Consider the following 112,887-nt stretch of genomic DNA (forward strand, 5'->3'; position numbering starts at 1 on the left):
TGTTTCTGAATTTGCACCGGTGTCTATATAGTTTTATAATTGTAGTTTACTTAATCGTATTACTGGGAGGAATGGGGAAATGGATAAAAATAGAAAATATATGCTTGTCGGTGCGCTTCTGACAGGGGTAGGTGTCTCTTTGATGGCCTATACAGCAAGCCGCTATACTTCGTTTAAACGAATCGTAGTCAATACCATCCGTTTGGAAGAAATCGCCTCTCTAGAAATCTCGCGATTGTCTTCAGTTCCCGGTGAAAAGAAAGACATCATTATAACTGATCCTGCTGTTATTGAGCGGATTTTTGCTGATTTCTCTCATGTTCAATTAATGAAATCGGCCCGAAATGTCAGTTCTGACAAAAACTTCAGCTATTATATTACGATAGTTCAGGCTGACTGCAAGCAACGATTTGATATTATTTTAAAAAGCAGACAGCATATGATCATTTATGATAATGATTTAAGCAATCCTCACTTGAATGCCTATAAAATTATCAGCCCTTATTATCCGCAAGCACTGGAACAGGTTTTTGACTGATTATATAGAGGTGCGCAATGAAGTAATATCATAGCCCATTTCCTGCATAGCATCCAATCCATTTATGATCTCTATTGTCCGGGTGCCGTCCCAGCCTTTAGCCGTTCCATATTCGATCCATTCGCGGATACGCTGTGGATGATTTAGATTATAGACATCTTCAAAACCCTTTTTATGGTTTTGCAGCAGATAGCCTGTATTTAGCGGACAACCGGCAATAGGATCATCCCATGTTAGGAGTTGGATGCGGAGGGGGTGGAGCTTTACATTTTTATGATAAATCTTTAATTCAAGCAGACTCCGTTCGTCATGGATTCTCATGCCCAATATATAGCTGTATTCCAGTTCCCTGAGCGTGATAGAACGCAGCTTTTTTTTCATGAAAATCGCCTCTCATCCTAATAATTTTGTTATCATAGCAAGCATAGGGATATTTTTCAAGCAATCAACAGGAAGGATGTTTATATGAAGTATGAATTTGGGGTCATGGCATCCATTACAGAATTGGTGGAGTACCCGGATGAGCAGAGTGATACCTATATTCCGCACCCGAATTTTCAGATCATCATGGATCAATTGGGTATTACAGTACCCGTTGCTGAGATTTATGAACATTTTTTTGCCAACCCTGTTCACACCGGACATGTGCTCGTTTACAGCAATCCAGAGCAACCAAACGCTTGTATTGTCCTCGACACTTACCGTGATCCGCTGGACCAGCTAGACATGATTTATTTCGGATGGCGCTGTTCGTCCGAGAAAGACAATATCCGTGAGCTGTCCCGGCGTTTTTATGATGAATGTGAATTTGCGGTCCGTTATGAAGAAGGTCAATCCGTGCTTTACAAGGTGTTGAAGGAGGATACCTATCCGCGAAAATTTTACTATAATACCGTGTTTGAGCAGCAGTTGAAACGATACCCGGCAAAATAGGCGCTAGAAATACATAACCGAATCACTTAGCACAAAAATGCGAGTTCAGGGCAATGCCGCCCAGACTCGCGTTTTCTATATACCTGTTTTTGAAATGCTCTGCATCATTCAGGCAATTACTGTGCCGTCAGCAGCTGCTCCAGAATTTCGGCGCGAATCTTCAGCAGGCTCAGCTCCTTCAGTAGCCACTAGATTCTCCTCATACGAAATCCAATCCCTTTATCTACCCGCATACAACTTCACATTCTTGTACCCCGCTTTCTCCGGAGCAATCACGCCCGAGCCGCAATAGACCACGTTCTCCTGCCCGGTTCAAGGAAGCCAGGCTGTGGACAACAGATCGCCCTTCTGGTTCCTTTATAGTCTTCCAATTACCACGATCAACGCCAGAACCACAAAAAAGATATTCACGCCGAGCTCCCGGTACTCTTTTCGCCGAATATGAAACAGCATCCCGAGCAGTGCGACCGCAGTCAAAGCGATCGCGGCGATCGGCGTAAGCAACGGTGTTATGTTCAGCGCCCAAGGCAAAACAAGGCCCAGCGCTCCAAGTAGCTCCGCGATTCCGATCAGAACAACTAGACTTTTCGGCACATCATTTACCCAGGCCCATGTCTTTTTTGACGACTCGATGCGAACAGTTTTCATCCATCCCGAATATACGAAGCCTGCCGCCAATACGATTTGTACGATCCATAACGTCACATTCATCTTTTCTTTCCCCTCACTTGTTCGATTTCGATGTCAGCCTCTATACTAAAGTGAGAAAGCCCATTCAGGAAGTAGGCACTTAAACCTAACCAGGTAACCAAAAGTAAACCTTGGCAAGACCAGAAAGTGAGGATAAGAATGACGGTGTATTGCAAATTCGGAACGGCGCTGGAAATCCTCACAGGCAAATGGAAATCATTGATTCTTCTACGCCTACTGAGCAATGGTACAATGCGGTTCAGCGAACTACAAAAAGCCATTCCGGATATTTCGAAAAAGATGCTGGCCCAGCAGTTGAAAGAATTGGAGTATCACGATATTGTGCATCGCGAAGTGTATGCGCAAATTCCGCCAAAGGTCGAATACTCGATTACGGAGTACGGACAGCTAATGAAACCCGTGCTCCAGACAATGAGCGACTGGGGAGCCGGGCATGTGCAGCATATACAGAAGCAGTACGGCGAAGAAGACGAAGCAGAGGCAAGCGCATCCGAGCTTCGGGAAATCGATTTTTTGCGGTAAACGTTTCGGTATTAAGTGCACTAAAAAAGCCCGCAAAGATTGCGGGCTTTTCCTGTTCTTAAATATACAAATAAAAAGAACGCTTAACTCTCTCCGGTAGCCACCGGATTCTCCTCATATGAAATCCAATCACTCCAGCTTCCTGCATACAGCTTCACATTCTTGTACCCGGCTTTGCCTAGCGCGAGCACATTTGGGCAGGCACTTACGCCTGAACCACAGTACACGATAATTTCTTGCTCAGGATCAATTCCTTCATAATGCTCTTTCAGCACCTCAGTTGATTTCCAGCGCCCTTGCTCATCCAGTACATCCTTCCAGAACTTATTGATCGCTCCGGGAATATGACCTGCCTTCGGATCAATGGGTTCTTCAAGTCCTTCATAGCGGCGGGACTCGCGGGAATCCATCAATAGTGCACCACCGTCGTTAACTACATTTTGCACATCTTCCATGCTAACAAGCATCTTCTTCTGAACATCTGCTTCATACTGGCTAGGAATTCGCACGGCTTGATGATCACTGACGGGAAACTTACCATTTTTCCAAACAGAGTAGCCTTCATCCATTACAAACACACGTTCATGCCCCAAATATTTAAGCATCCACCACAGACGGGAAGCGTAGGCACCGCCTTGATCATCATAAGCAACGACAATGCTATCTCTGTTAATGCCAACCTTGCTAAGAACGGTGGTTAGCTTCGAGATCTCAGGCAGTGGGTGGCGTCCACCGTGTGCGCTTACTGGAGCGGAGAGCTGTTCTTCCAGATGTAGATAAACTGCTCCGGGAATATGATCTTCTGTATAGGCTTTACGTCCAGCTTCCGGGTCAGTAAGTAAAAAACGGCAATCAACTATAACAAGTTCAGGCTCGTATAACCGAGCAAGCAGCCATCGAGTAGAAACGATCGGTTCCATAAAGTAGCCTTCTTTCCTGTTTAATATGTATGGAGTCATTATAGCGGAAAATAAAAGAGGGCGCACCTTAAGCTTATGGCTTAAACTGCGTCCTCATTGAATTAGATCAAACGATATCCTGATGGCAAGCTGCCGGTACGTTGAATGGTGCGAACCTGCGCCGGGGTCAGCCGTTGATTGCTTGAAATGAGCGATTCGACATCTCCTCTTCGCAGAAAGTCGTCCAGTTCGCGGATGCTGCGGTTACCACGCAAAATGACGAAATTATCGCGGAAGGCAGAACGATCGAATAACACAAGCGTAGCGTTCGGATTTGTGGAGAAGAAGCGCAAGCTTTCTATTCCTGTAAGGACTGAATCTATATCTGCAATGCCCAGGTTGCCGCGAAGAGTTCTGCGAAGCCCCCGAAAGTTCTCCTCACTAAACACTCTTAGCCTAGGATATATTACAGATGTTACTTTTTTTGTAATCATGGTTAATCCCTCCAAGTTCGATTGACGAACTGTCGTTTTCGACAACTCGCCGCCAGATTTACCATAAATGAATGCGGTAGTTTCGACTGGAAAAAGGAGTGACCTGGGCGCTAGGCTCCGGATTACTCCTTTTTGTTGTTGTAAGCAATTCCTAGATCAAACGATATCCCGAAGGCAAGTTACCGCTGCTGCGGATATTACGGATTTGTTCGAGGGTTAAGCGTTGGTTAGTAGAAATAATGGATTCCACGTCATTACCTGAAATGAAATCATCCAGATCCCTAATGTTGCGGTTCCCGCGAAGAACACGGAAATTTCCTCTAAACCGGGTTCTTGTGAAGAGTACCAGTGTAGCATTGCTGCTAGTAGAGAAGAACCGAAGGCTCTCAATACCATCGAGGATGTTGTCCGTATTACGAATACCCAGGTTGCCAGTATATACTCTACGGCGTCCATTGAAGTTTTCTTCATCGTACACGGTCAAGCGAGGGAAAGTCTGAGAAATGTGAACTTCTTTTTTCATTTGTAATTCCTCCTTTGTTATCTAATCTATGTTCATATAACTTTTTGGCTTGGCTGAAAGTCTAATAGAAAGCCCTTATTTGCATGAATTTATTATTTTGGGCTTCACTCCAACAATATATTAGTGTACTATTTAACTATGACACTGACACAATATAAAAAATGAACAATACATTAGTTGGCAGGGAGGATTCGCATGAAACAGGGGAGTGGTATAGAAATGCAAGATTCAATCGTTCTGCAAATGAATGAGGTAAGTAAGATCATCAAAGGAAGACCGATTGTGGATAAGCTGACATTTGATATCCGTAAGGGTGAAATTGTTGGATTGCTAGGTCCAAACGGTGCAGGAAAGACCACAACGATTCGAATGATGACGGGTTTAATAAGGATGAGCGAAGGCGATGTGATTATCCAAGGCCACAGTGTGAAAAAGGATTTTAAGCAGGCGATTGGCCATATCGGTGCGATAATTGAAAATCCAGAGTTTTATCCCTATATGACTGGACTTGATAATCTGAAGCAGTACCAAAGAATGACGGATAACATTGAGGCTGGCAGAATAGATGAGGTTGTAGAACTGGTAGGACTTCAAGAAGCGATGAATAAAAAAGTAAAGGCTTATTCGCTGGGGATGCGCCAACGTCTTGGGATTGCTCAGGCGCTTCTCAATCGGCCGAAGTTATTGATTTTAGATGAGCCTACGAACGGACTTGATCCGGCCGGAATACGGGAAATGCGTGATTATATGCGTACCATCGCCGAAGTGGAAGGCATTTCTATTCTGATTTCCAGCCATTTACTTACTGAAATTGAACAAATATGCCATCGGGCTATTGTGATCCAGAATGGTAAGCTGGTGACCGTAACTACGATTGGTGAGGAGCAGGAAGCAACCGCACAAGTGAAGCTCACCATCCGTGTAGGATCAATCGAATCCGCTATAAATATCTTGGAGCGCTTGGATTATGCGGAATTGATCTCTATGGATAGTGCGCGATCTGAAGTGACAGTAAGACTGCTTGATAGCAGAGTACCGGAGCTTGTATCTACTTTTAGTGATGAAGGCGTGGGGATTTTTCGGATTACGGAGAATAAACAAAGTCTTGAGGAAGATTTCTTGAAATGGACAGGAGGAAACCGCATTGCGTAACTTTAATAATCTGATTGTGAATGAATGGCTCAAGCTCTCAAAAAAACGCACATTTTTTATGCCATATCTGATATTAATTCTATTATCCCTGCTGTTAGGTTATATAGTTCATTCTGTCTCACCTGGCCTGTTTGAATCAGCTTATGATTTTTCAGCAATGATGCTGCTTTCCCAAGGGATTGGGCAAGTGATTACAATTCTTGCGATTATCGGAACAGCAGGTATTGTCTCAAAAGAGTATAGTCAAGGAACCATCAAGTTCCTGCTTATCCGCGCCAGAAGCCGTACAGCAATCCTCGCATCCAAATATGTGGTTGTACTGTTGTATGCTTTGACTTTGACTGTCATCGGAGGTATAGCCGTTTTTGGAACAGGAGCTTTGTGGTTTGGACTAAGTGGTGGAGAAGCGGGTATGAGTGAGATGCTTACAAACCTATTGTATAATCTCGTTAGTACGGTTGTGTATGGAACACTTGCTTTTATGCTGGGGATATTGACCACTTCAACGGGAGTAACGATTGGGGCTACTATGTTTGCATTAATGATAGACAAATTGATTATTTCTCGTGATTTTTACAAATATGTTCTGTTTCCAAACTTAAATTTATCTGCTTATGAAGGTGGAGGAGCACCAATGCCTGGAATGACACTGACCTTTTCTGTCGTGATGCTTGTCTTATACACAGCTGTCTTTCTTCTCGTAGGTTTCTCCGTCTTTAGACGAAGGGATGTTGCTTAATCATGACAATCGAATTCGATAACAACCTGCCGATTTATATACAGATCATGAATTACATCAAAGGTGAAATCGTCACAGGCAAGCTGAAACCGGGAGATAAAATACTCTCAGTACGAGAACTTGCCAGTGAACTGCAGATTAATCCGAATACGGTGCAAAGGACTTTTCAGGAACTGGAGCGTGAAGAAATCGTGGAAACCCGGCGTGGAATGGGAAGATACGTCACAAGTAATGAAGGTACTATCCTGACCATCAAAAAAGAAATGGCCAAAGATGTGCTAGATCGTTTCATTCGTGGTATGCAGGATCTTGGCTTTCAAGGCGAAGATATTTTAGCGGTGGTTGCGGAGAATATCCGTAACAAGGATAAAGAATAGGGGGATAAACAAGTTGGGGAATATACTTGAGGTTCATGAAGTTACAAAAAAATATAGATCCAAGCATGCCCTCCACAAGGTATCTTTTAATCTGAGTGCGGGTAAGATCACAGGACTGCTGGGCAGTAACGGCAGCGGCAAAAGTACACTTATGAAAATCATCGCTGGACTGACACAACCTACCTCTGGTCGTGTATCCGTCATTGGGGGTTCTGTAGGAACAGAAAGTAAAGCGGTGGTGTCGTTTATGCCTGATAAGCCGCTTACAGAATCCTGGATGAGTGTTTCTGATGCTCTGAAATTCCAAACTGACTTCTATCCGGATTTTGATCAGACTAAAGCCTCGCGAATGTTGGAGTTTATGAAACTAAGAGCGCAAGATAAGGTAAAGGACCTGTCCAAAGGGATGAACGAACGTTTACAGCTTACACTTGCCCTATCACGCCGAGCTAGCCTTTATTTGCTGGATGAACCCATTGGTGGTGTAGATCCGGTAGCTAGAACAAAAATTCTTAACGCGTTAGTAGAGTTTTATGAAGAGGACAGTACCATTCTCTTATCAACCCATTTAGTATCGGATATTGAGCGGATCTTTGATGATGTGATTTTTATAAAAGAAGGAGAAATTCTGATGCATACTGCGGTGGAGGATATTCGGCTACGCCATGGCAAAAGTATTGACGAACTGTTCAGAGAGGTGTACGCAGAATGCTAAAGCTAGTGAAGTATGATTTTAGACGGGATAGGGATAAGTTTCTTGCAGTTTTTGTAATCATAATTCTGGCACAGATTGGGTTAGGATTTACCAAACTGCATGACTATGAACGGTTTACTTTGAACGGAATAGCTTATGTTATTGCAGGACTGATCTTTCTTGTCATGGCAGCAAAAACCTTTTTTAACAATATAAATTCCTATAATCGTCGCCTAGTGCCCGTAAGAACTTTGAACACAGTCCTTTCTCCGTTAGTGCTCTATTTAGCTCTAATGCTGGGTATTATTTTAATAGCTTTGATCCATTTTGGCGTGTATCTTTCAATGTATCCCTCCTCATTTCTTCCGGAGAATTTCTGGAAAGTGGGATTGTTAGTTCTCTTGCAGGCGTATTGGTTTGCCGGTTATATCATGCTTACCTTGATGGTCTCCATTACGGTTGCACGAAGTGTGAAATTTAAGGGGCGAGTATGGATTGGGCTGGCCACTGCGTATTTGTTACAGAATGGAATATTCTATTTGGAGTATTTTATTTTCAAAAGTAACTTCACTGCTTGGGAAAGTGTATTCCAGTTCGAGGTCATAGATGAGACGGATACCGCAAATGGGATCCAGCTTATACAGGGTCATTTGAATCTAGCTCCTCTTCTGTTTGAAGCGGTGATAGCAGTTCTTCTTATAGCGGTCATCATCAAGCTCGTTAATAAAAGAGTGGACATCTAGCTACAACTTGGCGGAATAGTTTTTAGAACGGAGACAGAGCGATTTAGCTTTGTCTTCGTTTTTGTGCAAAAAAAAGACGTCCTTCTAAGTGAAGGGCATCTGTTAGGGTAAGTTCTACAGACCTTCAACCCGAAGGGTGGCGGTCCATGTTTCAAGCTCTCTTATTAGGCGTTCTTCCTCATTTTCGTCCAAGCGGAATTTAACTCCATATTGATATTGGCCAAGCCCAAACATCCAACCCCACCGGACGCTGCATAAGAGCTGAAGCTTCTCTTCATTTAATTGAAGATGAATAATAAGCCTAGTATCTCTTGCAGTGAATCGAAGATTCAAAGGAGTACGTACCTTACAACCCGAACGGCTAAGATCGAGTAATACAGCCTCTGTTAACTTTCCAGCACCTGGACCGGAATTGTTAAGCGGAACTTCAATCCAGCATTCAAGCGGATGGTTCATAACATAACGGAATGGTTCTTTCCTGCTGGACACATCCATAATTTTCCTCCCCATTGTTTATTTGCTATTATATCGAAAGGGAATGTTGAGAACAATCTACTAAAGTGCTATTTTTAATTAAGAATTAATTTTTTTAATACTAACGAAGGTGATGAGATTTATATGTACCAATACCTTAATGAAACGTTCCGTAATCACAATTTTGATCAAGGAAGCTTGCAGGATGGTGAGTTAAATAACTGCACATTCGAGCAATGCTCCTTCAAAGGCACTTCTATGGAAGAGATGAACTCTATTGGCTGCCGATTTATTGATTGTGATTTTACTGGAGCCATGCTTAATGCGTCTCACCATAAAGGTTCAGCGTTTACCAATTGTAAATTTACGGGAGCGAACTTGTTTGTATCTAAATTTGAAGATTGCAAGATGGTAGGATCGGATTTCTCAAATGCATATTTGGACGGGATCTCCCTACTCGGAGGGGACTGGTCGTACACGAACCTAAGACATACTAATCTAAGCAGACAGGATCTGCGAGGGATTCGATTTACAGAAGCGGATTTAATGGGCTGTAATTTGCAAAAAAGTGACTTGCGCGGAGCGGATTTGAGCCGTGTACAATTGTCTCAATGCAAGCTTAAGGGAGCGGATATGCGGGAAGCGATTGTTGAAGGAATTGATTTAAAGAGTCTGGATCTGCAGGGAGTGCGGATGGATATTGAACAGGCGGTACTCTTGGCACGTTCATTTGGGGCAAAAGTAGGGAATTAGTAAACGGACGCATCAGTTGCTAGCGTGGATCATAAAGACCTCCGCTAGCAAATCAATGCTTGAAGCGGAGGGGGTGGCAGCGCAGATTATTATGAGTATTCTAACTGCTGAACCTATGTATTATGGCATATGTAATAGTATGCGTTAACGTAACCGTTTTCTGGGTTTTGTCCACCATTTAATCCATAAGAATCCATCATCATCACGAAAAAACTTTATACCTACCCAGCGTAAGGGTGTCCATACTTCTTTAAAATAATATGAAGGCATAGTCTGTTAGACCCTCCTATATAGTAAATTATTACTATATATTACGCTAATTCTACGGGATTCACAAGCTAGATTTACTAATAATTACATATTGTCCGGGTGAAAGGAGTTGAGGATGCATTATGCAGGACCTAAGGCACCGCTTGAGCTACCGAGAAGTGCACCCTTCCATTTTACATAGACGCTCTACGTCATAGTGGATAGCAGTGGTCGATGTCATGAAAGACAAAGGAGTAGTAGTTCTCTAATAATAGGAGAACTACTACTCCTTTTTTTGGGATCGTTGTTTGGCTGCTTTTACACCGCTGAGTCATATTCAGTCTATTGAAGCTTTAGGACCCGGATGACGTTATTAGCATGTTTTTATCCTTTTTAGCATGGTTTCGGACCTCAGAGACATTATTCTATATGAAGAGCCTGTTATTGAATGTTTTTGGTGCCAATTACGGCTGTGGTGTCCGTTAATATCCAAAAAGTGAGCTAACGCTGCGTATAAGGTCAGCTGAGTCCAATAGATGATTCGTAAGCGAATGAGATGTAATTAGGAAGTTAGATGTTCAGATCATTGAGGCTACTCCAGCAGTCATTTCATGGGTAATGGGATGGCTTTTTTTTGTTGCCGAGTTGGATTCGAATCTAGTAAAAACACAATGTTAGAAGGGGATAAGCACAGTCATTTTATGATGCCTCGCATTTAATAAACGGAGAGGATGTGATGAGATGACAGAAGGCGAGTTTATAGCGAAGATTGCGAATTTTGCTGTAAAGGACATGCAGCTCACTAAGGTTCCTGCTTCGTTAACCATTGCTCAAGCGGCTCTGGAGTCAGGCTGGGGCAGCAGTGGATTGACTGTGAAAGCGAATAATTTGTTTGGGATCAAAGGAAGTGGACCTGCTGGCAGCATTACTGTACAAACTACCGAATATATTAACGATAAAGCTGTTAAAGTGAATGCCCCTTTTCGAGCCTATAACAACTGGGGAGAATCTATCGCGGATCATTCCGACTTGATTGTGAATGGAGTCTCATGGAATCGCAACCTTTACAGCAAGGTTCTCGGTGCGAGTGGCAAGGTGGCCGCACAAGAGATTGCCGCAGCTGGTTACGCTACTGATCCGAACTATGCAGCTAAGCTGATTCAAATTATGAATACCTATAATCTGTATCAATATGACGACAAATCCATGGGAGGAGATGATGAGATGTCAGCAGAGGATAAGCAAAAGCTTGTTAGTCTAGAATCGGAAGTAAAGGAACTGCGTGCTCTTATAGCAGCTCTTACAGATAGCAGGGATACGCTGAAAACAGGTGTGCAAGAACAGGGGCAGTCGATTAATAAGCTTACGGATCGGGTGACATTCATTGAAAATCGGGCAGTCATGAATGTCCCTGCATGGGCTGAAGCGGCTGTGAAAGCAGCGACTGCGGCAGGACTTCTCGATACTCCATCGGGTGGCAGTTACGATTTCTATCGCATATTAACGGTGCTGAACCGTGCAGGTTTACTTGTAACAGGAAGTAAAAAATGAAATAAGGAGGATTAAAAAACATGTATAACGATGCTCTCAACAGTGTGCTTGCCTTTGCTTCAGTCCTAGCTGTTTTTGTAATGGCACTTGTACAACTTGTGAAGAATAGCATTGAACTTCCGCGGAACATTGTGCCAGTAGTGGGGTTGGCTATTGGCTTGCTGGTTGGAGCAGTTGCCTATCCGTTCACTGATATGAATCTGATTCTGCGACTCTGGGCGGGGGGGCTTGCGGGACTATCAGCGACCGGTTTGTTTGAACTAGCTTTTAATAAAAGGGAGGGGACGAAAAAAGATGATAAATAGATCTTGCCTATGAGTTTTATAAAACAATCGTTTTACACTGGTAATGTGGCTATGCATTCTATCGAGAACACTAATATATTATGGTATGCCAATTTATAAAGGGGGTGCAACGATGGGAACTTACCTTGATGCTAGAACATCTCAAAATGCCAGCCTCGCCAACTCTATATCTATTCCTATTACGGTACTTAACACGCCGCAGCTTTTTGGACAGATTGGGTTGTTAACGGCTGGAGTGACTACCAATCCACGTGTTCTCCTTAAAGGAACGATATCAGTGACGCTTCCGCTAGCGTTAGTGGGCATCACAATTACGATTGTAAGAGGAACCTTGGCTACCGATCCAAAAGTGTATTCTGCTACTTCAACTTTTGCTCTTAGTATATTGGCTCCGCAAGTAATAACCTTTTCAGCAGCGGATTTCTTACCAGCCATCACACCTCAGCTCACTTATACAGCATTTGTTTCTTCTAATCTTCTCGGTACAGTACGTGTGGGCCCAGAAAGCTTTGATGGTATTTTAGTTTCTGATTAATTGTAGAGCCTTTAACCTCGCTGGTAGCCCAGTAGAGGTCTTTTTTTTTAACTGAACGCCCAATCTTCTAAGGGGATCATTACATATCTTATGATGTATTCTAAATACGGAGGAGGTCTTCTCATGGGTGCTGAATATGGTCATGTTGGTGGTGCTTTTACTTCTACAGGCGCAATCTTAGTTTTGTTCATCTTATTAGTAATTATTACAAGCGCATGCATATTCTAAATCACTAAAATAGCAGAGCTCCATGTTGGCATTTTGCCGACTTGGGGCTTTTTTTTTGTAGATATTTTGTCCATTAAGGTAATATAAAATAATAAGTTAAAAGAATACTAATCACGTAGTGAATAACATGAGTTTACAATACTATGATTTTGAATATTCAAATATACATGTTATCTTAATCTGATAACATAGATTAATACTGTTAAATTTTATTTAGGAGAGAGCTAGTTTGAAGAAAAAAATGATGATCGGAATTTCTTCTGTTATTGTACTTTTAATCATTGTTGTAACTGTGGGAAGCTTTTATTTCTATCATGTTGCTATTGCACGTGCTTCAAAGGACTTCTTAAATGAAAGCCCTGACCTGCAGTCCAGTCCAGAGGTAGAACAATCTAAAGATACCTCGAAGGCAGACCAAGAGTGGTGGGATACCCAGAGCTTTGATAGATGGGAAATGAATTCTGATGACGGAATACAGCTTAAAGCGTACTATTTAGCTGCTCCTGAACATTCCGATAAGACAGTGATTATTGCTCATGGCTATGCTGGAAATGCAACTCAAATGAGCGGTTATGCCAGAATGTATTATGAGAGACTTGGATATAATATTTTGCTGCCGGATGCCAGAGGACATGGAGAAAGTGAGGGTGACTATATCGGCTTTGGATGGCCAGAACGTAAGGATTACCTGAAGTGGATACAGAACGTTCTGAAAGCAAACGGTGAGGATACACAGATCATACTGCACGGTGTTTCCATGGGGGGAGCTACCGTAATGATGACAAGCGGTGAGGATTTACCAGCTAATGTTAAAGCAATTGTGGAAGATTGCGGCTATACCTCAGTGAAGGACGAGCTTACCTTTCAATTAAAAAGAATGTACCATCTCCCCGCCTTTCCAATTGTAGATACGACCAGTATGCTAACAAAGATCCGGGCAGGTTATTCCTTTGGTGAAGCCTCGGCCTTAGAACAGGTGAAGAAATCTAAAACGCCAACTCTGTTTATTCATGGCGATAATGATACTTTTGTTCCTACGGAAATGGTTCATACGGTATATGAAAATAGTCCGGTCGAGAAGGAGCTTTACATCGTTCCTAATGCGGGTCACGGAGAAGCTTTCCGCAGGGATCCGGTTAAGTATGAGAGCGTAGTTTCTGAGTTTATCGGAAGATTTGTGAAATAGTTGTTGCTGAAAAGGCTGCCGAAAGGTAGTCTTTTCGTGCTTATAATACCGTTAAACATAAATTCGGGGCCCTCTTTCGAGGGCCCCTTTCATGGGAGAGGAGAAACCGGACGAAGAGCTTATGGGGAAACGTAAGCCTGCTCCGCGGTTGTCTACGACATTTGTGGTGTCGATAATTACATGATGTCCCTGGAAGTCCAATCTTATACATTAAGATGACTTATTTCTCTGAATAAGCTGTTTCGCCTTCTTATTTCATATCTAGACAAATTTTTTATTTCATCGCGCAAATGTGTTACGATAGGCGTGGACTTATGCCCTTTTGGGCATAACAAACAGAGATATAGAGCGGGTGAATAACAGTGAGAGTGGTATCGGGAAGTGCAAAAGGAAGGCCACTGAAGAGTGTTCCGGGAAGTGGGACAAGGCCTACGACCGATAAGGTGAAGGAAGCTGTATTTAGCATGATAGGCCCATATTTCGAAGGTGGAGTGGTGCTGGATTTGTTCGCCGGTACTGGGGGGTTGGGGATCGAAGCCTTAAGCAGAGGGATGGAAAGCGGCGTATTTGTTGATATGGATCCTAAAAGTATCGACACGATCCGCGCCAATCTGAAGGCTACTAAGCTGGAAGAACAAGCGCAGGTGTACCGTAATGAAGCTGGGAGAGCGCTAAGTGCGTTGGAGAAGCGGGGGAAAATTTTTGATTTGGTCTTTTTAGATCCTCCCTATCGCTTGAAGCATGGGGATGAGCTTATGCTTATGATGGTCGAAAAAGGAATGCTGCAAGAGGACGCAATTATTGTTCTGGAGCATGAATCAAGTTATGCCTATCCTGAAGACATTCCAGGATTTTATAGGCTGCGTCAGGCCGTATACGGAGAAACGACAATTTCTATTTACCAGTATGAAACTAATCCTGCAGAGGAAAGTGAAGCTGGTGAGGAGGTAGAGAATGAGTCAGCAAATTAGAAAAGAACGTGTTGCCATTTATCCAGGTACCTTTGATCCCGTGACTATGGGACATATGGATATTATTCGGCGCGCATCCAAGCAATTCGACCGTTTGATTGTAACGGTGCTTAATAATTTGAGTAAAAACCCGCTGTTTACTGTTGATGAACGGACAGAGCTATTAAGACAGGCGACCGCTGATATTCCCAATGTGGAAATTGACAGCTTCCGTGATCTGTTAGTGAATTATGTTCGTCAAAAAGATGCTCAAGTCATTGTTCGGGGTATCCGTACCGTTACTGACTTTGAATATGAGCTGCAAAACGCATCGATCAACCATAGCCTGGATCCCGATGCAGAAACGATTTTTATGATGACTAATCCGAAATATTCCTACTTAAGTTCCAGCGTTGTTAAAGAAATCGCCCACTTCGGCGGGAATGTGACTGATTTTGTGACGCCTGAGGTTGAACAAGCGATGAAGCGTAAATTTAACCGAGCCGATGGCGAATAGTACTTACTAGATACGTTCCAGCAGATAATCCCAACAGGATGATGAGCAGAAGGGCTTGCAGACTTAGCAGCTGTGGAAAAGAGCTCCATATGTCCGTTACATTAATGGTGCCGCTTGGAGTCGGGCGTGAGTCTGCAAGTGCTGGTAAAGCAGCTTTAGGGATAACCAGCAATGGTTTCCAGAGCAATAAAGTTAACAGAAAAGCATAAAGTCCATGCATCAGACGAACCGTAGCGTAGGGTAGAAATCTGACTCTGGCTTGTTTGAGCATGGTCAGCACCTGTAGTTGCGCACAGAGTCCGCTCCAGCCCAGTGCAGCAGACAGCAAAGCTATCCCAAGCATACTAGAAGGACCTGTTCCTATGCTTGCTAGCCCTTTGCTGATTGCGTCGGCGCCTAAATGAATTTCCAGCAAGCTTGCTGGCAGAGCAGCTGGCAATGCGGGAAGTACAGTAGTGATGATATTGATGACTACAGCGAACATAATCATGTAACCGCCCACGACCATCAGACTTTGCACGGCATTAGCGACGGACTCGCCGAGAAGCTTGCCGAAGCTGCGTCCGTCTTTTGCTCTGGCATCTGTTGCTGCAAGCTGAACGCGACTATATAAAGAAGGCTGTTTGGTGTCCGTGGAGATCTTATCAACTGGTTTCGTGTTCGCTGACCGCCCCTTTAATAGAGCATCGGTGTAGCTGGCTAGAAGTCCAGAGATCCAGTGGATGGCCAATAGGAAATAACCTGCTGAAGTACTGTGTAGAAAAGCTATGCCAATTACTATAAGCATGGTTACCGGGCTGGCGAAGTGTGTAAGTGCGGCAAGTCGGGCGGCTTCCTTGTCAGAAATGCTGTTCTGCTTGTGTAGCTGCATGACCCCTCCAGCTCCACCGGGGAATCCGGCTGTGATTCCGAGTGCCAAGGTCCAGCCGCTGGCACCGGGCAGACGAAAGACCTTTTTCATCAATGGCTCCAGAAGCACTCCGAAACCATGCACGAAACCCGAGGCGGTAAGCATCTCTGACAGCATCAGGAAGGGGAGCAGGGCAGGGAATACGAGTGTCCACCAAAGCTTCAATCCTTGGAGTGAAGCCTCAAAGGAGCTCTCCGGTGAGATAATAATTGCAATGGCTGTCAGGATTGCCATAATCCCGGGTATAAATGGTGTGGAGCGTGTAGCTAGTCGGCGTATTTGAATATTTTTCATTTCTCAGATCACCTCTTCATAACTTAAGGCATGGACGATGTGTTATCAATTTATGCAGAGTAGACAACCATCATGCCAAACCACTAGTCGAAGCGGTAATGAAGTTCAATCATTCATATCCTAAAAGTGCCGCGGGAAAGAAGGGAAGAGCAGTGAAGCAACTGAAGCATCGGCCGGGTTTCCGCGCCACAGCTTATCTGTTTACGTTTGTAGTAATCGTGTATGTATTTGTCTTTATGAACACCCCGTACATCGTATATCAGCCAGGCAGTGCATCTGAGGTTGCCCCTATGATTAAGGTAGAGAATGCCGATCCGGCTGAAGAAGGAACGTTTATGATGACTACGGTGTCTGCTAGTTATGCTAATGTGGCCTTATTGGTCGCCTCTGCTTTTAATTCCAATTCAGAGGTTGTGCGAAAAGAAACCCGGCTAGGGGATAAATCAGAAGACGAATATGCTGCAGAGCAGGTTTATTATATGAATAGCTCACAGTCTTATTCTGTTCAGGCCGCTTATCATGCAGCGGGAATTCCATATGAGGATGTAGTGGATTATCTCTACATCTTTTCGGTTCCTGTAGAAAGTAATAAAGGACAATTTCTGCCGGGTGACAAAATCATTAGTGTAGAGGGACAAAAAGTGCCCGATCCTGAAGCACTGTCTAAACTGCTCTCCTCTAAAAAAATCGGAGATCAAGTCGCTGTTGTTTTGCAAAGAAATGGCAAGGAAGTACAAGAACAAGTGACGTTGGTTGAAATAAAGGATAAAGAGGGCGCTGCCGTTCGACCTGGTTTTGGAGTCACTATTGCCGCCGTTCAAAAAGTAAAACCAAAAGAAGCAGGGAAAGCTGTCAGCTTTGTAGATACAAATGTTGGCGGACCTTCGGCAGGGCTAATGTTTACTATGGAAATTTACAATCGCCTTACTTCTGGTGATTTAACTAAAGGCCATAGGGTTGCAGGGACGGGTACGATTAACGCTGAGGGTGTAGTTGGTGCTATCGGTGGAGTGAAACACAAGATCGTGGCTGCGGACCGAGAAGGGGCGGAGATTTTTTTCGTGCCTGTTAAGAATTATGACGAAGCCAAAGCAAAAGCTGATAAAATCGGCACATCTATGAAGCTGGTGCCTGTATCTACGCTGGATGAGGCGCTGAAGTATATGGAGGAACTGCCGGTCAAACCATGACCGGAGGTTCCAAATAATCGCGGTACATATCAATTCTGCGTGGTTCCTTAAATGCTCCCGCGAAAGCGGAAGCGGCTTGAAGATCTCGCTCAAGCTGCGGATGGGAACAAAGGGACGGGCGCATGACGATGGGCAACGTAGCTTTTTGTTTCATTTCTTTAAGCAGTGCTCGTCCGCTTTCTCTAAAACCAAGAATACGAATATATCCGGGCCCCTCTGCTAGTATGGAAGGGGTCATTTCTTTTTTAGAATGATTTAACAGAACATGTAGCAGCAGACGCTGTAACCGTGTATGTGTGTAGCGCTTGCTCTTAAGGGCGTGAAGCAGGCCTGAAACAGAGAATTGCTCCAACTCAGGCAAAAGCCGCAGTATTCGGTTCTCCAAGCCTTCATTCATATCATGGATCGCGTGTAACTCGGCCGCAGTATGGGTGATCAGCAGATGGCGGAGCGGGATACTGAAGCTCTCCAAGCTCAGAGGACCCCTTCCGGCTGCATGCTCTCTTTCCAAAATGGACACGCTATAATCCGGCATATAAGCAGCGGGAGATCCGCCTTCTTGCAGCAGCTTACGGATGGCCGTCGCACTTGCAATAGAAGAGTCGGCTTGTAATGGGTCATGGAAGCCTGCTGCTGTGCGCGGAACGGTTAGTGGCATTATCTTGCTGTGCAGCCGCTGCAAGGCGATAAGATAATGCAGTCCAAGGCTGTTATTCGGCTGGCGCAGCAGCTCGCCTGCATCTCCGGGACTCTCCGTTTCCGGGAGAGTCCCTTCAAAGGCCACCGCCGCCGCTGCGCTGTACGCGGCGGGGAAGCTCGCTCCGAGCGCCATGCGGCGGCGGATCTCGCTCTGAAGCTCGCTGCTTTCCTCAGCCAGATATCTGGCCAGCGGGAGCAGCGAGCCCAAAGTGCCGGCTTCGGAGCCGAAGCACAAGCTGTCCACGACCCCGGTCGCTTCCAGCAGTGCAACTGCTCCGAACGCGAACCACTCGGCTGGCTGGACGGCATAAGCCACCGGCAGCTCAATGACGAGGTCGGCGCCCATATGCAGCGCCATCTCTGTCCGGGCTTGCTTGCTTACCGCCGCCGGCTCGCCGCGCTGGGTAAAGGGACCACTCATGACGACGATGGTGCGCTCTGCGCCGGAAAGTCTTTTGGCTTCCGTGAAGTGATGCACATGTCCGTTATGTAAAGGATTGTATTCTGCGATGATTCCAACCGTTGTCACTGTGGCTTCCCTCCGATAAGTAAGGTATATTTATTGAGTTTAGTAGGGTAGATTTCTAGAGATACTGTTAGCACAAGCTGATCTTTTGATTTACACTAATAGTTATATCATAATTCACCGCATTTTCTGAAACAATATAAAGGGAAAATGGTTGACAAAGGTATAGAATACTAGGTATAATAAATTTTGTTTGTTTGGGAGTGATAAGTATGCAGATTCACTTTCGCAAATTAGCGAATGCCGACGAACCGTTACATATTCACGATGTTGTGGATGTCAGCGAGGTAGTCAAAGGGCGCAAGGATATTCTAACTGTTGCTCCGCTCTCAGTAGACCTTAAAGCGCTGCCCGCGGGAACCGATTGTGTGAACGTGGTGGGGAAACTGAGTGGAGATGTGGACATGTTATGTTCACGTTGTCTCACGGAGGTCAAAAGTGATTTGAACATTCCTTTTGCTGAGACTTTCAAGTGGCTTAAGCAGCCAGTTCTTCCAGATGATGACGAAGATGAGGATCTCATTTACGTCAAGGATGAGGTTGTGGATCTTATCCCGTATGTGGAAGAAAATTTCGTACTGCACTTACCGGATTCGGTATTGTGCAAGGCAGACTGTCTTGGTCTTTGTCAGAAATGCGGACAGAACTTGAACGAAGGCACCTGCAGTTGCGACAACACAGTGATCGATCCTCGACTCGCTGGGTTGAAAGACTTTTTCAAATGAAACATTACAACAAAACACATCCTGCTCTGAGGAGCAGGCTGACAGAAATATCACGAGGAGGTGGAACACATGGCAGTACCACAACGTAGAACGTCTAAAACACGCCGTGACAAACGTCGCACCCACTTTAAGTTGGTTGTGCCGGGCATGGTGAAATGTGAACAATGCGGAGAGTTGAAACTAGCTCACCACGTATGCAAAGTTTGCGGAACTTACAAAGCAAGAGAAATCATCAAACAATAGTTTCAAAAATAAGTAGTACTTCACTTCGGTGAGGTACTATTTTTTTGTCCAAATTTAATAAAGATAAGGTTTGCAGCTATACTTTATGTTCCGCTCAGAAGTCAATGCTTTATTTTTGGTGCGGCATGCTTTATACTACATATTAGTACCTGGTTCTAAAAAATATTTATGATTGTTTGACCTAATATAACAGCGGCCATTCAAGCGGCCGGATGCTTTCTTTAAAATATAAGGAAGTATAAGTTATGCACCTATACTTTATGTCTTATATTTCTCGCTTAAACGCTTACCGTCCTTATTAGGGCGCCGAAGGCGTTTATGCTTGGCATGTGCCAGGAGGTGAGCCGCTATCGAGCGGATGTCCAAGAAAGAACGTCAGCAACAGCTGCTACATATAATTGCAGGCAATCCTTTTGTAACTGATCGGGAGTTGACTCGTCAGCTGAAGGTGAGCATTCAGACGATTCGGTTAGACCGGATGGAGCTGGGAATACCAGAACTGCGTGAAAGAATGAAACAAATGGCAGAGCATTCCTATGATCAGGTGCGCTCTTTGCCTGCGGATGAAGTGATCGGAGATATTGTGGATTTACAGCTCGATAAGAGCGGGATTTCGATCTTTGAAATTCGTGAGGATCATGTCTTTTCCAGAAATGGGATCGCCCGTGGCCACTACGTGTTTGCTCAAGCCAATTCGCTTGCGGTTGCTGTAATTAACGATGAAATTGCCTTGACTGCTTCAGCCGACATACGATTTGTTCGTATGGTTCTGCTTGGTGAGAAGTGCATTGCTAAAGCTCAAGTGCGGTCACTTGCAGGCAGAGGCGGCAAAGCAGAGGTGGACGTATTCACCTATGTCGGAGAAGAATTGGTATTTCAAGGCCACTTTATAGTGTATCGTTCCGCTAATGAAGAGTATAGTGAAGGGGGTAACCGTAGTGCTGATCGCCATTGATGCCATGGGCGGGGACAACGCTCCTGAATGTAATGTCGAGGGGGCGTTGTCCGCGGCCGCGGAATGGAAAGATACGCAGATTGTGCTCGTAGGTGACGAAGCCAGACTAGAGCCACTGCTGAAGGACAAGCCGTCCAACCTGAGTGTGCGGCATGCAGGAGATGTTATTGGTTCTGATGAAGAGCCGGTTAAGGCGGTTCGCCGCAAAAAAGATTCATCCATGGTTGTAGCTGGACGTATGGTGCGTGAGGGCGAAGCAGATGCTATGATTTCGTCAGGTAACACGGGGGCGCTTATGACTACAGGGTTACTTGTAGTAGGCCGTATGCAGGGGATTGAACGTCCGGCGCTGGCACCTATGATTCCGACGCTGGATGATGTTGGCGTGCTTGCGCTTGATCTTGGCGCTAACATGGATGCGAAGCCTGAACATCTGGTGCAATATGCGCTGATGGGCAGCATTTATCGGAATAAAGTGCATGGCATTGCTAAGCCGCGGGTTGGACTTCTAAATGTAGGGACGGAGCCTGGGAAAGGCAACGAACTGACCAAAGAAGCCTATCCACTGCTGGAGAACTTGCCGGGCATTCATTTTATCGGTAATGTTGAGGCACGCGACGTACTGACAGGAAACTGCGATGTGCTTGTCTGCGATGGATTTGCTGGTAATATCCTGTTGAAGTCGCTTGAGGGTACAGCGGGTGCATTGTTCTCTTTACTGAAGGAGCAATTCAGCCGTTCTCTGAAGACTAAACTTGGAGCGGCTATGCTGATGCCGGAGCTTAGAGCCCTGAAGGGCAAGATGGATTATAAAGAGCATGGCGGTGCACCGCTGCTTGGTCTTAGCGGATTGGTAGTTAAGGGGCACGGATCTTCAGACGGAAATGCGGTTAAAAATGCAGTAAGACAAGCGCGGATTGCTCTGCAAGCCGATCTTGTGCCAAGTATATCCAAGGAAATTAGCGGGAAGTGAGTGACGAAATGAAACAGTTGCGGCCGGTTGGGATTATCGGTACGGGTAAATATGTACCTGAGAAAATTTTAACAAACAGTGATCTAGAAAAAATAGTGGAGACTAACGATGAATGGATCGTCAGTCGGACAGGGATCCGTGAAAGACATATCGCTGCACCACATGAGGCAACTTCTGATTTAGCCTATGAAGCTGCACTTAAAGCTTTGGATTCTGCAGGCATGAAAGCCGAAGATCTGGATCTTATTATTATTGCAACGGTAACCCCTGATAGCTCCTTTCCTTCCACAGCCTGCATTTTGCAGGATAAACTTGGAGCAAAAGGTGCTGCGGCCTTTGACTTATCAGCAGCCTGCTCTGGTTTTGTATACAGCCTAGCTACTGCGGTTGGCTTTATTCAGAACGGAATGTACAATAATGCACTCATAATTGGTGCGGACACTTTATCCCGCATCACTGATTATACGGATCGTAACACCTGTGTACTGTTTGGCGATGGTGCAGGAGCAGTAATCATCGGTGAAGTTCCAGAGGGACGCGGTTTCCAATCCTTCGATCTGGGTGCTGAAGGTTCTGGAGGAAACTTGCTTAAGCTGGAAGCTGGGGGCTCGCGCTTGCCTGCTTCTCAGCAGACGGTTGAAGACAAGAAACATTTCATCTATATGAATGGCCGGGAAGTGTTTAAGTTTGCCGTTCGTGTTATGGGCTCAGCTACAGAACGTGTGCTTACTAAAGCCGGATTAGGTAAAGAAGATATTGATTTGTTCGTACCGCATCAAGCGAATATTCGTATCATTCAATCCGCTATGCAGCGGCTTGACCTGCCACCGGAGAAATGTGTAATCAATGTTGATAAATATGCTAATACATCAGCAGCTTCTATTCCTCTAGCTCTAGTTGAAGCGGCGGAAGAAGGACGCATGAAGGAAGGCGACACGGTTCTGATGGTTGGATTCGGCGGTGGCTTGACTTGGGGCGCGTCCGTATTGATCTGGTAATAGAGGAAGGAGTTCTTACTTATGAGTAAAATCGCATTTGTCTTTCCCGGTCAGGGTGCACAGGCAGTTGGAATGGGTAGAGATGTATATGAAGCTCTTCCACACAGCCGCGCGGTATTCGAAAAAGGTGACGAGGTGCTCGGATTTCCGCTGAGCCAGCTGATTTTTGAAGGACCTGACAGTGATTTGAAACAGACCGTAAATACACAACCAGCTCTGCTAACAGCAAGTGTGGCTTTTCTGGAAGCATTACGTGATCAAGGGATGAAGCCGGATTATGTAGCTGGTCATAGCCTAGGAGAATACAGCGCACTGGTTGCGGCAGGCGTATTGTCCTATGAAGATGCTGTAAGACTCGTGCGTTTACGCGGTCGTTTTATGGAGGAAGCTGTTCCAGGTGGACAGGGAGCTATGGCTGCAGTGCTTGGTGCGGAGCGGGATGCTCTGGCAGAATTATGCCGGAGCGTATCCGAGGAGAGCGGCGTAGTAGAACTGGCGAATGTGAACTGCCCGGGACAGATTGTTGTTTCTGGTTCACAGGCCGGGGTTAACGGTGTTGTGCAGCGTGTTAAGGAAGCAGGCGGAAAGCGGGCTATTCCGCTGGAAGTAAGTGGACCTTTTCACTCTTCGATGATGAAGGCTGCGGCAGACCGCTTGGCAGACGAGCTGAAGAGTGTTACCTTTAATGCTCCGGCTGTACCTGTTATTGTCAATGTTACCGCAGCACCTGTAACGGATCCTGAAGAAATCCGTGAACTGCTTGTCCGCCAGGTGTACTCCCCTGTGCTCTGGCAAGACAGTATTGAATGGCTGATTGCTGATGGTGTGGATACTTTTGTGGAAATTGGTTCTGGCAGTGTTCTGGCAGGTCTGATCCGCAAAATAGACAAAACAGTCAAAGTAATCAACATTAACACGCTTGAAAGTGTGCAAGCTGTCTTGTAAGATACGTTCAAACATTGTTTATCAATAGCAATATGATCGAAAGGGGAATAAATGATGTTCTCAGCATTGCGGGGTCAAACGGCCCTTGTAACTGGTGGCTCTCGCGGCATTGGCCGCAGTATTGCACTTGCTCTCGCGGAACATGGCGTGAAGGTGGCCGTGAACTATGCGGGCAGTGAAGCAGCCGCACAAGAAACCGTAGCTCGGATTGTCGAGCTTGGCTCGGAGGGTATTGCCCTTCGTGGCGATGTCGGCAATAGTGAACAGGCCGAGAACCTTGTCAAAGAGGTTCTGAATACCTGGGGACGTATTGACATTGTTGTCAATAATGCCGGCATTACCAGAGACAACCTGATTATGCGCATGAAAGAAGAAGAGTTCGATCAAGTGATCGAAACGAATCTAAAAGGGGTGTTTAACTGCCTAAAGGCAGCTACACGCCCTATGATGAAGCAACGCTACGGGCGCATTATCAATATTTCTTCCGTAGTAGGTGTAACAGGAAATCCTGGACAAGCTAATTACTCCGCAGCTAAGGCAGGTGTCATCGGTTTAACGAAGGCATCGGCTCGTGAGCTTTCCTCACGGGGGATCACGGTGAACTGTATCGCTCCTGGCTTCATTGATACAGATATGACGCGTGAGCTCTCTGAGGAAGTGCGCAGTGAGCTTGAGAAGGGCATTCCACTTGCTCGTCTGGGGCGTCCTGAAGAGATTGCTATGGCTGTAGTCTTCCTGGCCTCTGAAGGCGCTGCGTATATGACCGGCCAGACACTACACGTGGATGGCGGGATGTATATGTAACTCTCCGTCAAGGAGAAATTACACTGTTTTAATGCTGAAATGTGAGGGATAAAGAAAGCGTTTTTGACGCTCTATGGTATTTTGAACTCATATCTCGTATAATACCAAAAGAGGAGGTGAACCGGATGTCCGATGTATTAGAGCGTGTAAAACGCATTGTCATCGACCGCTTAGGTGCCGATGAAGCTGAGGTAACATTAGAAGCGTCTTTCAAAGATGATTTAGGTGCTGATTCTCTTGATGTAGTAGAATTGGTTATGGAATTGGAAGATGAATTCGATATGGAAATCTCTGATGAAGATGCAGAGACGATTACGACCGTGGGTGAAGTTGTGAAGTACATACAATCTCATACCTAGAGTCATATGATTGAGAGTCCCGTTCCTGCTAGGGCGGGACTTCTCCTCATTTATAGAGCATTAAAGATGAATCAAAGGTTGCCTTGAGCAACTATATAAGGGATATAACAGAACCGCAGGATGGTTAATGATGCGGTTATCGCTGTTCATATAGTAGCAACAGAAAGTATATAAGTTCTGAATATAATGTATACAACCTATAGATGGGGTGATTGTGTTTGAGTCATAGAGTGGTTGTTACCGGGATGGGCGTAGTTACATCATTGGGCAAAGATTTGGAGACGTTCTGGGATAATCTTATGAGCGGCAAATCCGGTGTATCACAGGTTGAGACCTTTGATGTCAGTGAGTATACTACGCAAATAGCATCCTCTGTTAAAGATTTCGATCCAGAGGCACTTTTTGGTCGTAAGGAAGCCCGCAAAATGGACCGTTTTGTACAATTTGCAGTGGCTGCCGGTGAGGACGCATTACGAGATAGCGGACTTAAGATCGGTGAAGATATTGATGCCGAAAGAATAGGTGTATCTGTAGGATCAGGTATTGGTGGTCTTGGGACTTGGGAAGACAATCATAACTTGTTGCTTGAAAAAGGACCGAAGCGGGTTAGTCCATTCTTCATTCCGATGATGATCGCTAACATGGGTTCTGGGCAGTTGTCCATTAACCTTGGTGCAAAGGGTCCTAATACGACGACAGTAACTGCTTGTGCTACAGGAAGTCACTCCATTGGGGAATCCTTCCGCTTGATTCAACGTGGAGACGCAGATGCAATGATCTGTGGGGGTTCCGAAGCGACCATTCGTCCAACAGGTATGGCTGGTTTTTGTGCTATGAGAGCAATGTCCACTCGCAATGATGAGCCTGAGAAGGCAAGTCGTCCGTTTGATGTGGATCGCGATGGTTTTGTTATGGGTGAAGGTGCCGGGATTCTTATTCTGGAATCACTCGAACATGCTGAGAAACGTGGAGCGAAGATCTATGCTGAGGTTATCGGTTATGGTCTAAGCGCAGATGCTCATCATATGACTGAGCCTGATCCAGATGGTGCAGCTCGCTGCATGAAGATGGCAATCCGGGATGCTGGTATCTCTCCTGAAGATATTGATTACATCAATGCTCATGGTACTTCAACGCCTGTAGGAGATAGATCAGAAACTGCTGCTGTTAAAAAAGCATTGGGTGACCATGCCTATAAAGTGGCAATTAGTTCGACGAAATCCATGACAGGTCACCTTCTGGGTGCTGCTGGTGGAGTAGAAGCTATTATCTGTGGCCTTTCTTTGCAAAAAGGGATGATTGCGCCAACGATTAATTTGGACAACCAAGACCCGGAATGTGATCTGGATTATGTACCAAATGTGCCACGTAAAGCTGATCTTGATATTGTAATGTCGAATTCGTTCGGCTTCGGGGGACATAACGCAACAGTTATTCTAAAAAAATATAATTAGTAAGGGGACAGTGCGGTGAAAGGAGAACTGAAGCAGTTACAACAGCAACTTCAAATCCAATTTCACGATTCTGTGCTTCTGAAGCAGGCCTTTACCCATGCATCCTATGTGAATGAACACCGTTTCAATCAGCATCAGGACAATGAGCGTCTCGAATTTCTTGGGGATGCAGTTCTGGAGTTAACGGTTTCTGAATATTTGTACAATCTATTGCCAGACCGACCTGAGGGAGAGTTGACCAAGCTGCGGGCCGCTATTGTATGCGAGCCTTCACTGGTCAAGTTTGCGGAGAGTTTAGGTTTTGGCCGTTATGTACTATTGGGCAAAGGGGAAGAACTTACGGGCGGACGTACTCGCCCGGCCCTGCTGGCTGATGTATTCGAATCCTTCGTGGGAGCGCTTTATCTCGACCAAGGACTGGAAACAGTGCGGAGTTTTCTTGATAATCACGTATTTCCTCTCGTGGAGACGGATGGGAAATTGCAAATGCAGATGACCGATTATAAGACGGAACTGCAAGAGCTAATTCAGCAGCACAATATGGGTACATTGGAATATCGAATTATAGAAGAACGGGGACCTGCACATGAGCGTGAATTCGTCTCAGAGGTGTATATGGCTAACCGTTCACTTGGTAAAGGAAGCGGCCGGTCCAAGAAGGAAGCAGAGCAGCAGGCTGCAGCAGCAGCACTTTTGCATCTGAAAGAGGACGGTGCCTGAGTTTTGCATCAAGGGGACAAGCGGAGGAGAGCAGCAAAGGTCTGAATACCGGCGTTTAGGCGGAGCTCAGACCGTTGCTGCTCTTTTTCGACAATATAAGAACTTATATGTTCCGCGTTACAAAGGATAAGGTACATCTTAATGGTTTTTTAGGGTACAAACGCTATGGTATAATGGGTCAGAGGTGATTGGCAAGTATGTTTTTGAAACGGATAGAATTAGCTGGTTTTAAATCATTTGCCGACAAAACAGAAATGGAGTTTGTGCGCGGTATAACGGCTGTAGTTGGCCCGAACGGAAGCGGCAAAAGCAATATTTCTGACGGCATACGCTGGGTACTCGGCGAACAGAGTGCTAAATCACTGCGTGGCGGCAAGATGGAGGATATCATTTTTGCTGGAAGTGATGCGCGTAAAGCTGTGAATTATGGCGAAGTATCACTTACGCTTGATAATGAAGATCACACACTTCCGCTGGATTTCAGCGAAGTTACAGTGACTCGGAGAGTCCACCGCAGTGGAGATAGTGAATATTTAATTAATAAGCAGTCCTGCCGTCTGAAGGATATCACAGAGCTGTTTATGGATACCGGTATCGGACGCGAAGCGTATTCGATTATCGGGCAGGGTAGGATTGAAGAAATTCTAAGTACTCGTTCCGAAGATCGGCGAGGCATCTTTGAAGAAGCATCAGGTATTGTAAAATATAAATCGCGCAAGAAAGACGCAAGTCGAAAGCTGGATGATACCGAGCAGAACCTGCTTCGTATTCATGATTTGATCAGTGAGCTTGAGGATCAGATTGGGCCACTTAAGGATCAGTCCGAGAAAGCTATCCGCTTTAAGGAACTTCGCGAACAATTAAAACATCAGGAAATTTCAGTATACGTACACCAGATTGAAGGCATTCATACCGCTTGGCAGGAAGGTAACGCTAAGCTTGAAACGTTGAAGGACGAGCAGCTGGAGCTGTCTACTGTGGTTTCGGCTCATGATGCCAAGCTGGAGAGCGGGCGCTCTGAACTGCGCACAATCGAAGCACAGATCGAGAAGCAGCAAGAGCAATTGCTGCGTTATAGCGAAGCATTTGAGAAGAGCGAAGGTTACGGTGAAGTGCTGAGGGAACGCAAACGTAATCTGGAAAGTAATCGTGAGCAGTTAATGCTCACGTTAGGTTCGGTTGGCGAGCGTTCTGCAGATCGTCAGCGTGAAGTCGTGGATCTGGAGCTTAAGCTTGAGCAATCGCGGCTTAAGCTTGTGGATCTTCGGAAACAGATCGAAGATGAAGAGACAAGGCTTGAAGGTGTGGCAGACGGGATTAGCCAGAGCCAGGAAGAAAAGCTCAAAAGTGCTCTTTTGGAGCTAATGAACCTTATGGCGAATGCACGTAACGAAATTCGTTACGCGGATCAGCAAAAGGAGAATCTGGAACGTCGTATGAGCCGCAGTGAAGAAGAAAGCGGCAAATGGACAGCCCGGCATGAAGAGTTGTCTGCCAACCAGAAAGGGCTGAAGGACAAGATTGCCCAGCTGGGGAAGGAGCTTAGCAATCTTCGCGGGGCTTATATCACTGAAAGTGAGCAGCTCAGTAAACGTCAGAAGCTGATCGAAGAAACACAGTCCGGTCTTCGGAAATGGGAACAGAAGCGGGAAGCGCAAGTCTCTCGTCATGAGACCATGAAAGAGATGCAGGATGATTTCGACGGCTTCATGCTTGGGGTTAAAGAAGTGCTCAAGGGTGCGCGCAAAGGACAGCTCAACGGTGTGCATGGTGCGGTTGCGGAGCTGATCTCTGTTCCGGAGAAGCTGGAAATGGCGATTGAGACTGCTCTAGGCGCATCACTTCAGCATGTGGTCATGGATAATGAGACTGTGTCCCGCCAAGCGATATCATTTCTAAAGCAACGTCAGCTGGGACGAGCTACCTTTCTTCCGCTAGATGTTATCCGGCCGCGCCAGATTTCTGGCAGTGACCGTGGTATGGTGGGTGATGCTGACGGATTTGTTGGAATTGGTTCCGAACTTGTTGGTTACGATGATAAATATACTAGCATTATTGGCAGTTTGCTCGGCAATGTGGTTATTGCGGAGAGCTTGGAGCAAGCGAACCGTATCGCCGCTAGATGCCAATATCGTTATCGGGTAGTTACCCTGGAAGGCGATGTAGTTAATGCCGGCGGTTCGATGACCGGGGGTAGCCAGCATAAGAAGAATAATAGCTTGCTTAGCCGTAAACGTCAGCTGGATCAATTAAGCAGTGAGATTGAAGAAAGCGAACGTCAAATAGTGAAGCTGAAGCAAGGCATTGCCAGACTTCGTGAGGAGCAGGAGAACGCTAGCGTGAAGCTGGAGGACCTGCGCCGTGATGGCGATGAGAAAAGACTGGAAGAGCAAAGAGTCTCCGGTGATTTGAAGCAGCTCGAGCATGAGCTTCGGCATGTGCAGGAGCAAGTGGAGAGCACAGGTGCGGAACGCAGCGGCTTTGAGAATGAAGTACGTGCGCTTGAAGAGACGCGGAAGCAAGCCACTGCTGAGCTTGAACGCCTTGAAAAGGAAGAAAAGGAAGCCCATGAGGGTATCCGTAACGCTGAATCAGCGCGTAAAGCGAATGAATCAGCTAAGGAAGAGCTGCAAGGCAAGTTGACCAGTATGAAAGTCTCGGAAGGCAAGCTCGATCAGGAGATATTCTCCCTGGAGGAGCAGTTACGTCGCCTAAGACAAGATGTAGGTTCACAGGACAAGGAGCTGCGCCAGAATCGAAATCTGTTACATACGATTGAACAGGATCTGGCTAACAATGCTTTGGAAGCTGTGAAGCAGAAGGAAGATTTGAACAGTTACCGCTTGAAGAAGGAAGAGACGACTGGAACTTTGGATTTTGCGCGTGCTGAGCGTACAGCGTTAACCCGTAAGCTGGAACTTGAGGAAGGCAAGACTAAAGATCAACGTCAGGCCCTTAAAGTAGTCGAGGACAAGCTGCGTGCCACTGAAGTTTCTGTCGGTCGACTCGATGTGGAGCTGGATAATATTCTCCGCAAGCTGAGTGATGACTACGAGCTAAGTTATGAATTAGCAAAACAGAGATATCCAGTGCCTGAAGATGTACCTGCCGCACAAGCCGATGTACAGCGTTTGAAGCGCAGTATTTCTGCGCTAGGAGAGGTTAACTTAGGGGCGATCGAAGAATATCAGCGGGTCCATGAACGGTATACGTTCCTCAGTGGACAAAAAGATGATCTAGTCGAAGCTAAGACTACCCTGTATCAAGTAATCCGCGAGATGGAAGATGAAATGTCCAAACGTTTCAAACAGACCTTTGATGCGATCCGCAAACAGTTCGGGACCGTGTTCTCAAAGCTGTTCGGCGGCGGGCGAGCGGATCTCATGCTTCTGGATCCGGAACATATGCTGGAAACAGGTATAGATATCGTAGCCCAACCACCGGGTAAAAAATTGCAAAATCTGCAGCTTTTATCTGGCGGTGAACGCGCTCTAACTGCGATGGCGTTATTGTTTGCTATTTTGCAAGTGAAGCCAGTTCCGTTCTGCGTATTGGATGAGGTCGAGGCTGCGCTCGATGAAGCGAACGTTGTTCGTTTTGCACAGTATTTACGCGAGTTCTCTGAACAAACTCAGTTCATCGTCGTTACGCACCGCAAAGGAACGATGGAAGAGGCGGACGTGTTATACGGAGTAACGATGGAAGAGGGCGGCGTCTCCAAGCTCGTCTCAGTACGTTTAGAGGATGAAGAAGCTGAGATTGCTTAAATTCATCAAAGAAGAGAAACTTTTAGGAGGAACCAAATGAGCTTTTTTAGAAAATTAAAAGAAAGCATTTCCGGCAAAACGGAAAGTGTAACGAAACAATTCCGCGACGGATTAGAGAAAACCCGTAAAGGTTTTGTAGAGAAGGTCTCCGACCTTATCATCCGCCGCAAAAAGATAGATGAAGAGTTCTACGAAGAGCTGGAAGAGATTTTGATTGGTGCAGACGTGGGTGTAAACACTGTTATGACCCTTGTCGAGGATTTGCGTGCCGAAGTGAAGCAAAATCGGATTGAAGATGCTGCCGAGCTGAAGCCGATTTTGTCCCGTAAGCTTATGGAGCTGCTGCGTGGAGATGATGATAACAGCCTGAAGGAAAATCCGAATGGAATTACGGTTATTTTGTTCGTTGGGGTCAATGGCGTGGGCAAGACGACTACCATCGGCAAGCTGGCTCATCGTTACAAACAAGAAGGTAAAAAAGTTCTTTTGGCTGCAGGGGATACGTTCCGTGCCGGAGCGATTGAGCAGCTTGAGGTTTGGGGCCAACGCGCAGGCGTAGATGTCATTAAACAACAAGCAGGCTCTGACCCAGCGGCTGTAATGTACGATGCGGTGCAAGCGGCTAAACAGCGCAATGTGGATATCTTAATCTGCGATACTGCTGGCAGACTGCAGAATAAAAGCAATCTGATGGAAGAGCTCAACAAAATCTTCCGCGTCATTCAAAGAGAAATCCCAAGTGCTCCACATGAGGTACTGATGGTGCTAGATGCTACGACAGGTCAAAATGCACTTACACAAGCCAAGTTATTTGGTGAAAAGAGTGGCGTCACTGGCTTGGTCTTGACGAAGCTGGACGGTACGGCTAAAGGCGGAATCGTTGTAGCGATTCGTCAGGAAATGAATTTGCCGGTGAAGTTTGTAGGTCTTGGAGAAAAAATGGAAGACTTGCAGCCGTTTGATTCGCAGCAGTTCGTACATGCTCTTTTTGCCGGATTAATTGCCGAGGAAGAAGAGTTAGAAGAATCGGAAGAGCAAGTGTAATCAACAGCACAATATAATCATAAAGAAGTCATATTTACAAGGAATGCCCTCGAAGCTATATTTAGTTAGGAGGGCATTCCTTTTCTTTTTTTAAAAGGGTTTGTCCGTCATTTTGTAGCAACTGCTAAGCGACTTTTAGAAAGTATAAATGCATCGCGTAAGGGATCCCTTTAAATAACAGCTTTCCCTCACTAATTAGCCTCCAGAAGCGATATTCTATGAATGAGGTACTGAGATACAAATTCCATTGCCCTATAATTGTGCCTACAACTAGACCTGCATTTACGTAGCCATCTCTTTCCTCACACTGTTGAAGTTGCAGAATTAAAGAAAGAATTTCTTCGTCATAGTAACTCTCGGGAACATTCATAAGCTGGCCCTCAGCCCAAACTCTAAGCATATCCTCGGTGTTGCTGATTTTTTGCCATTCTAGTTCATACTGTTTTCTTTGAGCGGAGGTGATAGGGGGTGTGTTTTCGGTAATTTTTATAATTTTTTGCAGAACTTCATTTGGGAGCTGACTAAGTGCTCTGGGATATAAGCCGATTTCAAATGGAGCAGCAATCTCCCTATAAGCCTTGACTGGATCAATAACATGAATAGGTTGCGTCCTCTCACTAAGAATAGAAAGTGCAAATCGTAAACCCGTTTGATCATGGGAGTTATCTCCGCACCAAATAGTGATTTTTTTGTCCTCGGGAATTTCTTTTAAGGTCTGAATCATGGCTGCCAGTTTATGCTGGGGATTTAAATGATAACCCTGATCCGGAAATCGTTCCTGAAACCATAACTCACGGGTATGATAGCCTTCATTATTATGTAATCCACGCAACGGTCCAGCAGAGAACATCTCATTAAATGAAAGTACTCGTATTAAATGACGACAACCCAGATGACTAAGGGCTACCTTCATTGATCCCGCTTCAGACAGGCCAAATAACAGATAAATGTGATTCCGCCTAGTCTCTTCCTGCTCAATTGACATAGTATATTTGTGCTCCATAGGTCACTCTCCCATCGCAACAAATTATACCATACTCAATGAATCCACATCCTCAGGCAACTATATAAAAAATACATTATATGAAAAATTCATAACAGTAATGCTTGTCACACTTCCTGCATACAATTCAATGATGAATCTACATTTCATCTTCGGCAACCTATATAAGAGAGAAAGGAAGCGATTCCAAAAAATACAAATATCTCCGGAATCACATTTCTCTGTTATATATGTTGACATGAACGAGTGGATTTACGTATTATGAGAATATAAACCAATATTTCCATGGATGTTTTCTGAAATGAAAGTATAAGTTGTTAACAAAGATTACATCTATCGAAAGGAGTCGGGCTCATGTCCAAATTAGATCCTCTGCCAGGTCTGTCTCCGTATCCATTACAGCATTTTTTCGATGAAATGTATGCTGATAAGAGGAATGTCCGGCCGCACTACAGACATGTGAATCGCATGTTTTCCGGAATGAGCTCCGAAGAGCTGCAAGGGAAGCAAAATTTAATGCAGCGTAGGATGATGGAAGAAGGAATTACCTTTACGCTTTACAACCCGGCTCAGGATCATCCTATGGAGCGAACGATCCCCTTCGATATGATTCCACGTATAATCCCTAAGAATGAGTGGGAGAGGCTAGAAGCTGGAATTATTCAGCGTATCACAGCTTTGAATTTGTTCATTCATGACATTTACCATGAGCAATACATTGTTAAAGATGGCATCGTCCCTAGGCGTATGATTATTTCCAACTGTTACTTCCGGCCAGAAATGTCAGGTCTGCGAGTGCCCGGTGGAGCTTATATCACCACCTCAGGAATCGATCTGATCCGCCACCACGATGGACATTATTATGTACTTGAAGACAACCTGCGAACACCCTCCGGCTTTTCCTATCTTTTTAAAGGCAGAACCCTTATGAATCAATTGTTTCCTGAATTGTCCTTTGCCAGCTCCATCCGAGATGTAGATCATAGCTTAAATCGCTTCTTATCCGTGCTTCGTAGTCTATCTCCTTCAAGAAGGTCAGATCCGGTTATAGCACTCCTAACGCCTGGAGAATACAATTCTGCATATTATGAACATGCTTTTTTGGCACAGCAGATGGGTATACATTTGGTCGAAGGACGAGATTTGGTAACAAAGGATCACAAAATATATTTGAAAGAAATGAACGGACTGCGTCGCGTGGATGTGCTGTATCGTCGGTTGGATGATGATTACATTGATCCGCTAGCCTTTCAACCTGATTCTTTATTGGGTGTGGCAGGACTTATGAATGCGTATAGGGCAGGCAACATAGCGATTGCTAATGCGCCGGGAACCGGTGTTGCAGATGATAAAGCGATGTATGTCTATGTACCGGATATGATTCGTTATTATCTGAATGAAGAGCCGATCCTTGGTAATGTGCCGACGTATTTGTTGTCCCGACCCGATGAACGCCTGTATGTTCTTGAGAACCTATCCGAAATGGTTGTTAAAGAAACCTCATTATCCGGAGGATATGGGATGTTGATCGGAAGTGAGGCGACCAAAGAAGAATTAGCCGAGTTCCGAATGAAAATTATTGCCGATCCGGACCGTTATGTGGCACAGCCAATTATGTCCTTGTCCAGAGCACCCGTATTGTCGGGAGGCACTATGGCACCCCGGCATATCGATCTTCGGGCTTTTGTATTAATGGGCGCAGACCGGAAGCCACATGTCATACCTGGTGGATTAACACGAGTGGCTATGAAAGAAGGTTCACTGGTTGTGAATTCCTCGCAAGGCGGTGGCGTAAAGGATACTTGGGTTATGGCTTGATCTATTATCTTGTAAGCCTTGATTGTGAATCAAAAATATGCAGCATCAATTTGGAGGATAAAGGAGTGGCTAAAGATGCTGAATCGAAATGCGGAGGCTTTATTCTGGATCGGCCGATATATTGAAAGGGCAGAGAATCATGCGCGGCTAATCAATGTACATTATCATATCCAGCAGGAAGAGGATTTTCAGGAAGAAGGACATAAATGGTCGAGGCTTATCGATGCATTAGGAGTTCGAAGTGAGTATTTGCAGCAGTTCGAAACCTTTTCTGAACAGGACGTGTTATCCTTTATTACACTCGATTTAGGCAATTCGAATTCATTATTCTCTTGCGTACATCATGCTAGAAATAATCTTCGCACACTGCGTCAGCATCTTCCAAGTGAGCTATGGGATATCGTCAACAGCTTTAATCTATGGCTTGGGGAGCGGTCAGTCGCTGATATTATGAGTGGCCCACATCATTTCTACCAGCAGGTGAAGGAACGTGCGGCTATGTTTCTAGGAGCAGAACAATCCGTAATGCTTAGGGGAAATGAATGGCATTTTATAGAGAGCGGCCGTTTTCTGGAACGGGCAGAGAATACGACGCGTATTTTGCAGGCAGTTATTGCCTCTTGCCGTTTTAAAGAGCTTCATGCAATTTATATTCAGTTACAGGCTGTGCTGAAATCGGTAAGTGGTTATCAGGCGTTTCGCCGTTATTATGCAGATGCTATGTCACCGGAGAGCATTTTAGATTTTTTGATCGCAAATCCCAAATTTCCACGTTCGATCCGCTTTTCTTTTCACCAGCTGGAAGAGCATTTAGCTAGACTTGAATTAGATTCCTCAGAAAAAGGCTCAGGTCATGAGAAGGTCATCCGTCAAGCAGGAAAGCTGAAGGCAGAGCTGGATTATATGGAGAAAGAGGAAATGTCCGGTGAACTGGTGGAAGATGTGCTGCAATCACTCGTAATATCTTGCCAGAGACTGGGCAAAACGATGGAGGGCGCCTTTTTTCGGCGAGAAGGAGTATCTGTATGAAGATTCAAATCAATCACACCACCACATACAGTTATCCAGAGCCGGTTACGGACAGTGTCAATGAAATCAGGCTTACCCCACGCACCAACTATCGGCAATCCTGTTATCACCATGAGGTTGAAGTATCTCCGGCAGCTAATCTATTAACGTATGAGGATTTCTTCGGTAATCGGGTGCATGCCTATTCGGTTAATAAGCCACATACGGAAATGGTAATCCATACGAAAGCTACTGTAGTAACGCTGGATAAAGCCCAGGGTACCGATCTTCCGCGAACCAGCCTTGAAGAGCAAGTTAAACTATTAAATGATGAAAAGTTTCAGAACCGTTATATTGAGTTTATTTTGCCGACCCGTTATACCGAGGTGACTCCTGAATTAGTGGAGTTCGCTTCCCAGTACCCTTTTAGTGAAGCTGAGGATATGTATGAATGGATTCTGAAGTTATCTTCGACGATTTATGAACAGTTCACCTATGATCCTGAGGCAACAAGCGTAAATACAACGGTAAAAAAAGCCCTCAAGCTCAAGCGGGGGGTCTGTCAGGATTATGCTCATCTTATGATCGCTGTCTGCCGCAGTGTGGGTCTGCCTTCAAGATATGTTAGTGGATATCATTTTGTCGGTGATCTACAGAGCAGCAATGCTAATTTCGAGCAGGCTTCACATGCTTGGGTGGAGACCCATATTCCGGGTACGGGCTGGCTTGGTTTTGATCCGACGAATAATGTTGAAGTGAACTGGCGTTATATCAAGCTGGGTCATGGACGGGATTATAAAGATATAGTACCTGTAAAAGGGGTATATCGCGGTGGAGCAGGAACACTGACTGTAAAAGTGGACGTACGCAAGCTGGACAACTGATCTGAAATAATTGAAACATCGAACATCGAACATCGAAACAATCAAAATATTTTAAATACTCTAAATATTCGAAACAAACTCTCCGCTCATCTTATTGAATGGGGAGATTTTTTTGTGCGGCGTGCCTAAATTCTGAAGATTTATGAACGAGATGATTCCATTACAGGTTTATTTGGGTAATCTTGATCCATAGTACTTATCTTACAGACATTAGAGGAGAGATTACATATGAGCCCAAACATATCTAAGAAACAAAGATTTATTGGAAAAACAGCGATTATAACCGGAGCGGGCTCGGGAATTGGCCGTGCTACCGCTATTAAGCTGGCGCGGGAAGGTGCAAATGTAGCATTGTTCGATTTAAATCTTGAAAGAACCTCTTCCTTGGCAGAAAAGCTTAATAAGCTTCGAAAAGATTGTGCGCTGGCCATAGAGGTAGATACTTCGGATGAGAAAAAGATGGAGGAAGCCGTACGTTGTACGGTGGAACAATTCGGAGGTGTGGATGTAGTATTCGCTAACGCGGGAATTAATGGCGCTGTGGGCCCGATAGAAGAACTAAGCTTGAGCGACTGGGAGCGTACGATGTCGGTGAACTTGACGGGGACTTTTTTGACTCTGAAATATACTATTCCTCATCTGAAAGATAAAGGGAAGGGCAGTATTATTATTACTAGTTCCATTAATGGGAACACTAGATTTGCCAGCTTTGGGTGGTCTACTTATAGCACTACCAAAGCTGGACAGGTGGCTTTTGCCAAAATGGCAGCTCTCGAGCTTGCTAAGTTTAAGATTCGTGTGAATGTTATCTGCCCTGGGGCTATTGCTACGAATATAGATGAAACCACTGAAATGAGCGAGGATGTTGAGGCAATCGTCATTCCGATTGAATTCCCTGATGGAGCGCAACCTTTGGCGGATGGACCGGGCAAGCCGGATAATGTCGCTGATCTCGTTGCTTTTCTGGCTTCGGATGAATCTATCCATATTACAGGTGCTCAAATCGTAATTGACGGCGCGGAGTCCTTGTTATCCTAATTTCGAGATCGCTTCCCGGTATTGCTCGTACCATTTATTCCATTCGTCTTTCCGTGACTCCAGCGTCGTGCCTTCCAAAAGATGCTGGATCACTTCTAGACAAACATGCCAGCCAGCGAGATCTCGTGGTGTATGCGGGGTAAGCGTTTGTAGTGTTTCGTTCAAGACGAGTAAACAGCCTTCTGAATTAGGGTATAACTCAAAACGAACAAGATCCTCAGCCCAAGTAAACTCAAAAATAGATTGATGCAGCAGCGCGGTAATTTCCATATCCACAAACGTTCCGTTTTGCATATCAAACTTTATAAGTCCGCCTTCACGCAGGTCCTCAATTTTTAATTCAGAGAACCATAAGGCAAGCTTCTCATTTTCGGTCAAATAGGACCAAATCTCAGTTGCGGAATGCTTTAACTGGCGTTCGAAACGAGCGACATAATGTTGATCTTTTTTTTGGATGTTAGCTAACATTTATATTTCTCCTTTGGACTACTGCGGTAGTCCTTTTTTTATTGAGTTGAGGCTCATTAGAAAGAGTATAGCAATCGCCTGTGTTAATTGCACGATCCGGCTGTGTGGCTGAAGCGTAACTTATAGGGTATAGAGGGTAATAAAATAGCGGGAGAAATAAGGTCATAGGCAAGTCCACGAGCTCGATTTACGTACGGCGCGGAGTTAGTGTTGGCGGGGAAAAGGGAGTGATGTAGGAGATAAGTGTGCATGACGGTGAAAAGGGAGTGAAGAGAGGGATAAGTGAATGATGAATGGTGGAAGTAAACAGTAGCATCTACGGTGGCGAGGATGCATCGGCGTTGCGGACTGTATTGCAGCTATTTGGCGTTTTTGGTGTGTTTATTAGAAGTATCGGACCGCATAGCGCTTATTGCCGCGATTTTGAACAAAAGTAGGGCGTATTTGAGCGAATAGGTGCAACTGTGTCCGATAGCAGAGGGAATAAGCCTGAATTTGTGAATTAAGGTCATCTGAGTCCGAACGTTACATGGTAGCGAGGATGCATCGGCGTTGCGGACTGTATTGCAGCTATTTGGAGTTTTTGGTGTGTTTGTTAGAAGTATGGGACCGCATAGCGCTTATTGCTGCGATTTTGAATAAAAGTAGGGCGTATTTGAGCGAATAGGTGCAACTGAGCCCGATAGTACAGCGAAATGGACTAAATTAGTGAAATAAGGGCTGCTGGGTCCGAACGATCTATGGCGACGAAGATGTAATGAAGGTACAAAGGATGTAGTATATGAGCAAGAGCTACTGGGTCCAATCGATTTGCGGAGGCATGGATTCGCTAATGGATCGGACTGTATTGCAGCTATTTGGCGTTTTTCGTGTGTTTATTAGAACTATCGGACTGCATAGCTCTTATCGCTGCGATTTTGAACAAAAGTAGGGTGTGTTTGAGCGAATAGCTGCAACTGTGTCCGATAGCAGAGTAAAAAGGACGAAATTAGTGAAATAAGGGCTGCTGGGTCCGAACGATCTATGGCGACGAAGATGTAATGAAGGTGCTAAGGATGTAGTATGTGAGCAAGAGCTACTGGTTTCGATCGGTTTGCGGAGGCCTGGATTCGCTAATGGATCGGACTGTATTGCAGCTATTTGGTGTTTTTGGTGTGTTTATTAGAAGTATCGGACCGCATAGCGCTTATTGATGCGATTTTGAACAAAAGTAGGGTGTGTTTGAGCGAATAGCTGCAACTGAGTCCGATAGTACAGCGAAATGGACTAAATTAGTGAAATAAGGGCTGCTGGGTCCGAACGATCTATGGCGACGAAGAGGTAATGAAGGTACAAAGGATGTAGTATATGAGCAAGAGCTACTGGTTCCGATCGGTTTGCGGAGGCCTGGATTCGCTAATGGATCGGACTGTATTGCAGCTATTTGGTGTTTTTGGTTTGTATTTTGAACATATCGGACCGCATAGCGCTTATTGCCGCGATTTTGAACAAAAGTAGGGCGTGTTTGAGCGAATAGGTGCAACTGAGCCCGATAGCAGAGGGAATAAGCCTGAATTTGTGAAATAAGATCATCTGAGTCCGAACGTTTCACGGTGGCGAGTGTGTGCTAATGCATCGGTGTTGCGGACTGTATTGCAGCTATTTGGAGTTTTTGATTTGATTATTAGAAGTATCGGACCGCATAGCTCTTATCGCTGCGATTTTGAACAAAAGTAAGGTGTGTTTGAGCGAATAGCTGCAACTGAGTCCGATAGCAGAGGGAATAAGCCTGAATTTGTGAAATAAGATCATCTGAGTCCGAACGTTACATGGTAGCGAGGATGCATCGGCGTTGCGGACTGTATTGCAGCTATTTGGCGTATTTGGTGTGTTTATTGAACGTATTGGACTACATAGCGCTTATTGGCATGGTTTTGAACAAAAGTAAGGTGTGTTTGAGTGAATAGCTGCAACTGTGTCCGATAGCAGAGAGAATAAGCCTGAATTAATAAAATAAGGTCATCTGAGTCCGAACGTTACATGGTAGCGAAGATGCATCGGCGTTGCGGACTGTATTGCAGCTATTTGGCGTTTTTAGTGTGTTTATTAGAAGTATCGGACCGCATAGCGCTTATTACCGCGTTTTTGAACAAAAGTAGGGTGTGTTTGAGTGAATAGGTGCAACTGAGTCCGATAGTACAGCGAAAAGGACTAAATTAGTGAAATAAGGGCTGCTGGGTCCGAACGATCTATGGCGACGAAGATGTAATGAATGTGTAATGAAGGATGTAGTATACAAGCAAGAGCTCCTGGGTCCAAACGTTTCACGGTAGCCAGTGTATGCTGACGTTGCGGTTATGGGCTTAGAATATACTTTGTGTACGATAGTTACAGAGTCTGAGCTATTCAACTGTGCGACGAGGGCAAGGGGCATTTGAGTAAATAGCTCGCCATCCCTATAGTTAACAGAATAGGAAAGATCTGAGAAAGCATTCCGGCACCTTGATGCAAATCCTAAGTCTTTTATGCTAAAATGAACGCAATTCCGTAAAATCTACTTTTGCTTAGGCAGGGTAGTTAATAGTGTGGCATTGGTGAAGGAGGCTGCGTATATGGGGATGATGTCTTGGTTAGCTGAGCAGCGGATTCAGGAGTCTATGCGTAACGGGGAATTTCGAGATTTACCTGGGCATGGCAAGCCGCTGGAGCTCGAGGATTTATCGGGTGTGCCGGAAGAATTGCGGATGTCTTTTAAAATCATGAAGAACTCCGGACTGGTGCCTGAGGAAATCTCTCTGCGAGCTGAATGTGTTACGTTGGAAGGATTGCTAGCGGCTTGTCATAATAGCGGAAGTGCAGAAACCAGTGAGGGCAAGGCTTTGCGGTCAAAACTGTCTATGAAAAGACTGCGTCTACAGGAGTTATTGCGTGAACGCGGCTTGGATAGTAACCCTGCTTTTATGCAATACAGTGCTCAAATACACGAACAGATGATAAAGGAAGAGGAATAACGCTGGTTACGTTACTGCCTAAATGCCTACAGTCATTTGGACATCAGAATAAATAGTGTAAAATAAAAAGGCATCTCTTGGTCGTTTTAGACAGAAGAGCTGCCTTTTTGCTTGTTATGTGTAACTAAACATGTATACTCATCTAATTTGTTTAAAATATACCCATTCCGGATCGCCATCATCTAAATTCTCAATGACTCCGCTTTTAACAAACCCTTGAGAAAGACATAGTTGCTGCATGATCGTATTGGATTCATTGGTGGAGGTGAAAAGCTTGGGGGTTGGGCATTGTTCCTCGATGTAGCTAAGGAGTGTTTTGGCTATGCCTAGGCGTCTGAACTCAGGATCCACAATGACCAGCTGAATAAAACAACATTCGAAAAAGGTGGTATCGCAGCAAGCAAATCCTACAAACGTTCCATTATGTGATGCTACGTAACACTGCTCATGCTTGATATATTTTTCAATCTTCGATTTGCGGCTTTCATTGCCAATGATCTTGCTGTCTATTTTGGTGAGCATGGGTAAATCTGAAATTGTAGCTTTTGTTACGAATATCATAGTAAGTCTCCTTATTAATATTATAGAGGGTATGATTGGTAAGTCTTGATCTTTAAGGTTTTTTCACACATGATGAGGATGATCTAAGATAACTTCAAGGAAAATTATAACATATGATTATAGACGATGGAGAGATAGAATGAAACAGCTTCCGATTATACAGGTGCTTCCTGACCTGAAAAACATACTTAACACTGCGCAGGCAGCAGTACTTATCGCTGAACCGGGTGCAGGCAAAACAACAGGAACGCCTCCGGCGTTTTTGGACGAGCCTTGGATGGCGGGTAAAAGCATTTTAATGTTAGAGCCTAGAAGGCTTGCTGCTAGATCTGCCGCCACTTACATGGCATCCTGCCTTGGAGAAAGTGTTGGACAGACGGTAGGTTATCGGATGCGGAATGACACTAAAGTAGGCAAAAATACGCGGATTGTTGTAGTCACTGAAGGAGTATTAACGAGAATGCTGCAAAGCGATCCTTCTTTGGGTGATGTGGGTTTAGTTATTTTTGATGAGTTCCATGAGCGCAGTCTTCATGCGGATTTGGGACTTGCCCTTACACTGGAAGCACAGGCTGTGCTGCGGGAGGATCTAAGGATTCTTATCATGTCAGCTACCTTGGACAGTGAGCGGGTGTCTGCTTTACTAGGGGATGCGCCCGTAGTAAATTGTCCGGGCAGAACCTATCCTGTAGAAACAATCTATGTGCCAACTACTGGGAATCTTCCACTGGAAAAAACTGCTGCAGCTGCTGTGAGACGTGCGCTTGCTGAACAACCCGGAGATATTCTCGTCTTTTTACCGGGGGAAAGAGAAATACGCAGAACTCAAAGTGAGTTGGAAAATGGAAGCTTGGCAGAGCAGACGGTAATTCGCCCTTTATATGGCCAGCTGCCACAAAATATCCAAGATGCAGCCGTGGCTGCATCGGTTCAAGGTGAACGAAAAGTAGTGCTCGCGACTTCTATCGCTGAGACAAGTCTAACGATTGAAGGCGTGCGAACGGTAATTGACACAGGGCAGCGCCGTACACAGGTATTCTCACCACGCACAGGAATGCCAAGTCTGACGACAGTCCCGGTATCGAAAGCCTCCGCGGATCAACGGCGGGGACGTGCCGGACGAACAGCCCCTGGCGTGTGCTACAGGCTGTGGAGTCAGGAGGAGCATAATCGACTTCCGGATGACAATGTGCCGGAGATTATGCAGACGGACCTTGCGCAGCTCGCTTTGGAGCTGGCGCTGTGGGGCGTGCGCGATCCTGCCGCGCTATCTTGGCTTGACGCGCCGCCCGCTGCGCCTTATGCGCAGGGCACCGCGCTGCTGCGCCAGCTCGGCGCGCTGGACGCCGGCGGCGCTATTACGCCGCACGGCCACAGCATGGCCGCGCTTGGCGCGCACCCGCGAGCCGCGCATATGCTGCTGCGCGCGGCAGAGCTTGGCACAGCACCGCTCGCCTGCCGGCTGACGGCGCTGCTGCAAGAGCGGGACTTTTTCAAGGGTCCCGCGGCCCTAGATTGCGACCTCACGCTCCGCGTTGAGGCGCTGCTCCGGTTCGAGCGCTCCGCTGATAGCGGCGGAGCGGACCCGACGGCTCTGCGCGCTGTGCTGCGCGAGAGCCGCCATTTCCTGGCGCAGCTGCAAGCCGCGCCGGGCGAGAACGTGAACGACATCAGCCGCTGCGGGCTGCTTCTGTCGTTCGCCTATCCCGACCGGATCGGGCAGAAACGCGGCGATGGCGCGTTTCTGCTCTTCTCCGGTCGGGGGGCGGCCATGCGGGAAGGGCAACCGCTGGCCCGGTCATCTTATATCGTAGCTGCTTCGATCGATGATCGCGCTACACAGGGCGCAATTATGCTGGCAGCTGAGATAGAAGAAGGACAACTGCTTTCCTATCATGCAGACCGCATCACCGAGGAAGCGGATGTGTATTGGGATAAAGAAAGTGGAAGTGTGAAGAAACGTCGTCGCACAATGCTCGGCGCGTTGGTCTTAAAAGAAACTTCACATGAAAGACCCTCCGCGGAAGAAATGGCAAATGTACTATTAAGTGTCATTGCTACAGATGGCATTGAAATCCTACCGTGGGAGAAGGGAACCATACAGCTTCGCGAACGTTTGATGTTTATGCATACCTTACGTTCAGATTGGCCGGATGTATCAGATGTTGCTTTAATTGCTACGTTGGATGAATGGCTTTTGCCATATCTGCAAGGTATGAGGAACCTCCGCGACCTTCAGCGTGTACCGTTAGCGCGAGCGCTTGAGGGGATGTTAGACTGGAATCAGCGGCAGATGCTGGAAAAGGAGGCACCTACACATATATCTGTTCCCAGTGGCTCGCGTGTGCCTGTAGATTATACTAATCCTGCTGCCCCGGTATTGGCAGTAAGATTGCAAGAGATGTTTGGACAGCTGGACACACCTCGAATTGGAGGGGGAAAAGTGCCAGTATTGCTGCATCTTTTGTCACCAGCTAGACGACCTGTGCAGGTAACCTCTGATCTAGCAAGTTTTTGGCGGGGGACCTATTTTGAGGTCAAAAAAGATCTGAAAGGACGGTACCCGAAGCACTATTGGCCAGATGACCCATTACAGGCTATTCCGACTAATCGTACACGTCCTGTAAAATAATTTATGGTTACATATGCTCTTGAAATTTTTCCTTAGATGTTTGGTCTCCCGTTTAAAGGGTAATTACTAGCGAAGACAATTACTAAGGAGGGCTTCAAGTGACTAAAAAAATCGTAGGTATTTTCGACACAGAACAAGAAGCAACCAGAGCAATTGAAGGACTTCACAATCAAGGATTTAATAATGATGAAATATCAGTAATCACACGTGATCGTGATGAGCTTAGAAACATCTCAGAGGATACAGGCACAAAAGCTCCAGAAGGAGTAGCAACAGGCGCTGCTACAGGTGGTGTAGTTGGCGGCGTTGCCGGACTATTGGCAGGGATAGGAGCATTGGCGATTCCGGGGATTGGACCGATCCTGGCGGCAGGGCCTATAGTTGCAACACTTACAGGTGCAGCAGTTGGTGCAGGCGCAGGTGGATTAGTCGGCGGCTTGATCGGACTCGGTATTCCTGAGGATGAGGCTAAAGAGTACGAAGGTTATGTGGAAAGTGGCAAAATCCTTGTACTAGTCGATGATAATGGACGCGGCTATCAAGCACATGATGTGTTCCGCGGCAACCGCTCACTGAATACTCAGCGTTACGAAGGCGTCTATAACGAAGACACTAGACTAGGAAATTCGATGGCTAACAGAGCGGATCGGACGGCTGAAGTCTACAACCGCGATAAAATATAAACATTATAATAACCTGCTTTAAAAGCGGTAAAAGGTTACAAGGAGCGATTCTCCGATTAATGGAGAATCGCTCCTTTGTATTTTTAGTCCATCGCGCCTCCCGTAATCACCCTTTGCTCATCCTCTTCTGAGGGGTACGGACCCAGATGACGCTATTGGCTAATTTTTGGTCTTTGCAGCAGGATTTCGGACTCCATGGACGCTATTCTATAGAATGAGGCTCATATTTGCTGTTTTTTTTGACAATAGCTGCAATGGGGTCCGATAGGGCTCCAAATATCGGATAATATTGCGTTTAAGGTCCGCTGTGTCCTTTGCTACTACGTACTTGATCGTTTCGGAGTGTCCTTATGCTGCAACGCACGTGCTGTTTTTGTACTGCTACGTATGCGTACCTGATCACTGTGTCCTTATGCTAGAGGTGCATCGTTTCGCATTGTCCTTATGCTGTTACGTACATGCACCGTTCCCTAGAGTCCTTTTACTATTACATACATGCATCGTTCCACTGTGTCCTTCTATTGCTACGTAAGCGCATCCGGACTCTGTGTCCTTATCCTACTGAGCATACGTCCACGGTTTGCTGCTAAGAAATCCCCCCGTTCCGCAGCGCCCTTATGGTTGCTAAGCACATGCCTCGTTCCGCAGTGTCCTTATATGCTGCTACCTTGCACGATCTTAATCAAGGATACGAAGCATGCGGATGAAAGAATCAGCTGCCACGGATAACCTCATATCGCGATGGATTGCGAAGCCTATATTCCGGGGTGGAGGGGGATCATCTAATTGCAACTCGAAAAGTTCTCCTTTTTGAATCTCCTCAATTACAAAAGAACGGCTAATAAAGGCTACCCCGTAACCAAGTCTTGCAAATTCAGAGAGTAAATCGATGCTGCCTAGCTCTATATCTGGTTTAACGGACAACCCCTTACCAGCAAACCAATGATCAACAAACAGTCTGGTGCTGCTTTCTGGGGATAATAAAATAAAAGGTAACTCTGCAAGTTCTTTTGCCGTAAGCGAACGGTTTGCCAGTTCCTGAAAGGCTCGTCCCACTACAAAACAATCCTCAAGGGTGGCAAGCGTCTGAATACTTAATTGTGGATCGTCAATAGGCATATGGACGAGCGCACAGTCTATTTCGCCTTCTTTCAAACGTTTGGTGATCTCATGCGTTTTTCCGTGTGATAGCCGAATTCGTATGCCGGGATATTGTTTGTGGAATGCGTTCAATTGCGGCAGCAAAAGATTTTTTATAAGGGAATCACTTGCTCCAATCCGAACTTCTCCCTCGTTTAATTGCTTTAGATTATGAAGATGCTTTTGTGCAGAATCCAGCATGACTAAAGAGGGCTCAACATATTCCAATAACGCCCGTCCTTCCTCGGTTAGCTCTACACCTTTAGATAAACGATGAAATAATTTGAGGCCTAAAGAATCCTCCATTTGTTTAATGGCATAACTTACGGATGGCTGTGTAATATGCAATTCATTTGCAGCCTTTGTTAGATTTTTGTAACGAGCCGTATATAAAAAAATACGATACCATTCAAGGTTAAAGAATTTGATATAGATCACCTCTATGACAGTCTGTTGAAAATGTGATTTCATTAATCGCAACAATCTTATTATAATTTGGATATATAAATAATAAAAGAGTCGGCAATGGAGGTTTGAATATTATGGCAGGTAACACATTTGGAGAAGTATTTAAGATTACTACCTTTGGAGAGTCACATGGTGCAGCGGTTGGGGTCATAGTGGATGGAGTTACACCTAATGTTGAAATTGATGAAGCATATATTCAAAAACAGATGGATAGAAGGAAACCAGGCCAGTCCTCTGTAACTTCACCGCGTAAGGAATATGATGTGGTGCAAATACAATCAGGAATATTCGAAGGGAAAACAACCGGAACTCCACTCTTTGTAGTTCTGTACAACAAAGATATGAAACCGGAGGCCTATAACGATATTCAGCATTCATTTAGACCCGGCCATGCGGATTATACTTTTTTGCAGAAATATGGAATTCGCGATCATAGAGGCAGTGGGCGGGCATCTGGCAGGGAAACAGCGGCAAGAGTAGCTGGCGGAGCGATCGCTCGGAAACTGCTCGAAAGAAGAGGGGTTGAGGTACTAGCCTACACGCAAGAGGTCGGAGGGATTAAGTGTCAAACCTTTGATGAAGATGTTATTGAACAAAATGCAGTCCGCGCCTGTGATGCTAAGGCTGGAGCTGAAATGATTAAAAAAATTGAACACTTAGCTTCGATTGGAGACAGCTGCGGAGGTATCGTGGAGTGTCGGATTAGAGGGGTTATTCCGGGTCTTGGAGAACCCGTATTTGATAAATTGGATGCAGAGTTAGCTAAAGCGATGTTATCTATTGGTGCTGTAAAAGGAATAGAGTTTGGAGCTGGATTCGAAGCGGCCTCTATGCTTGGAAGTGAACATAATGACGCGATGAATAAGGATGGATTTCTTAGTAACCATTCCGGTGGGATTATAGGTGGAATCAGCACAGGAGAAGAGATTATTTTTCGAATAAGTGTAAAGCCTACATCCTCGATTTCTGTTACTCAACAGACCATAAACACGAATGGTGAAGAAGTTGAGATTAAAACGGAGGGCAGACATGATCCATGTATCTGTCCGAGAATCGTCCCGGTTGTTGAAGCAATGGCTTGCTTAGTATTGGAAGATCTTTATAAAAGACAAGCTGCTATTTTTGGATGAAACACTTTATAAAATGAAACAAATCAAAGACTGCACCTCTTAGCAATAGACTGTGAGGTGTAGTCTTTTTTGCATATGTGGTATCATATGGATAATCATTCAAATTATGCTTTGTCTCTAGCTATGCCATAAGATACAGCACAGCGAAAAGGAGGGAATAGATGAGAATCTTTGTTGCAGGTGCTGCAGGTGTGATTGGACGGTCATTGCTTCCTAAGTTACTACAAGCGGGGCATGAGGTTATCGGTCTGACCCATAAAGAAGAAAACAAAACAATCCTTGAGAGCTTAGGGGCACAAGCGGTAATCGCGGATGTGTATGAGCGTGAGTCTATATTTGCGGCTATTCAAGCAGCCCAACCTGAAGTGGTAATTCATCAGCTGACTTCATTAAGTCAGCGGAATTTTGCAGATAATTCAAGGATAAGAATAGAAGGAACACGAAATATTGTCGATGCTTCACTGACAAACGGGGTTAAACAGATTATTGCTCAAAGTATCTCTTGGGCTTATGAAGCTGGTGAGGGACCTGCCACGGAGAATACTCCATTAGATACTAATGCTTCTGAATCCCGGATGAGAACCATTGAGGGTATCCGCTCACTTGAAAAGGCAGTTGCAGAAATTCCTAATCATGTGATTTTGCGGTACGGAATGTTGTACGGCCAAGGGACTTGGTATGATACTGCGGGATTAATGACAGAAGAAATTCGACAAGGGAGACTGACTGCAACAGAAGCGGTTACGTCATTCCTTCACGTGGAGGATGCAGCTAACGCGGCGGCGCTTGCTCTGAACTGGCCTTCTGGTCCAGTTAATATTGTGGACAATGAACCTGCGCGAGGAATAGATTGGGTGCCTGTTTTTTCTGAAATCTTGGGAGCTCCTAGACCTCCTTTGCAAATGGGCAGAGAAGGCTGGGAACGGGGAGCGTCCAATACAAAAGCTCGAATGGATTACGGATGGAGTCCATCATACCCTTCATGGAGGTCAGGTTTTGCTCAGAGCTTGAAAGGTTAGAGATGAATCCAAACATGTACAAGGAGAGATAACATGAGTAAATTAAAGAATTTTTCTTTAGTAGTCGTGAATTTAATTGCTGATCTATGGTTTGGAATCGTTCGAAAACCAGAGTTTTATGATAAACACACCGTTACTAGAACAAAGAAAGGGTATGTCCTATTTGTATCTATGGCAGGCATTATCGCAGTGGGTTCAGCTTTTTGGTTATGCTCGAGAATATATTAGAGAAAAGGCTGCCAATTGGCGGTCTTTTTTTTGAGATTGGATGTCAGAAAGCTAGAATGTTATGTTACTACTTAATAGATGGTTAAAACAGGCTCCTTATTATGATCAGCGCATAAGATTAATGTCTAAACTCATGGATGAAAATCGTGCCAAAGTGACGCTTATTGCCGCCTCAGCTGGATTCGGAAAAACGACACTTGCAGCTGAATGGGCTCGCACTCATTCCGATGAGGTTGCATGGTTGTCACTGGAACTTGCAGATAACCATCTTGTACGGTTCTGGTTAAATTTGCATGCTGCAATTGAGAGAATCTTTCGCCCCTTTTTAAATCGCTTGGATTTGTTTATCCAGTCTATTCGTGACGGTTCAGTAGAAACTGCGATTCCTCTTTTATTAAACGATCTGCATTCTCTTCCAGGCTCTATTACACTTATAATGGATGAATATCATGCGATTACGAATCAATCGATTCATGAAAGTATGGGCTTTTTCATCGGACATCTTCCGGCTAATGTGAAGCTTGTAATATTGAGTAGAACCCTCCCGCCACTCGCCTTATCCCGCCTAAGAGCACAACAGGAACTACTAGAATTAAGTAACGATGATCTGAGATTTACATTTGACGAAATTGATGAGCTACAATCTCAATCCTTGAGCGAGCAGCTTTCACAAGATGAGTTATTTTTGCTTGGAAAAAAACAGAAGGATGGGCAGCGGGTTTAATTCTTGCCTTCCGCTCTTTTTCAGGAAGGGCTGGTCTTGGAAGCTATCCAGCATGCTTTTGAGGCAGAGGATTATACGTTTTCTGCATCATGTATGGATAGGCCTTTCAATTCAATTATCAAAGATGGCGATGAATCTACATTGCTAGATTTACTAGATAAGTTGCCGATCAAAAATATGATTGTGCACCCTGATTTATTTTATTTTCAAGCGGGTTCGATGGCTGTCGCTGGACGATCAGATGATGCCAAACGCTTCTTACAAAGGTTGAACTTTTCATGGAAGAGGAATTTATTATTCCGGAAAAAGAGCAAGCCGTAATTCAAATGCGGTTGGATCTGTATCGTGCTTCGGTTGCATTTTATCAGGGGGACGTGGATACGTTCGTTGAGCTATTGGACCAAAACAGGGAAGGCATAGAGAAATTTGCATCTATAGTAAACGTTACAAGGACATGGTTTTGTATTTTTGGCGGATCTTTTCTATGAACGGAATCATCTTAAAGATGCAAATGTCCAACTGGACAAAGCGCTTGTTATGTGTAATTCCACGAGGCATGTGAGCGTGTGGGTGCCAGGGGTTATTTTGCAAGCTAAAATGTTAAAAGCAATGGGTCATGTGGAAGATGCAGCGGAGGTTTTGCAGACAGCTATTGCGGAACTTAAGCAATATCATTCTCCTGGCAGGGAAAGATTGCTGGAAGCTGCATATATTCGAATTCAGTTCTCGCAAGGACCGTTAAGTAGCGGTGATGAATGGCTAACGAAAAGGCATATTAGTACAAATGATAAACCTAATGTTGCCCGGGAATACGAACAAATCACACTCGCGCGTATGCTGATGGTCCGTCAAGCTTATCAAAAGTTAGAGGTTAAAAACCAGGTAAAGCCGTTTCTAAGATAAAAGAAAAGCATTTGCTTTAAATCGGCAAAAGATTAATATAACAGTTTATTACCAAACATTTACTTTAAGAAGTGATACTATGGAATACAGAAGGTGATAGGACTAGCGAGGAGGAAATGTAAATGCAATTAATGGCATGGTCTGAATACGAGATTTCATATGACTTAAATAATGATTATTCTATTCGTAAGGCAGACTCAGAAGAGTGGGGACTGTATTGTTCCATTTATTATAATATGCAATATAATGGTTTTTTTAAAGAAGAAAGGTTCAATTCTGCCCAAAGAAACGCTTTTTGGATTTATAAAGGCGAGTCTAAAATAGGTGGGGTAAGGATGTCACCTAACCGGATATATCATTTATTTGTTATTCCACCTTATAATGATACATTTGTGGTGCTGAAGCTACTAAAAAAGCTTTTGATTTATTGGTCAGATAGAACAAAACCTATAAAAACCTTCGAGGTTCTGCCAGACCAGGTTCAATTATTTGCGCGGGCGGGGTTTTGGCCTGATGAGTTCAGATGCCGTTGGATGCACCGTCCTACAGATTATTTTGAGGTCGAATGGAACAAAGAGTTAAGGATTGAAAGTCCTCAGATCGAAGATAATGGAATGGACGCTAAACGATTTATTCTTGAAGAGCAGATTGCCGAATGTAACTTTGCGAGCTTCGATGGAAGTCTTGAGGCAACAAGGAGAAAAAAATTCGCTTATGAAGATTTTATCCCAAGTGAAGAACCTAATTACACAAATGAAGAATTACTGACAGCGTCAACGCTTGTGTATGATAAGAAATCAGGACAGCTAATTGCGAATTGTCTTTTGGGTTTACAAGATGATTACGCAGCAGTTTACAGTATTGGTGTAATACCTGCTTACAGAGGAAAAGGGATTGCTACAAGGATGTTGAAAAGAGGACTTAATCTCCTGAAAGATAAGTATCCGATCCTAAGATTATATGTCATGGAAGGTAATGATGCGGAGTCTGTTTATTTAAATTTAGGATTTGTTCCTGGAGTACAAGAGATACAGAGTATGTATATCCCTATGCACGATTAAGAAAGGCTGCCAGATGGCAGCCTTTTTTTTGTTAACTAGGCATGAGAGGTAATAGGAAACATGAAATGTTGAGGGAGTTCTTTTAATAACGGACGTATAAATAAGGTATCTTCACTCTTGGAAATTAATTCTGCCTTAACTTGATCGATTGGATAATCTGGTGTGAAATAAAAATGTATAACTTCAGTATCCGGAGAAATAATGCTTTTCAATACTGTGTTGATATCAAAACTTGTTGTACTAATAATATCAAAAATATGAAGCTGATGATCCTCATGTTTAAAGATCACAATAACGTCAGCCTCTTCAATATAATAAAAGGAATCGTGAAAAGGAAGAATAAAATAAAACAGCAGCTGATGTTCATTATTTATCACACTTAGCGCGGAGGATACCGGTGTTCTTTTGACTGCAAAATTTTTGATCATGCTAAAATCAACGGGGTTACCTATAGATAAAGGCCGCACAGAGTAGGTTGTAGTTGGCTGATTGCTAAGATGAGCAACATTAAGTGAAAAGCTGCTTTCTTGCATGCGTTCAAACCCGAATTTAGGATAAAAATCCAAAGCGCGCTCATTAGCAAATAAGTAGAGGAAGTCGTATTCATGTTCGTACTTAGCGATAATGTGGTCTATTAATTTTCGGGATAAACCTTGCATGCGATAATCAGGATGTGTCATCACCGTCCCAATTTGGATGGCGTTGTATTCTTTTTTGTTGATGAGAATAGTCATTTTATTAATAGATGCATTCGCAATGACATGATCTTCATCGATAAAGGAATAACAAATATATTTGTCATTCCAGCCCCCTTGTTCATACCAAGGTTTAAAATCAATACCAAAGATTGATTGGGCTAAAGAATTGAAGCTAAGCTTATATTTATCGATGTGTTTATAATCGCTAATCAATTGATATTCATTCATAGAATATACCTCTATTTCAGATGATTTTGGGATTCGCATTTTATGAATATATAATACTATGCTTTTTAACCGTAAAGTTGATTTTAAAAATACTATACCAATATAATCCTGTAGATGTGTTATCATAATCTCTAAATTATTAACTCGGAGGTATAAGATGAGAGAGATAGATTACAGTCATTATTTTTGGCAGGATGAGAAAATAAGACTAAGATCTGTTCACATTTGCAGAATTCTCATCACAGCGACTGATGTTTACGATCGAAAATCTGAATGGTGAATATGTGGGTGGAGTAAATCTTAATAGCATAGACGAGAAAAATGGTACGTTCAGTATAGGCGTGCAAGTGGATAGAGACCATCGAGGTAAGGGGTATGGGACAAGAGCTATCAACATCCTGTTGAAGTGTGCTTTTTTGGAGCTTAGACTCAACAAGTTTAACGAATGTACGCTCGAAGGTAACGAACCCTCAGCAGCTATGCTTAGAAAAGTGGGTTGTGTTCAAGAAGGCGTGCGCCGTAAAGTTATTTATACAAATGGACAGTATTTAGACTTACTGTTGTTTGGATTGACGAAGAATGAATTTGTGGAGAAAAACGCTATGAAATAGTGCTTAGGAGAGGTTACTTGGAAAGCGGAGTGGCGCAGGGATTATAGCTGAAAAGGATGTTTAGAAAATGAACTTGGCAAAGTGGAACTTATTAGTTACCTAAAAAGCGATTCTTCAATAACTGGAGGATCGCTTTTTTGCGTTTTGCTTTTCGAATTGATGTTCTATTGAAGCTTGCGGACCCAGAAGACGTTATTTGCATATTTTTCGCTTTTTCAGAGTAGTATCGGACTCTAGTGCAGCTATTCCCCAAGAATAGCTGTATATATGTTACTTTTTATGCCAATAGCGTCCATGGGGTCCGATAACACACCAAAAGTGGGGAAAAGCAGCGAATAGAGTCAATGGGGTCCGATAGTAGCTCGAACGAGCAAACTTGAACAAACTAAACAAAGAATGGGAGGGGAGCGTGCTGAAGCATGTGGGTCCAGATGGAGTTTGTATCGTGCTGAAGTATATTGATCCAGATGGAGTTTGGTTTGCGCAGAAGTATGTGGCCTCAGATAGAGTTTATTTCGCGCAGAAACTTGCCGATCCAGATAGAGTTTGGTTCGCGCTGAAGCTTTCGGACTCAAAAGACGCTATTTGCAAATATTTTGCTATTTGAGAGTAGTATCGGACACCAGTGCAGCTATTCCACAAGAATAGCTGTATATATGTTACTTTTTATGCCAATAGCGCCCATGAGGTCCGATAGCACACCAAAAGTGGGAAAAAGCAGCGAATAGAGTCAATGGGGTCCGATAGTAGCTCGAACGAGCAAACTTGAACAAACTAAACAAAGAATGGGAGGAGGATCATGCAGAAGCATGTGGATTCAGATGGAGTTTATTTTGTGCAGAAGTTTGTGGATCTAGATAGAGTTTGGTTTGCATAGAAACTTGCCGATCTAAATAGAGTTTATTTCGCGCAGAAAATTTCGGACCCAGAAGACGCTATTTGCAAATATTAAGCTTTTTCAGAGTAGTTTCGGACTCCAGTGCAGCTATTCCCCAAGAATCGCTCTATATATGTTACTTTTTATGCCAATAGCGTCCATGGGGTCCGATAACACACCAAAAGTGGGGAAAAGCAGCGAATAGAGTCAATGGGGTCCGATAGTAGCTCGAACGAGCAAAATTGAACAAACTAAGCAAAGAATAGGAGGAGGATCATGCAGAAGCATGTGGATTCAGATGTAGTTTGTATCGTGCAGAAGCATGCGGGTTCAGATGGAGTTTGTATCGTGCTGAAGTATATTGATCCAGATGGAGTTTGGTTTGCGCAGAAGTATGTGGGCTCAGATAGAGTTTATTTCGTGCAGAAACCTGTGGATCTAAATAGAGTTTATTTCACGCAGAAACTTTCGGACCCAGAAGACGCTATTTGCAAATATTTAGCTATTTGAGAGTAGTATCGGACACCAGTGCAGCTATTCCACAAGAATCGCTGTATATATGTTACTTTTTATGCCAATAGCGCCCATGAGGTCCGATAGCACACCAAAAGTGGGAAAAAGCAGCGAATAGGGTCAACTGGGTCCGATAGTAGCTCGAACAAGCAACTGATCAAACTAAACTGATCAATCCAAACGGATCAAACCAAACAAACCAAACGAATCAAATTAAACAAAGAATGGGAGGGTGTGCCGAAGCATGCGGGTTCAGATGGAGTTTGTATCGTGCCGAAGCTGTGGATCTAATTCTTCGAGGATCATTCTACGAAATCAACGATTTACAACCGTTTATTCCGTGATTTCATCATATGAAAAATTCACAATAGAAAACCACAAAAAACTAAACTCTCCCTACTCACATCCATATAAATCATCCTGTATCCCACCAAATCTCTATAAACAACGTAATAAGTGAACCCTCTACCAAATTTCAGGTTGTGAAAGTTGGAAAATAGTGCTTATACTAGAGTAATAGAAGGAAAGATTAGCCAACAACATTTACAACATGAGGAGGGTTTATATGGCGTTTATGATTGCTCAACGAGCGTTTATCAAAGTGTATCTTATAACAATGGTAGAACAACACCGCGGTTACGGATATCAAATGCTGGAGGATTTACGTCGGGATTTCAAAGCCCATGGTTATTCCCCTCCACAGAGTGAAATCTATCGCGCCCTGCATGAGCTGGTGCAGCAAGGGATTTTATATCGTACCAAGCAGCTGAAAGGCAATGACCCTAAAGTGGATTTTCAAGAAATCGTACTTTACCATTTCACCTCAGATGGTGAAGAAAAAGCAAAATTATATAAAAAGCAGGTAAAGACGGATCTTGACCGCTGCTTAGGCATTTTGAATAAAGCTGTTGTGGACAACTATTAGAACTGCAACTATAGTAATATTTTCAGGATGCTCTCACCCTGTTATAATGGTTACTGCCGGATGATTGCAGTATATACTTGGAGGTAGCAAAAGATGGATGAACATATGAAACGCCGGTTAGACAAACAGCGGAAGCTGTTCAGTCAACTTGGCATCACATTAGACGCTCTAACCATACATGAAAAAGAATTCAGCATGAAGCTGCGTGGCTACGATGCGGAGGAAGTAGATACATTTCTGGACAGCGTAATCAAAGATTACGAACGTTTCTATGCGACGATAGCTGATCTGATGGATAAATGGCAAGAGCAGCAGCTGGAAATGCGGGAATTAAAGGCAGAAACAAAAACAGAGGTTATCCAGGTTCCTGTTTCCCGAGGCATTGATCCAAAAGAATTGGAAGAGGTTATTCTGAGGCTTGAAACTAACGTCCGCCAGCTTAAAGATAAGCTTCCTCGCGTGGAAGAGTTTTTATAAGGCGCTGTTTGGGATAATGGGAGCTCCGCTTGACATTTCTAAATTTACCATTGACGAGTTAGCAGTTCATGAATTATGATATGTTCATAAATGATCATTTATATTTTAGTGGCGTGTTACCGTTAAGGGCATGAGCCAAGAATTGTCTTTATTTCCATTAGACAATTCTTGGCTTTTTTTGTTCCAATTTGACGATAATTAGGGAGAGGAGTGATGAGCTTGTCGCGAGAGATCGAGCAATTTCAAGTACAGCGTGTAATTGGGAATAACGTTGTAATGGTTCAGGGAAGCAAAAACGGGAAGGAATATGTCATCATTGGCAAAGGTATTGGATTTGCAGTGAAGGGTTCTGGTGTGATCGAAGGAAATGATGCTCGGATTGAAAAATTGTTTCGTCTAGAAGATCGCGAAGCCTGGAGCCAATATCAAGTTTTGCTGGAAGATATAGATCCTAAGGTAATGAAAATAACTGATGAGATAATTGCAGATATCCAAAGTCAATTTCCTGACAAGTTAAACGACAAGATTTATCTGGCACTCCCGAGCCACATACAGTTCACCATCTACCGTCTGCGCAACGGGATGGATATTATTAATCCGTTTTTGCAAGAAACCAAAATGTCATTTCCGAAGGAATTTGAGATCGCTTACAAGGCATCGGAGAAAATCAATGCTGAATTTCAAGTGCAAATCCCCGAAGATGAGATTGGATTTCTTACTTATCATGTGTATTCAGCCGTCAATAATGTATCGGTTGGTCAGTTAGTCAAGGCCTCTAATATTGTCAATGAGCTTCTAGACATGATTCAGCAAGAACGAAAGATAACTTTTGAGCACGGCAGTATGAATCATATCCGATTAATGATCCACTTGCGTTTTTCGCTGGAACGTATTTTAAAAGGATCACTAATAGATAATCCCTTTGTGAAACATATTAAGAAAGAATACAAAGAGGAATACAAGCTGGCTAAAAAGCTCGGTAAAGTAATGCAAAGATCGCTTGAGGTCGAAATTCCGGAAGAAGAACTATGTTTTCTAGCCATGCATTTGCACCGGTTATTTCAGACCTTAGTGAAATCAAATTAACATCTTAAGAGGAGTGGAGCATATGTTTTCCAAATGGAAATCAAAAAAAGAAGAGAAACATACTGAACATACCATCGAAATCATGGCACCAATCAGCGGGGAGTCAGTTCCACTAGCACAGGTTCCGGATGAAACCTTTGCTGGCGGTCATATGGGTAACGGAATTGCAATAAAACCATCTGAAGGAATTTTGAAAGCGCCTTTTGACGGTAGGGTTGCTCATATCGTGAAATCGAGTCATGCAGTCATTCTGGAACATTCCTCCGGTATGCAATTGCTATTACATATCGGAATCGATACTGTCAGCCTCAAGGGCAACGGTTTTGTCAGTCATATAACCTCTGGAGATCAAGTAAAAGCAGGTCAAACCCTAATCGAATTTGATCTGGACGTAATTCGCGCGGCAGGTTGTGACACAATTTCGCCTGTAATCGTGACCAGTACAGAGGAGAATCCACCTCAAGTAAGCGGACATTATGGTCAGGTTACAGCAGGACAGGATCTGATTCTTACCGTGGCTTCAAAGTAAATGGTTTATAGAGCACTACTACTATTGAACCGAAAGGATGATTTTAAATGTTGGCTTTTCTACAAAAACTAGGTAAGTCGTTAATGCTTCCTGTTGCAACCATGCCGGCGGCAGCTATTCTTCAAGGGTTTGGTTTGCTTAACTACGAAAAAGATATTCCGCTAGGAGCGACCATTGGTGGATTTCTGAATCAATACTTTGCTCCATTTCTAAACGCCGGAGCGAATGCGATCTTCGGTAACCTAGCCTTAATCTTCGCGGTAGGGGTTGCCATTGGATTTGCCGGTGACGCCGTAGCAGCTTTGTCAGCAGTAATTTCTTACATGGTACTGACTAAGATTCTGCTTATCGTACCGCTTCAATTCTCTTTCATCAATGATGATGTTGTATTGAACATGGGTGTGCTTGGTGGTATTTTTGCCGGTGCTTGGGCAGCGTTCTTATACAAGAGATATCACAATATAAAAATGCCTGATTGGCTCGGATTTTTTGCAGGTAAACGTTTTGTCCCAATCATTACGGCAGCTTCTATGATGGTTCTTGCTGTATTTGTGGGTATGATCTGGAGTCCGATACAAGATGTTATTAGTGACTTCGGGAACTGGGTTGTGTCACTGGGGGCTGTTGGAGCATTCATCTTCGGTACAGCTAACCGCTTGCTGATTCCGTTCGGTCTTCACCACGTGCTTAATACGATTGCTTGGTTCCAAATTGGTGATTTTACGAATGCAGCTGGTGAACTGGTGCATGGTGACTTGTACCGCTTCTTCGCTGGAGATAAAACTGCTGGGATGTTTATGACTGGATTCTTCCCAATTATGATGTTTGCGCTTCCAGGGGCAGCACTTGCATTTATTCATACAGCTAAACCGGAAAAACGTAAAATGGTTGCTTCCATCTTCATCGGTTCTGCCATTGCTTCTTTCTTAACAGGGATCACTGAACCACTTGAGTTCTCCTTTATGTTCGTAGCACCACTCTTGTACGGAGTTCATGCTTTATTAACAGGATTCTCCATGGCCTTGATGTACATTTTAGATGTTAAGCTTGGTTTTGGTTTCTCCGCAGGTTTGATCGATTATCTTGTAAACCTGAAACTGTCTACTAATGCATGGATACTTATTCCTGTGGGTCTTGGATTCTTCGTCTTGTATTATGTACTATTCCGCTTTATTATCTCATTGTTCAAGCTAAAAACACCTGGACGTGAAGATGATGATGAAGAAAGTCTGTTAGCACCACCTGGAGGTAATGGAACGCCTTCATCGTCTTCTAAAGCTGCTCAAATTCTTGAGAACATCGGCGGTCCATCGAACATCCGCAATATCGATGCATGTATCACACGCCTTCGTCTGATTGTTAATGACGAAAAAGCCGTTAAAGATTCCGCATTGAAACAGCTCGGAGCTTCCGGTGTTATGAGACTGGGTCAAGGGGCTGTGCAGATCGTATTTGGTCCAAAATCAGAGCAAATTAAAGATGATATTCAAAAGCTTTTATAACTAAATTGATCATGTTGAAATCATTAAACAGGGCTGGTTCTCATACCAGTCCTGTTTTTTTGCTGTGTCCAGAGATAAAGGGTTGCTTTATAGATAATGCCTAGTATAATACTTGGTATAAGTAAGCAAAGGAGTCGGTACACATGTCAGTCGATGATTATTTGGATCTTTTAAATTACGCCAAGGCGATTAAAGATGGGCAGTGGCAGGCTGACATCATTGAGCGCTTAAAGAATCTTAGTGCAGCAGCGGAAAGTCCTCAGATACAAGAAGAAAGTGTAATAGAACTTTGGTCAAGGTTTGATGCCATTAACATAATGATCATGAAGCTGTTTGAGAAGTTACGGGAGAATGAACATTCAGAGCAACAGTTTCAGTGGAAAGAGCAGCTCTGGGAGCTTAGGCTGGAACGGAGTATTTTATCTAAAAAGATTCTTAATCGTTACATTCGAATTAGGTAAACACTAGAAGACAGTTTCCTTATTAATTTAGGGGCTGTCTTTTTTTACGTAATCTTGATACAAAAATACATTGATAGTCGTCTTACTTATAGCTGCAGCTGATAAGGAGGATTTACAAGATGGAAATTCCGGAATCTGAAATTTTTAAAGCAATATTCTATGAACATTATCCTATTGTCAGACGTAAGCTGACCGCTTTGGTTCGTGATGAGTCGGCAGCAGATGATTTGGCACAAGAAGTTTTTCTGAGATTGTATCGTAACCCCCCAGATGATCCAGCAGCGCTGGGTGCCTGGCTTCATAGAGTCCTTACTCGTATTGGATATGATTATCTGGACAAAAAAGCAAGGGAACGGCGGCTGCAAAATAAACAAGAACAGTTATACGAAGTGAGGGAATCACCTCCTTCAGGAGAGGAAGTCTTAATCAGTAAGCTGGATCAGGAGGATGTTCATGAATGGTTGAACGAGCTGCCTGACAGGGATAGACAAGCGCTTCTGCTTAGATACTCTGGTTACAGTTATGCGGAAATAGCAGGCGAGCTTGGTCTAAGACCTCCCGTAGTAGGGACATTACTGCACCGTGCGACCCAGAGGTTAAGACAAAATGCAGCAAAATCACTGTCTCAGACGGAATAATAAAACGAGATAAGCGAAGCTCCAAATTATTTAGGAGGGATTACTAATGACTAAACAACCGCTAAATCAAGATCATAATAAACAACATACAGATGAAGCCTGGGCCAAATTGCAAAACAAGTTAGCGTCTGAGCCTGCAAGTCCCAAATGGTCTGTGTGGAGTCAGCAGTTGTCTGTGGATGTTATGAAAGATGATGACAAAACAGATCCACATATAGACCAGCCTCAATCTACGGATGACAATCCAACAGCTAATCGCCCATCCAAGCGTCCTCGCATGAATCGTCGGCGCAAATGGGGAGTAGCAGTGGCAGGTGCCGCGATCTTTGCGGTTATACTTGGAACTCCAGTAGGAAATACGGCTATGGCATCGCTGCTGAATCAATTTCGGATGGAAGAAGTTACAGTTGTGAATGAAAATGATATCCGGGATATTTTTTATCAGGTAAATGAAAGTCAATCCATGAATGAAGCTATGAACAAATTTGGTGTGTTTACAAGTTCCTTTGGTTCAAATAAAGGGATTATTCCGCTAAATCAGGTGGAAGAGACTCTAGGTTTTACACTTCCAAGCGGAACTTTGCTCGAGAATGTGAAGAGCGCATATATAACCAATTCACAAGAAATAACCTTGAAGCTTAATATTGAAGCAGTTAATAAAGCAATGAAAAGATTGGGTGCAAAACAGCTTCTTCCAGAAGCCATAGATGGGAAAGAAATTAAATTAGATCTTTCGGAGATCGTGAATTATGATCTTTCGATTAATAATGATAAATGGGCTAATCTTACACAGACGAAGACTCCTTTAATTACGGTAGATCCAACTATAAAGGTTGATGAAGCTTTGGAAGCTATAATCGATTTTCCATTGCTGCCAGATTATCTGAAATCCAGCTTAAAGCAGAGCCGCATTTTATCGGGTGAAATTCCTCTGCCACTGGTAAAAGGCTTGAATACCGATCAAATAAAGATTAAAGATACTACGGTTCTACTGAATCAGAATGAATATAGTCAAGGGATTGTGTACTCGGCTGTTTGGGTACAGAACGGACAACTGTTTGATTTCAACGGAGGAAGCGTGTATACAGATAAAGCTGTATTCTTAGAGAAGCTAGGGGAGTTGATTGAATAATGACGGCTGCTGCAATAGAAGCGAAGTCTTTGACCAAAGAATATGATAACGGACGTGGTTGCCGTGATGTAACGATTACTGTTGGGAAAGGGGAAGCCTTTGGCTTCCTCGGCCCTAATGGTGCGGGGAAAAGTACCTTTGTCAAAATGTTGGTAGGTCTCATTCGTCCATCGAATGGTAGTGCTACTCTATTTGGTCATAAGATCGGTTCACTTGAAGCCAAGTCCCAAATCGGATATTTACCGGAATTATATCGCTATCAAGAATGGCTTACGGGGGAAGAAGTAGTAAGACTGCATGCCAAGCTGTGCCGTGTAGATCGATCTGTAGCCGACAAAAGAATTCCAGAGCTTCTAGCGGAAGTTGGAATTGGAAACCGTGGACGGGATCGCGTGAAACATTATTCCAAAGGGATGCAGCAGAGATTAGGGCTTGCTTGCGCTCTTGTAAACAATCCGGCCATCGTTTTTCTGGATGAGCCCTCATCGGCGCTAGACCCGATTGGACGTCAGGAAGTTCGGAATATTTTGCAGAGGCTAAAAGAGAAGGGAGTTACAATATTTCTTAACTCTCATCTACTGGAGGATGTTGAACTCATCTGCGACCGTATGGCACTGCTGAATAACGGAGTTATACTGCGGCATGGGAAAGTATCTGAGATCTTAAATAAGCGAACAAGCTGGCATTTTAAAGTGGGCGGTTTTACGCCTATTTTGTTGTCTTGGTTACAGGATAGTACTGAACTTCAGATCAAAGTTTCAGCGGATATCGGAGCTCAATCTGAAAAAGGAGCTTCATTCCCAGCTACATTGGAGAGTAGCACAGTTTGGCTGGAAGCGGAATTGGAGAATGAGGAGCAAGTAGGCTGGCTGAACACGTTAATTATTGAACAGGGCATGACCTTATATGAAGTCTCACGGAAGCGAGAACGTCTGGAAGACTGGTTTATGAGTGCTGTATCCGGCCTAAGTCACAGAGGTGAACACGAATGAGAATAATCATAGGAATGACCTGGAAGGAATTGCTGCGTAAACGAGTAATGGTATTAACATTGCTTATGACCATTGTCTTTCTTATAGGATTTTGGTTTGTGGCAAATACGATCGGACAAAGCGGAATACCGAACAGAACAGATATTAGCAGTGGCGAGCATCTCTTAGCTAATTTTACAAATGGTGCTTTTATATTATCACTTGGATTCTTTTTTGGCGCGTTTGTACTCGCCTTTTTGGCGATCTTCAGTTCCTTCTCAGCTATTGCAGGTGAAGCGGAACAAGGGGTTATGCAGGCTTTACTGCCAAGACCGCTGCCGCGGTGGAAATGGTACACAGGTCGCTGGCTTGGATATGTGACGCTTGGGATCGGTTATGCCCTGATTTTATTTATTTCTATTTTATGGATTACTGAGATCCATGCCACCGTTCCTAGAGATGCCGTAGTCCTATTGAAATCATTTTTGTTATTCTCCTCTGTAGTGCCTTTGCTAATTACGATTTCTATGCTGGGTTCTGGATTCTTCTCAGCAGTGGGGAATGGTGTCTTTATGACAATGTTATATGGAGCTGGCTGGTTAGGTGGGATGATTGATAAGATCGGAGGATCGCTGAGATTAGAACCCGATGTCCTTGACACATTAAATAATCTGTCAGGAATGATGGCACTGCTTATGCCAGTGGATGGTTTACAGCGGAAAATGACCGCCGTCCTGTTCAGCGCTAATGAAATGAGTGGAATGATGGGATTGTTCGGCAGCATGAATGGATTGCTGGATTTTAATACGGTTCCGTCAAATATGTTTATTTTTTATGCGATAGGATATACCCTGTTAGCTTTTGTTATAGGTCTACTTCGCTTCGAGCGAAAAGACTTATAAAGGGGATGTTAATCCAAAAAGAGCCCTCTTGTCTCATGATCGGGACAATTAGGGCTCTTTGTGTTGTGTAGCGGGAATCATTTCTTAATACCAAGCTCAATCCATTCGGTAGACCAGTTTCCAATTTCACCAAGTATAGGAGCAAGCGCTGTGCCTTTTGGAGTCAGAGAGTACTCAATACGTACTGGCATTTCAGGATATACAGTTCGCTCTATAATACCTTCGGTTTCCATTTCCTTCAATCGGTCAGATAACACCTTGCCACTGAGATTGGACAGACAGCTCTCAATTTCACCAAAACGGCGTGGCCCTGGCATAAGCACGAAAACAATAAGCGCGACCCAACGTTTACTTAGCAAGTCTACCGCTTTTTCAAAGCGAGGACACATGTTGAAATCATTCATAATATCACCTCGACATTCATTATATCATAAACTTACATAAAGTAATTATAAATATTTAAAGATATATTATAACTTGACGAAGTTATATTACAATGATAAACTTACTTACAAATAGTTACTTATAATTTAACTAATATTTTATCCTTATGCTTAGCTCTATCTAAGCATTGATGAACAATGAGGAAGGTGTAATTATGATTAAACCAGAAATCACTTCTATTTTACAGAATAAAATCACGCGAATTCCTTTAGCAAATTCCACAAATATATTGGTTGGACCCATTACGTTACCGGTGAATTTAGACGGCGAGACCGTTATTTTTAAATGGTACAACTGGCTGAATACAACGGATGCAGAGCTTCTTCAAGAGGATAGCAGTAAAGCAACGGCAGCTTTAATTTCACGTTTGCCATCCATGAACTTAGCAGAAGGACAACAATCCAGTGTGTTGGTATATGGCGATTTCGAAGGGTCTGAGGATGCATTGATCCGGATGCATAGCATCTGCCATACTGGCGATATTTTTGGCAGTAAACGTTGCGATTGCGGATTCCAGCTGCATCAATCCATGAAAATGATTGTTGAGCATGGCTCTGGGGCATTATTTTATCTCGCGAATCATGAAGGAAGAGGCATTGGCCTGTTCAGCAAATCTTTAGCGTATCTTTTACAGGAAGAAGGATACGATACAGTTGAGGCTAATTTAGAGTTGGGATTTGCTGATGATTCAAGAAACTACGAAGAGGCAATCAGTGTTCTGCAAACTTTACGTCACAAACCAGTGACGCTGATTACGAATAATCCGAAGAAATTGGATGCGCTCAAGGCTGCAGGGATGAATGCCGTGAAAAGAGTAGCGTTATGGGGAGATGTATCTTCTTTTAACGAGAAATATTTGCGGACTAAAGTCGCTCGCTCAGGGCATTTAGAAGCTGTGAAGGACACCCATTCGCTAAATGAAAGACTGGCTAAGTAAAGATTGAAGTAGTGCTTTTGCGCTTCTTCTATTATAATGGGGTACTGGGAACCAACTCTAAGCTTAGTGAGGTACAATATGACTGCTATTCAAGTACAAGACTTACGCAAAACATTCAAAGTACAAAAAAACCGCGAGGGTCTCAAAGGGGCCTTCGCTGATTTGTTTAAAAGGGAATATACGGAAGTGACTGCGGTGAAGGACATTTCCTTTTCCATTCCTGAAGGTGAGATCTGTGGATATATCGGCGAGAACGGTGCTGGGAAATCGACCACGATCAAAATGCTCACAGGTATTCTCGTGCCGACTTCCGGAAACCTGACAGTAGGTGGGTATGTTCCGTATTTGGAGCGCGAGAAATTCGTGAAAAATATCGGTGTGGTATTCGGGCAACGAAGTCAGCTATGGTGGGACATTGGCGTGATTGAGTCGTTCCAGCTCCTGCGCAAGGTTTACCGGGTGTCTGAACAAGATTTCAAGAAACGGCTGGATGAATTGGTCGAACGACTGCAACTGCAAGAACTGCTGAATCGTCCGGTTCGTAAGCTTAGTCTAGGTCAGCGGATGCGTTGTGAATTAGTGGCAGCATTGCTTCACAATCCGTCGATTGTATTTCTGGATGAACCGACCATTGGTTTAGATATTGTGGTGAAGTCAGAGATCCGTGAATTCCTAAAAGATATGAACCGCGAGCATGGGACAACCATACTGCTGACTACACATGACCTGCAAGATATTGAGGCGCTTTGCTCCCGAGTGATAATGCTTGATGATGGCCGTATCATTTATGACGGAGGACTGGAAGACCTGAAGCAGCGTTGGGGAACCGGACGTGAGGTTCAATTTCAATTTGGAAATGCTACGAAACGTCAGCAACTTGAGTTATGGACTGAGGGATTGCCTGTTACTTGGTCTGCGGAGAACGATTTAGGGGCGTCTGTCTGGATACCGCTAGAGCTAAATGTATCGGATGTATTAGGCAGAGTAGTGGGAAAAGCAGACATTACTGATATCAAAATCATAGAGACCAATACGGACGATATTGTTCGCAGTATTTATCAATCTGGGTCTGCAGACAAGCCTGATGAAATGGCTGCCGCTCTGAAGGATGAAAGAGAGGCTTTACATGTCTGATAAGCTTAATCCTGCAACAGCTATGTCTTCCTCCTCAGGAAGTTCATCTTCTGGCGGTCCTCAGGAGAATAGCCGTAAATTACTATTCGGGGCTTACTTAGATTTTATACGCATCCGTTTTCTTACCATGCTTGCTTATCGGATTAACTACTACTCAGGTATTCTTATCTATTCACTGAATATTGGGGTTAACTATTTCACTTGGATGGCCATTTATGGCAATGGGGATTCATTGGGTGGCTTTACTGCAACGCAAATGACATCATATGTTGCTGTGTCGTGGATGGCTAGAGCCTTTTATTTTAATAACCTAGACCGCGAGATCTCTACGGATATCCGTGATGGAAGTATCGCTATCCAGTTTATAAGGCCCTATAACTATGTCTTAGTCAAAATGATGCAAGGTCTTGGAGAGGGAATGTTCCGCTTCCTTTTATTTATGATTCCCGGCATGGCGATAGCGATGCTGCTGTTCCCGGTTCAATTGCCAACAGCGCCATCTGCTTGGGCAGGGTTCCTGGTGATGCTCTTTTTCAGCTTTTTAATTAATTCACAGATCAATATCATCACAGGGCTCTCGGCATTTTTCGTGGAAAATAATGAAGGCATGATGCGAATGAAGCGGGTGATTGTAGACTTATTCTCCGGCTTAATCGTACCGATCAGTCTGTTTCCTAACTGGTTATCTTCCGTACTTGAGGTGCTGCCGTTTCAGGCGATTACCTACTTGCCAGGTTCAGTGTTTACGGGACGTGTGCAAGGGGTTGGAATATGGAATGTATTAGGGATACAAATTATTTGGTTCCTAGTATTGCTGATTCCAATTGTCTGGTTATATCATGCGGCGCGGCAGCGTCTCTTCGTGCAGGGAGGTTGAGGAAACATGTATTACCTGGGATTATTAATTGAATATATCAAAAACTATATGAAGAGCCGGCTCACCTATCGCGCTGACTTTTGGGTAGAGGTCATTTCAGACTTACTTTTTCAAGCTACCAACTTTATCTTTATTCTCGTAATTTTTATGCACACAGATAGCCTGGGCGGCTGGAATCAGAATGAAGTAGTGTTCGTTTATGGATTCTTTATGGTGCCATTTGGGGTGTTTAGTTGTTTTGTGAATCTATGGGGATTTAGTGAACGTTACATCGTTAAAGGTGAGATGGACCGTATTTTGACACGCCCAGCTCATAATTTGTTCCAGATCTTTTTGGAAAATGTTGATCCACCAGCACTTATGGGCTCATTCATAGGTATTATTATTATGGCCATCAGTGGCAGCAATCTGGGTCTTCCTTTTGAATGGTGGACGATACCGGCTCTGATCATTCTAACGTTAAGTGCGGTCGCCATCTATACGGGGATTTACACAACGTTGACTTCATTGTCTTTCTATTCGGATGCTCCTACTGGCATTCTTCCGTTAATGTACAACATTCAGACTTATGGCCGGTACCCGGTAACGATTTACAATCGTGCTATACAGGTATTGCTTACTTGGATCATTCCATTTGCATTCGTCGGAGTGTATCCAGCCGCGCTTTTTCTACAGCGGGAGGAGATGACCAGCCTTGCTCTGATGACACCTGTAGTAGGCGCTATATTCCTGGGGATTGGTTTGTTAGCCTGGAGTTATGGCGTACGAAGATATAAAGGTGCGGGGTCTTAAGTTAAGCTAGTGTTTTGTTAAGTTGGAAAGGCTACCTTCGGGTAGTCTTTTTTTCACCCGGAATTCATGAATATGCTAAAATCATTTATATCTACAATGGGGAGGAATCATAGATGAATGTGTTAGATATTTTACCAGCACCCGAAAACTTAAAAAAACTTATGAAAATACTTGCTTCTCTAAATATTGTCCTATGTCCAGAGGACTGGCTTCGCTATCATAGTTTTGATTCTAAATTTGATAAGAATGTTTCTCTAGCATCGATCAATAATGGCTCAGGCGATAATTTGTTTATTATTTTTACACCTCAAGGAACGGTAATTAAAGGTTTTGATCATGAGTCCGAAGTAAGTCCATATGCGCGTGACGAACATGAAGTTTGGCCAGGAATCTATGAAGAGGTTCCAACCTCGCTATTGTCTTTACTGGAAGATGAGGCGATAGCTAAGGATGATGTTACTTTTTGTTTTTGGCGTGAAAATAACGACTTGACGTGGCAGAAGGGGGAGGTAGAGATTCCAGCGGGGGCAGAAGATGGTTCGGACTTTTTGCTAGGGACTATTTTCCGCACAGCTGAGGATTTCGTGGAATTTGCCGAAGGTTATTTTGAACTCACACTCCCCTTAGAGGTTGTTTCACAAGTTTATGAGGGTGCAGCCATTACAAAAGAGATGATCAAAGCGTTAAATCCTGATGGTGATGTAGAGATAATTCTTCAGGAGTTAGCAGAGCTAGACTCTTAAGGACTTATCGATTTTGAAAACAAAGGGGGATGCGAAATGGAACTTTACGTGGAAAAGCTGAATGCTGATGCTGCTAGGGATATTTTAAGCTGGCAATATGATCCACCCTATGATTTTTACAATAATGAACTAACTCCTGAAGCTATAAGTGAAATGCTAGAGGAAGCATTTTTTTCTGTACTTGATGCAGATAAACAATTGATCGGATTCTTCTGTGTAGGAAGTCCAGCACAGGTTCCAAATGATAAATATACATATTCTCAGGATTTTATAGATGTGGGTTTAGGAATGAAGCCTGAGTTAACCGGACAGGGGAATGGGACACAATTTTTCACAACAGTCCTTAACTATATCAATGAGAGATGCGAGGAAAAACCAAAGCGGCTGACAGTGGCGAAGTTCAACGATAGAGCGATACGCTTGTATGAAAAACTAGGATTTAGCAGGGAAGCTGAAATCGTTAAAGGAACTACAGAATTTATAATTATGATTTGTAATGAAAATGATAATCTTGCTTCCGTGTATGAGCGGGCAAAACCCGGCGAACTAATTACTTTTGGCGCTTATCCGCAAATGGCGGACGGAGCAGACCAAATGCCGATAAAGTGGCGAGTGCTGCAAAATTCAGGTAGAGAACTGTTCATTTTGAGCGAGTACATTTTGGATTGCAGGCGGTATCACGATGAATATGTTGACGTTACATGGCATGACTCCGATTTGCGAAAGTGGTTGAACGATGGGTTTTATAATGCCGCTTTTAATGACTCCGAGCACAGGCTCATCAAGACTACACAGTGCACAGATAACGGAGAGGGAAGTATAAACACGGAAGATAAGATTTTTCTGCTTAGTGTTTCGGAGGCGAATGAATTCACCTTTAAACTTGGAGAAAATACTTTACGTGCGAAGCGTAGGGCGATAGGAACGGGATTCTCCAAAGTGAAAAAGTACGATGGATGTAAATTGTATGTGTATGATAAAAAAGTCAAAGCTGATTATATCCTTGAGAAGGATGAAGAGTTTGGCTGCTCATGGTGGTGGCTGAGAACTCAACCTGCGATTTCCTCACGTGCGTATTTTGTAGGTACTCGTAGCAGTATTCGCAGTTACGGACATGTCAACTTGGCTTGTTACGGTGTGCGCCCCGCTTTAATCCTTAATTATTAAGCTCTTTCTCCAACATCGTTTCATGGGAAGCGAATCTTACCACAGAAACAAAACAGCCTGAACCCCTAGGAATACAGGACTCAGGCTGTTTATTATTGTATCTATTTCATGGAATTAGACTTGTCTTTAGCATTGAGTGTAGCAATCAGTTTCTCGCCTTCGACATCCAGGTTTGGCAGAATACGGTCGAGCCATTTTGGAAGTGCCCAAGCTTTGTTGCCGAAAATAGACATTACAGCAGGAACTAATCCCATTCGAATAATGAAAGCATCGATTAAGATCCCTACGGCCAGTGTAAAGCCAATTTGTTTAATCATGACATCATCCGTAAAAATAAACCCTGCAAAAACGGAGATCATAATTATAGCAGCGCCTACTACGACACGACTCACCTGGTTGTATCCATGAACAACGGACTCTGATCCCTCATGACCATGAACGTACGATTCACGCATGGAACTGACAAGGAAAACCTGATAGTCCATCGCAAGCCCATATAGGATACCCGTAACGATGATTGGCATAAAGCTTAGCAATGGGCCACCGGTGTCGAAACCAAAGAGAGAATGGAGCCAGCCCCATTGGAACACGGCTGTGGTGATCCCGAAGGTAGCGAGTATGCTAAGCAGAAAGCCGATCGTAGCTTTGATAGGAACGATAATCGAACGAAATACCAACAGAAGAATAATGAGCGATAGGAGAATGATGATTCCTACATAAATGGGAAATACATCTGCCAGTTTGGCCGACATATCGATGTTAACAGCGGTAAAGCCGGTAACCCCGAGTTTAACATCATTACTTTGAGCGATACTAGATTCCGTAGCCCGTAAATCATTCACCAGATTTTTGGTTGTTATATCGCTAGGACCCGTTTCTGGAATCAGACTGAAGATAGCCAAATCCTTAGTCATGCCCAGAGGAGTGACCAATGCGACATTCTTTTGAGCTTGGAGCTCTTTTACAAGATTTCCTAGGAGCTCCGGAGTGACTGGAGTGGAAGAATTCTTTGGTTCTGCAACCAGAATAAGCGGTCCGTTAAAGCCCTCTCCAAAACCCTCGGATATAGCATCATAACTTTGTCTTGCTACCGTATCCAAATTCGCTGAGGCAGCTCCGGGAATGCCCATTTCCATTTTTGCTATAGGGGTTGCTGCTACGCCAAGTACCACGACGATGGCAACAATAGTGACCCAACGATACTTGATGACGAATTTAACCCATCCATCAGCTATACCGCGGTTACCCGTTGTATGATGATCCTTGTTTTTCTTGCGAGCTTTAGGTGAACAGATGCGTTCACCCACCAATCCGAGCAATGCCGGCAATAGGGTTAAGGCAACAAATACGTTGATAAGGACGGTAGCAGCTGCTACTAACGCCATCGTAGATAAGAAAGTAAGCCCGATTACAAGCATACCGCAGAGAGCAATAATAACCGTCAAACCGGCGAAAAATACGGCGCTGCCGGATGTGCCAATTGCTCTAGCCGCAGCTTCTTGTGCGCTTAATCCTTGATCAATAATCATCCGGCGTTGGCGATTTACAATGAAAAGAGCATAATCGATTCCGACGGCTAATCCAATCATAAGCGCCAAGACGGAAGTGACACTAGGCATTTCAATGAATTTGGAAATAGAAAATGCTCCACCTACACCGATGCCGACTCCAAGCAGTGCAGTTATAAGGGGCAGACCTGCTGCAACGACAGAGCCAAGCGTCACCAGCAAAACAATTGCAGCAATGACAAGTCCGACAATCTCAGCTGATCCTACACCGATAGATACTGATTTGAGTGTCTCGCCCGGCAGTACAGTGATGTTGGTATCTTTCTCGACATTCTTGACGGTATCAATTACAGAATCAAAAATATCTTGAGAGATAGCAGATTGCTCAATGGTAAACTGGAATTGGAACAATGCAATGCTACCGTCTGCGGAAAGAATAACACCAGGTACTGGAACGCCATCTGCCATCAGAGGACCATAGGAAAGGGGTGCTGTGGCTGCTGCAGACTGATCCATACTGGCAGCCTGAGTTGCTTCAGTAGTTGAACTACTTGCTTCCGCTGCGTAATCCGCAGGATTAATCACTTCGTTTATACCGTAAACCTCATTAACACCTTTAGTGATCGCTGCCAAACGTTCTGGCGTATCCAGTCGCTCATTTTCAGGTGCTTTGAACACGACACTTCCTTGTCCACCAGATGCAGCCGGAAGTTCTGTTGCTAATTGATCCAAAATCTTTTGCGATTCTGTGCCTTCAATCTTCATTTCTGAACTGATATGAATACCATTCATGCTGATCATAGAGATGACAATTCCTAAAATTAAAATCCAACCTAAAATGAAGTACCCAGGTTTGCGATAAGCGGTTTTTCCCACTCTGTATAATAATGTTGACATGTATCTATTTTACACTCCCTCGATGATGAAAACTGATTGTTAGCCTATTAGAATCCGTTGCGTAAATATCCGTAAATAGTTTCCAAAAATTGATCGAACGTAAGAGTTTCAGGAGTTGGATCGTCGCTCGTCGTTTGTCCCGGAAGCAGCACATTAAGTTTTCCGTCAATTAAGGGAAGTACAGTTCCGTAAACCGAATTTATAAGCAGATAAGTATAGACCTCGTCATACTTACCATTTGACAAGTGCAACAATGTTTTTTGTGCTCCAGTTTGCGTAAGATGTATTGCTCTTAGATAATGGGGCTCGAGAGCTGGGAATTTTCGGGAAAGTAAAGAAAGCTCACGCAACCTCCCTATAAGCTCAGATGTAAGTTGCATCTTAATTAGTTGATATAAGGTATCCAGCAGGGAGGCATTTTCAGGGATTTTGGTGAGCAATTCCTCATATTCATTCGTGTTCCGTACGGTAACTGCTCCCATCGCAACTGCCTCTTCCTTGCATGTGAAATAGTTTGCGAAAGTTCTTCTGGAGTAGCCGACTTTTTGCACGATATCTTCAACAACAAAACCGTCCAACCCATGTTCAAGTGCAAGTTCGAATGCCGCTTCAGCTAGCGCTTTTTCAGTGGCTTCTTTTTTGAAATCTCTCAACGTTTGTTTAATCATAATTTATGTATACACCTCCCATATAGCTGTAATTGTGGTGAAGATTAGGATTACTGACTTTATACTAATGCAAACTTGCCCAATGTGCAAACTTTCTCATTGGGCAAGTTTATACTTTGGGATCTGCTTATAGAAAATTCCCGGCAGTTTCACAGCAGAAAACAGGAAATAAAAATAGAATAATTTCTCTTTATCAACAGATGAAAAGAGTACATAATTACAGACGACCTCATTAACTCTAGAAATATTTTGTGAGTATTATAAATGATCTTTTTCAAAGAGGGGAGTTCGTTATATGTATGGAATTCTGGCTGTTTCCGGCCTGTCTTTTCTTCTGGTGGCGGTGTTTACGCCTCTATTGATCTGGACGCTGCATAGACTGAGGTTAACGCAGCCAATTCGTGCCGAGCTTCCAGCAGATCATCAGGCCAAACGGGGTACACCACTAATGGCAGGGTTGATCCTGCTTATCGGGATAGCGATTTCGCTGCAGTTTCAACCCGGGCCTCTAATGTTACTCTTATGCGTTACGTTTTTGTTGTTTAGTTCAGTCGGATTTTTGGATGATTTCAAAAAGGCTTTTTGGCAAAATCCATCCGGCATCAGCGGCCGCTCAAAACTAGTGCTTCAATTTCTTTTTACTGGAATTATATTATATGTGTTGTTCCATTCGTTCGGCCTGACGAGTGATATCGAGTTATTTAAAGGGCAAAATCTGCAGTTGCCTGTGTACCTTTATGTGGCCATCATTTTGCTGTTTGTGGTCGGCTCCGCGAATGCCATCAATTTTACAGATGGTCTCGATGGGCTATTGATCAATGTTGCCATACCGTCGTATTTTTTCTTTTTTATGATTTCGGACAAACCTGAAGTGCAGACATTTTCACTTGTTATGATCGGTTGTCTGCTAGGGCTTTTGCTTTACAATATTTATCCTGCAAGAGCGTTTATGGGCGATACTGGATCACTGGCCATCGGTGGCTCCCTTTCCGTTCTGGCTGTCATTGAAAAGGTTGAGCTCTTGCTTCCGATTTTATTTTTCATTTATTTTGCGGAGCAGTTGTCGGTCATTTTACAAGTTTGGTACTACAAACGGACGAAGCTGCGGCTATTCCGGATGGCTCCGATCCATTACCACTTCAGCTTAAAATACGGATGGAGTGAGAACAAAATCGTGATGATTTTCGGTTTCATTTCTTGGGTATCCGTACTGCTGTGCTGGTTGATATGGAAATATTTAATTCACTAAACGAACAATTCGATACGAAACATGAATCTACATAATGTTATTGCAACAACGAGACATCGGCATCTTTTGTATTTACAAATCTATAAAAATAGATATAATGGAACACATGGAACCTTTATTGATATTCAAAGCGTTGTCTAACGAGACTCGTAGTCAAATTATGATGTGGCTAAAAACTCCCGAGGAATTTTTTGATGAAAAGCCTTATTTACAACAAGGCCTAAATTTTCAAATTGGGATTTGCGTGGGAGATATTCAAGCTAAAGCGGGGCTTGCACAGTCGGTTATTTCGAGCTATCTATTGACTATGCAAAAAGCTGGTTTGCTGGAATCTGAGCGAATTGGGAAGTGGACGTATTATCGTCGAAACGAAAAGACAATTCAAGAGTTTTCCGAGTATATTAAAGAGAAACTATAGGAGAAAGGAGGAAGGGCTTTTTTTTGGTAATACATATCTACAAATCTAAATATGTAAATATAAATGGAGGATTATTTTAAAATGAAAAAGGTTAACCCTTTGCTTATTATTATTTTGGCTTTAGGCGTATTTGGCATTATTACAACGGAAATGGGGATTATAGGTGTTCTGCCACAGGTAACTCAAAAATTTAATATATCAACTTCTCAGTCTGGATGGCTTGTAAGTATATTTGCTTTAGTTGTTGCTATTTCAGGTCCATTTCTGACCTTATTGGCTTCTGGAATTAATCGTAAAATAATTCTATTAACTGCTGTGCTTATTTTTGCAATTTCAAATATTGTTTATGCGTATACGACCATGTTTGAAGTAATGCTGATTTTCCGTATTATCCCTGCTATTTTTCATCCCGTGTTTTTTTCAGTTGCACTTGTTACCGCTGCCCAACTTGTCCCTCCGGAAAAGAGCACCAAAGCAGTTACAAAGGTTTTCGCCGGAATAACGGTCGGGTTTGCTTTTGGTGTGCCTTTGACTTCTTATCTCGCGGACAAAATTTCGTTAGAAGTCGCTTTTCTGTTTGGAGCTGTCGTAAGTATAATTGCCTTTTTAGGAATACTAGCTTGGCTTCCTTCCATGCCAGTTAAAGAAAAAATGTCATATGGTAAACAACTTGGTATTTTACGCAAACCCCTATTGTGGTTAAATATTGTGGCAGTTATTTTTATCTTTGCAGCTATGTTTTCTGTGTACAGTTACTTTGCTGAATATCTTGGGCAGGTAACACATATGAACGGGTCATGGATTAGTATCATGTTGATGGCCTTTGGGATAATCATGATTTTTGGGAATTTTTTATTTGGAAGCCTTTTGCATAAAGGCATTACAAAGACCGTTATCATGTTTCCATTGTTATATGCGGTAACTTACTTATTCGTATATTATCTAGGTTCTTATTTCCTTCCGATGGTTGTTATCATAATTATTTGGGGGGCAGTGCATTCCGGCGGACTGATTGTCAGTCAAGCATGGTTAACGACCGAAGCGAAAGAAGCTCCCGAATTCGGTAACAGCTTGTTTATCTCATTTTCCAACCTTGGAATTACTATAGGGACTGCTATCGGTGGTTGGTTTATTTCTCACGCAGGAATACATCAACTCATCTGGATCGGAATTATGTTTTCCCTGCTTGCTTTCTTATCGATCATAATCAAAATAAAGATTTCCAAATTAAACGTGGTGGAAGTAGAGTAAAGGCGAAACAGCGATAGCCAAGTATCTTTTTTCTGGTACATGGCTGTCGCTGTTTTCTATGATTAGTAGTACAGTCTTGTGTTTTTAAGTTTTTTAATTTATTTTTAATAGACCCCATGAAATTACATACGTGTATAAGAAAGAGGTTAACAATGAATAAGATTTATCTAGTAAAAAGCTTTCTAGCTATCACACTCTTACTTGGAACAACAACTGCCTGCAACTTAGCCGAGCAGATTACTTTAGAGCCAGTTCCAACGATTACGGCTGATTCCAGTTCTGGATTGGGTTCTACGCCAGACAATACAACAGAGGACAACAAACGTTTAATAGATGCAAAGGTAACACGAGTAGTCGATGGTGACACCATGAAGCTGACTATAGGCGGAAAAAAGGAAACCATTCGTTTATTGCTGGTTGATACTCCAGAGTCAGTGAATCCGAACATCCCCGAACCACAGCCCTTTTCGCTAGAAGCTTCTGATTTCGCCAAAAAGATGCTTACGGATAAAGATGTACAAATTGAACTTGATGTATCGGAGCGGGACAAATATGGCCGCCTACTTTGTTACCTCTATATAGATGGGAAAATGTTCAATGAGATTCTGCTAGAGCAGGGTTATGCACGTGTAGCCTATGTATTTGCACCTAATACAAAATACGTAGATCAATTTAGAGCGATTCAGGATAAGGCGCGAGAGCGGGGAATAGGTATTTGGAGCATTGAAAATTACGCGCAAGACAATGGTTTTCATGTGCAGAAAAAGAAATAAATTTTAATTAGCTTAGGATATTTGAGCCTATTAGAAGAAAGGATGTAGTTTTTTGAGCGATTATATTATGGAGTTAAGAAAGCTGGTAGGTACCAGACCCCTTATAATGGCAGGTGCCTGTGTTTTATTGTGCAGCAATCATCAATTATTATTACAACGTAGAACGGACAACGGATGCTGGGGTTTGCCAGGTGGCTCGATGGAGCTTGGGGAGACTTTAGAAGAGGTCGCTAAGAGGGAGCTTTTTGAGGAAACGGGCTTAACAGCCAAAGGTCTTGAATTGTTCGACATGTTCTCTGGAAAAGATCTTTATTATAAATACCCGCACGGGGATGAAGTATATAATGTTGTGGCTGCGTATCTATGCACAGACTTTGATGGGGCGCTAAAAGTAGATGGAATTGAAGTGCAAGAATTGCGTTTTTTTTGTTATGAAGAATTGCCAAGCGAGCTGTCTCCTCCAGATGTTCCCGTCATTAAGAGGTTTTTGGATCGTTTTGTGAAGTGATGTCGGATGGTATTCAAAAGATTAAAGAGGGCTGCCTAGTGGTAGCCCTTTCTTTAGTTTATTTTGGCCATTTCCTCGGGAGTTTCAGTACAACCACGAATTTTTCTGTTGAAAATAACTATAGCAGCAGTGTTGACTTCGTCAAACTATTGGAGTAGTCTGTATCCAAGACCCAAACTATTGCAATAGTGTAAGGAGATGATTTAAATGACTATTAAACTTTTTGATTCGGAACTTAAAGTAATGGAAGTGTTATGGAAAGAAGGAGATAGGTCTGCCAAACAAATTTCTGATATTTTGAAGGCTGAGATTGGTTGGAATATGAATACAACTTATACTGTTATCAAAAAGTGTATTGGTAAAGGTGCAATTGAGCGCTATGAACCTAATTTTATGTGTCATGCGTTAATTGCTAAGGTGCAGGTACAAGAAATGGAGACAGATGAGCTGATTGACAAGGTGTTCAATGGTTCTGTCGACAAGTTATTTGCATCCTTACTGGGGCGTAAGAAATTATCTGCTCAACAGATTGAGAAGCTCAAACAAATCGTCGATAACGTTGAATGAGGTGATGGCCTATGAGCACCTTTATGAATATGAGTTTTACTGCTGCGGTGATGATCGTGGCTATTATTGTCATTCGATCGCTGGTCATCAATAAGCTGCCTAAGAAAACCTTTATGGTGTTATGGGGGGTGGTTGTATACAGACTACTGATTCCCTTTTCTTTGCCGTCACCATTTAGTATTTACACATGGGTTGATAGTTTACCTTTGAATAATTCGAACAATGTGACTTTCGTTAATCCGTCCTCCCCTCTAACCTTACCCATGAATCTAGTAGGTTCGACTTCGACTTCTGAGGTTCAGTCGATTAATAACCATTTGTCTTTTGCTATCTCGTCTATCTTAGTCATTTGGATAATGGGTATGGTTATTTCCGCATTGTACTTCATCATCACTTATGTGAAATGTCGAAGAGAATTTCATGCTTCTTTGCCTGTTGATCATCCAGTTGCTTTGAAGTGGCTAGATGAACATAAGTTGACTCGCACGATACAGATCCGGCAATTGGATTTAATCCGTTCACCCCTAACCTATGGAATTAAGCATCCAGTAATCCTACTGCCGAAAAATACAGACTGGAGTAATGTTGAGCAGATACAATACATTCTTATGCATGAACTAGTACATATTCGACGATTCGATCAGATAACGAAGCTGATATTAACAGCTGTTCTCTGTGTTCATTGGTTTAATCCGTTAGTGTGGGTCATGTATATGCTGGCTAATCGTGATATTGAACATTCCTGTGATGAAACGGTTGTGCGATCATTTGGCGAAACAACGAAAAGAGCTTATGCGATGTCTCTTATAACAATGGAAGAACGAAAGAATAAGCTAAACCCTTTAAGCAATCATTTTTCAAAAAATGCGATTGAAGAAAGGATTATGATGATTATGAAGATGAAAAAAACGACCACCTTTGCGACTGTTCTAGCCATTGTCTTAGTTGTTGGTGCTACGGCTGTTTTTGCAACCAGTTCAGCGAAGTCTGCTGGCTTGAACACGAATCAAGATTCATCTGTGTTGACTCGTGGGGACAATGATAATATTCAGTACTCAACGAATGGAGGAAAGACATGGATGAACCAAGTGGAGTATGAAGCAAAATATCCCGTTTCAGATGTAGAATGGTGGACTTATGATGAATACAAAGCTTGGCTCGAAGATGAAAAAATAGAACTCCCAAAAATAATTGGAGGAAAAGCATGGACCTCAGGAGATGGGTGGTTCACATGGACACAGAAGCGTGTGGATGATGTTATCGCTAGGTATGAAAAAAATCTTGCTGATATTAAGAACGGGACAAAAATTTCAAAGACCGTGAATGGTCAGGACGACATGATGTTGTCCTCTAATGCGACTGAAATAAGTACTTCTGTCTACAGTGAAACCATTTCGTCGGACAACGGTGAGGTTATCTCATTTGGCCCGTTTGACACGAAGGAAGAGCTTCTTGCTAAGGTTAAACCTTACTGTGAGCAACAAGTCAAGCAAGGAAATATGACGCAGAGGGAAGCGAAAGAGATACTGAGCAAATACAATTAAGAATAATCCAAGAGTGTGTTGTCACATAAATGTTAGATTCCTGCTTAACTTCGATTTCTAAAGCGTCACCCTTCCCGCAGAACGTTAATAAGATGAACAATGAAATATGACATCAGCCCGGAAAGGTGTGCGATTATGGACGGAACAATCCTGAATTTCTTTGCTGGCGGTAACACAGCTCACGGCTTCTCTAACCTCTATGAGTCGTCATTGCAAGGTTTAACACGTTTGTTTGTTTTAAAAGGAGGCCCCGGTACGGGGAAAACTAGAATCATTCGAGAAATTGGAGATCTTCTGGCTCAACAAGGTTATGAGATCTGGTTAATTCACGCAGCGTCAGATAATGATTCACTCGACGGAGTGGTTATTCCTGAATTAAAAGTAGGAATTATAGATGGTACGGCTCCACGGGTCATTAAGCCAGAATTGCCTGAAGAGGCCATCATACATGTGAATTTGGAGCAGGCCGTCGATACGCTCCAGTTAAGCCAGCGTTGTGTTGAGATCGACAGCTTAGTTGATCAGTACACGGAAGAGCATGAACTAGCTTATTCAGGCTTTGCTGAAGCACTCCGCATTCATGACGAATGGGAAGCGATTTATATTGCGACAATGAATTTCCAAGCCGCTGATGAGCTGACTCAGGAGTATATTCAACTTCTGTATGGTGATCAGAACTTCGAAAAAGTAAGCCGAGTGGATCACCGTTTTTTAGGTGCAGCTACGCCTAAGGGTGCAGTGGATTTTGTACCTAATTTAACCGCAGGGCTAAAAAGATATCTTGTAAAAGGTCGCGCGGGTTCCGGTAAATCTACACTTTTAAAAAAATTGGCGGCTGAAGGAATAAAACGTGGTGTCGATGTTGAGATTTACCACTGTGGTTTCGATCCGAACAGCCTTGATATGATTATCGTACGCGAGCTTGGGTTTGCTATTTTTGACAGCACAGCTCCGCATGAGTATTTCCCTGATCGTGCCACCGACGAGATTGTTGATATGTATTCACGGTGCATTCAGCCAGGTACGGATGAAGCTTTTGCCGAAGCCATCGCAAGTATTAAAGAGCGATATTCCAGCACCATGAAACAATCCATTCAACATCTGACAGATGCCAAAGTATTTTTGGATGAGTTAAAGACAATCTATGCCGCAGCTACAGATTTTGACCATGTAGATCAGATTAAATCACAAATTCAACAAGAAATCAGCGGGATTATGGAAAGTCCTCAGGAGGTTTAACCTTCATTAAAGATCGCTCTCTTAGCGGGCGGTCTTTTTTCTATGTCAAGAAATTGGTATGGTACATACGCACCCATGCGGTTATTTCCACCAGAATTGTATCCAAGTATGCTCTCTCTAGGGACAACGATAAGGGAGAGAGAAACTTATGAGTGATCAGAAAGTGATGTTTAGAACGGGTCTTAAGGATTCTGTAGCTATTGTTGCAGGATTTATTCCTGCTTGTTTTACGTTTGGATTGGTCGGTAAGGGATTAGGCCTGGGGAGTCTGGAAGTGTTCTTATTGTCAGCGCTCGTATTTGCGGGAGCCAGCCAATTTATTGGCGTAAAAATGCTTGCCGCTGGTGCCGCCGCTCCAATGATCCTGCTGCTTACGTTGATCATTAATTTAAGATATTTGTTTATCAGCCTATCTTTTGGGAGTCAGCTTGACCGTACAATCAATCCGCTGGCCAAAGTCTGGATTGGGTTCAGTTTAACAGAAGAAGTGTACGCTGTTAGTATGATCCCCCGCAATCATTCAAAAGAAAATATAACTCTTCCATATTTGCTGGGTCTACAAATTCCTCCGTATATAGCAAATTTGCTGGCAACAGCTGCGGGAATATCGCTGGCATCCTACATTCCGGCTATATACTTACCTGCTTTGAACACCTCATTATATGCCTTACTGATAGCACTAATAGTGCCACAACTAAAGGGAAGCATTCGGAATTTGGCCATATGTTTAGCAGCGGCGGGTTCTTCATGGCTTCTACATCCCGTACTTGGAAACTCCTCGATACTTGCAGCTATGTTAATTGGTATGGCAGTAGGGTCCTTATTTCGAGAGCAAGCTGAAGTAGAAAAGGAGGTATCCGTATGACTATTCTGATCATTATCGGGATGGCAATCCTTACATTTTCATTTCGTTTTGTACCTTTGCTGCTGACAAAGCATACGAATGGCTCTTCCAAAGTCCAAGCTTTGTTGGAATATTTGCCTATCGCGGTTCTTAGTGCTTTAACGGTTCCTGGGATATTTCAGGTGGACGCAGATGACAATCTTGTAGGTATCGCTTCGGGTATAGTCGCTGTTATACTGGTATTAATTAGGAAAATCCCGCTGTTACTCGTGATCTTAGGCGCTGTTTCTGCAGCACTAATTGTAAAAATCCTTACTATGAACCATTAAGAAAACCCGGATTAGAAGGGTAGGAAATCTTATGAAGCATGAATTGCTGATTACTCTCGATAAACAAAGACCTATTCCATTAAGCCGTCAAATTTATGAGCAGGTTCGTAATGCTATCCATTCAGGAGCTTTAAGTGGGGGGGATTCACTGCCTCCATCAAGGACTTTGGCTAATCAACTGGAAGTATCCAGAAGTGTAATTCTTCAATCCTACGAGCTACTACAAGCAGAGGGTTATCTGGAGATGAGAAAAGGGGCAGGAACCTATATAGCGGGGCTGCCGGTGGAGGAGAAAGACCCCCAGAATTCTGAGAACCCTTACAATTTTATAACGAAAGGTCCTGATTTCCTTACACTCAATCCTTCTTCTATTATAGAAAACGACTTGAACACAGTATTATGTAATTTTCGGCACGGTGTACCTGCATGGGACGCTTTTCCAATGGATCAGTGGCAAAAAGCATTAATGAATGCCTGTCGTCGTGCATCTCCTGATACTTTGGGTTACGGCCCGGTCGAGGGCTCTTTGGGACTACGCCAAGAGATTGCACGTTTATTACGGTCCACACGTTCGATGCCCGTGGTTCCGGAGCAAATTGTGATTACATCCGGGGCTACGCAGGCATTGGATATATTATCGAGAATTTTTGTTTCAAAAGGTGATCATGTTATTGTTGAAGATCCATCACATAACGTTGTGCGGGAGATTTTTTCGTTCGCTGGAGCGGTGGTTACACCCATAAGGGTTGACCTAGAGGGTATTTCTGTAGATGAGCTTCAAGTAAGCTGTGATACCATCAAAGAAGGTCCTCATAAAAAACCAAAACTAGCTTATGTCACTCCCTCGCATCAGTTTCCTTTCGGGGTGACCCTGTCGATGAAACGAAGAGTGCAGTTACTGGAATGGGCCAAAGCCAATCAAGCTTTTATTATTGAAGATGATTATGATAGTGAATACAGGTACGAGGGTCCGAAGCTATCATCACTTGCTGGACTAGATGTTGACGGTAGAGTAATTTATGTAGGCAGTTTTAGTAAAGTGTTATTTCCTTCTCTGCGCATAGGTTATGTTGTATTGCCTCCGACTTTGATTCAACCTTTTTTGGCGGTCAAATGGATAACAGATCGTATGTCTTCTGCTCTGGATCAGGAAGCGTTGGCGGAATTTATTCAGAATGGACATTATGCAAGGCATGTTACGCAGATGGGGAAACTTTATGCTGCCCGCAGGGCTTGTCTAGTAAAAAGTTTGGATGCTGAATTTGGCAGTCGTGTACGCTATTATGGGGAAGAGGCGGGTCTTCATTTATTAATTGAACTGGAATCCAATGCCGAAGAGCATCGCATAGCTGAATTGGCGTTACGATATGGAGTTCGGGTCTATCCTGCGTCTTCTTATTTTGTGGGCAGTAAACCTCAAGGTCCTGTCTTTCTACTTGGTTATTCTAATCTCACCGAGAATCAGATTAAGATGGGTGTGAACCGCTTGATGTTAGCTGAAACGGAAGCGGCAGTTAGTACTAGAACTTAATCGAAAGCGATAGAATATCTAATTCTGGAGGTTTTTATGAAACGGTCTATGATAGGGATTGATCTTGGCGGAACCAATATTAAAGCAGGGATTTACGATACTGATTTTATAGCTGTAAAAGAAAGATCTATACCAACAGAGGCTGCTAAGGGCCCAGCCCATGTGTTGGGACGGATTAGAGAAGCAGTACGTTTAATCACGGATGAAGCGAATATTCCATTAGATCTGGTAGAAGGAATGGGAATCGGAGTGCCAGGATTACTTGATCCAGTAACGGGAATTTCTTTTTTCTCACCGAATTTTCCGGATTGGGAGCTTGTACATGTTGTAGATGAGATGAAAAAATTCTATGACTTTCCTACTTTTATTGATAATGATGTTAGGGCTAATCTTTATGGTGAATGGCAACAAGGTGCAGGAAGAGGGTATAACAATCTGGTTCTGATTACCTTGGGAACGGGATTAGGGTCGGGTATTGTGAACGACGGAAAAGTGATCTACGGTACGTCTTATAGCGCTGGTGAAATTGGGCATATGAATATGTACAGGAACGGGCGTCCCTGCAAATGTGGAAGCTCCGGTTGTTTGGGGCGATATGTGTCCGCGATTGGCATGGTGAATACTTTTAAAGAGAAGCTGAAAGAAGGTCGAACAAGTATTATTCAGACTTGGACTAAGGATCAAGTTGAGCAAATTACCGCGTTAATGATATCTGAGGCTTACGAACTTGGAGACGCTCTCTCTATGGAAGTAATGCAGGAGACTGGAACTATACTTGGATTTGGATTAGCGAATGTTGTGAATATCCTCAACCCGGATCTTATTATTGTAGGTGGGGGAATGGCAGCGGCGGGAGATAAATTGCTCCAACCTGTAAGAGAGACTGTGCATCAGCATGCGTTGAAGCTATCAAGCAGTAAGTGTAAAATTGTTCAAGCAGAGCTTGGGAGTCGAGCAGGAACTATAGGTGCGGCCTCTTATGCGTATAGTAAGCTGCAAGATGCAGGGAAATTAAACTTTGCTTAGTGTTATTTGTTTTTTTACATGAAATGGAACCAGATCGAGCCGCCCGGAATACAACTGTATAAAACCGTGGAGGTGCTCTTATGTTTGCAATCATGCAATTAATAGGTGGAGTGATTCTTTCTTTGGGATGGATCCCGCAGATTGTTCAAATCCTCAAATCAAAATCCGTAGCCGATTTAAATCTCAAATCGTATTTACTTATGCTGCTCGGGATTAGTTTAATGGAAGCTTATGCGATCAGTTTGGCGGTTACGGGGGTTGGATTAGCTTTTTTGATTACGAATACGATGTCTTTATGTGTTGTATTGCTGGTTATTATTCTAGTGATTAAATATCGAACAAGATAATGAATGAAGCTTATTAATTTAAACTGGATAGTGAATGCAGGAGGTTAATTTGCGCGAAAAAAATTATACATATGAAATCGATGCGGTAACTTTTCAATTACAGGAAGCCTGTGATTTTGCTTGGTTAACTAAGCTGGGAAAAGTGTTTAAAGTGTTCGATCAGCAAGACTCCGGAAATCTTTCTTTTGGCGTGGAGCAGGATGGGAAGAAGTATTTTGTGAAATTTGCTGGGGCGAAACCTTTGACTTATGCCGGGAATCCTCAGGATGCTGTTAACCGTTTAATTGAAGCTATTCCGTTATATAACGAACTTAGATATGATGCGCTGATCACGCTACTGTCGCATTTTGAAGTTGAGTCGGGGTATGTAGCAGTCTTTGATTGGTTTGCAGGTGAATGTTTACATTCGCATTGGCTGTTTGCGGGAGAAGCGAAGCTGAGTCATCCGGAGTCGCCTTTTTTTCGTTATAAGCAATTATCCGTTGAAAAACGTCTGTCTTCATTAGATGTAATCTTTTCGTTTCATGAATATGTGGAGTTACAGGGTTATGTGGCTGTCGATTTTTATGATGGAAGTATTCTATATGATTTTGTAAACGATGAAACTAAAATTTGTGATATTGATTATTATAGACGTAAGCCTACTGTAAATGATCTAGGAGAGAACTTCTGGGGTTCATCCAGATTTAAGTCACCGGAAGAGTTTATCTTGGATGCACCGATTGATGAAGTTACGAATGTATTTAATATGGGCGCCACAGCATTTGTTTTGTTAGGAGGAGCATCCGATCGATCGTTTGCAAAATGGGAAACCAGCCAAGCCCTCTACGAGGTTGCTTTGCGGGCTGTCAGTGCGGTGAGGGAGCAGCGGTATCGGAATGTAGCAGAATTTAAATTGGCTTGGGATGCGGCAAAAAATGTTTGAGGCTGGTGGGAAGGCGAGGGATATAATTTGCAGGTAAACTTTTTTGAGTTGGATAAGGAAAAAGAAGTTGAGCTGAAGTACGTTGTTATTATGGTTAAACATGGTGAAGAATGGATCTTAGCGAGACATCAGAACCGTTCGACGTGGGAGTTTGCCGGAGGGCATATAGAGGTTGGCGAAATCCCGGAGCAGGCTGCTGCCAGAGAATTATATGAAGAAACGGGTGCGGAACAATTCTTACTTTTTCCAATAGCTATTTATAGGGTCACTAGTATTGACGCTCCAGAAAATTATGGTAAGTTATATTTTGCAAATGTGGAACAGTTCGCAGAACTTCCTCCTTATGAGATGGCAGAAATCAGAGGATTTACTGAGATACCAAAAGAACTGACGTATCCCTTGATTTACCCAGCCTTGATATCAATAGTTCAGGATTTCATTAACCATTCATCTTCAGCTGTAGGATAAGAATGATAGCCCTGCTGTTGTCACATGATATGATTAATAAATAGAACAAGCAGGAGGGATTTCATTGAAAAGAGACATTCAGCATGTACCCTATGGCTATGAGCCACCAGTTGAGCAACGTAAAGGGACTTTAGTGTTTTACGACTCTTTTGAACATATAACAGATCAAGAGCTTGAAGTGGCAGCAAAAACTGCAGCAGACCGGCGTTTCACCAAACTGGTGTTATATCCACTTCATGAGGAAACGGTGCGACGGATGACCAAAGAGCCGGTGAGCGCTTATTATAAGCGAGAGGACCGGCTGCATGAATGGAAAAGGGAGCAAGGGCGTAGCTTTATCACGGTAGAGAGTTTGGAAGGGAAGCGAAAGAAGTATACTCCGCTTGATTCAGCGTTGCGGCATCTTTTGGAGATCTATCCTTCGCCGATTTTTCTGTATTTAACGCCTGAGGTGGCGAATCAGTTTGCGTCTTATTCTTCTTTTGAAGAGTGGATTGTAAAGATTCGGTTATTGTTGCCAGCTGCACCTTCATCACTGCATCCACGGTTACTAAAATTTCGCCATCGCTGGGATGTTGTTGGAGAAGAGAGAGATTAAAATTAACAAATTTAATTTGTGCTGCTTTGTTTACGTCTATAATTGTACATTCTCCATTGATAATGGATAAAACATCCGATACAAAAACCTAGGATTGCCACAGTGGCGGCCACCGCAACGAGCGCTGTGAAAATGTAAGCTGCGATCGTCCAGCCAACGATGAAGCTGATGAGACCCCCTGCGAGGCAGAAGACAGCTATGCTTTGATTAAACTGTTGTTGTGACCAGTCTTCGAGTACATAGTGGGAACGCTCTTTTGTCAGAAACCTGGCAGCTAGCTTAATGATGGGATTATAACCGAACAAAAGACCGAGCAATCCGGCAAACAAGGGCAGCGCTAGTATCCAGTGTTGTCCTGTTAGCCATGTTAATATTACAGAAATGACGATAAACGCCTGATTAGTTTTTACTAATGGCCGGGGAATTCCTTTGGGCACGTTTTGCATTTTATTCACACCTTTCTCATTGGAATAATTATAGTATACGCTGGGATTGTGGGAATGGGAAGTAGAGAATTTCAAGCGGACATGGGGTGTCGGAAGTTGATTTAGGGAGGGTTGGAGAAGGTATGGAGATGGCTGGAAGCGGATGGGGAAGATGGGGCGGATGGAGGCAGATGAAGCAGATGGGCGGATGAAGCAGACGGGCTAGAAGGGGGCAGATGGAGCAAATGGGGCGAGTGGGGACAGAAGGAGCAGATGGGCTGGATGGAGGCAGGTAGTAATTTATTGAGAAAATACAGATGGACATTAATAGCATCCCACCCCAAGCACATTACGTCCTCACCTCCTCTCCACAGCACATTGGGCCTGCTCTCGTTCACACCATCTCCTGCACACCATCTCCTTTACACCATCTCCTTCACCTCATCTCATTCACTCCATCGGACCCCAGAGTCCTTATTTGCTGGAAAAGTAACCTTTTGAAAGATTAACGGACCCCAATGCAGCTATGAGCACAAAAAGGGATGAAAACAGTTCGGTTGGAGTGGAATAGCGACGGTGAGGTCCGATAAATTGTGAAAAGACATGATTTAGCGCAAATAGCTGCATCTGAGTCCGATAGGAATGTTAGCTTGAGAGCAAGTGTAGTACAGGGAAAACAAAAGTGTGGTAGTAAGTGTGAAGCAAGGGAGTACACGGACAAATGCATGCGCGGAAATAGTGTGAGGCATGTGTGCGACCTAATGAAGCTTAATAGCTCGATGAGAAGTAAATGTGAAGTAGAAGGATGTACGAAATTAGGAGCTATCGGACCCCAGAGTCCTTATATGCTGGAAAAGTAACCTTTTGAAAGATTAACGGACCTCAATGCAGCTAAGTGCACAAAAAGGGATGAAAACAGTCCGGTTTGAGGGGAATAGCGGCGCTCAGGTCCGAAAATGAGCCCAAAAGCATGTTTTAGCACAAATAGCTGCATCTGAGTCCGATAGGGAGGATGGAGCTAACCCAACCCCCACGATCTTCCACCAAAATTACTTTGAATTTAAGTAATTTATGTGTTGACATATCTCTTTGAAATATGGTTTTATTATGTAGACCAATTGTTATAATGCAAAGGAAGTGTCAGCTTGTCGAACAAGCCGAATACGCGTGAGGCGATTTTGGACACAGCTTCGAAATTGTTTTTTTCTCAGGGATATCATGCAACAGGACTGAATCAGATTATTAAAGACAGCGATTCACCGAAGGGGTCTCTTTATTACTACTTTCCTCACGGTAAAGAAGAACTGGCTTTAACATGTATTAACCGGACTAGTGAAGTTGTCGCGCAGAAGCTTAGACATCATATGGAGAACAGCAAGAGTGCGTCTGAGGCAATGGAGGATTTCATTCTAGGAATGGCTAAAGATGCTGTGGAATCCTCATACGAAGGGATTGTTCCGTTTAGTTTTTGGTTGGCGGCGGAGACATCCTGTATTAGTGAGGAGCTGCGGACTGCATGTAAATCTGTGTTTATGGACTTGCAGGATGTGATCAAGAAACGTCTTTTGGATGAGGGCGTAGAGAACAAGCCCGCGGCCGATAAGGCTTCAGTGGTAATCTCTTTATTTGAAGGGGCGCTTCTCCAGACGCTGACTTTTCGGGAGGAACAACCGCTTCTCGCGGCGGCAAAGTTTATCCCAGTAATACTTGGTTAGATACAGACAAATAGATAAGATTATCAGGAGGATTAAGGGTGGAAGCAACTATGCAAGGGAACCAACAAAAAGAGGTCAAGAAGTTTAAGACTATTCCAATTCTTGTCTCTTTATTACTAGCAGGTTTTATCGGAATGTTCAGTGAAACGGCATTAAATGTTGCCTTAAGTGATCTTATGAATGTCCTACAAATTACCCCAGCAACAGCACAATGGTTGACAACAGCTTATCTGCTTACACTGGGTATACTAGTACCAATTTCGGGGATGCTGCTTCAATGGTTTTCGACGAGACAGCTGTTTATAGCGGCTTTATGTTTTTCAATCCTAGGAACATTCCTAGCGGCAGTATCACCTAACTTTGAGTTCTTACTTACAGCAAGAGTGGTTCAAGCTATGGGAACAGCGCTTCTGTTGCCACTGATGTTTAATACAATCCTTATCATCATTGCTCCTGAAAAACGGGGGGCAGCAATGGGGATGATCGGTCTGGTTATCATGGTTGCTCCGGCGATTGGGCCTACCATTGCTGGACTGCTAATTGAAAGCCTCAGCTGGCACTGGATCTTCTGGTTGTCATTGCCATTCTTAGTGATTGCATTGATATTCGGGATTCTGTTCATGCAGAATGTAACAAAGGTGACGAAACCGAAGATTGATATCCTCTCCATTGTGTTATCTTCACTCGGGTTTGGCGGTATTGTGTTTGGTTTCAGCAGCGCCGGTGAAGAAGCGGGCTGGGGAAGTCCGAAAGTGATCATTGCAATCATCGTAGGTGTAGTAGCACTGTTATTGTTTGGGCTTCGTCAAATGAAGATGAAGGAGCCAATGATTAATCTGCGTGCTTTTAAATATCCAATGTTCGCTATTGGTGTAGCTATGGTATTTATTTGTATGATGGTTATTCTGTCCTCCATGTTGATTCTTCCGATGTACCTTCAACAAGGACAAGGTTATACAGCTTTCAAAGCGGGTCTGTTGCTGCTTCCAGGTGGAATTATAAACGGATTGATGTCCCCAATTATGGGTCGTATGTTTGATAAATACGGTCCGAAATGGCTCGTGATTCCAGGTCTGATTATTGCAGCAGTAGCCTTGTGGTTCTTCTCCAGTATTACTGTAGCTTCTACGGTTGTGTTCGTAATCGTACTTCACAGTACGCTTATGATTGGTATTTCAATGGTATTTATGCCGGCACAGACGAATGGTATTAACCAGTTGCCACTAGAACTTTATCCAGATGGTACAGCTATTATGAATACACTGCAGCAGGTTGCTGGTGCCATTGGTACTGCATTAGCAGTCAGCATTATGACCGCGGGTTCAAAAAGCTACATGAAAACTGTGGAGAACCCAGCAGATCCAGCTAATATGTTACCTGCGTTCACGAACGGTGTACAAAATGCTTTTATTTTCGGAATGAGTATGGCGATTGTAGGACTAATTCTTGCTTTCTTCATAAAAAGAGTAGTTGTTAATCATAAAATGAATACCCCGATGCATTAATAAATAAATTTGACGCAAGAAAAGGTGTGCGAATAGGTTAGTTTGTAAAATCCCCTTAGGATTGACAGTGAAAAAAAGTTCATGATCTCATGGACTTAACACTGTTGATCGAAGGGGATTTTTTTGTTCGCAATAAGAAAGAGGACCACTCCTCGGTAGAATACCGAAAAGCGACTCCACTTAAAGCTTTCTTTTTTAAGAAAAATGCTGGGATATATTAGTCAGATATTCTTCTTCGGCCGTATTTTCTTTCATTTGAATGAGCATTTTTGCATCTTCACCAACAACATATCGGAATTGACTTGTCCCATCTGTAGCGGCTTGATATATTGTTTCCGCAACAAGTTCTGGAGGCGAAGCATACGCAGGTTGTTTTTCCATCTCACCCAATTTACTCAAAAATGCAGTAGTAAAAGGTTTATATTCCGTTAATGCTTCATTAAAAAAGAACTCCATCGATCTACCACCAAAGTCTGTCTGAATGGCACCAGGTTCAATTAACTTTACTTTGATGTTTTGTGATGCTAATTCATAAGATGCGGATTCAGAAAAACCTTCTACGGCGAATTTCGTTGAATGATACAGAGACATTGTAGGAAAGGTTACTTTTCCACCCATAGAAGAGATATTGATCAGCAAACCATCTTGATTAGCTCTAAAATGTGGCAGCATGGCTTTTGTCATACTGATAAGACCAAAAACGTTGACTTCAAACTGTCTTCTGATCTGCTCATCTGTAGCTACTTCTATAAGTCCCATTGTTCCATAACCAGCATTATTGAGAAGAACGTCAATTTTACCGAACCGTTTGATCGCCTCCTCTAACGCAGGTTGAATCGTGTCTGCTTTCTCAACATCGAGCCGTAACACCAACACATTATCAAGTGTAGTGAATTCACTTTCTTGTTCAGGTGAACGCATCGTGGCTACCACATTCCATCCTCTTTCAGCAAAATGTTTTGCTGTAGTTCTACCGATACCAGACGAAGCACCCGTTATAAAAATTGTTTTCATCTACAATTCCTCCTAAAAGTTTTATGAGCGGTACATCTTAACCTGGTTCGTATTAAAACTCACTTCGTAAGTACTAACTTCTCCATGTTTAACAATCCCTCAGCAATGGTTGTTAGTTTAGCCTTATATTCTTCTATGCCAATTTGAATGCAGATGATCTGTGCTGGATGCATTTCATCTTTATAAAGCGAATACTGAGCGAGTAATTGATCTAACTTATGTTGTGATTCCTCTTGAGCTTGCTTCAACCAAATAATCACCTTCTCATACCCGACAAATTCACCAAAATAAAGCCTCATCATAAAATCAGATTTCTTAATACTGTCAGCCTCTAGTGGGGCTAGTAAATAGGCATTAAAACTATCTCTTCCTTTATCCGTGATGTTTAAAAGATTTTTATTAGGCTTACCTTCCTGAGGTATGTTTTCCTTAGTAATCAGACCCTCATTTTCCATGCGAGCAAGTGTAGGGTAAATCGTTCCATAACTAGAACTATAGAAATTAGAGAATATTTCTTCCAATAACTGCTTTATTTCGTATCCAGTCAACGATTTTTTCATAAGCATGCCTAAAATAACATCCTGACTGTTCAAAATAGGGCCTCCTTTAAGTTTCTAAATATTTGTATATCGTTATCACAATATATCAGACCTTTATATATTGAGTCAATATATATTGGACGGATACTTGGAGTTGTTTTTTTATGTATTCATAATAATTAAGAGACATCCCGAAAAAACGACGATCGCTCCCTGGCAGAATACCGGGGAGCGATCGTCATTTAATTCTCACTTATTAAATTTTCATTGTGTCCATTCCATCATATATACTCGTTGTAACTCCACGTTAAGGATCACGATACAGTAGCTACCATCATCTTTTTTCTTATAGTAATAGAATCCTCTTTCTTCGAGTTCTATAGGGTTAGCCCAAAATAATTTTTCGTATTTTTCTTTTTCATTTGGATAAATGGCAATCACAGAGTCTTTGAAACTTGATATTCTCTCTTTTAAGGGGTCAATGGATTCAACATTGAGGGGATGCCAAAATGCTGCATCTTTGATTTCTTTGAATTGCTTTTCGTCATAATCTAATACGTAATAGCTTTCGCCATCCCCATGGAAACTGGGTGGACTTTCAAATATCACCTTTGACTCTGTAGGTTTAGAGATCGATATGCCCCAATTTATCTTCCACGTCTCATAATAGTTCATTGAATTGTTACGGAGCATATATCCAACGAAAATAAATATGAAAAGAACGGTAAAACTCAAGATTGTTATTGTTGTTTTTCTCATCGTTGATCTCCTCAACATGCTGCTTGTATTACCATTATTATACATGAATGAGGAGGGAATAAGGGCTTTCTTAATAAAACTTTACATACATAGATTTACGATGTATAGTTGTCCTAGGTATAAAAGGATAACTAATATTCATGATATACAGATATTAGTCATGGGAAAAAAAGCAAATCAACGGTATAAATCCCGTAGAATGAGCCGAATCCGGTCCGACGAAGCAAATCAACGGTATATATCCCGTAGAATGAGCCGATTCCGGTCCGAGGTAGCAAATCAACGGTATAAATCCCGTAGAATGAGCCGAATCCGGCTCGAGAAAGCAAATCAACGGTATAAATCCCGTAGAATGAGCCGAATCCGGCTCGACGAAGCAAATCAACGGTATATATCCCGTAGAATGAGCCGAATCCGGTCCGCAGAAGTAAATCAACGGTATAAATCCCGTAGAATGAGCCGAATCCGGCTCGACGAAGCAAATCAACGGTATAAATCCCGTAGAATGAACCGAATCCGGCTCGACGAAGCAAATCAACGGTATAAATCCCGTAGAATGAGCTGAACCGGACCGAGGAAGCAAATCAACGGTATATATCCCGTAGAATGAACCGAATCCGGCTCGACGAAGCAAATCAACGGTATAAATCCCGTAGAATAAGCCGTATCCGGACCGCAGAAGCAAATCAACGGTATAAATCCCGTAGAATGAGCCGAATCCGGTCCCACGCCAATTGTAATGTTAGAATTTAGGAGGTGTTAGCTGTTGAAAGTAAGTAAAGAGATGCTGAAGGGCAGTACGGGTACGTTAATTCTGACTCTTTTACTGGAGAATCCATTATATGGTTATGAGTTAATCAAAGAGCTGGAGCTGAGATCACAGGGTGTTTTTTCATTAAAAGAAGGAACCTTGTATCCAATTCTGCATGCGATGGAAAGTGAGCGCTGGGTAGAGGCTTACTGGATGGAGGTAGAGGGAAGGAAGCGTAAGTACTATAGAATTCTGGATGAAGGTAAAGAGAAACTCAAGGAGAAAAAAGCAGAATGGGTTATGTTTAAAGGTGCAGTTGACTCCGTTCTGGGAGAGGGTGGTGTATGATGAAAGAGAGGCAACAGCAATTTTTGGATGAAGTGTGTGCAGAGATTAAAGCGAAAAAAACTCACCCAGAGATACGTCAAGAATTAGCTAGTCATCTAGAAGATTTAATTTGTGAAAAAGAATCAGACGGTGTATCACGGGAAGAAGCCATAGCTTGGGCGATCGCACAAATGGGGAATCCGCAAACGTTAGGAAAAGAACTTCATCTAATACATAAACCACATGTACCTTGGGGATTGTTTGGCGTTGTAGCTATATTATCCGCGATCAGTCTGATCGGAATGAGTTCTGTGGATGTAGGCTACAGTGATATTGTTAAAGGTGCTTTTTTGGATAATGCGTTTAGACGCCAAGCGATAAATATACTTATTGGAATTGTATTGATGTTTGGATTGTATTTCATTGATTTCAGAAAGCTGAGAAGTTTCTCGTGGGTATTATACGGAACATCAATAGCAGGAATTCTGTCGAGTATATTCTGGGGGATAACAATAAATGGAGTAAATTATGGTCCTAGGATTTTTTTGATCTTACCTGATATGACATCCTATCGTCCTTATGTTTTGATAGTCGCGTTAGCAGGGATTTTAGTGAATCGTAAGGAATCGGCTAAAAAGAAAACTTGGCGAAGTGGGTTGTTCGACATAAGCCTTCTGTTAGCACCTGCATGGCTTCTTATCTCTTTAAACTCTCTTCCAGAGCTTGTAGTGTATCTAATCTCTTCACTACTATTATATGTATGGATTACTCGCGATTGGATAAAGAGTGTAGTATTATTAGGGTTCTTTGTAATAGTTGGACTAATGTTCATCTTCAATAGCGACTACCTGATGGTCAGAATTATTAGTGCAATAAATCCATCTTTAGATCCAGAAGGTTATGGCTATATATATCAAGTAATGCGTGAAGTTATTAGCTCAGCGGGTTGGTGGGGGCACGGATTCGGAGCAGTAGAACAAAAGCTGCCGTATGTTTACTCAGATATGTTGCCTGTCTATCTTATTCATTGTTTTGGTTGGGCGGGGGCGCTGCTTTTGCTTGCAGTTATCTCCTGGTTCTTTATCAAGCTTCTATCTACGATACGAGCGATTCGTGAGCCCTATGGACAAGCTTTAGTGTTGGGTTTGGCATTTTTACTAGCCATAAGACTAACCTATGGTCTTGCTGTTTTGAGCGGCGGAATGATGTTGACTTCTATCCCGTTCCCTTTCCTGAGCTATGGGAGTCATGTGTGGTTTGAATATGCGGCTATTGGACTTTTGATGGGCATTTATCGTAGGAAGGACATTGGAGCCGTCCAGGATAATACTGTACTGAGTTAGATTCAGGATCCTCTCGTATGTCTAATTATTAAGTATGAATACTTAAGGGAGGTCTTTTAATGGGATGGAAAAAAACAGGCTTGTTAAGTATTGCCTTTGCCCTAGGCTCTATGGGAGGGTTTGGGAGTATACATACAACTGATACTGTAGCTGCCGCAACTGTGAAAGAATCTGCAAAAGTCTATAACCAATTCCAACAATATGTACAGAAACCGGCATCTCTTGCTAACGCACGGAATTATTTGATTAACCATATCAAAGAAGTGGATACCTGGACAGCAACTCAGATGACACTCCAGCTCGAAAATGCACAGAAGGCATATTTACCTGTGTACTCTGAGAAGGTTTTTCCGGAGAATGTTCAGAAAGAGATAAATAATGCTTTTTCCAAAAGCAAAAATCTAACATACAGCACACTCCTTAATGCGATCAAAGATCCCAATGTACGCAATATGTTAATTGAAGGACGGGATAAGGGGTATAAGCTGGAGACTAGTGAGGGCATGTACTATCCAGTGATGCATTATGAGGGGTTCAAAAGCTTTAAGCCGTATGTCACGAAGGACATCGCTGCTTATATAGATATCATGGCCACTGAATCGAATCAACCAAGTGTTTTTGATGCAGCTATTGTGATTAGTTGGACAGAGTTAACGAACAGGGCGCTTGCACTGGAGGATTTTGTGACGAAATACCCAGCTTCCAATCGGTCAACCGTTCTTCAAAAAGAGCTGCTCAATGCAACTTCACGCTTATTATATGGATCAAGCAACACACCAGCTTATGACTATGATGAGCAAGTAATCAAACCTGAAGTAAAGAAGGCGTATGAGAATGCATTAAAAGGAAACAAAGGCGACACCAGAATCCTAATGATTTTAGAAAAACTACTGCAGTTACTTGATTCCACGAATAATAAACTCACACCTGAAGTGGAGAAATTTCTGAATCAAACGGTTAATTCGAAATGAAAAGGCGGGATCTATTGAGAAGCGGATTTAGAGGAACAAAAATCATAGTTTTCGCATTTGTGCTGTTGTTATGGACAAACACTATTTTTATGGGTAGCGCTGATGCAGCTTACGTTGGATCATCTACAGACAATGTACTGCAGCAAATGCAGCTGGAGAAGAAAAACAGTCTGCCGCAAGGATTTGTCTATTTGGATGAAGTAATTCCTACTGCTCAATTTGAGATTCGTTATTACGGGGACAATAATTTTGTAGGGAAGCGGATTGATGGTTATAAAGCGCCTTTAGCGATCTTTTCACAGACTGCAGCTACAGCCTTGAAGGCAGTAAGTGAGGATTTAGCCAAAAAAGGATATATCCTAAAAATCTATGATGCTTATCGTCCGCAGACCGCGGTGAATCATTTTGTAAGATGGTCACAGAATTCCGCGGATACTAAGATGAAGCAGCAATATTACCCGCTACTGGATAAACGTAATTTATTCAAACTCGGATTTATAGCGAAAAAATCAGGACATTCCCGTGGCAGTACCATCGATTTAACGATCGTCAATAAAGAGACCGGTGTAGATGTAGATATGGGCAGCCCGTTTGATTTTTTCGGAGATATCTCTTTTTATGATACATCGTTAATCACCAAGACTCAGAAAGCAAATCGCGCAATTCTCAAAGAGGTTATGGTGAAGCAAGGCTTTAAACCTTATAGTAAGGAATGGTGGCATTTTACGCTGATAAAAGAACCTTTTCCTAAGCAGTATTTTGACTTCAAGGTGGAATAATTATTTCTAAAGAAGTGGCCCAACATAATGTTGAACGGCTTCTTTTTTTGCTTGTCTTGATTATCCTTAGGATTAGCACATGCTGGAAACGCACATAATACTTGTAATAACTAAAGGGAGGTTTCGAGCGGATGATCAAAATGGCAGCGGTTGTTGTGTTAGGTGTTCTATTTTTAACTAATGGATTTGGTGGATTTGCCGCTCCAACAGTATGGGCAGACTCCGGCCAGGTTAGCGTAATTTTGAATGGTAAACTACTGGAAACTAATCCCCATTCAGCCTACAATAAGGGTTCCACGGTCATGATTCCGCTCAGAGAGGCTTCCAATGCACTGAAATATACAACAACATATCAAAAAAGTTCAGAAACTATAACGCTAACAAGGATAAATGAAATAATTAAATGGAAGCTTAACGAACATTTAGTTAGCATCAATAATGCACAAGAGTTGGTTTTTAAAGATGATTTCGAATTCAGACAGGATCATATCTATGTTCCAATCTCCTTTTTTAAGACAATTGGTTTAGTAACCTCATATGATGGGGAGTCCAATCAAGTTGAAGTGTATACCCCTGAAGTGACAGCGAGTGTTATAGCGGGGTTACTGGTCGGCGGTAAATATAATGAATTATCGGAGCGATATCATTATGATGTGGTCGTAAATAAGCCAAGCTCAAATGGATTACTGGAAGACTGGAAGCAAATTACGATAAAAGCCGGGAATTATCATGGGATTAAATCTACAAAAAGTAGCTATAACGAGGATCAATTTTCTATCCGCTGTGTATTGGATTTTGCAGAGACAGAGATTCCACTTGAAATTATTTTGAACACATCGGGTAAAATTATAGAATTAAGAGATACGCTCTAATCGGAAAATGATTCTATGATGACTATGCACATTTCCCAAGCGAGAAGATTTTAGGGGATTATGCATAGTCTTTTTGCTGTTCTAATATACTTTCCCAGATAATTTCTGAAGGGTATCGTAAACCCGATGTGTTTTTAATGTAAAAAATGGTTTTATTTGTTGACTTCCAGATTCATCGAATGTAAATTAAAATTTGAAATAATCAATAAAGCATTTAATTAAATTAGAGAAATGAGTGGAGTACTGGATGACAAAAACAATGACTGGAATGAGTACTGCAGAAGAGCAACCCTTTTCGTTAAAAGCAATCATCCCCCCGCTTCTTGCTATTATTGTCGGTATGATTATGGTTATTCTGGATGGTACTGTTGTGAATGTGGCCGTTCCCAAGCTGGTTGATTATTTTGCTTCCGATCTCAAAACGATTCAGTGGGCGATTACGGGTTATACTTTAGCTTTAGCGGCTGTAATCCCACTCGCGGGCTGGATGACCGATCGTTTTGGATCGAAACAAGTTTTTCTGGCAACTCTTACGATGTTTATTCTTGGCTCTATGTTATGTTCGGTTGCACAAAGCTCATCTCAGCTCATTATTTTTCGAGTCATTCAAGGTCTTGGCGGGGGGATGGTTGCTCCCATTGGGATGGCGATGGTTTTTAAATTAGCTCCAGTAGAACGTCGAGGTTCTATTATGGGGATGCTTGGTATTCCAATGCTCTTAGCTCCGGCACTCGGTCCAGTCTTATCCGGTTGGCTGGTGGAGTACGTAAGCTGGCACTGGATCTTTTTGATTAATGTACCTATTGGAATTGTTGGCATTATTCTTGGTGTTAAATATTTGCCGAAGTCTGAACAAAAGAGCAAAGGCAAACTCGATATCCTAGGCATTATCCTTGCCCCAATTGCCTTCTCTATGTTGGCTTATGGAGTGAATGAAGGCGGTGGAACAAGCTGGTCGTCTACTCCCGCTATTGTTGGCTTATCTGTTGGAGGGGTTGCATTGATCCTTCTTGTCATTGTGGAGCTGCTTCACAAAAATCCGCTTTTACAACTGCGAGTTTTTCGTTCGTCGGATTTCACTCGGGGTATTATTTTAACTTGGGTTATGCAAGCTGCTTTGTTTGGGTCCATGTTATTTGTGCCCCTTTACCTGCAGCAGATTCGAAGCTATACCCCGCTGGAGACCGGCCTGATTCTACTTCCGCAGGCTTTAGCTTCAGCAATCGGAATGCCGATTGGCGGCAGGTTGTTTGATAAGATCGGGGCTCGTCCGCTGGCGTTTGTTGGACTTAGTATCATTACGGTCACCTTGTTCCTGTTATCCGGAATTAGTGTTACAACAAATTTATCGTTAATTATGACATACCTGGGTTTCTTAGGCTTTGGGATGGGTCTAACGATGATGCCTTTGAATACTCATGTCTTGAATGCTGCTCCACGTGAATGGGTGGGAAGTGTAACTTCACTTACTGCTGCTGCTCAACAAGTCGTTGTTTCATTTGCTATAGCTGGAATGACAGGTTACCTGACTAGTCAGATCGCTGTTCACATGGGAGCACTGAAAGTGGGAAGTAATCCTTTGACAGCCGCAGTTAGTGGTTTTGATGATGTGTTCTTCCTGTCTGGCTGCATAGGTGTGGTAGGTGTATTGATGAGTATTATTTTGCGCAAGCCTAAGCTTTCCACTGGAGATCCTTCCTCTGGAGAGGGACAGAAGGCAGATGCGGCGATGATGATGGGGCATTAATTGAACCCAAAAACATAGATAATATAGAAAAGGCGTCGTTCAGCTTGTATAGTTGAACGACGCCTTTATTGTTATAAATGCTCTGGTTTCTTCTGAGCCCACGATGCGGGGAGAGTTGCTTTACCAAGCAGCTCAGAAGCCACGATTCCCAGCAGAACAAGCGCTGCGCCAGCATAGCCTTGCATCGACAACTTCTCAGCAGCGAACCAATAACCAAACATCGCAGCGAAGACCGGCTCAAGGGAGAAGATTAGTCCGGTGCGGGTTGGTGAAGTATATTTTTGAGCAATAGGTTGCAGGATGAAGCCACAGGCACTGCATAGGATACCAAGCGCTAGTATTGCTGCCCAACCTGGCAAAGTAGAGGGGAGCGAAGGTGTCTCGAAGATTGCGGACAACACTAAGGCCAACCCTCCGGCAAATCCTAACTGCAAGATTCCAATATTCAGGGAATCACATTCTTTTACCGCCTTGCCTGTAAATAAGATCTGTACCGCATAGAACACTGCCGAAAGGATACACAGAAAGTCACCCGGTTGAATAGTTAAGGTTGCATTTAAGGTAAGAAGTCCAATCCCGGCTATGGCGAGGATGGAGCCGAACACTTGCGGAGGTGCAACTCTTTTTTTGAAAATAACTCGATCCAAGATCGGTACAAAAATAACCGTCAATGCAACTAAAAATCCTGCGTTTGAGGTGGTGGTTGTTTGAAGTCCGAAGGTTATACATGTGAATACGCCTAGCAGGAGGAATCCGAGGAGAGCACCATATTTTAATGTTCTCATGTCTACTCGTCTTAATCGTTTGTGGAATATCATAGCGGCTAATATAAAAGCAAGTCCGAAGCGGAGTGCAATCAGATTGAATTCGCCTAACGTACCTAACCCCATTTTCATAAATATGTAAGAGGAGCCCCAAAATAATGTTACAACTAACAGCAGCAGCTCAGCTTTGAGCGGTTTCATCTCTTCATCCATCCTTCTTCATTTTCAACTCAATATAGTATAATACGGCTCTATACATAAGGTAACTGAATGTTTATCATAGGATACATGAGTAAAACTTATGTAATTTATAAGGGTGGGAACAGAGGTTGAGCATTAATAAATATGAGATTTTTCTGAAAGTTGTAGAGCTAGGCAGCTTAACAAAAGCAGCAGAAATGCTGGGTTTTACGCAATCCGGAATTAGTCACACCATTAGCAGCTTGGAAATGGAGTTTGGGTTCGCGTTATTAATTAGAAATAGATCCGGTGTGAAATTGACGGTAAACGGGGAACAAGTTCTGCAGCCTATCCGTGAAATCTTGAAATGGAACGAGAAATTGAAGCAGGAGGTAGCGGACATCCACGGGCTAGAGATTGGCACGATCACCATCGGTACGTTCACCAGTGTGTCTGTGCATTGGCTGCCAGGGATGATTAAGCAATTTCGCAGTGAATACCCATATATAGAAATCAAGCTGATGGAAGGCGGTTATTTGGAGGTTGAGCAATGGATAGAGGCTGGAGTGATCGACTGCGGTTTTATTTCACTGCCTACACGTGAGAAGTTTGACGTAATTCCTTTAAAAAAAGACCGGATGTTAGGGATTGTATCTAAAGAGAATCCGCTTAGTGCAGAACCCTTTCTTTCCTTATCGCAAATTGCTAAGGAGGATTTCATTATCCCGAAAGCAGGCTCGGATTATGATGTTAGACGTGTGCTGGATAAGGCGGGTATTAAACCTAATGTTAAATTCTCAGCAGGTGATGACTATGCCATTATGTCGATGGTGGAGAAAGGCCTTGGCATTAGTATTTTGCCAGAGCTTGTCTTGACCCGGCAAAATTATAATGTGGCTATGCTAGAATTGGAGGAACGTAGTTTCAGATCGTTAGGAATTGCTGTCCACTCTATGAAATATGCTTCTCCCGTCACCAAAAAATTTCTAAAGCATGTGCAGGTGTGGCTGAAAGATAACACCTAAATAAATACGTCAAAAAATAAGAAACTGATACCTCATCAAAGTTAAGGGGGATCAGTTTTTTTGTTTAGTACTTCAGCTAGTTTTTCAGAAAACAGGAACTACACACAGGACCACTGTAATCGATTTTAAAGGATTTTCGTTAAACATATGTATATCTCCATTATCTTATAGTTTTGGCGGCATTATAGAGGATTTAAGAGACGTTAAATTGCATGTTGATCCTCTATTAATATCTGTTTTAGTATAATTAATATGTTATAATTAGAAGAGTGGAAATAAGGAATGTATTCAGATGTTCTGGAAATGTGAGGACTTTATGCACAATTACGGATGGATGAGATTAGGAGGAGGATTATACGATTGAGCGTTACAATAATTACACTAGTCGTAGTAGCAGTATTTATAGGTGCCTTAATGAGAACCGTGTTTGGTTTTGGTGAAGCGATTGTGAGCATGCCACTGCTTGCACTGCTCCCGATTCCTATACATACCTCAGTTTCTTTGATTGGATTGGCAGGCCTCACGGTTGCCTCACTTACAGTTGTGAGTGGGTGGCGGCATATAGAACGACCTATTTTGATTCGACTAGCACTCTCAACAGTGATAGGAATTCCTGTAGGACTAGTCATGCTTTATTTAGCACCTGCAAGTGTAATTATGACTGGACTTGGTATATTTTTGATTGTTTATGGAGTTTATTCGGTGATTAAGAAGAGAATATTTAAGACGATCGATCATCCCTTGCTTAAGGCAAAAGGCTGGGTGTATCCTTTCGGATTCGCTTCGGGTGTCCTTGGCGGTGCTTATAACTTTAATGGTGTCCCTGTCGTGATCTATGGTACTTTAAGACAATGGAATCCGGATCGTTTTCGGGGTACGTTGCAAGCTCATTTTCTTATTTCTGGTTTACTCGTTGTAACGGGTCATGCTATCGGGGGATTGTGGACGGTGGATGCTCTTATTCTTTATGGATATTCTATTCCAGCAATTCTCTTAGCTACGGTGCTTGGGGTATATGTGAATAAACGTATTCCTGCTAAAAAATTTGAGAGTTACTTATTTCTGATTATCATTTTACTTGGTGTCCTAATGCTAGTACCTCGCGGATAGTTGAAAAGAAATAGAAAGACGTTCTTCTCCTTAGTGTATATGAACGTCTTTTAAATTTATCCAATCTTAGGGTTGACGAAGAGCCTTGTTCATGAGAAAATGTACGCGCGTACATTAAATGAATGCGTTTTCGAATAGCGAATTGAACGAGGCTTAATGTCACTGTTCATAACCTATGAGAAGGAGGAATTTATATCGCCAGCCGTAAAGAGGTTGCCGAGCTTGCAGGTGTCTCAGAAGCCACAGTGTCTCGCGTGTTAAACAATGTTGGTCCGATTAAGGAAGAAACGAAGGAACGTGTGTTGGCAGCTGCACTGAAGCTAGGCTATACCCCTAGTTCACTTGCTCAGAGCTTTGCTCGTAGACGGAGCGGGAACTTGGGTGTAGTGATGCCTTATTTGCCGAAAGCCCGCTTGTTCTCCACTTATTATTTTTCGGAAATATTAAGTGGAATAGGGAGCAAGGCGCGAGAAGAGGGTTATGATCTGTTAATGCTGTTTCGGAATGCCGAAGAGCCAATGGATTATAACGAGTTGTTTAAGATGCGGAAGATCGATGCTTGCATTGTGCTTGGCGCTAAAGAAGAGCCAGGTGAGCTAGCCTCACTCCGCCGTTTGAAGGAAGAAGACCATCCTTTTTGTCTGATTAATCAGCATTTTGCTGGGGAAGCTTTTCACGAGGTGGATGCCGATCATGTCGAAGGAAGCTGGCAAGCAGCTAAACACTTACTGGAACAAGGTTTTACGAGGATTGCTTTTCTAAATGGGCCAGAATCTTATTCCAACAGCCGAGATCGTTTAACGGGGTATACCCGCGCTTTGGCAGAGGTGAATCTTTCTGTAGATTCTTCACTTTTGTTCGAAGGTAACTTTAGCCGGAAAAGCGGAATTATAGCTGCCAAAGAAATGTTACCTTTGCTGAATGAGATTGATGCGATTATGGCCGCTAATGATCGGATGGCCATAGGTTTGCAGCAAGGGCTGCAGGAGCTAGGAATACCAAGGGATCGCCTGCCAGCTATTGTGGGTTATGATGATTCGGAAGCTGCGGAGCTTACCACACCTGCATTAAGCAGTGTGCGGGTTCCCTTTTATGAACTAGGTGAACTTGCCGCAGCCCAAATCATTGAATTGCTGGGAAACAATCTGGCAGAAGTACCCGTACCAGCCGTACAGATCAAATTACCGACAGAACTAGTTATACGAGCTTCATCTAAATCTATCAACACTTAGGAGGAATAAGATGAAACAGCTTCGCATTGGAATGATCGGTTATAAATTTATGGGTAAAGCCCACAGTAATGCTTATCGCAGTTTGCCTATGTTTTTCCCGAAAGCGCTTAAACCGGAAATGTCTGTAATCTGTGGACGTAATAGTGAAGCGCTTGGAGAAGCTGCATCGCAGTTAGGCTGGGCGGATTGTGTTACGGACTGGAAGGATCTGATCGCTCGAGAGGATATTGATCTTATAGATATTAATGCTCCCAGCAACGCGCATAAGGAGATAGCTTTGGCAGCAGCCAAAGCAGGTAAACATATTTTTTGTGAAAAACCACTTGCGCTGACCTTGGCGGATTCCCGTGAAATGCTGCAAGCTGCTGAAGACGCGGGAGTTACACATATGGTTGGTTTTAATTATCGCTTTTCTCCGGCAGTTCGACTGGCTAAGAAGCTCATAGAGAGTGGGCGGCTGGGAAAGATTTATCATTTTCGGGCTTGGTTTCTACAAGATTGGATAATAGATCCGGATTTCCCTTTAGTATGGAGACTGCAGAAGGATATCGCCGGTTCAGGTTCACATGGAGATCTGGGGGCGCATCTCATAGATTTGGCTCATTTCTTAGTAGGTGATATGAAGGAAGTAATCGGCATGAGCGAGACCTTCATAAAAGAGCGTCCGCTCGCCGCTGAAATGACTGGTTTAAGCGCTAAAGGAGATAAGGATGCACCCAAGGGTAAGGTTACCGTTGACGATGCCACCTTATTTTTAGCCCGTTTTGATAATGGTGCTCTGGGCAGCTTTGAAGCTACAAGATTCGCAGCGGGTCATCGCTCTACCAATTCTTTTGAGATCAATGGGAGTCTTGGCAGTGTGAAATTCGACTTCGAACGTATGAATGAATTAGAAGTTTATTTGACCTCGGATGCAGAGGATGTACAAGGTTTTCGTCGTGTGCTGGCGACCGATCCTGCTCATGAGTATGCAGAGGCTTGGTGGCCACCAGGTCATACGATTGGTTTTGAACATACGTTTATTCACGAAATGCTGGAGCTTTCTAACGCAATTGAAGAAGGTCGTCAGCCAGAACCGAATTTCAATGATGGAGTGAAATGCCAAGCGGTGTTAGAGGCTGTAGAACGCTCTATTGATGAACGCCGGTGGGTCGATTTATCTGAGATGTAATCTAACCTTAGAAGGAGTGCTGAAGATGAGAAAAGCATTGATTGTATGGGGCGGTTGGGATGGTCATGAGCCTGAGCAGGTCGCTGATATATTCGCTAAAATGTTGCAAGAGGAACAGTTTGAAGTTGAAGTATCGAATACACTGGAGGCTTTTGCTGATGCAGATAAGCTTCTTGGACTAGATTTGATCGTGCCGGTATGGACAATGGGCACAATCGAGCAGGATTTTGTGAATCATGTCTCAGCAGCTGTACAGCATGGAACAGGTCTTGCCGGTTGCCATGGCGGGATGTGTGATTCTTTTCGTAATAATGTAGATTGGCAGTTTATGACGGGTGGACAATGGGTAGCTCATCCTGGGAATGACGGCGTTAACTATACCGTAGAGATTTGTCAAAGCTCAAGTCCTCTGGTAGAAGGATTAGAAGATTTCAGTGTTTGCTCAGAGCAATATTATCTGCATGTAGATCCAGCTGTTGAAGTGCTTGCTACGACTCGTTTTCCAGTAGTTGAAGGGCCTCATTCGTATAATAAGGCTGTTGATATGCCAGTAGCTTGGACAAAACGTTGGGGCTTGGGCAGAGTTTATTATAATTCACTGGGGCATCATGCGGACATTGTAGATCAGCCGCAAGTGCGTGAAATGATGCGCAGAGGGTTAATATGGGCAGCTGAAGGTAAAGCGCAAGCATTATCCAATGTTTCGGGGGTTAGGAATAGCTATAGTGGAATGGCAGACAGTCAATAAATTCTGGGAGCGATCAGCGAATGGATAAAGTCAAAGTTGGTATTATTGGATGCGGTAAAATCAGTAGTATCTATATGGAGAACTGTCAAAAGTTCGAGATCCTTGATCTAGTTGCATGTGCAGATTTAGATTTGGTGAGAGCACAAGAACAAGCGGATAAATACAATATTCCAAACGTCTATACCACAGAACAATTACTGAATGATCCAGAGATAGAAATCGTAATCAACTTAACGATCCCAGCTGTTCATGCGGAAGTATGCCTGAAAGCTATTGAAGCGGGTAAACATGTATACGTTGAGAAACCTCTAGCTGTGACGAGAGAAGAAGGACGCAAAGTTCTGACTGCGGCGCGGGAAAAGGGAGTACTTGTGGGCAGTGCACCGGAGACATTCTTCGGAGCGGGAATTCAAACGGTTTTGAAGCTGATAGATGAAGGAGTAATTGGCGAACCTGTTGCAGCTACTTCGTTTATGCTGGGCCGTGGACATGAGCATTGGCATCCAGATCCGGAATTTTATTATGCCGCTGGTGGAGGTCCAATGTTCGATATGGGTCCTTACTATTTGACGGCTTTGGTGCAGCTGTTGGGTCCTATTCATACGGTTAGCGGAATGACTGGGAAAGCGCTGGAAGAACGTACGATTACAAGCGAGAAGAAATTTGGGAATAAAATTCCTGTTCAAATTCCAACTCACGTAGCCGGAACCTTACGATTTGAAAATGGTGCCATTGCAACGTTGATTACAAGCTTTGATATCTTTGGCGGGAGCAACCTGCCGCATATAGAAATCTACGGAACGCTAGGAACGATTCAAGTTCCAGACCCGAATAACTTTGGGGGTCCCGTGAAACTCCGGCTTATGGGTGAGAATGAGTGGACGGAACAGCCGTTGTTGTCAGGGTATGATCAGAATACCCGCGGGATTGGACCAGCAGATATGGCTTACGCCATTCGGACGGGTAGAGAGCATCGTGCCAGTGGAGAACTGGCTTATCACGTATTAGAAGCAATGTGGGCTTTCCATGATTCTTCTGATGCTCATTCATTCTACGAAATGGAAAGCACCTGCACTCGTCCTGCGGCACTTCCAATCGGTCTTGCTCCTTATACTTTGGATTAGAGAATTCTTCCTGAATCTGCAACCTATCACTTCCGGTCTTCGTTTGAGAAGATGAAGAGTGGAGGTGTTAATAGGATGCGTAAGATAATTATTGGTTGGATATGGATTCCCGTTGTTATTTTGTTAATCAGTGGCTGTTCAGAGGCTCAACAAGCGAATAAGGAGCCGGTTCCAACTCCTGTAATTAGTTCAGAACCACAAATTTTAGCTTCTACGAACCCCGCAATGGATGATCCAGGCGCGGTTAAGACTTTCTTATCAGCCCAGAAGATTCCTAACGGAGATATTTATCTGCAAGATAACAAGGTTCATATTAATATTGTAGGTTTGAACTCGGAGATTGAGCAAAGCCTTGCTCAGACTTTCACTGCAGGTACTTATGAACTTCATGATGTGAAATATACGATGCAAGAGTTATTAGCTGCTCAAGAATTGTTGCATGAACAAGAACTATACCAGAAGCTGAATCTCTACGGCTCTGGTGTAGATACGATTGGTAATAAAGTAACTATAACCATTCCGTCAGATGATGCGGAAGCAGCTAAGCTTGAAATTGAAAAGTGGATCGATCCAAAGATGTTGACCTATGATATTTCAGAAATAGGTGATCCGCATGTAGTAGGTACAATCGTTGATATCGATACTAAACAGGCGAAGCGGATTCTAATCCTTGAACCTGGTAACGAAGATCCATCTTACTGGTTCACATTCAATGCGAAATCTGAAATGTTTAATGAAGCTGGAAAGACCATCAGCTTTAAGGATTTACAGGTAGGACAGCAGGTTAAGTTATGGAATACAGGGATGGTGCTGGAATCTTTTCCCGCGCTTGCGAGTGTGCGGAGGATGGAGCTAGCAATTACTGAATAATCTAATAGACCCGTCAACAGGTAGCAAGTGCTCCACGTATTTGAACTGTAGATGGAAAGTGAGGGTGCTCTAACCCTCACTTTTTTTAATTAGGAATAGTATACTTTTTCTACTTTATATAATGTATGCTCGATTGTTGGACAGAGATTGGCATGTACTTTGTAATATTTAACTCGAAAATATAAACTTTTCAAAAAGTTCTTTATATTATTTTTTTGTTTAAAGGCAGGAAGAAATTCTGGATTTTTCTCCACATCACCAAAACTTTGAATCCATTGCTCTACATAAGTCTGACTAAGCATTTTTCTATCTAAAACACTCATTATGGATCTTACCATTCGCTCATCTTCCCCATCGGAGTATATTCGATCTGTTAGGGTCATCTTTTCGTAAACCAAATCGAGGATAGTTATGAGGTCATTTTCATCCAGTTCGGAGCATTGAGCCAATTCATCTAAAGTATCTGCTGCATGGGCTATGGCATGAGCCCAGCCTTTTTCTTCTTCATACCCCCGGTAATCCCGCTCTTTTTGTACACTGCAAAATACCTTCTCCTTTATCTGATGAATTTGCTCACTTGAGAGAAATGGTGATTCTTTATGCCTCATGAAGAGGAGTGGGATGACTAGCATAGAGAAGGATCTAGTAAAGACAGAGTCTGTATTGGTTTCACCAAGCTTAAAATGCAAATGGTTTTTATCCAAGATAACGGGTATAAGTTGTTCCAGTCCGTTTGTAGTTAGAGAATTACCTGGGATCCAATGTGATAAGGTTGTATAAATTAGCTCATCCCGTAGTTGGGCATCTAAAGAACCAATGTTATTTATCATTTCTTGTACCAACTGGAAGGTATCGGGAGGTGCTTGGTAATCATTTTCTTTTATGCATATCAACGTTTCTTTTAAATTCATTTTACATGCTCCTATTTTCCAGTGTGAATTATTTTCTAATACCGGATGGTGTAGTTCCTTTATATTGCTTAAACAGCTTGGTAAAATAATTAGGATTGTCGCAGCCCACTCGTCCAGCAATCTCCGTTACAGTAAAATCTGTCTCCAGCAGCAGTCGTTCTGCTTCATTTACGCGGCAAAGATTAACATAATCGATGAAGGTTCGGCCGGTGAGCTTCTTAAAGGTTTTGCAGAAATGGTATGGATTTAGATTAACGGATCTCGCGGCGCTTTCAATAGTCATTTTCTCATCAAAATGGTTCTCCATGTACTCCAGCAATGGCTTAAAACGCTCACGATTGAAGGATTGACGTTCATTTGTTCTGCCAGAAACCTGCTCAGGCAAAAAGGTACGGGAGAGCAATACAAAAAGTAGATGAAGTTGATTTTTGATGATCAACTGAAATGCAGGACCTTTCTGATGCACTTCATCCACGATAGTGTTCAGAAGAGAGTAATAAGTAGAACAGGTTGGAACTAGTGCCGCTGGTTTAACTGGTAGCTGATATCGATTCTCCAAATAGGGAGCTACGAATTGTTCATGTTGAGGATCTTGCTTCCAATCTTTAAATAAAGAACTATGAAATACGACGGATATAAATCGGACATGATCATCCCGCAGACTATATCCAACATGCAAACCTCCAGAAGGAACAAACAAAACCTCTCCGGGATGCAGTTCGTAGGGCTTGCTGTCGATGTGGAAAATGGCGCTGCCTGCTTGCATGATAATGATTTCGAAATGCTCATGCCAGTGTAGAAAAAGGATGTTCTGGCCGATTTTCGCATGTCTGCATTCATTAAAAAACAATCGAAACGGATAGGTGTTTCCTTCTAATTGAGGGTATTCTTTAAGATCATTAGGATAGCTCAATATTTATTCAACTCCCACAATATACGACTATATAAACACAATATAATAAGAGTTTTAAGCTCAAATGCAGTATATACTCGGGTTATAGAACTTACTATAAACCAATATTGGAGTGGTACACAAGATGAAGGATACAATGCGTATAGGCACATTAGTTGGAGGCGGAGATGCTGTTAGAGTGATTCCGCAAATCGTAGGTCATGGCTTCGAATCTTTTAGCTTAACCTTCTGGCAGACTACAGGTGAAACAGATCTTGTGGAAACTGGTAAGCGTGTGCAAGAACTTGCGGCAAAACATGATTTTGTGATTTCATCGGTTGGCATCTTTGGCAATCCTTTGACGAATACGGGTGACAATTCCGATGCATTAGCGAGCTGGGAACGGCTTATTGATCATGCTCATGTATTTGGTACTGATATGGTATCAGGATTCACGGGACGACTACCAGGAGTGTCCATTGATGAATCGATTCCGAAGTTTGCCGAGGTATTTGGTGAGCTGACAAAAAGAGCAGCAGATCGCGGAGTAAGAATTGCTTTTGAGAACTGTTCCATGGATGGCAATTGGACTTCAGGGGACTGGAATATCGCTCATCATCCAATAGCCTGGGAAAAGATGTTTAACGCTGTCCCTGCTGACAATATGGGACTCGAATGGGAGCCCTGCCATCAGATGGTGCAGTTGATTGACCCGATTCCACAGCTGCGCAAATGGACAGATAAGATTTTCCATGTACACGGCAAGGATGCCACCATCGCTTGGGATATTGTAAAAGAATATGGAATCCACGGCCCGAAACCTTATGTATGGCACCGTACTCCGGGTTTTGGTGATACGAACTGGACGGATGTTATCTCCATTTTGCGTCAGGCTGGTTATAAAGGAACCATTGATATTGAAGGTTGGCATGATCCTGTCTATCGGGATGAACTGGAAATGATGGGTCAAGTACATGCCTTGAATCATTTAAAACAATGCCGCGGGGGCAGCTTTGTGCCTAATCCGCTTTAATAAGTCAGGGGGAGAAATATGACAGCACAGTATCGGGTAGTAGTTGCAGGTTGCGGAGGAATGGCTAATGCATGGATTGAATACGCTTTATTGCGTACAGATACTAAGATCGTTGCTCTAGTAGATATAAGGTTGGAGTCGGCTGAGGCGATGGCCGTGAAGCATGGGATTTCATGTCTGACGTTTACGGATATTAAGCAGGCGATACAGGAGACCGCAGCAAATCTCGTCTTTGACGTTACTGTTCCCGGAAGTCATTTCAATATTTCTAGCACTGCATTGGAACTTGGGTGTAATGTGTTTAGTGAGAAACCTTTAGCTGAGACTATGGAGGAATGTAATAAGATTGTTGAGATCTCGGAACGGACTGGAAACGCTCATGCGGTGATGCAGAACCGCCGTTATGATCCTCGTATTCGTTCTTTAAGAAAAATCATAGAATCAGGAACGATTGGTAGAACAGGATTTATCGGTGCAAGCTTTTTCCTTGGGGCTCATTTCGGGGGGTTCCGTGATGTTATGAAAAGTCCGTTGCTGCTGGATATGGCGATTCATACCTTCGACCAGGCCCGGTTTATTAGTGGCGCGAACCCTGTGTCCGTATACTGTCAGGAGTTTAATCCTCCCGGTTCATGGTATGAGGGGAATGCGTCGGCAGTGTGCATTTTCGAGATGTCCGACGGTTCAATATTTACCTATCAGGGATCTTGGTGTGCAGAAGGTGCATCCACGTCATGGGAAGCTTCTTGGCGGGTTAACGGGGAGAAAGGAACCGCAATCTGGGATGGTCATGAGCTGCCATATGCTGAGGTAGTTACTGCAGGAGATCAGAGCGATATGTTCATTCGTGACGTAAAGCGTGTAAAGGGTGAAAACGTTGAGATGAGTAAAACATTCCATCAAGGGTGTTTGGATGAGATGTTCTTGTCATTGGCAGAGCAACGTCCTGCAGAGACGAATTGTAGAGATAATCGGTATAGTATGGCAATGGTGTTCGGAGCGCTGGAAAGTGCTGAATCTGGCCGGAAAATCGATCTAGTGGAGTTTTGAGATTGACTTCTGTTACTACAATCGCCAGCAAGGAGATCAAAATGAATATTAGAGCTTACCGAGAATCGGATCTTATTCAAATTATCTCATTGTTCTACGAAACAGTTCATTCCGTAAACAAACAAGACTACTCACAGGAACAGCTGGATGCTTGGGCACCTAAAGAGGAAGAGGCACTTAAGCTTAATACTTGGAGAGCTTCTTTACGTCAAAATATCACTTATGTAGCCGAAATTAATAATATTATTGTGGGCTTTTCTGATATGACACCAGAAGGACATTTGGATCGATTATATGTTCACAAAGATTACCAAGGGCAAGGTGTAGCCTCTGCATTGGCGAATAAGCTTGAATTGAAAGCAAAAGAACAGGGTCTTTATGAAATGGATGCCGAAGCAAGCATCACTGCTAAACCTTTTTTTGAACGACTGGGATACCAGCTTATTGCGAAACAAAGTATAGAACGAAAAGGTGTTCTGTTGGTCAATTATAGGATGAGCAAAAAAATAATGTAATTCAAAAAAGCAGGTTGCTCATTAGAGCAGTCTGCTTTTTATGATAAGAAGGATATTCAAATTCACCCATCAATCAAGTTCATTAATGCTACAGTATCAAATCGATCCCCTTGAACTAACCATTTACCGTCCACATCAAAGAGAGTCAATATACCTTCCAAAGGTACACGTTTACTTTCTTTGTCATCCTTATCCAATAAAACAAGATCCACCGTATATTTTAACTCGACAATATCCTTTTTTTGTTCGGAAAGGTTGAATTTTAGGTTTTCCGGTTTTAAAGAAAGCTTTTGTGTATCAGCGATTTTAAATGGGATAGTTGTAATTCGGTTCGCTATAGCCTTTTCGGAAAAGTATTCTGTAAAATACGGTTTCATCTCTTCATTTCGCGCAAGAATGGATTCATCAGACATTAAATCCTCAGAAGCCTTGACGGTATATTCTATATTTTTATATTTCTCTGCGGCTTTAGTAGCATCATCTACTTCTGAACTACATCCCATAATTAACGCCAGGGATAATAATATCATGCTTAATATCAACGGTGATTTACGCATTAGTACACCCCCAATGTATTTGATCTTGCATTATTATACTTATATTACCATGTTGTGGTTTCATAATTTCAAGAAGAAAATGATTCAAATCCCTAAATATGGTATGGTGTAAATATGATCGTAAATTTGAGGAGATTAAACTAAAAAGTAGAATCGAAAGGATTATTAAAATGAACACAACCTTAAAATTTACTCACGGGAATAAAGTAGGACTGATTGCTTGTTCAGATGGTGTGAGAGTAGAAAACCTAGCAAAAGTAGAGGAATTAAAAAGAGTTTTGCATTCATTTGGACTCCATGTAGTGGTGGCTAATACTTTGTTTAGAAAAGAGGGTTATTTCAGCGGCAATCCCATGGAAAGAGCAGTGGAGCTGAATCAACTATTTAAAAATACTGAAATTAGCGCGATATTCGATATTTCAGGTGGGGATTCTGCCAATCAGATCTTAGAGTACATAGACTATGAAAGTATCCGAATGACCCCCAAACCCTTTTTCGGAATGAGTGATTTGTCAGTTATTTTGAACGCTTTATATACGCAAAATAATTCGAAATCCTATCATTATCAGTTGATGAATTTAGTGTCTTCTGATGGGGCGGAGCAGCAAAGGGCTTTTTATCGAACATTCTTCGAGGGTCAAAACGATCTTTACGATTTCCGGTATCATTGGGTTCGTGGTAACCAGATGAGCGGGATAGTAATCGGGGGGAATATTCGCTGCTTTTTGAAGCTGGCAGGGACAAGCTATTTTCCGGATCCTTCGGACAAAATTTTATTGTTGGAGAGTTTAAGTGGCAGAGCTAACAAAATAGTCTCCTTTTTTGCTCAGCTCCAGCAATTGAAATATTTTGATGCTTGTGCTGGATTGATTCTAGGGTCGTTTTCAGAACTTGAGAACTTTAATGAATTCCCGATAGTAGAAGAGTATGTGAAGGAAATTAGCCATTCCGCCTCCATTCCTATCATAAAGACAGCTGAGATTGGGCATGGCAGTAACAGTAAGTGTATTGTTGTGGGTGATAAAATCACTTTGTAAAATTCTTTATCAAATTCCTCTTGCCAGAGAACTTGGAAATTGAGATTCACTTAAAAGGATCATTAGGTCAGCGTTTACTTGTGCAATTTGGACTGCATATTTATTGAAATCAGAGCGAGTACATAATACATTTGTAAAGTAATTTAATAA

Annotated in this window: 124 protein-coding genes and 1 pseudogene; 100 read left to right on the forward strand and 25 right to left on the reverse strand. The window is 43.2% G+C overall.

The window, feature by feature from the left end; translation table 11 throughout:
- Nucleotides 1–79 precede the first annotated feature (79 nt).
- Nucleotides 80–538, forward strand: a complete 459-nt coding sequence (locus tag MKY54_RS13715) for a hypothetical protein (protein WP_339190787.1) — start codon at nucleotides 80–82, stop codon at nucleotides 536–538.
- Here MKY54_RS13715 and MKY54_RS13720 read toward each other — a convergent pair whose 3' ends face one another.
- A complete protein-coding gene (locus MKY54_RS13720; RefSeq protein ID WP_076126069.1) occupies nucleotides 539–919 on the reverse strand; it encodes a hypothetical protein in 381 nt (126 codons plus the stop codon).
- A gap of 84 nt (nucleotides 920–1,003) precedes the next feature.
- Here MKY54_RS13720 and MKY54_RS13725 point away from each other — a divergent pair, with 84 nt between their 5' ends.
- Nucleotides 1,004–1,471, forward strand: a complete 468-nt coding sequence (locus MKY54_RS13725; RefSeq protein WP_076126071.1) for a hypothetical protein — start codon at nucleotides 1,004–1,006, stop codon at nucleotides 1,469–1,471.
- A 357-nt stretch (nucleotides 1,472–1,828) separates the two neighbouring features.
- Here the strand turns inward: MKY54_RS13725 and MKY54_RS13730 are convergent, their stop codons facing one another.
- Entirely contained in the window at nucleotides 1,829–2,182 is a 354-nt protein-coding gene (locus MKY54_RS13730) for a DoxX family protein (protein WP_076183614.1), read from the reverse strand.
- Nucleotides 2,183–2,320: 138 nt separating this feature from the next.
- Here MKY54_RS13730 and MKY54_RS13735 point away from each other — a divergent pair, with 138 nt between their 5' ends.
- A complete protein-coding gene (locus MKY54_RS13735; RefSeq protein WP_076183618.1) occupies nucleotides 2,321–2,704 on the forward strand; it encodes a helix-turn-helix domain-containing protein in 384 nt (127 codons plus the stop codon).
- Between the two features lie 83 nt (nucleotides 2,705–2,787).
- On the opposite strand, the gene MKY54_RS13740 is transcribed toward MKY54_RS13735, so the two are convergent.
- The 3 genes from MKY54_RS13740 to MKY54_RS13750 form a co-directional block, all read right to left on the reverse strand.
- Entirely contained in the window at nucleotides 2,788–3,624 is an 837-nt protein-coding gene (locus MKY54_RS13740) for a sulfurtransferase (protein ID WP_339190790.1), read from the reverse strand.
- Between the two features lie 101 nt (nucleotides 3,625–3,725).
- Nucleotides 3,726–4,097, reverse strand: coding sequence for a hypothetical protein (locus tag MKY54_RS13745; RefSeq protein ID WP_076126088.1), 372 nt, complete (start codon nucleotides 4,095–4,097; stop codon nucleotides 3,726–3,728).
- 151 nt (nucleotides 4,098–4,248) lie between these two features.
- Entirely contained in the window at nucleotides 4,249–4,620 is a 372-nt protein-coding gene (locus tag MKY54_RS13750; protein ID WP_076126089.1) for a hypothetical protein, read from the reverse strand.
- 195 nt (nucleotides 4,621–4,815) lie between these two features.
- Between MKY54_RS13750 and MKY54_RS13755 the strand changes: the two genes are divergently transcribed.
- Genes MKY54_RS13755 through MKY54_RS13775 form a run of 5 tightly spaced genes read left to right on the forward strand, consistent with a single transcriptional unit; the run spans nucleotide 4,816 to nucleotide 8,325 of the window.
- Nucleotides 4,816–5,772 (forward strand): ABC transporter ATP-binding protein, encoded by a 957-nt coding sequence (locus tag MKY54_RS13755; RefSeq protein ID WP_339190792.1) that lies wholly within the window; start codon nucleotides 4,816–4,818, stop codon nucleotides 5,770–5,772.
- Nucleotides 5,765–6,511, forward strand: a complete 747-nt coding sequence (locus MKY54_RS13760) for an ABC transporter permease (protein WP_076304218.1) — start codon at nucleotides 5,765–5,767, stop codon at nucleotides 6,509–6,511. Before MKY54_RS13755 ends, MKY54_RS13760 begins: the two co-directional genes overlap by 8 nt.
- Before the next feature lie 2 nt (nucleotides 6,512–6,513).
- Nucleotides 6,514–6,888, forward strand: coding sequence for a GntR family transcriptional regulator (locus MKY54_RS13765; RefSeq protein WP_339190795.1), 375 nt, complete (start codon nucleotides 6,514–6,516; stop codon nucleotides 6,886–6,888).
- 13 nt (nucleotides 6,889–6,901) lie between these two features.
- Nucleotides 6,902–7,603: an ABC transporter ATP-binding protein gene (locus MKY54_RS13770; protein WP_076126093.1), complete on the forward strand. Its 702-nt coding sequence runs from the start codon at nucleotides 6,902–6,904 to the stop codon at nucleotides 7,601–7,603.
- On the forward strand, nucleotides 7,597–8,325 hold the full coding sequence (locus MKY54_RS13775) for a hypothetical protein (protein ID WP_339190797.1): 729 nt from the start codon (nucleotides 7,597–7,599) through the stop codon (nucleotides 8,323–8,325). The genes MKY54_RS13770 and MKY54_RS13775 overlap by 7 nt, the downstream gene beginning before the upstream one ends.
- A 114-nt stretch (nucleotides 8,326–8,439) precedes the next feature.
- On the opposite strand, the gene MKY54_RS13780 is transcribed toward MKY54_RS13775, so the two are convergent.
- On the reverse strand, nucleotides 8,440–8,820 hold the full coding sequence (locus MKY54_RS13780; protein WP_076126099.1) for a PilZ domain-containing protein: 381 nt from the start codon (nucleotides 8,818–8,820) through the stop codon (nucleotides 8,440–8,442).
- Nucleotides 8,821–8,943: 123 nt separating this feature from the next.
- On the opposite strand from MKY54_RS13780, the gene MKY54_RS13785 reads away from it, so the two are divergent.
- The 8 genes from MKY54_RS13785 to coaD all read left to right on the forward strand — a co-directional run bounded on the left by MKY54_RS13785 (nucleotide 8,944) and on the right by coaD (nucleotide 15,073).
- Entirely contained in the window at nucleotides 8,944–9,552 is a 609-nt protein-coding gene (locus tag MKY54_RS13785) for a pentapeptide repeat-containing protein (RefSeq protein ID WP_076126101.1), read from the forward strand.
- Nucleotides 9,553–10,542: 990 nt separating this feature from the next.
- Nucleotides 10,543–11,352: a glycoside hydrolase family 73 protein gene (locus tag MKY54_RS13790; RefSeq protein WP_339190798.1), complete on the forward strand. Its 810-nt coding sequence runs from the start codon at nucleotides 10,543–10,545 to the stop codon at nucleotides 11,350–11,352.
- Between the two features lie 20 nt (nucleotides 11,353–11,372).
- Nucleotides 11,373–11,657 carry a holin gene (locus tag MKY54_RS13795; protein WP_076126104.1) on the forward strand — a complete coding sequence of 95 codons (285 nt, stop codon included), beginning with the start codon at nucleotides 11,373–11,375 and terminating at the stop codon, nucleotides 11,655–11,657.
- 112 nt (nucleotides 11,658–11,769) lie between these two features.
- Nucleotides 11,770–12,192, forward strand: a complete 423-nt coding sequence (locus MKY54_RS13800; RefSeq protein ID WP_076126105.1) for a hypothetical protein — start codon at nucleotides 11,770–11,772, stop codon at nucleotides 12,190–12,192.
- Between the two features lie 123 nt (nucleotides 12,193–12,315).
- On the forward strand, nucleotides 12,316–12,420 hold the full coding sequence (locus MKY54_RS13805; RefSeq protein WP_111503812.1) for a sporulation protein YjcZ: 105 nt from the start codon (nucleotides 12,316–12,318) through the stop codon (nucleotides 12,418–12,420).
- Between the two features lie 229 nt (nucleotides 12,421–12,649).
- Nucleotides 12,650–13,606, forward strand: coding sequence for an alpha/beta hydrolase (locus MKY54_RS13810; protein ID WP_339190803.1), 957 nt, complete (start codon nucleotides 12,650–12,652; stop codon nucleotides 13,604–13,606).
- Between the two features lie 362 nt (nucleotides 13,607–13,968).
- Nucleotides 13,969–14,577 carry a 16S rRNA (guanine(966)-N(2))-methyltransferase RsmD gene (rsmD, locus tag MKY54_RS13815; RefSeq protein WP_076190033.1) on the forward strand — a complete coding sequence of 203 codons (609 nt, stop codon included), beginning with the start codon at nucleotides 13,969–13,971 and terminating at the stop codon, nucleotides 14,575–14,577.
- Nucleotides 14,561–15,073 (forward strand): pantetheine-phosphate adenylyltransferase, encoded by a 513-nt coding sequence (coaD, locus tag MKY54_RS13820; RefSeq protein WP_076126111.1) that lies wholly within the window; start codon nucleotides 14,561–14,563, stop codon nucleotides 15,071–15,073. Before rsmD ends, coaD begins: the two co-directional genes overlap by 17 nt.
- Here coaD and MKY54_RS13825 read toward each other — a convergent pair.
- Nucleotides 15,051–16,277, reverse strand: a complete 1,227-nt coding sequence (locus MKY54_RS13825) for a nucleoside recognition domain-containing protein (protein WP_339190805.1) — start codon at nucleotides 16,275–16,277, stop codon at nucleotides 15,051–15,053. The genes coaD and MKY54_RS13825 overlap by 23 nt on opposite strands.
- 152 nt (nucleotides 16,278–16,429) lie before the next feature.
- On the opposite strand from MKY54_RS13825, the gene MKY54_RS13830 reads away from it, so the two are divergent.
- Complete coding sequence (locus MKY54_RS13830; RefSeq protein WP_339190807.1) at nucleotides 16,430–17,467, forward strand: SepM family pheromone-processing serine protease; 1,038 nt, start codon at nucleotides 16,430–16,432, stop codon at nucleotides 17,465–17,467.
- Here the strand turns inward: MKY54_RS13830 and MKY54_RS13835 are convergent.
- Nucleotides 17,457–18,695 (reverse strand): nucleotidyltransferase, encoded by a 1,239-nt coding sequence (locus MKY54_RS13835; RefSeq protein ID WP_339190810.1) that lies wholly within the window; start codon nucleotides 18,693–18,695, stop codon nucleotides 17,457–17,459. The two genes, MKY54_RS13830 and MKY54_RS13835, sit on opposite strands and share 11 nt — an antisense overlap.
- 209 nt (nucleotides 18,696–18,904) lie before the next feature.
- Between MKY54_RS13835 and MKY54_RS13840 the strand changes: the two genes are divergently transcribed.
- From MKY54_RS13840 to ftsY, 12 genes are all read left to right on the forward strand, one after another.
- Nucleotides 18,905–19,417, forward strand: coding sequence for a DUF177 domain-containing protein (locus tag MKY54_RS13840; RefSeq protein ID WP_036686482.1), 513 nt, complete (start codon nucleotides 18,905–18,907; stop codon nucleotides 19,415–19,417).
- 69 nt (nucleotides 19,418–19,486) lie between these two features.
- Nucleotides 19,487–19,660, forward strand: coding sequence for a 50S ribosomal protein L32 (gene rpmF, locus MKY54_RS13845; RefSeq protein WP_019911234.1), 174 nt, complete (start codon nucleotides 19,487–19,489; stop codon nucleotides 19,658–19,660).
- 358 nt (nucleotides 19,661–20,018) lie between these two features.
- Complete coding sequence (gene fapR / locus MKY54_RS13850; RefSeq protein ID WP_036686484.1) at nucleotides 20,019–20,615, forward strand: transcription factor FapR; 597 nt, start codon at nucleotides 20,019–20,021, stop codon at nucleotides 20,613–20,615.
- Entirely contained in the window at nucleotides 20,599–21,588 is a 990-nt protein-coding gene (gene plsX, locus MKY54_RS13855) for a phosphate acyltransferase PlsX (RefSeq protein ID WP_038570599.1), read from the forward strand. Before fapR ends, plsX begins: the two co-directional genes overlap by 17 nt.
- 8 nt (nucleotides 21,589–21,596) lie before the next feature.
- A complete protein-coding gene (locus tag MKY54_RS13860; RefSeq protein ID WP_139329841.1) occupies nucleotides 21,597–22,586 on the forward strand; it encodes a beta-ketoacyl-ACP synthase III in 990 nt (329 codons plus the stop codon).
- 21 nt (nucleotides 22,587–22,607) lie between these two features.
- Nucleotides 22,608–23,531: an ACP S-malonyltransferase gene (fabD, locus tag MKY54_RS13865; protein WP_076190037.1), complete on the forward strand. Its 924-nt coding sequence runs from the start codon at nucleotides 22,608–22,610 to the stop codon at nucleotides 23,529–23,531.
- 54 nt (nucleotides 23,532–23,585) lie between these two features.
- Nucleotides 23,586–24,335: a 3-oxoacyl-[acyl-carrier-protein] reductase gene (fabG, locus tag MKY54_RS13870; protein ID WP_036686492.1), complete on the forward strand. Its 750-nt coding sequence runs from the start codon at nucleotides 23,586–23,588 to the stop codon at nucleotides 24,333–24,335.
- A gap of 125 nt (nucleotides 24,336–24,460) precedes the next feature.
- Complete coding sequence (locus MKY54_RS13875) at nucleotides 24,461–24,694, forward strand: acyl carrier protein (RefSeq protein WP_036686493.1); 234 nt, start codon at nucleotides 24,461–24,463, stop codon at nucleotides 24,692–24,694.
- A gap of 218 nt (nucleotides 24,695–24,912) precedes the next feature.
- Entirely contained in the window at nucleotides 24,913–26,148 is a 1,236-nt protein-coding gene (gene fabF / locus MKY54_RS13880; protein ID WP_076101782.1) for a beta-ketoacyl-ACP synthase II, read from the forward strand.
- 15 nt (nucleotides 26,149–26,163) lie between these two features.
- Nucleotides 26,164–26,868, forward strand: a complete 705-nt coding sequence (gene rnc, locus MKY54_RS13885) for a ribonuclease III (protein ID WP_038570606.1) — start codon at nucleotides 26,164–26,166, stop codon at nucleotides 26,866–26,868.
- A 197-nt stretch (nucleotides 26,869–27,065) separates the two neighbouring features.
- Nucleotides 27,066–30,635, forward strand: coding sequence for a chromosome segregation protein SMC (gene smc, locus MKY54_RS13890; protein ID WP_076126122.1), 3,570 nt, complete (start codon nucleotides 27,066–27,068; stop codon nucleotides 30,633–30,635).
- Nucleotides 30,636–30,671: 36 nt separating this feature from the next.
- Nucleotides 30,672–31,679 carry a signal recognition particle-docking protein FtsY gene (gene ftsY, locus MKY54_RS13895; protein WP_076183732.1) on the forward strand — a complete coding sequence of 336 codons (1,008 nt, stop codon included), beginning with the start codon at nucleotides 30,672–30,674 and terminating at the stop codon, nucleotides 31,677–31,679.
- A gap of 124 nt (nucleotides 31,680–31,803) precedes the next feature.
- Here the strand turns inward: ftsY and MKY54_RS13900 are convergent, their stop codons facing one another.
- Nucleotides 31,804–32,682, reverse strand: coding sequence for a DUF1835 domain-containing protein (locus MKY54_RS13900; protein WP_339190812.1), 879 nt, complete (start codon nucleotides 32,680–32,682; stop codon nucleotides 31,804–31,806).
- Between the two features lie 354 nt (nucleotides 32,683–33,036).
- Here MKY54_RS13900 and MKY54_RS13905 point away from each other — a divergent pair, with 354 nt between their 5' ends.
- The 4 genes from MKY54_RS13905 to MKY54_RS13920 all read left to right on the forward strand — a co-directional run bounded on the left by MKY54_RS13905 (nucleotide 33,037) and on the right by MKY54_RS13920 (nucleotide 37,430).
- Nucleotides 33,037–34,500, forward strand: coding sequence for a circularly permuted type 2 ATP-grasp protein (locus MKY54_RS13905; RefSeq protein ID WP_036686502.1), 1,464 nt, complete (start codon nucleotides 33,037–33,039; stop codon nucleotides 34,498–34,500).
- Nucleotides 34,501–34,575: 75 nt separating this feature from the next.
- Nucleotides 34,576–35,529, forward strand: a complete 954-nt coding sequence (locus tag MKY54_RS13910; protein WP_076126125.1) for an alpha-E domain-containing protein — start codon at nucleotides 34,576–34,578, stop codon at nucleotides 35,527–35,529.
- Complete coding sequence (locus tag MKY54_RS13915) at nucleotides 35,526–36,392, forward strand: transglutaminase family protein (protein WP_076126126.1); 867 nt, start codon at nucleotides 35,526–35,528, stop codon at nucleotides 36,390–36,392. The genes MKY54_RS13910 and MKY54_RS13915 overlap by 4 nt, the downstream gene beginning before the upstream one ends.
- Nucleotides 36,393–36,620: 228 nt before the next feature.
- Nucleotides 36,621–37,430: an SDR family NAD(P)-dependent oxidoreductase gene (locus tag MKY54_RS13920; protein WP_036686506.1), complete on the forward strand. Its 810-nt coding sequence runs from the start codon at nucleotides 36,621–36,623 to the stop codon at nucleotides 37,428–37,430.
- Here the strand turns inward: MKY54_RS13920 and MKY54_RS13925 are convergent.
- Nucleotides 37,422–37,898, reverse strand: coding sequence for an SRPBCC family protein (locus MKY54_RS13925; RefSeq protein ID WP_339190816.1), 477 nt, complete (start codon nucleotides 37,896–37,898; stop codon nucleotides 37,422–37,424). The two genes, MKY54_RS13920 and MKY54_RS13925, sit on opposite strands and share 9 nt — an antisense overlap.
- Nucleotides 37,899–38,191: 293 nt before the next feature.
- On the opposite strand from MKY54_RS13925, the gene MKY54_RS13930 reads away from it, so the two are divergent.
- The 4 genes from MKY54_RS13930 (at nucleotide 38,192) to MKY54_RS13945 (ending at nucleotide 40,888) form a co-directional block, all read left to right on the forward strand.
- Nucleotides 38,192–38,335 (forward strand): hypothetical protein, encoded by a 144-nt coding sequence (locus MKY54_RS13930; RefSeq protein ID WP_339190818.1) that lies wholly within the window; start codon nucleotides 38,192–38,194, stop codon nucleotides 38,333–38,335.
- Nucleotides 38,336–38,679: 344 nt separating this feature from the next.
- Complete coding sequence (locus MKY54_RS13935) at nucleotides 38,680–38,829, forward strand: hypothetical protein (RefSeq protein ID WP_179086249.1); 150 nt, start codon at nucleotides 38,680–38,682, stop codon at nucleotides 38,827–38,829.
- Nucleotides 38,830–39,245: 416 nt separating this feature from the next.
- Entirely contained in the window at nucleotides 39,246–39,395 is a 150-nt protein-coding gene (locus MKY54_RS13940) for a hypothetical protein (protein ID WP_175617296.1), read from the forward strand.
- A 1,094-nt stretch (nucleotides 39,396–40,489) separates the two neighbouring features.
- The gene (locus MKY54_RS13945) at nucleotides 40,490–40,888 is read left to right on the forward strand and encodes a DnaJ family domain-containing protein (RefSeq protein WP_076218040.1); all 399 of its coding nucleotides are present in this window, start codon (nucleotides 40,490–40,492) and stop codon (nucleotides 40,886–40,888) included.
- A gap of 138 nt (nucleotides 40,889–41,026) precedes the next feature.
- On the opposite strand, the gene MKY54_RS13950 is transcribed toward MKY54_RS13945, so the two are convergent.
- A complete protein-coding gene (locus tag MKY54_RS13950) occupies nucleotides 41,027–41,449 on the reverse strand; it encodes a GNAT family N-acetyltransferase (protein ID WP_076280750.1) in 423 nt (140 codons plus the stop codon).
- A 139-nt stretch (nucleotides 41,450–41,588) separates the two neighbouring features.
- On the opposite strand from MKY54_RS13950, the gene hrpB reads away from it, so the two are divergent.
- A complete protein-coding gene (gene hrpB, locus MKY54_RS13955) occupies nucleotides 41,589–44,081 on the forward strand; it encodes an ATP-dependent helicase HrpB (protein ID WP_339190822.1) in 2,493 nt (830 codons plus the stop codon).
- Nucleotides 44,082–44,179: 98 nt separating this feature from the next.
- Nucleotides 44,180–44,764 carry a general stress protein gene (locus tag MKY54_RS13960; protein WP_076126136.1) on the forward strand — a complete coding sequence of 195 codons (585 nt, stop codon included), beginning with the start codon at nucleotides 44,180–44,182 and terminating at the stop codon, nucleotides 44,762–44,764.
- Between the two features lie 678 nt (nucleotides 44,765–45,442).
- On the opposite strand, the gene MKY54_RS13965 is transcribed toward MKY54_RS13960, so the two are convergent.
- Nucleotides 45,443–46,375 carry a LysR family transcriptional regulator gene (locus tag MKY54_RS13965; RefSeq protein WP_076308077.1) on the reverse strand — a complete coding sequence of 311 codons (933 nt, stop codon included), beginning with the start codon at nucleotides 46,373–46,375 and terminating at the stop codon, nucleotides 45,443–45,445.
- Between the two features lie 71 nt (nucleotides 46,376–46,446).
- Here MKY54_RS13965 and aroC point away from each other — a divergent pair, with 71 nt between their 5' ends.
- The 7 genes and pseudogenes from aroC to MKY54_RS14000 all read left to right on the forward strand — a co-directional run bounded on the left by aroC (nucleotide 46,447) and on the right by MKY54_RS14000 (nucleotide 51,437).
- Nucleotides 46,447–47,502, forward strand: coding sequence for a chorismate synthase (aroC, locus tag MKY54_RS13970; RefSeq protein ID WP_076126139.1), 1,056 nt, complete (start codon nucleotides 46,447–46,449; stop codon nucleotides 47,500–47,502).
- Nucleotides 47,503–47,663: 161 nt separating this feature from the next.
- Complete coding sequence (locus MKY54_RS13975) at nucleotides 47,664–48,521, forward strand: NAD(P)-dependent oxidoreductase (protein ID WP_076280747.1); 858 nt, start codon at nucleotides 47,664–47,666, stop codon at nucleotides 48,519–48,521.
- A gap of 33 nt (nucleotides 48,522–48,554) precedes the next feature.
- Nucleotides 48,555–48,749 (forward strand): hypothetical protein, encoded by a 195-nt coding sequence (locus MKY54_RS13980; RefSeq protein ID WP_076126143.1) that lies wholly within the window; start codon nucleotides 48,555–48,557, stop codon nucleotides 48,747–48,749.
- A gap of 133 nt (nucleotides 48,750–48,882) precedes the next feature.
- Nucleotides 48,883–49,473 (forward strand): hypothetical protein, encoded by a 591-nt coding sequence (locus MKY54_RS13985; RefSeq protein ID WP_339190825.1) that lies wholly within the window; start codon nucleotides 48,883–48,885, stop codon nucleotides 49,471–49,473.
- Between the two features lie 36 nt (nucleotides 49,474–49,509).
- Nucleotides 49,510–49,794, forward strand: a complete 285-nt coding sequence (locus tag MKY54_RS13990) for a hypothetical protein (RefSeq protein ID WP_076218034.1) — start codon at nucleotides 49,510–49,512, stop codon at nucleotides 49,792–49,794.
- A 144-nt stretch (nucleotides 49,795–49,938) separates the two neighbouring features.
- Nucleotides 49,939–50,376 (forward strand): annotated as a pseudogene (locus MKY54_RS13995) (hypothetical protein); the annotation flags it as partial.
- Nucleotides 50,377–50,498: 122 nt separating this feature from the next.
- On the forward strand, nucleotides 50,499–51,437 hold the full coding sequence (locus tag MKY54_RS14000) for a GNAT family N-acetyltransferase (protein WP_076301885.1): 939 nt from the start codon (nucleotides 50,499–50,501) through the stop codon (nucleotides 51,435–51,437).
- A 35-nt stretch (nucleotides 51,438–51,472) separates the two neighbouring features.
- Here the strand turns inward: MKY54_RS14000 and MKY54_RS14005 are convergent, their stop codons facing one another.
- The gene (locus MKY54_RS14005; protein ID WP_076301886.1) at nucleotides 51,473–52,363 is read right to left on the reverse strand and encodes a GNAT family N-acetyltransferase; all 891 of its coding nucleotides are present in this window, start codon (nucleotides 52,361–52,363) and stop codon (nucleotides 51,473–51,475) included.
- A 251-nt stretch (nucleotides 52,364–52,614) separates the two neighbouring features.
- On the opposite strand from MKY54_RS14005, the gene MKY54_RS14010 reads away from it, so the two are divergent.
- From MKY54_RS14010 to MKY54_RS14070, 13 genes are all read left to right on the forward strand, one after another.
- Nucleotides 52,615–52,974, forward strand: a complete 360-nt coding sequence (locus MKY54_RS14010) for a GNAT family protein (protein ID WP_248548169.1) — start codon at nucleotides 52,615–52,617, stop codon at nucleotides 52,972–52,974.
- 409 nt (nucleotides 52,975–53,383) lie between these two features.
- A complete protein-coding gene (locus MKY54_RS14015) occupies nucleotides 53,384–53,581 on the forward strand; it encodes a hypothetical protein (protein ID WP_339190830.1) in 198 nt (65 codons plus the stop codon).
- A gap of 546 nt (nucleotides 53,582–54,127) precedes the next feature.
- Entirely contained in the window at nucleotides 54,128–54,361 is a 234-nt protein-coding gene (locus MKY54_RS14020) for a hypothetical protein (protein WP_339190833.1), read from the forward strand.
- Nucleotides 54,362–54,929: 568 nt separating this feature from the next.
- The gene (locus tag MKY54_RS14025; RefSeq protein WP_036686667.1) at nucleotides 54,930–55,289 is read left to right on the forward strand and encodes a helix-turn-helix transcriptional regulator; all 360 of its coding nucleotides are present in this window, start codon (nucleotides 54,930–54,932) and stop codon (nucleotides 55,287–55,289) included.
- Nucleotides 55,290–55,382: 93 nt separating this feature from the next.
- On the forward strand, nucleotides 55,383–55,766 hold the full coding sequence (locus MKY54_RS14030; RefSeq protein ID WP_036686669.1) for a DivIVA domain-containing protein: 384 nt from the start codon (nucleotides 55,383–55,385) through the stop codon (nucleotides 55,764–55,766).
- Nucleotides 55,767–55,979: 213 nt separating this feature from the next.
- Entirely contained in the window at nucleotides 55,980–56,852 is an 873-nt protein-coding gene (locus MKY54_RS14035; protein WP_076126156.1) for a PRD domain-containing protein, read from the forward strand.
- A 22-nt stretch (nucleotides 56,853–56,874) separates the two neighbouring features.
- On the forward strand, nucleotides 56,875–57,381 hold the full coding sequence (locus MKY54_RS14040; protein WP_076126158.1) for a PTS glucose transporter subunit IIA: 507 nt from the start codon (nucleotides 56,875–56,877) through the stop codon (nucleotides 57,379–57,381).
- A gap of 47 nt (nucleotides 57,382–57,428) precedes the next feature.
- Nucleotides 57,429–58,883 (forward strand): N-acetylglucosamine-specific PTS transporter subunit IIBC, encoded by a 1,455-nt coding sequence (gene nagE, locus MKY54_RS14045; RefSeq protein WP_036686675.1) that lies wholly within the window; start codon nucleotides 57,429–57,431, stop codon nucleotides 58,881–58,883.
- Between the two features lie 143 nt (nucleotides 58,884–59,026).
- Entirely contained in the window at nucleotides 59,027–59,344 is a 318-nt protein-coding gene (locus MKY54_RS14050; RefSeq protein ID WP_036686678.1) for a hypothetical protein, read from the forward strand.
- 119 nt (nucleotides 59,345–59,463) lie between these two features.
- Nucleotides 59,464–59,982: a sigma-70 family RNA polymerase sigma factor gene (locus MKY54_RS14055; RefSeq protein WP_076301889.1), complete on the forward strand. Its 519-nt coding sequence runs from the start codon at nucleotides 59,464–59,466 to the stop codon at nucleotides 59,980–59,982.
- A gap of 46 nt (nucleotides 59,983–60,028) precedes the next feature.
- Entirely contained in the window at nucleotides 60,029–61,114 is a 1,086-nt protein-coding gene (locus MKY54_RS14060; RefSeq protein WP_076301890.1) for a DUF4179 domain-containing protein, read from the forward strand.
- Nucleotides 61,114–62,106, forward strand: coding sequence for an ABC transporter ATP-binding protein (locus MKY54_RS14065; RefSeq protein ID WP_076126163.1), 993 nt, complete (start codon nucleotides 61,114–61,116; stop codon nucleotides 62,104–62,106). Before MKY54_RS14060 ends, MKY54_RS14065 begins: the two co-directional genes overlap by 1 nt.
- On the forward strand, nucleotides 62,103–62,987 hold the full coding sequence (locus MKY54_RS14070; RefSeq protein WP_076183784.1) for an ABC transporter permease subunit: 885 nt from the start codon (nucleotides 62,103–62,105) through the stop codon (nucleotides 62,985–62,987). The genes MKY54_RS14065 and MKY54_RS14070 overlap by 4 nt, the downstream gene beginning before the upstream one ends.
- 77 nt (nucleotides 62,988–63,064) lie before the next feature.
- Here MKY54_RS14070 and MKY54_RS14075 read toward each other — a convergent pair whose 3' ends face one another.
- On the reverse strand, nucleotides 63,065–63,391 hold the full coding sequence (locus MKY54_RS14075; RefSeq protein WP_036686688.1) for a winged helix-turn-helix transcriptional regulator: 327 nt from the start codon (nucleotides 63,389–63,391) through the stop codon (nucleotides 63,065–63,067).
- Between the two features lie 194 nt (nucleotides 63,392–63,585).
- On the opposite strand from MKY54_RS14075, the gene MKY54_RS14080 reads away from it, so the two are divergent.
- From MKY54_RS14080 to MKY54_RS14105, 6 genes are all read left to right on the forward strand, one after another.
- The gene (locus tag MKY54_RS14080) at nucleotides 63,586–64,368 is read left to right on the forward strand and encodes a GTP cyclohydrolase II (protein ID WP_339190836.1); all 783 of its coding nucleotides are present in this window, start codon (nucleotides 63,586–63,588) and stop codon (nucleotides 64,366–64,368) included.
- Nucleotides 64,369–64,446: 78 nt separating this feature from the next.
- Entirely contained in the window at nucleotides 64,447–65,502 is a 1,056-nt protein-coding gene (locus tag MKY54_RS14085) for an ABC transporter ATP-binding protein (protein ID WP_076126169.1), read from the forward strand.
- Between the two features lie 127 nt (nucleotides 65,503–65,629).
- Nucleotides 65,630–66,379 carry an ABC-2 family transporter protein gene (locus MKY54_RS14090; protein ID WP_051491475.1) on the forward strand — a complete coding sequence of 250 codons (750 nt, stop codon included), beginning with the start codon at nucleotides 65,630–65,632 and terminating at the stop codon, nucleotides 66,377–66,379.
- Between the two features lie 6 nt (nucleotides 66,380–66,385).
- On the forward strand, nucleotides 66,386–67,171 hold the full coding sequence (locus MKY54_RS14095; protein ID WP_036686696.1) for an ABC-2 family transporter protein: 786 nt from the start codon (nucleotides 66,386–66,388) through the stop codon (nucleotides 67,169–67,171).
- Nucleotides 67,172–67,284: 113 nt separating this feature from the next.
- A complete protein-coding gene (locus tag MKY54_RS14100) occupies nucleotides 67,285–67,914 on the forward strand; it encodes a hypothetical protein (RefSeq protein ID WP_339190838.1) in 630 nt (209 codons plus the stop codon).
- Nucleotides 67,915–67,950: 36 nt separating this feature from the next.
- Nucleotides 67,951–69,081, forward strand: coding sequence for a GNAT family N-acetyltransferase (locus tag MKY54_RS14105; protein ID WP_339190840.1), 1,131 nt, complete (start codon nucleotides 67,951–67,953; stop codon nucleotides 69,079–69,081).
- A gap of 101 nt (nucleotides 69,082–69,182) precedes the next feature.
- Here MKY54_RS14105 and MKY54_RS14110 read toward each other — a convergent pair whose 3' ends face one another.
- Both MKY54_RS14110 and MKY54_RS14115 read right to left on the reverse strand, forming a co-directional pair.
- On the reverse strand, nucleotides 69,183–71,486 hold the full coding sequence (locus MKY54_RS14110) for an MMPL family transporter (protein WP_339190842.1): 2,304 nt from the start codon (nucleotides 71,484–71,486) through the stop codon (nucleotides 69,183–69,185).
- A gap of 47 nt (nucleotides 71,487–71,533) precedes the next feature.
- Nucleotides 71,534–72,154, reverse strand: a complete 621-nt coding sequence (locus tag MKY54_RS14115; RefSeq protein ID WP_076183795.1) for a TetR family transcriptional regulator — start codon at nucleotides 72,152–72,154, stop codon at nucleotides 71,534–71,536.
- 295 nt (nucleotides 72,155–72,449) lie between these two features.
- Between MKY54_RS14115 and mraY the strand changes: the two genes are divergently transcribed.
- The 16 genes from mraY to MKY54_RS14195 all read left to right on the forward strand — a co-directional run bounded on the left by mraY (nucleotide 72,450) and on the right by MKY54_RS14195 (nucleotide 85,771).
- The gene (mraY, locus tag MKY54_RS14120) at nucleotides 72,450–73,403 is read left to right on the forward strand and encodes a phospho-N-acetylmuramoyl-pentapeptide-transferase (protein ID WP_076183800.1); all 954 of its coding nucleotides are present in this window, start codon (nucleotides 72,450–72,452) and stop codon (nucleotides 73,401–73,403) included.
- Nucleotides 73,404–73,509: 106 nt separating this feature from the next.
- The gene (locus MKY54_RS14125; RefSeq protein ID WP_076183917.1) at nucleotides 73,510–73,821 is read left to right on the forward strand and encodes a helix-turn-helix transcriptional regulator; all 312 of its coding nucleotides are present in this window, start codon (nucleotides 73,510–73,512) and stop codon (nucleotides 73,819–73,821) included.
- An 81-nt stretch (nucleotides 73,822–73,902) separates the two neighbouring features.
- Nucleotides 73,903–75,072, forward strand: coding sequence for an MFS transporter (locus MKY54_RS14130; RefSeq protein WP_076305482.1), 1,170 nt, complete (start codon nucleotides 73,903–73,905; stop codon nucleotides 75,070–75,072).
- Nucleotides 75,073–75,224: 152 nt separating this feature from the next.
- On the forward strand, nucleotides 75,225–75,845 hold the full coding sequence (locus MKY54_RS14135) for a thermonuclease family protein (protein ID WP_076126181.1): 621 nt from the start codon (nucleotides 75,225–75,227) through the stop codon (nucleotides 75,843–75,845).
- A 67-nt stretch (nucleotides 75,846–75,912) separates the two neighbouring features.
- Entirely contained in the window at nucleotides 75,913–76,353 is a 441-nt protein-coding gene (locus MKY54_RS14140; RefSeq protein WP_248548331.1) for an NUDIX hydrolase, read from the forward strand.
- A gap of 207 nt (nucleotides 76,354–76,560) precedes the next feature.
- Nucleotides 76,561–76,920, forward strand: coding sequence for a BlaI/MecI/CopY family transcriptional regulator (locus tag MKY54_RS14145; protein WP_076126183.1), 360 nt, complete (start codon nucleotides 76,561–76,563; stop codon nucleotides 76,918–76,920).
- 11 nt (nucleotides 76,921–76,931) lie between these two features.
- Nucleotides 76,932–78,464 carry a M56 family metallopeptidase gene (locus tag MKY54_RS14150; protein ID WP_339190846.1) on the forward strand — a complete coding sequence of 511 codons (1,533 nt, stop codon included), beginning with the start codon at nucleotides 76,932–76,934 and terminating at the stop codon, nucleotides 78,462–78,464.
- A gap of 135 nt (nucleotides 78,465–78,599) precedes the next feature.
- Nucleotides 78,600–79,703 carry a PRK06851 family protein gene (locus MKY54_RS14155; RefSeq protein ID WP_339173924.1) on the forward strand — a complete coding sequence of 368 codons (1,104 nt, stop codon included), beginning with the start codon at nucleotides 78,600–78,602 and terminating at the stop codon, nucleotides 79,701–79,703.
- Nucleotides 79,704–79,851: 148 nt separating this feature from the next.
- Nucleotides 79,852–80,568, forward strand: a complete 717-nt coding sequence (locus MKY54_RS14160) for an AzlC family ABC transporter permease (protein ID WP_076126189.1) — start codon at nucleotides 79,852–79,854, stop codon at nucleotides 80,566–80,568.
- Entirely contained in the window at nucleotides 80,565–80,876 is a 312-nt protein-coding gene (locus MKY54_RS14165; protein ID WP_036686713.1) for an AzlD domain-containing protein, read from the forward strand. The genes MKY54_RS14160 and MKY54_RS14165 overlap by 4 nt, the downstream gene beginning before the upstream one ends.
- Before the next feature lie 31 nt (nucleotides 80,877–80,907).
- Nucleotides 80,908–82,407, forward strand: a complete 1,500-nt coding sequence (locus MKY54_RS14170) for a PLP-dependent aminotransferase family protein (protein ID WP_339190849.1) — start codon at nucleotides 80,908–80,910, stop codon at nucleotides 82,405–82,407.
- A 36-nt stretch (nucleotides 82,408–82,443) separates the two neighbouring features.
- Nucleotides 82,444–83,433 carry an ROK family protein gene (locus MKY54_RS14175; RefSeq protein WP_339190852.1) on the forward strand — a complete coding sequence of 330 codons (990 nt, stop codon included), beginning with the start codon at nucleotides 82,444–82,446 and terminating at the stop codon, nucleotides 83,431–83,433.
- A gap of 80 nt (nucleotides 83,434–83,513) precedes the next feature.
- A complete protein-coding gene (locus MKY54_RS14180; protein ID WP_076275723.1) occupies nucleotides 83,514–83,780 on the forward strand; it encodes a PQ-loop domain-containing transporter in 267 nt (88 codons plus the stop codon).
- Between the two features lie 34 nt (nucleotides 83,781–83,814).
- Nucleotides 83,815–84,705 (forward strand): serine/threonine protein kinase, encoded by an 891-nt coding sequence (locus tag MKY54_RS14185; protein ID WP_339190855.1) that lies wholly within the window; start codon nucleotides 83,815–83,817, stop codon nucleotides 84,703–84,705.
- A gap of 48 nt (nucleotides 84,706–84,753) precedes the next feature.
- Nucleotides 84,754–85,173 (forward strand): NUDIX domain-containing protein, encoded by a 420-nt coding sequence (locus MKY54_RS14190; protein ID WP_339190857.1) that lies wholly within the window; start codon nucleotides 84,754–84,756, stop codon nucleotides 85,171–85,173.
- Between the two features lie 64 nt (nucleotides 85,174–85,237).
- Entirely contained in the window at nucleotides 85,238–85,771 is a 534-nt protein-coding gene (locus MKY54_RS14195) for a hypothetical protein (protein ID WP_248548180.1), read from the forward strand.
- An 11-nt stretch (nucleotides 85,772–85,782) separates the two neighbouring features.
- On the opposite strand, the gene MKY54_RS14200 is transcribed toward MKY54_RS14195, so the two are convergent.
- Nucleotides 85,783–86,217, reverse strand: coding sequence for a DUF4395 domain-containing protein (locus tag MKY54_RS14200; protein WP_076126204.1), 435 nt, complete (start codon nucleotides 86,215–86,217; stop codon nucleotides 85,783–85,785).
- Nucleotides 86,218–87,341: 1,124 nt separating this feature from the next.
- On the opposite strand from MKY54_RS14200, the gene MKY54_RS14205 reads away from it, so the two are divergent.
- Together MKY54_RS14205 and MKY54_RS14210 are read left to right on the forward strand one after the other, a co-directional pair.
- Nucleotides 87,342–87,911, forward strand: coding sequence for a TetR/AcrR family transcriptional regulator (locus MKY54_RS14205; protein ID WP_076186025.1), 570 nt, complete (start codon nucleotides 87,342–87,344; stop codon nucleotides 87,909–87,911).
- 50 nt (nucleotides 87,912–87,961) lie between these two features.
- Nucleotides 87,962–89,416: a DHA2 family efflux MFS transporter permease subunit gene (locus MKY54_RS14210; protein WP_076130929.1), complete on the forward strand. Its 1,455-nt coding sequence runs from the start codon at nucleotides 87,962–87,964 to the stop codon at nucleotides 89,414–89,416.
- Between the two features lie 195 nt (nucleotides 89,417–89,611).
- On the opposite strand, the gene MKY54_RS14215 is transcribed toward MKY54_RS14210, so the two are convergent.
- From MKY54_RS14215 to MKY54_RS14230, 4 genes are all read right to left on the reverse strand, one after another.
- The gene (locus MKY54_RS14215; RefSeq protein WP_339190862.1) at nucleotides 89,612–90,430 is read right to left on the reverse strand and encodes an SDR family oxidoreductase; all 819 of its coding nucleotides are present in this window, start codon (nucleotides 90,428–90,430) and stop codon (nucleotides 89,612–89,614) included.
- Between the two features lie 59 nt (nucleotides 90,431–90,489).
- Entirely contained in the window at nucleotides 90,490–91,023 is a 534-nt protein-coding gene (locus tag MKY54_RS14220) for a PadR family transcriptional regulator (RefSeq protein WP_076186019.1), read from the reverse strand.
- Between the two features lie 210 nt (nucleotides 91,024–91,233).
- Entirely contained in the window at nucleotides 91,234–91,728 is a 495-nt protein-coding gene (locus MKY54_RS14225; RefSeq protein ID WP_076309349.1) for a hypothetical protein, read from the reverse strand.
- A gap of 158 nt (nucleotides 91,729–91,886) precedes the next feature.
- Nucleotides 91,887–92,261 carry a hypothetical protein gene (locus MKY54_RS14230; RefSeq protein WP_339190865.1) on the reverse strand — a complete coding sequence of 125 codons (375 nt, stop codon included), beginning with the start codon at nucleotides 92,259–92,261 and terminating at the stop codon, nucleotides 91,887–91,889.
- A gap of 233 nt (nucleotides 92,262–92,494) precedes the next feature.
- Here MKY54_RS14230 and MKY54_RS14235 point away from each other — a divergent pair, with 233 nt between their 5' ends.
- The 6 genes from MKY54_RS14235 (at nucleotide 92,495) to MKY54_RS14260 (ending at nucleotide 98,518) form a co-directional block, all read left to right on the forward strand.
- Nucleotides 92,495–92,827: a PadR family transcriptional regulator gene (locus MKY54_RS14235; protein ID WP_339190867.1), complete on the forward strand. Its 333-nt coding sequence runs from the start codon at nucleotides 92,495–92,497 to the stop codon at nucleotides 92,825–92,827.
- Nucleotides 92,824–94,149: an FtsW/RodA/SpoVE family cell cycle protein gene (locus tag MKY54_RS14240; protein WP_076194343.1), complete on the forward strand. Its 1,326-nt coding sequence runs from the start codon at nucleotides 92,824–92,826 to the stop codon at nucleotides 94,147–94,149. Before MKY54_RS14235 ends, MKY54_RS14240 begins: the two co-directional genes overlap by 4 nt.
- Before the next feature lie 59 nt (nucleotides 94,150–94,208).
- On the forward strand, nucleotides 94,209–95,120 hold the full coding sequence (locus MKY54_RS14245) for a hypothetical protein (protein WP_076194340.1): 912 nt from the start codon (nucleotides 94,209–94,211) through the stop codon (nucleotides 95,118–95,120).
- A 14-nt stretch (nucleotides 95,121–95,134) separates the two neighbouring features.
- The gene (locus MKY54_RS14250; RefSeq protein ID WP_339190870.1) at nucleotides 95,135–95,899 is read left to right on the forward strand and encodes a M15 family metallopeptidase; all 765 of its coding nucleotides are present in this window, start codon (nucleotides 95,135–95,137) and stop codon (nucleotides 95,897–95,899) included.
- Nucleotides 95,900–96,030: 131 nt separating this feature from the next.
- Nucleotides 96,031–96,771, forward strand: a complete 741-nt coding sequence (locus tag MKY54_RS14255; protein ID WP_339190873.1) for a stalk domain-containing protein — start codon at nucleotides 96,031–96,033, stop codon at nucleotides 96,769–96,771.
- Between the two features lie 247 nt (nucleotides 96,772–97,018).
- Nucleotides 97,019–98,518 (forward strand): DHA2 family efflux MFS transporter permease subunit, encoded by a 1,500-nt coding sequence (locus tag MKY54_RS14260; protein WP_339190876.1) that lies wholly within the window; start codon nucleotides 97,019–97,021, stop codon nucleotides 98,516–98,518.
- Nucleotides 98,519–98,589: 71 nt separating this feature from the next.
- Here MKY54_RS14260 and MKY54_RS14265 read toward each other — a convergent pair whose 3' ends face one another.
- Nucleotides 98,590–99,483, reverse strand: coding sequence for a DMT family transporter (locus tag MKY54_RS14265; protein ID WP_339190878.1), 894 nt, complete (start codon nucleotides 99,481–99,483; stop codon nucleotides 98,590–98,592).
- Between the two features lie 128 nt (nucleotides 99,484–99,611).
- Between MKY54_RS14265 and MKY54_RS14270 the strand changes: the two genes are divergently transcribed.
- From MKY54_RS14270 to MKY54_RS14300, 7 genes are all read left to right on the forward strand, one after another.
- Complete coding sequence (locus tag MKY54_RS14270; RefSeq protein WP_076185996.1) at nucleotides 99,612–100,487, forward strand: LysR family transcriptional regulator; 876 nt, start codon at nucleotides 99,612–99,614, stop codon at nucleotides 100,485–100,487.
- A 360-nt stretch (nucleotides 100,488–100,847) separates the two neighbouring features.
- A complete protein-coding gene (locus MKY54_RS14275) occupies nucleotides 100,848–101,597 on the forward strand; it encodes a sulfite exporter TauE/SafE family protein (RefSeq protein ID WP_339190881.1) in 750 nt (249 codons plus the stop codon).
- A 188-nt stretch (nucleotides 101,598–101,785) separates the two neighbouring features.
- Nucleotides 101,786–102,829 (forward strand): LacI family DNA-binding transcriptional regulator, encoded by a 1,044-nt coding sequence (locus tag MKY54_RS14280; protein ID WP_339191195.1) that lies wholly within the window; start codon nucleotides 101,786–101,788, stop codon nucleotides 102,827–102,829.
- Between the two features lie 10 nt (nucleotides 102,830–102,839).
- Nucleotides 102,840–104,000 carry a Gfo/Idh/MocA family oxidoreductase gene (locus MKY54_RS14285; RefSeq protein ID WP_076185992.1) on the forward strand — a complete coding sequence of 387 codons (1,161 nt, stop codon included), beginning with the start codon at nucleotides 102,840–102,842 and terminating at the stop codon, nucleotides 103,998–104,000.
- A gap of 25 nt (nucleotides 104,001–104,025) precedes the next feature.
- Nucleotides 104,026–104,748, forward strand: a complete 723-nt coding sequence (locus MKY54_RS14290; protein ID WP_076185990.1) for a ThuA domain-containing protein — start codon at nucleotides 104,026–104,028, stop codon at nucleotides 104,746–104,748.
- A 20-nt stretch (nucleotides 104,749–104,768) separates the two neighbouring features.
- Nucleotides 104,769–105,872: a Gfo/Idh/MocA family oxidoreductase gene (locus tag MKY54_RS14295; protein ID WP_076185988.1), complete on the forward strand. Its 1,104-nt coding sequence runs from the start codon at nucleotides 104,769–104,771 to the stop codon at nucleotides 105,870–105,872.
- Between the two features lie 75 nt (nucleotides 105,873–105,947).
- The gene (locus MKY54_RS14300; RefSeq protein WP_339190882.1) at nucleotides 105,948–106,742 is read left to right on the forward strand and encodes a hypothetical protein; all 795 of its coding nucleotides are present in this window, start codon (nucleotides 105,948–105,950) and stop codon (nucleotides 106,740–106,742) included.
- An 89-nt stretch (nucleotides 106,743–106,831) separates the two neighbouring features.
- On the opposite strand, the gene MKY54_RS14305 is transcribed toward MKY54_RS14300, so the two are convergent.
- Both MKY54_RS14305 and MKY54_RS14310 read right to left on the reverse strand, forming a co-directional pair.
- Nucleotides 106,832–107,653, reverse strand: a complete 822-nt coding sequence (locus tag MKY54_RS14305) for a DUF2785 domain-containing protein (protein WP_339190885.1) — start codon at nucleotides 107,651–107,653, stop codon at nucleotides 106,832–106,834.
- Nucleotides 107,654–107,681: 28 nt separating this feature from the next.
- Nucleotides 107,682–108,566, reverse strand: a complete 885-nt coding sequence (locus MKY54_RS14310) for an AraC family transcriptional regulator (protein WP_076185982.1) — start codon at nucleotides 108,564–108,566, stop codon at nucleotides 107,682–107,684.
- A gap of 124 nt (nucleotides 108,567–108,690) precedes the next feature.
- Here MKY54_RS14310 and MKY54_RS14315 point away from each other — a divergent pair, with 124 nt between their 5' ends.
- From MKY54_RS14315 to MKY54_RS14325, 3 genes are read left to right on the forward strand one after another with little or no spacing between them, the layout of a single operon-like run.
- A complete protein-coding gene (locus MKY54_RS14315) occupies nucleotides 108,691–109,578 on the forward strand; it encodes a sugar phosphate isomerase/epimerase family protein (RefSeq protein WP_076129303.1) in 888 nt (295 codons plus the stop codon).
- 18 nt (nucleotides 109,579–109,596) lie between these two features.
- A complete protein-coding gene (locus tag MKY54_RS14320) occupies nucleotides 109,597–110,628 on the forward strand; it encodes a Gfo/Idh/MocA family oxidoreductase (protein WP_248548185.1) in 1,032 nt (343 codons plus the stop codon).
- A 41-nt stretch (nucleotides 110,629–110,669) separates the two neighbouring features.
- Nucleotides 110,670–111,143 carry a GNAT family N-acetyltransferase gene (locus MKY54_RS14325; protein ID WP_339190889.1) on the forward strand — a complete coding sequence of 158 codons (474 nt, stop codon included), beginning with the start codon at nucleotides 110,670–110,672 and terminating at the stop codon, nucleotides 111,141–111,143.
- A gap of 62 nt (nucleotides 111,144–111,205) precedes the next feature.
- Here the strand turns inward: MKY54_RS14325 and MKY54_RS14330 are convergent, their stop codons facing one another.
- Nucleotides 111,206–111,700 carry a hypothetical protein gene (locus tag MKY54_RS14330; protein WP_280752851.1) on the reverse strand — a complete coding sequence of 165 codons (495 nt, stop codon included), beginning with the start codon at nucleotides 111,698–111,700 and terminating at the stop codon, nucleotides 111,206–111,208.
- A 170-nt stretch (nucleotides 111,701–111,870) separates the two neighbouring features.
- On the opposite strand from MKY54_RS14330, the gene MKY54_RS14335 reads away from it, so the two are divergent.
- The gene (locus MKY54_RS14335; RefSeq protein ID WP_076217938.1) at nucleotides 111,871–112,737 is read left to right on the forward strand and encodes a S66 peptidase family protein; all 867 of its coding nucleotides are present in this window, start codon (nucleotides 111,871–111,873) and stop codon (nucleotides 112,735–112,737) included.
- The last annotated feature ends 150 nt before the right edge of the window (nucleotides 112,738–112,887 follow it).

The sequence above is a fragment of the Paenibacillus sp. FSL P2-0121 genome (assembly GCF_037975345.1).
Taxonomy (GTDB): domain Bacteria; phylum Bacillota; class Bacilli; order Paenibacillales; family Paenibacillaceae; genus Paenibacillus_AQ; species Paenibacillus_AQ odorifer.

Excerpts from the sequence above, each read along its gene's own strand:
- MKY54_RS13720 (WP_076126069.1), bottom strand. The coding sequence starts at position 919 with ATGAAAAAAAAGCTGCGTTCTATCACGCTCAGGGAACTGGAATACAGC.
- MKY54_RS13980 (WP_076126143.1), top strand. The coding sequence starts at position 48,555 with ATGAGTAAATTAAAGAATTTTTCTTTAGTAGTCGTGAATTTAATTGCT.
- MKY54_RS14260 (WP_339190876.1), top strand. The coding sequence starts at position 97,019 with ATGACAAAAACAATGACTGGAATGAGTACTGCAGAAGAGCAACCCTTT.
- aroC (WP_076126139.1), top strand. The coding sequence starts at position 46,447 with ATGGCAGGTAACACATTTGGAGAAGTATTTAAGATTACTACCTTTGGA.
- MKY54_RS14175 (WP_339190852.1), top strand. The coding sequence starts at position 82,444 with ATGAAACGGTCTATGATAGGGATTGATCTTGGCGGAACCAATATTAAA.
- MKY54_RS14095 (WP_036686696.1), top strand. The coding sequence starts at position 66,386 with ATGTATTACCTGGGATTATTAATTGAATATATCAAAAACTATATGAAG.
- MKY54_RS14300 (WP_339190882.1), top strand. The coding sequence starts at position 105,948 with ATGCGTAAGATAATTATTGGTTGGATATGGATTCCCGTTGTTATTTTG.
- MKY54_RS14265 (WP_339190878.1), bottom strand. The coding sequence starts at position 99,483 with ATGAAACCGCTCAAAGCTGAGCTGCTGCTGTTAGTTGTAACATTATTT.
- MKY54_RS13790 (WP_339190798.1), top strand. The coding sequence starts at position 10,543 with ATGACAGAAGGCGAGTTTATAGCGAAGATTGCGAATTTTGCTGTAAAG.
- MKY54_RS13940 (WP_175617296.1), top strand. The coding sequence starts at position 39,246 with ATGAGCAAGAGCTACTGGTTCCGATCGGTTTGCGGAGGCCTGGATTCG.
- MKY54_RS14140 (WP_248548331.1), top strand. The coding sequence starts at position 75,913 with ATGGAGTTAAGAAAGCTGGTAGGTACCAGACCCCTTATAATGGCAGGT.
- MKY54_RS14145 (WP_076126183.1), top strand. The coding sequence starts at position 76,561 with ATGACTATTAAACTTTTTGATTCGGAACTTAAAGTAATGGAAGTGTTA.
- MKY54_RS13785 (WP_076126101.1), top strand. The coding sequence starts at position 8,944 with ATGTACCAATACCTTAATGAAACGTTCCGTAATCACAATTTTGATCAA.
- MKY54_RS14160 (WP_076126189.1), top strand. The coding sequence starts at position 79,852 with ATGAGTGATCAGAAAGTGATGTTTAGAACGGGTCTTAAGGATTCTGTA.
- MKY54_RS13825 (WP_339190805.1), bottom strand. The coding sequence starts at position 16,277 with ATGAAAAATATTCAAATACGCCGACTAGCTACACGCTCCACACCATTT.
- MKY54_RS14010 (WP_248548169.1), top strand. The coding sequence starts at position 52,615 with ATGTTTACGATCGAAAATCTGAATGGTGAATATGTGGGTGGAGTAAAT.
- MKY54_RS14025 (WP_036686667.1), top strand. The coding sequence starts at position 54,930 with ATGGCGTTTATGATTGCTCAACGAGCGTTTATCAAAGTGTATCTTATA.
- nagE (WP_036686675.1), top strand. The coding sequence starts at position 57,429 with ATGTTGGCTTTTCTACAAAAACTAGGTAAGTCGTTAATGCTTCCTGTT.
- MKY54_RS14100 (WP_339190838.1), top strand. The coding sequence starts at position 67,285 with ATGAATGTGTTAGATATTTTACCAGCACCCGAAAACTTAAAAAAACTT.
- MKY54_RS14005 (WP_076301886.1), bottom strand. The coding sequence starts at position 52,363 with ATGAATGAATATCAATTGATTAGCGATTATAAACACATCGATAAATAT.
- MKY54_RS14110 (WP_339190842.1), bottom strand. The coding sequence starts at position 71,486 with ATGTCAACATTATTATACAGAGTGGGAAAAACCGCTTATCGCAAACCT.
- hrpB (WP_339190822.1), top strand. The coding sequence starts at position 41,589 with ATGAAACAGCTTCCGATTATACAGGTGCTTCCTGACCTGAAAAACATA.
- MKY54_RS13800 (WP_076126105.1), top strand. The coding sequence starts at position 11,770 with ATGGGAACTTACCTTGATGCTAGAACATCTCAAAATGCCAGCCTCGCC.
- MKY54_RS14245 (WP_076194340.1), top strand. The coding sequence starts at position 94,209 with ATGGGATGGAAAAAAACAGGCTTGTTAAGTATTGCCTTTGCCCTAGGC.
- MKY54_RS13875 (WP_036686493.1), top strand. The coding sequence starts at position 24,461 with ATGTCCGATGTATTAGAGCGTGTAAAACGCATTGTCATCGACCGCTTA.
- MKY54_RS13945 (WP_076218040.1), top strand. The coding sequence starts at position 40,490 with ATGGGGATGATGTCTTGGTTAGCTGAGCAGCGGATTCAGGAGTCTATG.
- MKY54_RS13910 (WP_076126125.1), top strand. The coding sequence starts at position 34,576 with ATGCTGAATCGAAATGCGGAGGCTTTATTCTGGATCGGCCGATATATT.
- MKY54_RS13740 (WP_339190790.1), bottom strand. The coding sequence starts at position 3,624 with ATGGAACCGATCGTTTCTACTCGATGGCTGCTTGCTCGGTTATACGAG.
- MKY54_RS14065 (WP_076126163.1), top strand. The coding sequence starts at position 61,114 with ATGACGGCTGCTGCAATAGAAGCGAAGTCTTTGACCAAAGAATATGAT.
- MKY54_RS13765 (WP_339190795.1), top strand. The coding sequence starts at position 6,514 with ATGACAATCGAATTCGATAACAACCTGCCGATTTATATACAGATCATG.
- MKY54_RS14085 (WP_076126169.1), top strand. The coding sequence starts at position 64,447 with ATGACTGCTATTCAAGTACAAGACTTACGCAAAACATTCAAAGTACAA.
- fapR (WP_036686484.1), top strand. The coding sequence starts at position 20,019 with ATGTCCAAGAAAGAACGTCAGCAACAGCTGCTACATATAATTGCAGGC.
- fabD (WP_076190037.1), top strand. The coding sequence starts at position 22,608 with ATGAGTAAAATCGCATTTGTCTTTCCCGGTCAGGGTGCACAGGCAGTT.
- fabG (WP_036686492.1), top strand. The coding sequence starts at position 23,586 with ATGTTCTCAGCATTGCGGGGTCAAACGGCCCTTGTAACTGGTGGCTCT.
- MKY54_RS14130 (WP_076305482.1), top strand. The coding sequence starts at position 73,903 with ATGAAAAAGGTTAACCCTTTGCTTATTATTATTTTGGCTTTAGGCGTA.
- MKY54_RS14225 (WP_076309349.1), bottom strand. The coding sequence starts at position 91,728 with ATGAGAAAAACAACAATAACAATCTTGAGTTTTACCGTTCTTTTCATA.
- MKY54_RS14040 (WP_076126158.1), top strand. The coding sequence starts at position 56,875 with ATGTTTTCCAAATGGAAATCAAAAAAAGAAGAGAAACATACTGAACAT.
- MKY54_RS13935 (WP_179086249.1), top strand. The coding sequence starts at position 38,680 with ATGAGCAAGAGCTACTGGGTCCAATCGATTTGCGGAGGCATGGATTCG.
- MKY54_RS14290 (WP_076185990.1), top strand. The coding sequence starts at position 104,026 with ATGAGAAAAGCATTGATTGTATGGGGCGGTTGGGATGGTCATGAGCCT.
- MKY54_RS13950 (WP_076280750.1), bottom strand. The coding sequence starts at position 41,449 with ATGATATTCGTAACAAAAGCTACAATTTCAGATTTACCCATGCTCACC.
- MKY54_RS14325 (WP_339190889.1), top strand. The coding sequence starts at position 110,670 with ATGAATATTAGAGCTTACCGAGAATCGGATCTTATTCAAATTATCTCA.
- MKY54_RS13745 (WP_076126088.1), bottom strand. The coding sequence starts at position 4,097 with ATGATTACAAAAAAAGTAACATCTGTAATATATCCTAGGCTAAGAGTG.
- MKY54_RS14150 (WP_339190846.1), top strand. The coding sequence starts at position 76,932 with ATGAGCACCTTTATGAATATGAGTTTTACTGCTGCGGTGATGATCGTG.
- MKY54_RS13905 (WP_036686502.1), top strand. The coding sequence starts at position 33,037 with ATGTCCAAATTAGATCCTCTGCCAGGTCTGTCTCCGTATCCATTACAG.
- MKY54_RS14125 (WP_076183917.1), top strand. The coding sequence starts at position 73,510 with ATGGAACCTTTATTGATATTCAAAGCGTTGTCTAACGAGACTCGTAGT.
- MKY54_RS14255 (WP_339190873.1), top strand. The coding sequence starts at position 96,031 with ATGATCAAAATGGCAGCGGTTGTTGTGTTAGGTGTTCTATTTTTAACT.
- MKY54_RS14075 (WP_036686688.1), bottom strand. The coding sequence starts at position 63,391 with ATGAATGATTTCAACATGTGTCCTCGCTTTGAAAAAGCGGTAGACTTG.
- MKY54_RS14155 (WP_339173924.1), top strand. The coding sequence starts at position 78,600 with ATGGACGGAACAATCCTGAATTTCTTTGCTGGCGGTAACACAGCTCAC.
- mraY (WP_076183800.1), top strand. The coding sequence starts at position 72,450 with ATGTATGGAATTCTGGCTGTTTCCGGCCTGTCTTTTCTTCTGGTGGCG.
- MKY54_RS14305 (WP_339190885.1), bottom strand. The coding sequence starts at position 107,653 with ATGAATTTAAAAGAAACGTTGATATGCATAAAAGAAAATGATTACCAA.
- coaD (WP_076126111.1), top strand. The coding sequence starts at position 14,561 with ATGAGTCAGCAAATTAGAAAAGAACGTGTTGCCATTTATCCAGGTACC.
- MKY54_RS14055 (WP_076301889.1), top strand. The coding sequence starts at position 59,464 with ATGGAAATTCCGGAATCTGAAATTTTTAAAGCAATATTCTATGAACAT.
- MKY54_RS14000 (WP_076301885.1), top strand. The coding sequence starts at position 50,499 with ATGCAATTAATGGCATGGTCTGAATACGAGATTTCATATGACTTAAAT.
- rpmF (WP_019911234.1), top strand. The coding sequence starts at position 19,487 with ATGGCAGTACCACAACGTAGAACGTCTAAAACACGCCGTGACAAACGT.
- MKY54_RS14320 (WP_248548185.1), top strand. The coding sequence starts at position 109,597 with ATGACAGCACAGTATCGGGTAGTAGTTGCAGGTTGCGGAGGAATGGCT.
- MKY54_RS14295 (WP_076185988.1), top strand. The coding sequence starts at position 104,769 with ATGGATAAAGTCAAAGTTGGTATTATTGGATGCGGTAAAATCAGTAGT.
- MKY54_RS14315 (WP_076129303.1), top strand. The coding sequence starts at position 108,691 with ATGAAGGATACAATGCGTATAGGCACATTAGTTGGAGGCGGAGATGCT.
- MKY54_RS14020 (WP_339190833.1), top strand. The coding sequence starts at position 54,128 with ATGCAGAAGCATGTGGATTCAGATGTAGTTTGTATCGTGCAGAAGCAT.
- MKY54_RS13840 (WP_036686482.1), top strand. The coding sequence starts at position 18,905 with ATGCAGATTCACTTTCGCAAATTAGCGAATGCCGACGAACCGTTACAT.
- MKY54_RS14115 (WP_076183795.1), bottom strand. The coding sequence starts at position 72,154 with ATGATTAAACAAACGTTGAGAGATTTCAAAAAAGAAGCCACTGAAAAA.
- MKY54_RS13975 (WP_076280747.1), top strand. The coding sequence starts at position 47,664 with ATGAGAATCTTTGTTGCAGGTGCTGCAGGTGTGATTGGACGGTCATTG.
- MKY54_RS13915 (WP_076126126.1), top strand. The coding sequence starts at position 35,526 with ATGAAGATTCAAATCAATCACACCACCACATACAGTTATCCAGAGCCG.
- ftsY (WP_076183732.1), top strand. The coding sequence starts at position 30,672 with ATGAGCTTTTTTAGAAAATTAAAAGAAAGCATTTCCGGCAAAACGGAA.
- MKY54_RS13755 (WP_339190792.1), top strand. The coding sequence starts at position 4,816 with ATGAAACAGGGGAGTGGTATAGAAATGCAAGATTCAATCGTTCTGCAA.
- MKY54_RS13985 (WP_339190825.1), top strand. The coding sequence starts at position 48,883 with ATGGATGAAAATCGTGCCAAAGTGACGCTTATTGCCGCCTCAGCTGGA.
- MKY54_RS14030 (WP_036686669.1), top strand. The coding sequence starts at position 55,383 with ATGGATGAACATATGAAACGCCGGTTAGACAAACAGCGGAAGCTGTTC.
- MKY54_RS14090 (WP_051491475.1), top strand. The coding sequence starts at position 65,630 with ATGCTTGCTTATCGGATTAACTACTACTCAGGTATTCTTATCTATTCA.
- MKY54_RS13920 (WP_036686506.1), top strand. The coding sequence starts at position 36,621 with ATGAGCCCAAACATATCTAAGAAACAAAGATTTATTGGAAAAACAGCG.
- MKY54_RS14335 (WP_076217938.1), top strand. The coding sequence starts at position 111,871 with ATGAACACAACCTTAAAATTTACTCACGGGAATAAAGTAGGACTGATT.
- MKY54_RS14105 (WP_339190840.1), top strand. The coding sequence starts at position 67,951 with ATGGAACTTTACGTGGAAAAGCTGAATGCTGATGCTGCTAGGGATATT.
- MKY54_RS13900 (WP_339190812.1), bottom strand. The coding sequence starts at position 32,682 with ATGGAGCACAAATATACTATGTCAATTGAGCAGGAAGAGACTAGGCGG.
- MKY54_RS13805 (WP_111503812.1), top strand. The coding sequence starts at position 12,316 with ATGGGTGCTGAATATGGTCATGTTGGTGGTGCTTTTACTTCTACAGGC.
- MKY54_RS13775 (WP_339190797.1), top strand. The coding sequence starts at position 7,597 with ATGCTAAAGCTAGTGAAGTATGATTTTAGACGGGATAGGGATAAGTTT.
- MKY54_RS14215 (WP_339190862.1), bottom strand. The coding sequence starts at position 90,430 with ATGAAAACAATTTTTATAACGGGTGCTTCGTCTGGTATCGGTAGAACT.
- MKY54_RS14170 (WP_339190849.1), top strand. The coding sequence starts at position 80,908 with ATGAAGCATGAATTGCTGATTACTCTCGATAAACAAAGACCTATTCCA.
- MKY54_RS14285 (WP_076185992.1), top strand. The coding sequence starts at position 102,840 with ATGAAACAGCTTCGCATTGGAATGATCGGTTATAAATTTATGGGTAAA.
- MKY54_RS13860 (WP_139329841.1), top strand. The coding sequence starts at position 21,597 with ATGAAACAGTTGCGGCCGGTTGGGATTATCGGTACGGGTAAATATGTA.
- MKY54_RS13730 (WP_076183614.1), bottom strand. The coding sequence starts at position 2,182 with ATGAATGTGACGTTATGGATCGTACAAATCGTATTGGCGGCAGGCTTC.
- MKY54_RS14210 (WP_076130929.1), top strand. The coding sequence starts at position 87,962 with ATGCAAGGGAACCAACAAAAAGAGGTCAAGAAGTTTAAGACTATTCCA.
- MKY54_RS14135 (WP_076126181.1), top strand. The coding sequence starts at position 75,225 with ATGAATAAGATTTATCTAGTAAAAAGCTTTCTAGCTATCACACTCTTA.
- MKY54_RS14240 (WP_076194343.1), top strand. The coding sequence starts at position 92,824 with ATGATGAAAGAGAGGCAACAGCAATTTTTGGATGAAGTGTGTGCAGAG.
- MKY54_RS13780 (WP_076126099.1), bottom strand. The coding sequence starts at position 8,820 with ATGGATGTGTCCAGCAGGAAAGAACCATTCCGTTATGTTATGAACCAT.
- MKY54_RS14165 (WP_036686713.1), top strand. The coding sequence starts at position 80,565 with ATGACTATTCTGATCATTATCGGGATGGCAATCCTTACATTTTCATTT.
- MKY54_RS13725 (WP_076126071.1), top strand. The coding sequence starts at position 1,004 with ATGAAGTATGAATTTGGGGTCATGGCATCCATTACAGAATTGGTGGAG.
- MKY54_RS14180 (WP_076275723.1), top strand. The coding sequence starts at position 83,514 with ATGTTTGCAATCATGCAATTAATAGGTGGAGTGATTCTTTCTTTGGGA.
- MKY54_RS13925 (WP_339190816.1), bottom strand. The coding sequence starts at position 37,898 with ATGTTAGCTAACATCCAAAAAAAAGATCAACATTATGTCGCTCGTTTC.
- smc (WP_076126122.1), top strand. The coding sequence starts at position 27,066 with ATGTTTTTGAAACGGATAGAATTAGCTGGTTTTAAATCATTTGCCGAC.
- MKY54_RS14050 (WP_036686678.1), top strand. The coding sequence starts at position 59,027 with ATGTCAGTCGATGATTATTTGGATCTTTTAAATTACGCCAAGGCGATT.
- MKY54_RS13750 (WP_076126089.1), bottom strand. The coding sequence starts at position 4,620 with ATGAAAAAAGAAGTTCACATTTCTCAGACTTTCCCTCGCTTGACCGTG.
- MKY54_RS13795 (WP_076126104.1), top strand. The coding sequence starts at position 11,373 with ATGTATAACGATGCTCTCAACAGTGTGCTTGCCTTTGCTTCAGTCCTA.
- MKY54_RS14185 (WP_339190855.1), top strand. The coding sequence starts at position 83,815 with ATGCAGGAGGTTAATTTGCGCGAAAAAAATTATACATATGAAATCGAT.
- MKY54_RS14035 (WP_076126156.1), top strand. The coding sequence starts at position 55,980 with ATGAGCTTGTCGCGAGAGATCGAGCAATTTCAAGTACAGCGTGTAATT.
- MKY54_RS14080 (WP_339190836.1), top strand. The coding sequence starts at position 63,586 with ATGATTAAACCAGAAATCACTTCTATTTTACAGAATAAAATCACGCGA.
- MKY54_RS13965 (WP_076308077.1), bottom strand. The coding sequence starts at position 46,375 with ATGAAATCACATTTTCAACAGACTGTCATAGAGGTGATCTATATCAAA.
- MKY54_RS14200 (WP_076126204.1), bottom strand. The coding sequence starts at position 86,217 with ATGCAAAACGTGCCCAAAGGAATTCCCCGGCCATTAGTAAAAACTAAT.
- MKY54_RS13735 (WP_076183618.1), top strand. The coding sequence starts at position 2,321 with ATGACGGTGTATTGCAAATTCGGAACGGCGCTGGAAATCCTCACAGGC.
- MKY54_RS13930 (WP_339190818.1), top strand. The coding sequence starts at position 38,192 with ATGGTGGAAGTAAACAGTAGCATCTACGGTGGCGAGGATGCATCGGCG.
- MKY54_RS14330 (WP_280752851.1), bottom strand. The coding sequence starts at position 111,700 with ATGCGTAAATCACCGTTGATATTAAGCATGATATTATTATCCCTGGCG.
- MKY54_RS13715 (WP_339190787.1), top strand. The coding sequence starts at position 80 with ATGGATAAAAATAGAAAATATATGCTTGTCGGTGCGCTTCTGACAGGG.
- MKY54_RS14060 (WP_076301890.1), top strand. The coding sequence starts at position 60,029 with ATGACTAAACAACCGCTAAATCAAGATCATAATAAACAACATACAGAT.
- MKY54_RS14070 (WP_076183784.1), top strand. The coding sequence starts at position 62,103 with ATGAGAATAATCATAGGAATGACCTGGAAGGAATTGCTGCGTAAACGA.